Here is an 88907-nt window from a genome sequence, read left to right on the forward strand (position 1 = left end):
CGGCTGGCAGGCTTTCAATCGATCCGCACCGGGATGCAGTCGGTGATGCACGACATCACGGCGCTGATGGCGATGGTCATGCGCAGGACACAGCCCAACCCTTGCTAAGACTTTGAATCAGCCCTGCGCCTGGACCCCTGACCAGAAGGGGGTCAAGGTCCAGATCGTGGATGTCTTTGCTCTTGAGCTCGCCACGGGCTACAGCAAAGACCCAGAAGGCAGGCTCCTGCTGACTTCTGAGCCCTCAGTGAGTAGCGGCAGAACTTGGTCATTGGCTAAGGCCTGCCAGTTGGTCCGCAACGACAGAAGGCCCGAGCGGTGGGTGGTCTTGCATCGCCACAAGAAAGCTTGGGGGCTGTTTTGGGTTGGTGGTGGTTTGGATCAATGCCGAGCAGCTCTGACGGCAGCAATGGGTGTTGAGCAAACAGGTGGAGCCCTCGTACCTGCAACCCCAGAAGCGCTGCTGCGATTGATCTTGACCCTGGAGGAACCAGAGGTTGAGCCTGTACTGATCACCAAGATCAAGAATCAGAAGAACAGCCCAGACGAGAAGGAGATCCCTGTTCGTGGTCGGAGCTTTCCATGGAGGACAGTTGCCGTAACTTCTCTTTTCTGGTTATTACTTCTTTTCGGAATTAGTATTTATTCATTTATTAAGCTCGAGCAGAAATCGAATACAATAGAGCAGTTATTAATCCGGGGCAAGTAGAAATGTGGCTTCGTAGTCAACCCAAGGAACACAGAGAGCCGCGGCTTTTCCCATTTTGGACAAAGCCACTGTGCAATGAATTCTTGAAATGGATTAGGGAAGAGACCGATGCAACAGCTATTGAAGAAAAATCCAGCATCATACTTAAGGCTGCTGTGCTCGCAAAAGAGCAAGGAAGGGATGACGCAGATACCCTTTTCAGGATGTCCTAGCTTCTTTCGGAAGCCGCATACGAAAGCGCAGGCACTCCAGATTTGATCTTAGGAGTAAGAGATGATCAGCTCATTGATGCGGGCATGGTTTTTGGAATGCTACAGATAGGCGCAAACACTTTTAGCCATGCACAAGATGAATGGCGAAAGGACGCCAATCCCGAGATTGCAGCCGTAAGGTGCCTGATTGCTAGAGAACAGCTTGGCATCTGCACAGCTGCCATCGGCATAAACAAGAACAAGACCTCACTCGCTGCTTTTGTCTCTCAATCAAAGATTTCCTCTTTGAGGTTGTTTCTTGATACCCATCAGGGAGTCAGGAAAATTTATGAAGACTTTGATCTCTCTTGGCTGGGAGATAGGTTTAAAAATAAGGTTGCCTTGCCGCTCACCTTGTTGGTGACTCACTTTTTAATTGTAGAAGACAAGCCAGACCCGGAAGGCTTTTTTAAGATTTGCGGGATTTGCATTGAGGACTCTGTGATCAAATGCCTGCAAGGCAGAATTGAAGAAGTCATAGCCTCTATGGAGAATATCAACCGACAAATTTCTGATGCTTGATGCCATTGAACATTATAGTCTCAACTAACATAGGAACGCAGGTAAGGCTTTGAGAGCCCTATTTTGACATCCCAAGGTATGCCAAGGAAGGCAGCCGTAAATCAGTGATAGACACATCAAACAATGTTTTGCGAGCCATGACCACCAACACCCAAGGCTGGCTCTCGATCAGCACGGAAGGCTTTGCGTCGATGAACGCAGCGCGTCCCCCGGAACACCTCATCAAGGAGCTGGTCCAAAACTCGCTGGATTCCTTTGCCGATGAGCAGTCAGGCCGAATCCGCCTCAGCTACTTCTTTACCAACGGGAAGGTTGAGGTCGTTTGCGAAGACAACGGCTCTGGTATCGACAACCTTGGGGACCTACGGGTCGTCTATCTGACCAACAAAACCGATAGCCATCTCAAGCGGGGCCGTTTTGGGCGGGGTTTCAAGGAAGCTCTCTGCATTGCCGATCAAGCCAGTGTGGTCAGCGGGTCCCAGCGGCTGGAGTTCTTGCAAGAGAACGGCGAACGGGTGTGCAGGCAAAGCATGAGGCTGCTTCCTTTTGGTGGAACCAAAGTCAAAATGTCGATGCCTTGGGCCGCTGAGGTCTGCGACCAGCTCGACGATTACTTCAAGCGGTTTCTTGTCCCATATCGGATCGATCTTGAAGTCAATGGTTTGGTGATCGCCGCAAGGCCCATTGCCCACGAGATCACCGCCAGCCTCACCACCGAGATCTACGACACCACAACCCAGAGCTGGAAAAAACCCAGCCGGAAGACCACTGTTCAGCTTGTACACGCCGGGCCTGATGAAACGCCAACCATCTATGAGATGGGAATACCAGTGGCTCCAGTGGAGTGGACCATGGGCTTCCACTGCGATGTCCAGCAGCGGGTTCCGATGAACCCCAACCGTGATGCGGTCCAGTCTGGCTACCCCCTAAAACTCCACACCGCTTGCCTACCAACTTTGTTGGATTCGATGCAGCCAGAAACAATCAAAGAGGATTGGGTCGGCACGGCTGGACGGAAATGCGATGAGGTGGTTCAACGCAAAATCATTGACCAGGCCTTTGGCACCAACATTGCCCGTTCTGTTCCAAAGATGGGTGAACGCCAATTTGATGAGGATGCTCGCGAACTAGGTGTCGTAATCGTGAACACGGCTCAGACCAGTGGCGGCTTCCGAGAAATGCTCAAGGCCTACGTGCCCTCCGCGATGCAAGTAGTTCGCAAGGATGAGCAAGAGAAAACCACTGAAGCCATTGCATCTGGATTCAGTGTCTCAGAGAAGCTTATTACTGGCGATGAACGGTCCAACTGGATCATCCAGAGGGGTGGGCAAAAACACGTGGGGACTTGTTTATCGTTTGCTGTCTGGTTTTGCCAGCAACTGGTTTTTTCGTGTCCCACGCCACAAGCTCGTGTAACTGGCAAGGTTGCCCTGAGTAGTGGATCTTCAACCAAATTCTCAGCCCACTGGAGTATCGACAACGTACTAACATTGGCCCTCGAAGAACAGGCCTTCTGGCTTGAACCTTTGGGTTCGGAATCTCTTGCAATTCTGATTCACGAAGCGGCGCACGCCATGAACATGCACCATGGGTACGACTTCAGAAAGGAGGTAGAACGATTGGCAGGCGTGGCAGCAAGCTTGATGCTCAGGGAAGCTGTAAAAATCAAGGTTCTTTTCCCAGGGCTTAAGTGCCCCACTTATCAATAATTTTTACCCTGGAAAAAGCTGGGAGAAAATCAAGGCCTATAACGCGTACCGCAAGCGCCTGATCTCCAACTCTATTCCTTGAACTTTCTTCTTGCTGTCAATGAATGATTGGATCAGCTCGCTGGGTGCCGAGCTTTGAGGTTTGTATAGAGCAATCTGCTCTTCCAACGCTCTTTGCGCGTAGAGAGCGCTAACGAGTTCTTCTTCAAGGTCCTCGATTTTTTGGTAATCAAAAAAAGGACGTCCTTTTTGAAGAGTGGTTTCCATGGACTTAAAGGCCCAAGAGGTTTTGTTCTTTCACTCTACAACTTGAAAGCAGTTCACCTGTTCCGGCTGCGACGGTTTCAAGTAGGTCTTCTGGGTGGTATTAGTACTATCGTCAGCTGGTTTCGGGTCATGCATGAGAACACACTCGGCCCTGCGACTGAGGATCTGAGCCAGTACCTAAGCTACCGGCCTACTTTCGTGCTGCAATGTTGTAGAGCAAATCCCACATACCCATGCCGCGTCCGAGCGCTGTGTGGGTTACCTGCTCCTCCACCAGCTCTCATACGAATTGGTGTAGAAAAGGTGTCACCTCAGGGCGCCTAACAAGATAAACTCCGTTTTTTGTATTTAATTGAAATTAATTACTTAGGCATCGTTCCCTACGATTCGTTCTATTTCGCTGGCAAGGCGCTCCAGGGTTACAATATATCTCGCCCCGTTAGACATTAGAAAATAGGGTGCTTCCGCCTCGAAGAATTCACATCCCGACTCCTGCTTGACCATGATGCTTATGCTATTAATTAAAAATGGATAAACACCTTCGCGAATCCATTTTTCCATGTTGATAATCTTGCCATTTCGGTCGACCTCGCCTTTCCACCTTCTCTGGCTAGCAAGTACTGCTCGATGGTATTTTATTTCCTTAATAATTATTTCCTTGATTTTATGGGGTTCATTCTGATCTGGCATTGCATTAATGTCTGTTTTGCCTTTTTGGGCAGGAGCTCTTTCCGCGCTTTCCGCGTACTCTATGCGCTGCATGCTTTTTGGCGAAGGTAGGTCGCAAGGTAGTATCACTGCCAACCCTTCATCTTCCTCGGTATCTAATGGCATGATTGACGTCAACGAGGATATTCGTCTTTGTTGTATTTGCAGGACTTGTTCGTAGATTTTTTTGACTTCTCTTGCATTCTCAAAGCTCTTGCCTGAGGCCGAGGAAATGTTTTTAAATATTTCGTCCAAGTTCGCGTCGCAAATGCCATGTACGGTGAATTTGTCAGCATGTGCCATTTCATGAAATATCCTTTTCATCTCTCCTGGTGTGTAGTCTGCGAAATAAAGCTTGCCTCTGAATATTTTATTTATTTGTCCATTTGAATTAATTAGTTCACGTATGTCCTCGGTATTTCCGGCGGCAAATATTGCAATGTCTTCCCTGTTTTGGTCCACAGTTGTCAGCATGGCATTAATTTTCTCTTGATCTTTTTTTGTATCTTTTCCCTCTTGAGACAGCAAGCATATTCTCTCTATGAATAGTGCGTTGCCGCGTGAGCTTTCTATGATAGTTTTGGTTTTCAAGGCAGTTTCCTCTGTTGTTGTCCCTATTAGTTCTGAGAAATCGGTTTTTATCGTTTCTCCTTTCGAAAGTATTCCCAGTTTCCTGAATCCCTCTGCAAGTATTCTTGAGATAGAAGAACGACCGGTTCCGGGATTTCCAGAAAAAATTATGTTGCAGGAATGATCTTTTTCTGTCTTCCATGACTTTTCAGGATTTTCTAGCTTTATCACAACATTCCGCACTATCGCGTGCACTTGTTTCTTGGCGTCCTCCTGCCCGACTATCCCTTCTAGCTTATTTGCTATTTCTTGCACGATTAAGGCGTAATCTTGGCTCTTCAACCCTGGATTTGTTTGTCTATTTGTGCTTGAAACTTTGTAGCTTTTCGGAATCGTGGCTTTATGGCTCTTGGAGGTCTGTTCTCCTTCCTTTACCTCTGTCTTGATTGTTTCGTCTTTATTGCATGGATGAATTTCCTCAGTGCTGTTGGTGCTTTTTGTTTCTCTGTCTCTTCTAGCAGTGTTGTGTGTGTAGCTTGCGGTTTCTATTGTTTGTTCCAGCTGCTTTCCATCGCTTGATGTTACCAAGTATTTCTTGGAAAATGCTCTTGAGATTACTGCAATGCTCAGCTTATTGTTCCACTCGAGTCTTTTGGGTTTCTCACCGTATTTCAATGTTAGGCCGTAGCTTCTTAGTAAAAGTGTCCAGTCGCCTTCGGACGGCACTGTTGTTTCGCATCTCAAATCTATTGGTCTACTTTGCTCCCATGCATCACCCAGATTTCGACAATTTTTTTCTTCGGTTTTGATTGCTTCGCTAAGCGCCCATAGCTTTATTGATGACAAGTCTGGCTTGTCTTGTTTTATCGAGAAAACCATTTTATCTTTCAGATTTATAGTCACCCAGTCTTTCGATGAAGATATGGTTTGGATTTCTCCCCACGAGAAGTCCTGGTATCCAGTGTGTTCGCTTATGCTTTCACCAAGTAGCGTAATTAAAAATCTCCAGCTGGTTATTTGAAGTATGATTCTTTGATTATGTTGAAACTCGTTTTCATGATCGCTTTTTCTTTTTTCATTCAAGTGACTTAGCGTTGCATAGACCCATACCTGGCGATCAACCAGTACTTCGCCATAAAACAGTTTGTCAGTCTTGACCCTTCTCACGGGATTTCCGATGGGTGCCAGATTCTAATTGATGGATCAAAAAAATCTGGCTTCGCCGGCATAGCATGCTCTCTCCCACCCATTTATCTATAGGTTTAGTTGGCTTCTGCCCCAAGCATCATCGCGTGGGGTGGGTGGGTGCGCTATCGACTCATTTGCAACCACCACCCGGTACCTGGGGCATCGACCTGCCAGCGCGCTCCCCAGTTTTTAAGGGAATAGCGCACGCTCTTACCGCTGGCGATCGCAGTGCGGGTAAAGCCACCTGCCACCAGATCGGCTTCTCCGTAGGGGTCGTGCATCAAAAACTGCTGGGTGTTCGGATCCCAGCCCATCACCAGGCTCCAGTGGCCGCCGCCGGTTGGTGAGGACAAGCTCCCGTGGTGCAACCAGCCCACCGGGCAGGGGATGCCTTTAGTGAGCTGCTGGATCAACGCCTTGCTATCGCCATTGGTGCGGAACTGGGCTCGGATCCCCAGGCTCGCGAGGGCTTGCACCTGAGCAGCCGCATTGGTGCTGTCGCCATAGCTCTGTACCCGCTGGAGGTAGTGGTCATCTGGCTGGCCCTTGCCCGTCAGGCAACCAGGTTTTAGGAATGCAGCCGCCATGGCGCAGCTGGAGGAAAAACACATGCGCTCGCCTTGGCTTGTGGCGCTATCGCGCTGACTGAAATAGGGAACGGCTAGCTGTATCGGGCCCCGATGCCCTGGTGGTAGTTCAACCGTTAACGCTTCGCCATTGGACAGTTCTCGAGCCCTGTGCAGTTCCCAAGCTTTAGGGGTGGGAGGCATTTGTCTATTGCTGTGTGCCCTTTAGAGTTCCGAGGTCGTAACGATCCCAGGTCTCTGAGCTTTGCTTTGTGTCCCACCCCAAACAGCAAATCTCCTTTCCGCCTTGGTATCCATCCGATCAAGACCCAGCTTTGCTTACGTTGCACTCCTTTGCTTGAGCCTTGGTCTTCTGCCTGGATGCCGGCCCCGGTTGTATCAGCAAGGAGCAACAGCAGCTTCTTCTTCCACGTGCTCTAGCCAGACATTGTCCCCAGAAGCCCTCTTTGAGGGGGCAAAGCCTGGAGTTGCAGTGGTTCGTGCTGGCTCAATGGAAGGAAGTGCATTCGTTATTCGGCAGACTGCTTCTTCTACTTACCTGATAACAAACTCCCATGTTGTCGGGAACTCAAGTAGTGTTTCGTTGAAGTGGTCTGACGGTAGTCAAGATTCTGCAACTGTTGTTGCTAATTCTGGTGCGTCTACACCCCAGGCAGACTTGGCCTTGCTCGAGGTTAGGGGTGTACGTGGACGTGCTTTGGTATTAAAAGGTAGTGCTCCCAGCGTAGGGGCTGATGTCGTTGCGATTGGTGCTCCGCAAGGCTTGGAATTCAGCCTTACACGAGGTGTTGTAAGTAGCCTTCGTGATAATGGCCAGATCCTTCAAATTGATGCACCCATCAATCCCGGGAATTCTGGGGGTCCCATTCTCGATAAGAGCGGCTGTGTTGTGGGCATGGCCACTTTCAAGCTCGATAACAGTGAGGGACTTAATTTTGCTGTTTCTTCCTCTCTAATAGACGCCTATCTCAGCAGGTCCATTGGAAGCTCAGGCCCTTCAGCTTCTTCCGGTGGCAGTCCTGGTCCTTCACCATCCCCTTTCTCATCGCCGACCTCCCCTGGTCAGGCTGGCCCTGCTCGATCCCAGATAAACGGACCTAATTGTTGGTTCCAGGAAAGCCCTGGGTCTCAACAGCTTGTTGGCTCTCGATGTCAAATTGCTGGCCGAAGTGTTTCCCAAGGTCGGATTGAGGTTCAGTTGATCAATGCCAGTGGTTTAAAGCGAGTTATCTATCTTCGCCCTGATAAGGGAGCTGAAGTCTATGTCGGAGGGCAACGTTTTGATGGTAACTGGCAAGAAGACCAGGATGGTGATCTTCGCGTTCAAATTGAGCCTGAGGTCTTCGCTTTCCGCTCGCCTACTTAGCTGCTTTCTAGCCTTATAGAAGTTCTGTTTTGTGGCGTTGGAACCCTATGGGGTTGTTCGTTGTTCAATCCCCATGGATTCCCGCCGGCTGGTGGTCTGGATCTCCACCGGAATCCTGGGGTTTCAGGGGGCCACCCTGGCGTTTGACCTGCTCAACTGCACCGCCATGGGTTGGCTATACGTGCGCATGAATGGCCTACCGCCTCAGGCTCAGCGAATCGATGCGGCACCCTCCAAAGGCCTATTGGAACCTGGTGCGCCGCAGCAGCCCTCGCCTGGGCTAACGGCCGAGCTCCTCACCTCTGACTTCTGTAGCCGCTCCCAGGGCCGCATTGATGCCGCCGTTCCCCAGGGACTAGGCATCCTGGCTGGCCTGGCCCTGGGGAGCTCGGTGCCTGGCAGGGGAGCGGATCAGCCCTGAAGGCCGGTCTTTCGTCTCGCCTTGCTTATCCACTGAGACCCGAATTTTGGGCGCTTTCTGCCAAGATAATCCCACCAGTCGCGGATGATTTGTTTGGGGGAGTGTTTGGGGGTTTATTACTGAGCCCCTGCACTGCAAGGGATTTCAGTGATGTCCAGTTGGCTTTTAACCGATTGGTCCTGAGTTCGAATCTCAGGCGACCCATTTTTGATCTGGGCCTTCATTCAGGGTCAGAAATATTTTTTCTTGATGCTTACAGTCAGAACAAGCGCTCCTAGATCAAGCGCCCCTAGGTGAAACTGAATCCTCAAAGCTCTTGGCTGCGTGAGGGCCCTGGTTGATCTATGACAATGGCAAGAGATAAAAGTTTATAATTAATTGGCGTCATTGTTCATTCGCTGAGTTGTCATGGTTTTACTGGAAGGCTAACCCCTGTTTTAGCTTAAGTCGACGCAAGTTGATGTTCATTCTGGTAAGTGATGAGCATTCCTGCGCGCAGCTATTGCGTCGTTTTCATCCATTAAAGGTGAGGATTTTCAGGAGTATTTGAGGCCGGCTAACCTGGCTTAAAGCAGTGGCAAATGCAACCCTTGAGCCCTACGGGCTGGGGTTGCCCCGATTGGTTGGACAGTGATCAGGGCCCCGTGGTGGAGAGTGTACGGGCAGAGATGAACTGCTGCTTGTGATCTTTCCACCACTGCGTTATCCCAGCAGCATCCCTTGGCCGACATGCTGCGGCTGATCTTGTGGTCCTCCAGCAATTGCCGGTATGGATCAGGCCTCGATGGTGGCGGCCATACCCAGCTGACTACCTGTCGGCCAGAACCTACGATGGTTGGTGGCTTTTAATCCTCGCCTGATTCGCCCGATGATAATTTTAAGTGGATTTTAGTCGCTATATTTAGTTGCTAGATTTGAAGGGCTTGAATAGCCGCATTGCCGTGAGAGATATGCCACAATCCCCCATCTGCTTGTCAATTTAATGCTGCAGGCGGCTGCGCAACGCGGCACTAAGTAATCATATGTGCTGATTTGATTTTAAAATCGAGTCTTCTGGAGGAGTATGACCGTAGTTGCTTCGCTGGTCTCCATGGCTGATTGCTTAAGTGATTATCAACAGGCGAATGGTGGCATTCCGCTACTGCGTGAAGAGGAAGAGGTTGAGCCTGGGCGAATGAATAGAAAATTGCGAGACTTTGACAACATCGCGAGCGTCAAACAGCGAAGGGGACGCCGTACTTTCGTCCGGATAATGAATGATAACCTCAGGGTCATTGTTAGTGTTGTCAAGCAATATAGATTTCGGATTAGGGGTAGCTAAGTTGGCATGATTGATCTTGTTCAGGCAGGTAATTTGGGTCTTATGCGAGCCGTGGAAAAATTTGATCCGACTAGGGGATATCGCTTTTCCGCCTATGGATATTGAGGGATTAAGCAATCTGCGATTAGGTTTATTCAAGACAATTATGGATTCAGTAATGTCTGAGATTACTTTCTCCTGATGAGTAAGAAGTGATAAGCCACCGGTTTTGTATTGAAAAGCGAATGGCTTTTGTCGATATTGCAAAATCAACGGGTAGGACAAAGCAACATATTCAGCCTGTAGAGTGACGCGCACCTAATAGGCTAAGGAGGGCGCTTGAGCCAGCCCTTTGCCTTGCATAAGCTGCTTGGCTTGAATTGCCATATGCTCTACGGTCGTCGAGAAAATCCGTTAGACACGGAATCACCGTTAAGCATCAACTTTTTACCGGCCAATCCATCCACTATATTATCTCGGCCGTGTATGCCTATCAGATCTCTCTGATCCTTTAAAGCATCTTCAAGCAGGAATGCACAAAGGTTGGAAACAGAGCGGCCTTCTTCGTCTGATCTTTTTATTAAAGCCTCATGTACATTGTAGCTTAATGTAATTGAGATCCTGCGGGGTTGGCGCTGAAGAATTCGTAGTTTATCGTTCATTGCAGTACTTTATCGATCTGGGGGCAAAATTAAGCAGAAGCGACACTCTTGCGAGTGGTGAAATGATCATATTCGTTTATCCCTGGGAGAATCTGCACTTATTTGGAGTATTTATGCCGCCCAGGGCCTCAAGTTTGTGTGGATTTTTGTAATCTGCTGCAGGGTGAGGCACAGCGCCGCAGTTTTTCCCGTGTTAGCTCTTAGCCAAAATTGCTAAGCAGGTAAGAAGACAATAATCTAGGTATAGTGTCTAATCAATGCGCTGCTAAGCGCAACTTTCGGTAGTCAATTGCTACAGCCAGCGCTCGAGACACGGCGCCTCTTGGTTGCCGGCGAGGCGCCGTGGATATAGGAGGCTCGACGAAGAAGTATGCGACTTATACGATGACCGTCTAGGGCTCTATGGGCCCGGTTATGCCTTTGCTGATCCTTCTGAGTTGAATGCCCTGCTGTGATTTAATCAATCCTCGGTCGCAGGAAGTTATTGCCTGCCAACATGTATCCCGCGGAGGGAGTCAATTACTTCCATTGCGTTGAGAATCCATAGGACGACCACGGCGACCGTAGTCATGTTCAAAATGCGCTTAATCTTTTCATCCATCGGAATGTAATTATTGATGGGTCGTGGCGGTATTCCAGCGAAAACGAGGGCGATGACGTGATGCGAGAAATGCGACGTGACTTTCTCCTTTTCCGGTTTAAAACTTGTGTCGTGGTTTGAAGTATTAGCTAAAATCATCTTGGCGCCTGGATGCTCATCCAGGCTAGAGATCTTCCCCTGTCAAGTCATGTGGGTGCACATTAAAACTGCTCATTTTTTCTATGATGCTCATCAAATTGTTGGGATTCAGCTTTATCAGCAGATCGGCAGCAGATGTGTGATCAGCCCTCTTTTGAATACCCACTAATCGAGCAGCCATAGCAACCTTGCACGAGCTGCCTCAGCAGGCCCGCAAGGCTGTATCAACCCGTAGATCACGCCTCCTAGTGCTCCTCAGCGGGCCTTGAATCGCCTTCCCTTCCACTCAACATGCCCTCGCTCGAGCTTGAAGATCGCGAGGATGAACACCCCTAGAAAGAACAGCACCGGAATCGGAAAGATCAGGTTGATCCAATGGAAGCGCCCTACCCGGCGGCTGAGCAGCAGCAACTGCACGGCAAAAGCGCCATAGATCAATGCATTTGGGCCGATCGCGTGGGTCCCCACCAGAGGCCAGCCCAGCAAGGCGGCAGGCAGACACCAGGCGGCCCAGAAGAGGCCCGAAAGCCACAGCAGCATCGCCAGCATCCAGGGCCAGCGAACTTCTCCGGCGGCCGTCGCAAAGTTCTTATCGAATCCGGCCACCATGTCGGCCAAACCGCCGGGATACATGCGATATGCGATCGAATCGCTGCCGAGCCAGGCGCTCACGGGCAGGCCGAGCTGCTCGTAGCGATGGGCTAGGAACCAATCCTCCACCACTTTGTCAGCCACTGCCTCATGGCCGCCGGCGCGCAGATAGTCGGCCCGACTGCTCACCATCGCTGGCCCGAAGGCGACCCCACAGCTCGGCCCCAGCCTTACCGCCATCAGCCCCACCAGGTTGAAGAGCAGAGAGAGCTGCTCGTAGGGCTTCTCTGAGCGGTGATAAGGCTGTACCGAGACCAGTCCTCCTTGCTGCTCGTGTTGGGCGAGCAGCCGCTGCAGGAACTGTGGGGCAGGCTCGGTGTCGGCGTCGAGAAAAACCAATACATCCCCCCGGCTGGCCTGCACCCCGTGGTGAAGAGCCCAGGTCTTGCCGCACCAGCCTTCGGGAAGAGGAGGTGGCTGAATCACCTTGATCGCAAGGGTGTCAGCGCTCTGGCGGGCGATGGTGGCGGTACCGTCGCTGGAGTCATCGTCGACCACGATCACTTCAGCGGGCCTGAGAACCTGGTTGCTGAGGGCCGCCAGTAAATTCGGCAGGGTTGCTGCCTCATTTCGGGCAGGTATCAACACGGACACTGTTCGTTGGTGCAGCGGCATGGAGGCCGGAAGGGACGGCAGACTCAAGGCCAGAATCCAGCCCAGCAGCCAGCGCACCAGCAGCGACACCTCCAGCCAGCCAATTAACACTCAGTTACCTGAGGAGAACTTTCACCTTAGGGAGGGGGACTGGAACTATCAATCATTACCTTGGATTTGCAGCTGAATGACTTGGGCTGGTCTATCTGCTTGAGGAGCAGCACCTCTTAACCCTTCTCGTCCCGCTCTAATGCGCTGATGAGGCCGGTTCTGCTTAGATAGGATGGCGAAAACTAAATCAGCTACCACCGATGGATGGGAAATTATTTGTTGGTGGCTTGCTTTTGATCTTTCTTTTTTTGTACGTAGGAGTTTATCTGCTAACCAGAGGCCTAACCCCGCCGCTCTAGATTCTCATTCGCCATCTTGTAAATGGCTTATGCAGTCAATCTTGTCAAGCGCAAGCATTTGATTCTTTGGTTGTTTTGCTAGTGATGTAGTTAATGGCAGCGCGGCATGGGGAATGCCCGTGAAGGTCAAGCTCGACGCGGCGTTAATTGCGTATTAGCGATGAATTCACTATCGATGAATTCACTACCACTGAAAGAGAGCTAAGAGCCTTCGCTGCTCCTGCCAGCATTGGCTAGGGCCGGTGCGGCGTTTACCCCATCGCCCACCTAGGCGGCGCCGCATTTCCCCCGATGCTGCAGGCTCTGATAGCTATTTGTGGACTGGTGCTGCACAGGTTGGTGTACCTGGTGCGCTCTCGGCCTTACCCGGAGGGGCGTGCAGCTCCACATGCTCTTGCTCGTTGGCATCGTTGCGGGCCACGATTGCAATGGCCGCCTCGCTGGCACTGAGGTTTACCGGCCTGTGGGTGGTGCCCGCTGGGATGAATAGAAAGTCGCCCGTTTGGTTGATCACCTACTTCGGCTTGGACACCGTTGAGCTTGGGCAATAGGTACCCATTCCAGGAGCGATCGCTGCGGCTCAGGGTTTCTACCTTCACGCCAGGGCCAGTAGCCCCAGCCTGGATTGTCTCTTCAAGGGTGCCGCACTAGCTGATCGAAATCTTGGCTCCTATCCAGACTCAGATGTGAAGCGGCCTTCATGAAGTCTGATTTCCGCGGGTGAAGAGCCATTGCGGCAGCGGTATGGATGGTTGCCTTTTTGGTTTGGCGGAGAGATCGTGTGGACATCGGGATTCGGAGGCTCCACTGATGGAAGACACCCCCCCTGAGCATTTGCCAGGAGTGCGCTGACGATCCGGCCCCTGCTCCAACACTCTCGACGGATCTCTGACGTCTCTTGGCTGAAAAGCCTCCACTGCGCCGCCTTAGGTGCCCCGGATTAATCGAGACGTCCCACTGGTCACCTGGCCCCAGGTGCTTGCGTCAGCAGCTCCGAAGTACAACTTAAAGACACCCAGATCTCACGATCTGATTGCTATCTAATTTGCGCCCAGCTGCGCCCCACCCCTCCGGGCAAACGCCACAGCTGGGTCAACAGAAGCCCGGGGCACGCGCTCCGGGCTTCCTAGTTTTTATGCCGCTTGGGAAAAGGCCATGACGGCGCCACCAGAGACTGATCAGCAGTCGATTGAGCGCCGGGCCCAAGAGCTGCTGGCCCAGCTCAGCGTTGCCGAGAAGCTTGCCCTGCTGGAGGGCGACACCGACTTCTGGCCCGGCATGGTGGAAATTGCCAGCCGCGACGCCTCCCACCTGCACCCCTGGCCAGCGGGAGTGTTGCCGCGCCTGGGGCTAGCCGGTCTGCAGTTCGTTGATGGCCCGCGGGGGGTGGTGCTCCAGGGCGGGGCGACCACCTTCCCCGCTCCGATTGCTCGCGGTGCCTGCTGGGACGTGGATCTGGAAGAGCGGATCGGCGTGGCCATGGCCCGCGAGGCCCGCAGTTTCGGGGCCAACTGGCTGGCGGCGGTGTGCGTCAATCTGCTGCGCCACCCCGGCTGGGGCCGGGCCCAGGAAACCTATGGCGAAGATCCGGTGCTGCTCGGCTGCCTGGGGGCGGCAATGACCCGCGGCATCCAGCGCCACGCCGTGGCCTGCGTCAAGCATTTCGCCCTCAACTCGATCGACAGCTCCCGCTTCCTGGTGGACGTGCAGGTGAGTGAACGGGTGCTGCACGAGCTTTACCTGCCCCACTTCCGCGCCTGCGTAGAGGCCGGGGCGGGCTCGCTGATGAGTGCCTACAACCAGGTGAATGGCGAGTGGTGCGGCCAGCACCCCGTGCTGCTCAACGAAATCCTCAAGCAGCGCTGGGGATTCAGGGGCTTCGTGGTGACCGATTTCATCTTCGGGGTGCGCGATGGCGTTGCCGCGGTGCGGGCTGGCCAGGACTTGGAAATGCCCTTCCGCATGATCTTTGCCGGTTGCCTGCAGGCTGCCGTTGCTGATGGTCGGCTGCCGCAGCAGCGCGTGGATGACGCCGTGCTGCGCCAGCTGCGGGCGCAGCTCGCCGTGCCCCAGGGTTCCTATCCCACCAGCCTGCGCGGCTGCTCCGAGCACCGGGCCCTGGCCCGGGAGGCTGCCACCAAGTCGATCGTGCTGCTTCAAAACGAGGCTTCACCTCCAGGCTCACCCGGCTTGCCCCTGTTGCCCCTGGATCCGGCCCGCTCCCTGGCGGTGATCGGCAGCCTGGCCGCCATCGCCAACCTGGGCGATCGCGGCTCCTCCGACACCCGGCCCAAGCCAGGCGTGGTGGTCACACCCTTGCAGGGGCTGCAGGCAGCGGCTGCGCCGGGGGCTGTGCGTTACGCCAGTGGCGAGCGGCTGGCTGAAGCCACTGCCCTGGCCGCCAGCTGTGAGGCGGCCCTGCTGGTAGTGGGCCTCGACTGGCGCCTGGAGGGGGAGCACATCCATCCCGGCGACATCGCGCCGATCCTGCGCCAGATACCGCCTCCCCATCCCCTGCTGCGGCGCTGGTGGCCGCCGGTGGCCCGGGCCATTGCCGCCACCACCAGCTACGGCTCGGCGCGTCAGGGGGGCGATTTCGCCGCTGGCGACCGCACCAACCTGGAGCTGCCCGCTGAGCAGGTGGCCTTAATCGAGGCCGTGCTGGCGGCAAACCCCCGCACAGTGGTGGTGCTGATGGGAGGTGGGGCAATCTTGATCGAGGCCTGGCGCCGTGCTGTGCCGGCGATCCTGCTGCTCTGGTACCCGGGGGAGCGGGGCGGTGAGGCCTTGGCCGATGTTGTGTTCGGCCAGGTGTCGCCCAGTGGGCGCCTGCCCTTCGCCATTCCCACCAGCGCCGACCACCTGCCTGATTTCGAGCCCAGGGCTCCCCAGGTGCGCTACGACCTCTGGCACGGCTACCGCCGCCTGCAGCGAGACGGCAATCCGGCCGCCTTCCCCTTCGGCTTTGGGCTCTCCTACGCAGAGCTGTGCATCAGCCAGGCGGAGGCCGAGCTGCAGCCAGATCAAATTCGGCTGGCTGTAACTGCCCAAAATGCCGGCCTGCTGGCCAGTGAGTTTGTGGTGCAGGTGTACGCCGAACCGCCTGGGCTAGTGCTGGAGCGGCCCGAGCGCAGCCTGGTGGGCTTCGCTAGGGCGGCGCTAGAGCCAGGCGACTGCCGGCGGCTTCAGCTGCTCATTCCGCTGCGTCAACTGGCCTATTTCGATGAAGTCTCCAGCCACTTTTGGCTGGAGTCGGGTTGCCATCGCCTGCGGGTTGGCCAACACAGTGAAGATGGGGGGGTGCTGCTGGAAATCAATTGCGAGGCAACGGATCTGGGCCCCTGATCAGCCTTTGCCCAGCAGGCGCTCCAGCCGCAGGCGGTTGTAGCGCTGCACCCACAGGCAGGGCAGGTTGAAGACGGTGGCAAAGGCGAGGTTGATCAGCACCCCCGCCGGCGGTAGCCACAGGGGGGTGATAGTCCAGAAAAGCCACAGGGCTAGATGCACCAGCTCGGCCCGGCGAGTTTCCAGCACCAGCCGCTCCAGCTTGGTGCTCTCGCGGCCCACCAGGCTTGCCTTGGCGATCCCTTTGGGCAGGGCGTGGCCGGCATCGGGCAGCCAGGGCTTCCAGCTGCGGATCGCCAGCTGGCTCTCGAAGCCCTGACGGCTTTCGCTCCATGGCCGCCGAATAAACCAGTGCTCCCGCTCCAACCAAGCGGCTGGCAGCCTGTTGGCCAGGGAGCCCACGAGCAGGCTCCAGAGCAGCCAGCCCAGGGCGCTGGAGGTGGCTGTCATCAGTGGAGAAAGGTTTGTCATCAGGGCCGCAACAGCTCCTGGGCCAGTAGCTGCACCGATTTGGGAGCGCGCAGCAACTGGGGATGGGGCCACACCGGCAGCATCTGGGTGCGGCCCACAGGCAGCACGGCCCGCCAGCCGGGCAGTACGGCTAGGTCGATGGTCGAATAGAAGCTGCAGCAGTCGATCCCGGCCAGGGCTGGGCGGTGAGGGTGCCTTGCTGGGGACTTCCCACACTGGTGAAGCGCCTGGTGCGGCGTTGGCCGCCCAGCAGCTGGATCCAGGTCCGGGCGATTACGCCGCCGATCGAAAAGCCCAGCAGATCAATGGGTTGCTCCAGCCCGAATGCCGCTTCGATATGACTACCGAGTAGTTCGGCCGCCTCGGAGATGGGGGTGAGGCCAAACCGCAGCGGTAGTTCGGGGATTAACAGCGGTTGGCGCTGGTCCCCCAGGCAGCGCTTAAGCGCATTGAAAACCGCGGGGCTGTCGAGCAGCCCGTGCACCAGAACCAGGGGGGTTGCATCGGCGATGGGACCACCATCCGATTCAATTACTCAATCTGACCTTTCCACCACGGTGCTGCGACCCAGCAGCAGATCCCGCGCCCCGTTTACCCGTTGCATCGTGTCGTGACTGCCACCGCGGTCTGGGTGGTGTTCGGCGGCGGCGCTCTTCCAAGCTCGGTTGACTTCGTCGGCGCCGATGCGCCCGGCCAGGGGAAGGTGTAATCGCTGACGCGCCACGATCGCATCAAGATCGGGATGCTTACCCAGAGGGCCCCAGTCGGCTTTGCTCAGCGCAGGGCTGCGCTTTTTGCCCCCTTTGCGTCGTGACTTGCTCTGGCCCGATCCGCCGAATCCCCGCTGGGACTGGCTTGTCTCTTCAGCTGGCGCGGCAGCGGCCCGTGGCGATCGGGTCGGTACCAGACCGGTCAAATTGGCTTGCATGGTCTGGGGCATCAGCTCTGCCGCGATATATCCACTGTCCTCCATGGCCGGCAAGCCCCGTGGTGGCCTAGGCGACGCTCATCGCTGGCTAGGGGCGAGATCTTTGCGCCTTGCGCTTCTGGAGCTTCTTATGACAAGGCTGCCGGGACCTCGGCCTATCCAGTGTCAGATGGGTCTAAACTTAAGAAGAGGTGAGGCGCGCTTGCCGCGATCGGTCTTCTCTGGCCTGCGTAGTGGGGGTTTTATGAGATCGCTGACCAGATTTCGCCTGCGAAACAGGCCTCTGGCTGGGTTCGCCAACCTCCGCGAGGGTCAGCGTTGGCCAGTGGAGCAACCCATGGAGGGCTGGTTGCAGTGGGAGGGCAGGGTGCTGCCTGTAATTCCCGTTGATATCGCCAACTTCAGTGCTGGTGGCGTGGCGATATGGGTTGATCCGCGGCTCGATTTGTGTCCAGGCGGCCATGGCGTACTTATCACCCAGGCCCATGGCCGTGGCTGTGGCTACAGGCCGGTGAAGGGCTGCTGGCAAGTCAAGGGTGCCAATCGTTCTTTGGTGGGCCTTGCCTTCGAGCGCTGAGGCTGGCTTTCAGTTTTCAAGTACTCGCTGAATCCGGCTGGATTGGGACCCGGCCACGCGCCCCTGGCCATCGGGGCTAAGGCTGGTTCTTGGTAGCTGGCGACTCGGTTTTACCTCTTTCACCCGTATGGCATAAACGTGTAGGCCGATGGCCACCCCAAGCAGCAGCACCAGGCGGAAAGCTGTGCGGTGGCTGCCCTCGCTGCTTTGCATCGCCTGGGGTGCGGGATTGCTGATGATCCCAGTCTCTCAGGAGCAAGAGATGTGAAGACCTCCCCGATCCCAAACCAGGGCCAGCCAGCGCTCCTAGGATTTGCTTAAGAATTGAACAGTGCAGAATTCGATGCGTGTGCCATCCCTGCTGGCTCTGGCGGCCCTTGTGGGCTTTGTGATCGTGGAGTTGGTGCTCTGACCGGCAGCCAAGAACACCGCCTTAAACAGTCAGGGCTTCTAGGGTCCGCTTTTACTGCGCCCCTGACCTGTGCAGGCACCCATGCTCCACTCCTTAGCCTTTCTGTTGACCAGGGGCCAGGAGTTGCCCGAAGAGGGCGTTGATTGGCAGGCTCTGGTTGCGGCCCAAGGCCACCAGGGTCCTGATCGCGGCCGGGGTCTGAGGCTGTTTCGGATGCCAGATCAATGGCAGGGCAGCCTCGATGAGTTGGTGGCTAATGGCTGCGCCACCATCGCCGGTGAAGATCCCCTCGGCTCAGCGCCAGAGCGGCGTTCCCTGATCTGCGATGCCGTGGTGACGCAGTTTGACGTGCCCTCCCTGTGGATCGGCGTCTACGCCGTTAGGGGCCCCGCCGAAGGTTCTTGGCTGCAAGTGCAGCAGGTGGAGCTGCTGGATCGCTTTCCCCTGGCTGAGGCAGCCAATGAGACCTGCTGGTTTTATCCCACCGATAACGGCTCCTACCTGTGCTGGGAAAATCAGACTGGCCTGACCCTCGCTCCGGGATGGTTGCCAGAGCAGGGCGGGCAGGAGCTTCCGATCGCCTATGACCGCGGCGAGGTGCACGTGCTCTGGTCGCTGATGGCCGATGACCAGGCGCTCACTTGTGTGGGCCTCACCTATCAGCGCCGGCGTATCGAATGGCCTTTGCTTGAGCGCAGCCCCGCACCCAGTGCCACCTGGACCAGCTTTGAGGTCGACACCATGGCCGACCCCAGTTACGTAGAACGCACCCGCATCAGCGTTTTTCCGCAGTGAGCGGGCGTAGCCTTGCTCAACGCACGAACAGCATCTCCTGGTAGGTGGGTAGGGGCCAGAGGTTGTCGTCGACCAGGGCCTCCAGGCCGTCAACCGCCACGCGCAAGTCGGCCATCAACGGCACCAGGGTGTCGGCCGAGTAGCGCATGTGGGCTTCGGTGCCGTGGGGGGGATGGTCGATGGCGCTTTGCAGTTGGCCGCTGATGTCCATCAACGACTGGCACAGTCCAGCCACCTCCTTGGAGGTTTCCGGCGATACCTGGATGCCTAGGGAACTCTGCAGTTGCAGGGATTCAGCTAGTTCGCCGAGGTAGCGGATCGCCGCCGGATACACCTGGGTGCGGGCGATCTGGACGGCTAGCTTGGCTTCCACATCGATCGCCAGGATGTACTGCTCGGCATAAACCTCGAAGCGGCTCTGCAGCTCCACGGCCGAGAGCACGCCAGTTCGCTCGAACAGCTCGCGCATTGATTGGCGCTCCAACACCGGCAGGGCATCGGCGGTAGTCCGCAGGTTTTCCAGGCCCCGCTCCTCCACGGCCATGCGGTGCCACTCATCGGAATAGCCGTTGCCGCCAAACACGACGGCGCCATGCTGTTCGATCAGGGTCTTGAGCACGGCCAGAGCCCCTTCCTCAAGGCCGTAGCCACTTCCCAGCTTTGCCTCCAGCTCGCTGGAGATCCAGGCGAGGGAATCGGCCAGGATGGTGTTCAGGGCCACAAGCGGGCCAGCCACCGATTGGTTGGAGCCGACGGCGCGAAACTCGAAGCGGTTGCCCGTGAAGGCAAAGGGCGAGGTGCGGTTGCGATCACCGGCGTCCTTGTCGAATTCCGGCAAGGTATCCACACCGAAGTCCATCACGCCGCCGAGGGCCGAACCGGAGAGCCGGCCCTCGCGGATCTGGTTGAACACATCCTCCAGCTGGCTGCCCAGATACACCGAGATAATTGCCGGGGGCGCTTCGTTGGCGCCGAGGCGGTGGTCGTTGCTGGCGGTGGCGATCACGGCCCGCAGCAGGGGGCCGTACATATGCACGCCGCGGATCACCGCTCCGCAGAACATCAGAAACTGCAGGTTTTTATGGGGCGTCTTGCCCGGATCGAGCAGGTTCCCCTGGGTAGCGTTGCCGATCGACCAGTTGACGTGCTTGCCAGAGCCGTTGATGCCGGCGAAGGGCTTCTCGTGCAGCAGGCAGGCCAGACCATGTTTCTTCGCCGTGCTCCGCAGCAGGGTCATGGTGAGCTGCTGGTGGTCGGTAGCCACGTTGGCGGCCTCGAAGAAAGGCGCAATCTCAAACTGGGATGGGGCCACCTCGTTGTGGCGGGTTTTGGCCGGAATCCCCAGGCGGTACATCTGCCGCTCCACCTCCTGCATGAACACCTGCACCCGCTCCGGGATGGCGCCGAAGTAGTGGTCGTCAAACTGTTGGCCCTTGGCGGAGGGGCGACCGAACAGGGTGCGGCCGGCCAACAGCAGGTCTGGCCGCAGGGGCACGTAGGCGCTGTCGATCAGGAAGTACTCCTGCTCGGCGCCGCAGCTGGAGTTGACCGGGGCAATGGTGGTTTCCCCCAGCAGGCTGAGCAGCCTGTGGGCCTGTTTGTTTACGGCTGCGATCGAGCGCAGCAGGGGGGTTTTTTTGTCGAGGGCCTCGCCGGTCCACGAGACGAAGACGGTGGGGATGCAGAGGGTGACACCGTTGGGCGTCTCCATCAGCCAGGCGGGGCTGGTGATGTCCCAGGCGGTGTAGCCGCGAGCTTCAAAGGTGGAGCGGATACCGCCATTGGGAAAGGAGGAGCCGTCGGGCTCGCCCTGCACCAGCACCTTGCCGGTGAATTCGGTGAAGACCGTGCCGTCGCCCTGGGGTGAGATGAAGCCGTCGTGCTTCTCGGCAGTGGAGTTGGTGAGCGGATAAAAAACGTGGGAGTAATACAGGGCACCTCGGGCGGTGGCCCACTCCTTCATCGCCTGGGCTACCACGTTGGCCACCGACACGTCGAGCTTGCTGCCCTCCTTGATGGTGCGCTGCACCGATTTGAAGATCTCCTTCGGCAGCGCCGCCTTCATCTTGTCGAGGGTGAATACGTCGCTAGCCCAGAGCTCATCGAGGGGCTGAATTGGAGCTGTAGGGGCGGCGGGGCGGCTGAGAATCTTTTCGAGGGCTTGAAGGCGTGGTTGGGAGGGCATGGGGAGTTCGCCACTGAACGTCAATCCACCTACCCAAAGCTGTTCGCCCCTCAAAGCATTGCTGCGGTTGATACCAGCGGCGCGATTGGCCCTGGCTTGGCGTGTGCGGTAACCGTGACCACGCTGCTGCGAATTTGAGTCGTGAGCCCCAGACTTTCGCTTTGTAGGTAGTCAGGGATGGCCTCAGCCGATAGCCAGGCTCTGAAGGAGTCGATGCAAAGGCATCTCTTCTTCAGTCAGGCCAAGTCCAGCTCCCTGGCCACCAGCCACGACCACTACCGCTGCCTGGCTTTGGCGGTGCGTGATCGCTTGCTCAAAAACTGGGTCGACACCGCCGACACCTACACCCGCGAGCATGTCCGCACGGCCACCTACCTGTCGGCGGAATACCTACTGGGCCCGCACCTGGAAAACAACCTGGTGAATTTGGGCTTGGTTGAGGCAGCCCGGGAGGCCTGCACCAGCTTGGGCTTGAGTCTCGAGGAGCTGATCGCCGAGGAGCCCGAACCCGGACTTGGTAATGGTGGCTTGGGTCGACTGGCCGCCTGCTTCCAGGAGTCGATGGCGACGCTGGAGCTGCCAGCGATCGGCTACGGCATCCGCTACGAATTCGGCATCTTCCGCCAACAGATCACCCCCTACGGCCAGGTGGAGAGCACCGATCCCTGGCTGGCCCATGGCAATCCCTGGGAGGTGATCCGGCCGGAGTGGAGCTATCCGGTGCAGATCGGTGAACACACCGTGATCGGCGTTGCCTACGACACGCCGATCCTCGGCTACGGCGTAAACACCGCGAACACCCTGCGGCTCTGGTCGGCGGTGGCTCCTGAGGCCTTCGACTTCGCTTCCTTCAACGCCGGCGATTACACCAGGGCCGTGCTGCGCAAGATGCAGGCGGAGACCCTTTCAAAGGTGCTCTACCCCAACGACGAGCTGGACCAGGGCAAGCGGCTGCGCCTCTCTCAGCAGATCTTCTTCGTCAGCTGCTCCCTGCAGGACATGTTCCGCATCCTGCGGGGCCAGGGGCTGGAGGTCACGGACTTCCACCACAAGTTTGCGCTGCAGCTGAACGACACCCATCCAGCCATCGCCGTGGCTGAGTTGATGCGGTTGCTGATGGATGTGTACGGCATCGATTGGGATACCGCTTGGTCGATCACCACCGCCAGCATCAGCTACACCAACCACACCCTGCTGCCCGAGGCCCTGGAAACCTGGGGCGTGGAGCTGTTTGAGCAGTTGCTGCCCCGCCAGCTGGAGATCATCTACGAGATCAACACCCGCTTCCTGCGCATGGCCCGGATTCGCTATCCCGGCGATTCCCAGATCCTGCAGCGCATTTCCCTGATTGAGGAGGGCCCGCAGCGCCGGGTGCGCATGGCCCACTTGGCGGTGGTGGGCAGCCACCACGTCAATGGCGTGGCCGAGTTGCACAGCACCTTGCTTAAGCAGAACCTGTTTGCTGATCTGGCCCGGATCTGGCCGGAGCGCTTCACCAATGTCACCAACGGCGTCACGCCGCGGCGCTGGCTGGCGGTGGCCAACCCACCGCTGTCGGCCCTGCTCGATGAGGCGATCGGCGATCGCTGGCGCACCCACCTCGAGGAGCTGCAAGGGCTTGCCGCCTATGCCGACGACCCTGCCTTCCTGGAGCGCTGGCAGGCGGTGCGCGACTTGGGCAAGCAGCGCCTCGCCCAGTACATGCGCCGCGAGCTGGGGGTGTTGGTTGATCACACCTCCCTGTTTGATGTGCAGGTCAAGCGCATCCACGAATACAAGCGCCAGCACTTGGCAGCCCTGCAGATCGTTGAGCGCTATCTGCGCATCCGCGCCGGTGAAGATCTGCCGCCGCGCACCTTTGTGTTCGGTGGCAAGGCGGCTCCCGGCTATGCCCTGGCCAAGTTGATCATCCGCCTGCTGGTCGGTATCGCCGACGTGGTCAACATGGATCCGGCCATGGATGGCCGCCTCAAGGTGGTGTTCCTGCCCAACTTCAGCGTCAGCTTGGGCCAGCTGGTGTATCCGGCGGTGGATCTCTCTGAGCAGATCTCCACCGCTGGTAAGGAGGCATCCGGCACCGGCAACATGAAGATGGCTCTCAATGGTGCGGTCACGATTGGCACCCTCGATGGGGCCAACATCGAAATCCGCGACTGCGTTGGGGCGGAGAACTTCTTCCTCTTCGGCCACACCGCAGAGCAGATTGAGCAGCTGGGTCACAGCGGCTATCACCCCATGCCCTGGATCGAGCAGGACTCGGCCGTGCGCCAGGCCCTGGAGTTGATCGGCTCGGGCTACTTCAGCGAGGGTGATAGGGAGCTCTTCCACCCCTTGTTGGCCAGCCTCACCAGCCACGATCCCTTCCGGGTTATGGCGGATGTGGCCGACTACCGCCGCGCTCAAAACGCCGTAGATGAAGCCTGGCTTGACCGGGGCCGCTGGGCGCGGATGTCGCTGCACAACACGATGCGCTGCGGCTTCTTCAGCAGCGACCGCTCAATCGCTGACTACGCCGAGCGCATCTGGAAGGTGGGCCGGGTGCCGGTGCAGACCAGCGCCGGCGCCCCGGCGCCCTAGGCGCTCGGGGGCTCCGGCTTGTCGCTGTCCTTGAGCGAGGGGAAGCTGGCGCGGATCAGCTGGGCTACCTCCTGGTTCATCTGGGTGCGGAAGTTGGCAGCGTCGCCAGCTTCAAGCACCGGATAGGAGCGGGCCCCAGCGTTGCGCAGGGGCTTCCAGCTGGTGGCTTCCTGCTGCTTGAGGGCTTCGAGCGGTGCATCGAAGTCGAAGCTGAGCTCCCGCCCCTGGGCGGCGATGGCAGCTATCCAGGCCTCCCGGGCCGGCAGTAGGGCCTTGGCCTTGAGGGTGTCAGGTAAACCCAGCACCGGCTCGTAGTGATCCAGGGCTCGTAACTCGGCCTCGAGCAGAATCATCCAGGCGGCTTCTTCGCCGGGCTGCAGGCCAAGGTCTTCGGCGGCGGCGAGCATGGCGTCTCGATAGAGACACAGCCAGCGGTAGTGAGATTTCTGCTGCAGTGTTTTTTTGAGCGAGCTCTTGCCATGGGCAACCCGCTTGGGCAGGGCTGCTTCAGCTCGCCGCAGCATCACCCGATCTTCCGGCTCCAGGTTGATGGCGCCCCAGCGCTGCCGGTATTCCCACAGCTCCTCGTATTGGCGCACCTCCTCAGGCGTCCAGCCCAGCCCCTGCAGTTCTTCGCCCCTGCTCGTTTCGTCCTTAGCCACCGGTACGCCTATTGCTGTCGCAGGCAGCGTAGTGGCCGGAGCTCAACGCACAACCAGCACTGGGCAGCTGCTGTGGGTAAGCACCCGGTGGGTTTCGCTGCCCAGCAGCACCCCCTCCAGGCCGCGGCGGCCATGGGAGGCCATCACAATCAGATCAGCCCCATGGCGTTCGGCCGCCTCCACGATTGCCGCGTAGGGCATGGAGCTCACCACGGTGTCCTGGTCGCTGACCACCCCGGCGGCCTGGGCCGCGGCGGCTGCTGCCGCCAGGATTTGCTCGGCGCCATGGCGAGCGGCTTGCACTAGGGCGGTCACCGTATTGGGGTCTACCAGCTCACCAACGCCCACCAGGGAGATGGGGAAGTTGGATTGCGCGTGGAAAAAGGTGATGCGAGCTCCCAGGCTGTGGCCCAGCGCCACCGCCTGCTGCACGGCCTTGTCTGAGAGCTCGGAGCCATCGGTGGGTACCAGCAGGTGGTGATATGGCATTTACGGCGCAGGGGGGCGGTGGAGTTCCAGCCTGGGGCAGCTGGCGCCGCCTAGCAACTGCCTGAGCCCTTCCAGCCAGCCAGGTGGGCGGCGGCTCGTGAACGGGCCAGGGCGCGGGCGCGGGGCAGGGCCGGCTCGAGTTGCTCGGAGCTGAAGGGCGGCAGGGGGCGGCTGCGCAGCCAGGCCCCCCAGCGGAATTCGTGGAAGGGAATCAGCGGGGCGGCGGCCAGGACCCCCTCCTGCTTCAGCTTCCACACCAAGCTGCGGTAGGGGTCGTCCTGCAGGCCTGTGAGCTGCTCGGGCAGGGCGCTGGGGGGCAGGGGCCCCAAGCCCCTGCCGTCATAGAGGTAGAGCCAGCCGCGTTGATGCAGGGCAGCAAGCACCTGCTGGGGGTCGGGGCTGTCGAGCTCGAGCACCACGTAGCCGAAGGCGGTGGCGCCGGGTTCGATCTCGATCAGGGCCCGTAGGCGGTGGTGGCGGTCGACCATCCACACGCTGCCATCAGCGCTGCGCACCAGCGGCACGGGCTTGCTGCCCAGGTAGGAGCGGCGTTCGCGGGCATTTTCGGCACCGAAATCGCGCAGCCTGCTGCGCACTTCAGCCAGTCCCACACAGAGCTGGGTGGGGCGCAGCTGGGCGATGGGCACCTCAAGCAGCTCACCCCCCGGGCGCGGTGCCGGCAATGGCTGGTATGGGGGAAGGCGCAGGGCCATGACGGCTAGGCAGCCCGGATATCCCCATCCTGACCCGCTGCTTCCCGGAATAGGGTCGGCCTCAAGTGCGAGTGGCCATGGCTTCCCTCTCCCATCCCGACCTGAGTGCCGGTCCCCACGGCTCGATTGGGGTGCTGGTTTGCGGCCACGGCAGCCGCAATCGGCTGGCAGTGGCCGAATTTGCCGAGCTGGCCAAGGGGCTCCAAGCGCTGTTGCCCGAGGTGCCTGTGGAATACGGCTACCTGGAATTTGCCAGGCCGATCCTGCGCGATGGCCTGGAGGCGCTACGAGCCAGGGGGGTAAGCCACGTGCTGGCCGTGCCGGCCATGCTGTTTGCAGCGGGCCACGCCAAAAACGACATCCCCTCGGTGCTCAATACCTACGCGGCGGAGACGGGTCTGCGCATCGACTACGGCCGAGAACTGGGGGTTGACCTGAAGATGATTCAGGCCGCCGGGGCCCGGATTCGCGAAGTCCTTGATGGGGCAGCCACAGAGGTGCCCCTGCACGAAACCATGTTGGTCGTGGTGGGCCGGGGCTCGTCCGACCCCGATGCCAACTCCAATGTCGCCAAGGTGACGCGGATGTTGGTGGAGGGTTTTGGTTTTGGCTGGGGTGAAACGGTTTATTCCGGGGTCACCTTTCCATTGGTGGAGCCTGGACTGCGCCAAGTGGTGAGACTCGGCTATCGCCGGGTTGTCGTTTTCCCCTATTTCCTGTTTTCCGGGGTGCTGGTGAGTCGAATCCAGCAGCACACCGAGCGGGTGGCCCAGGACCATCCAGAGGTGGAGTTCCTGAAGGCCTCCTATCTGGCAGATCACCCCCTGGTGCTTGACACCTTTGTGGAGCGCGTGGCCGAGGTGGTGCGCGGTGACGCCAACATGAATTGCTCGCTGTGCAAATACCGGGCCCAGGTGCTGGGCTTTGAGACTGAGGTTGGGGCGCCCCAGCACAGCCACCACCACCACGTTGAAGGGCTCACCGACGGCTGTGACCTCTGTGAGCGCGAGTGCACCGGTGCCTGCCAGCCCGATGGCGTGCCGATTCCAGTGGGCGGCCACACCCACGATCACGACCACTCCCCTGGGCACAGCCACGACCACGGTCTCAGCCACGACCACGGTCACAGCCATCACCATCCGCCCTACCCCCACGCGGACCATCCCCTCGGTCCCACAACCCTGCGCCAGGGCGGCAGCAGCTGAGCCCTCTCGGTTTGGCGTGGCTCAGTCTTCTCAGCTCGCCGGAAGTCTCGCGAGACTCCAGCTCATCAGTTCTGCTGATTGGTAATCCCTTTCCACAATTTTGCCGTCTTTTCCCCGGTTTATTAGGGTTTTTCCCCAGAACAGAGGCCTTTGAGCCAGTTCAGGCCTGGCAGTTGGGGAATAACTGCTTTTGTTCAGTCTGGCCTTGACAGCACCGGCAGCGGTCGCCCTCGCAGGCTTTGCAAAGCCTCGCTACGCCCTTGTGGAACCGCCGGCACAGGCAATCTCAGTTGAGAACGGTGTGGTTTCGCCCTGGCCTTGAGGCTTTGACGGACCTGGCAGCGATGTGGCCTACTGAGTCACCCCACCTCTTGTTTCGTAATGGCAGCCGAGCGCAGTCACCTCCAACGATGTATGAAGCAGCCCAGCTGCGCAGAAGGGTTAGTGGAGGCAGAAGCCGGCAGCATCAGCCTGGAGGCGGAGGTGCCAGAGGTGTTGTTCGATGGCATGCACGAGTTCCTGCGCAGCCATCCCCAGTGGGATCAATACCGCTTGATCTCCTCAGCCCTATCCAGCTTCCTGTTTCAGCACGGTTGCACTGATCAGGGGGTGAGCCAGCACTACCTCAACGGCCTGTTCCTGCGCCCCTGAATTTTCAAATCTGGTGGCGGATAACAAAAAAAGGCGGAGGGGCCAACCTCCGCCTGAGACTCCCTTGCCCGACCCTTTAGAGGTCGACTTTGCCATTGTGAGCAGGGTTGCTCAAGCCGGTTGTGGCGATAGACACCGGATCGCAACCGGGTTATGGGTCTCCTTGGCGCAACCTGGCGGCGGCGGCTTCGCAAGCGCGCCAGGTGATGGCCATTTCAGTGAGGGTTGGGCTCTGCCAGCCGGCCCGGGGCCAGCAGGCCCCATCGACTACCAGCACATTGGGGGCGCCCCAGCACTGGTTGAGGTGATTCACCACACCTGTCTCGGGCTGGCTTGCCATGCGGGCGCCGCCGAGTTCGTGGATGTAGTAGCCAGGTGGTGGCGCCTCGGGACTCACCGCCAGGCTGGTGCGGATCCAGGGCTCCAGCAGCGGCAGCACAAATAGCTCTTCGATGGGCCGGATCTGCCCCCCACCAGCTGCCACCACCGCCTCCATGCGCCGGTGCATGTGGGCCACCAGGCGCTGCTCGTTTGCACCCCAGCGGCAGTTGATGTGGGCGGTGGGTAGCCCCCAGGCATCGAGTTGTTCGCCGTTCAAGGTCACCTGGTTGTCGGCGTTGGGTTGCACGTCGCCGTGACCGATCAGAAAACCCACCGCCTCGCCTCTGCGTCGCTGCAGCAGGGCGGGTGGATCAAAGCGCTGCAGGGCTGTCCAGAGGCCATAGCCGCCACTGAAATCAGCTTCGCTGCCCGCATCCAGGTTGACCGTGTTGGGTATGAAGCAGCTACCGGCCCCAGAAAGTTCGCTGGGCCCATCAAGGGCCGGCACCCCGGGAATCGAAAAGAAGCGACTGCTGGAGATGTGATCCATCAGATAGCGCCCGAGGCTGCCGGATGGATCGATTAGTCCACCGCGTTGGTGGGCTTCGCTCGAGTGCAGCAGGATCCGCAGGGTCTCGATCGTTGAGGCGCAGAGCACCACCAAGGGCGCCTCAATGCGCTCGCGGGCTGCCGTTTTGCCATCTACCAGCACCACTCCCTGGGCCCGCTCGCCGTCGAGCAGTAGGTGGCTCACCACGGCGTTGCTGCGCACCTGGGTGCGCCCCGTTGCCAGGGCCCGTGCCAACGTGCGCCCCTGGCTGGCGGAGCGGGGCCAGCCCGCACCCCGGTGCAGGTTGAAGCCGCGCGAGTGGATCAGGGGCAAGCCAAGCTCGTTGCCGATGCGGCGCTGCAGGTGGCGCTCGCCTGGGGTGAAGGGCAGGGGCGCCTGGAAGTGGCCATCGGGCAGCTGGGGCAGGCCGTCGCAGGCTCCATGCACTTCCAGCAACTGCTCAAGGTGGGTGTAGTAAGGCGCTAGCTCGGCGCTGCCGATCGGCCAGCTTGCCCCCTGACCCTCGCGCTCAGCCGCACCAAATTCGTAGTCGGAAAGGCGCAGGGTGATGCCTCCCCAGGTGAGGCTTTTGCCCCCCACCTGCCTGCCCCGGCTCCACAAAAACGGGGCGTCGTCTGGGGTGGAGTAGGGATTGAGCCGCTCATCGACGAACAGCTGGGGATTGTGTTTCCAGAAGCCTGGATGGTGGCGCTGCAGGCGTTGCTGGCCGCTGGCGATGCTGGCCACACGCCGGGCCGTATTAAGCGGTTCGCTGCCGAAGGCCTGGCGGGATGAGAGCTCGGGACCGGCCTCCAGCACCAGCACTCTCAGCCCCGCCTCGGCCAGCACCATGGCAGCCACACCGCCGGTAGCCCCGGAGCCCACCACGATGGCGTCGGGCTGGGTCACGCTGGCGGGGATGGCCATTTTCTGGGCGGTGATCGCTGGGGCAGCGGAGGTGAACGTTCAAACAACAAAGCCCCGACAGGAGACTGCCGGGGCTCTGGGAAGTGGTGGCGGGGGCGAGATTTGAACTCGCGACCTTCGGGTTATGAGCCCGACGAGCTACCAGACTGCTCTACCCCGCGTCGACCTCTTAACCATACCAGTCGAAGTGCCTAGTACTGGCGCTCAGTCGAAGCGCAGCTCGCCGATCACTTCCAGGCGCAGATGGGGGGCTGGGATCAAGAAGCGAGTGCGCAGATCTTCGAGAGCTATCGGCGTTAGCCAGTCGAGCTGCTCGAGCAGGTGCAGGGCTACGGCTTGCTTGGCTCGGGCGGAGCCGTCTTCCACCTTGATCGCTACCCCCATGCCTTCGCCGACGCGGCTGAGGCACTGGATGCCTTCAGCTCCGCCCTTGCTCACCACTTGACCGTGGCCGCCGCGCATCAGTTCGGTGTCAAAGCGCCCCTCCCCTGACACCAGTTCGGGGTGGGCCAGCATCGCCCGGCTGAGGCGCTCCAGGTCGGCCTGGCTGCCGGCGCCCAGGTGGGCGTAGAGCAGTGCCATCTGGGCCAGTTGCAGCTGCAGGGTGGGGGCGCCGCAGTCGTCGCGGGCGGTGAGTAGCTCGGCGGCGGGCAGGGCGAGCAAATCGCCTACGCGCTTAAGCACCTCCTGCTGGAGAGGATGCTCTTTTTGTAAATAGCTCTCGGTACTCCAGTTCAGTTGCCGGCAGGTGGCCAGGAAGGCGGCGTGCTTGCCGGAACAGTTGTGCTCCAGGGGGCTTTTGCCGCAGTCGGGCACGGGGCATTGCAGCTGCTCGGCCTCGATTTCAGCGCCCCAAAGCAGTTTGAAGGCCTCGCGGGCGTGCATGGCCGTGCCGGTGTGGCTAGCGCAGGCGATCGCCAGGCCCCGCTCGCCGCAATTGCAATGGTCGGCGGCGCCACTGCTCACAAAAACCGTGGCCTGAAAGGGCTTTAGGGCAGAGCGCACAAAGCTCAGCTGCTGGGGATCGCCGGCCCGCATCAATACTCGGCCGCGGCCGTCGCAAACCACCGCATGCACCCGGTGGCGCGATTCGACGATGCCGTTGCGCAGCAGCCGCACCTCCAGGGGAGGGACGCCCCCGCGGGCGGTGCCACCGAAACTGGAGGACAGGGTCACAAGAGCCCAGGAGCTGATCTAAAGAGCCTGACAGAGGCTGGCCCCCACCAGGGCCAGGATTACCGCCAGGGCTGCGCCCTGTTGCAGCCGCCGCAGCACCGGTTGCACCTGGTGCTGGGCCACCAGCAGGTCCTGCTGGCGCCAGGCCAGGGGCTTTTCCCACACTTGTCCGTCATACCAACCCGATTCCTCGTATTCGACCCGCTCGGAGACCAGGCGGCGGTGCACGTAGTTCCATCCGAGCCACTGGCGCACGAGCAGCAGCATCGGCAACGCCACTGCAGCCACCATGCCCGCCAGCACCAGCTGGGCCGGGTGGTGGCGCAACACCCAGCTGCCGCTTGCCACCAAGGTGGAGAGGGGCAGTAGCAACAGCCAGCTGGTGGCTAAAGGGCGCAACAGACCTGGCAGGTCGTGGGACGGCCAAACAAAAAACCAGGAGGCCAGCAACTGCTCGTATTCCTGCAGGGGCCGTTGCTCGGGCGGCACCGGGCACGGCATGGCGTTCAGGGAGAAACTGCTGGAGTCGAGCTTACGAAGCGCACCTGTTCGCCGTGGCCCCAGAAGGATTCGAGGTCGTAGTAGGTGCGCTCGCTGGGGGTGAGCACGTGCACGATCACTTCGCCGTAATCGAGCAGCATCCAGCGGCCCTCCTTCTGGCCTTCGCGCCGTAGGGGTAGCCGGCCGGTGGTTTCCTCGATCTGATCCTCAGCCGAGCGGGCGATGGCCCGCACCTGCACATCGGAGAGGCCGCTGCAGATCACAAACCAATCGGCCAACGACGACACCTCGTCAACCCGGATCAGGCGAATATCCACGGCCTTGCGGTCGTCACAGGCTTCTGCCGCCAGCTTGGCCAGCTGCTCGCTGTCGAGCTCCTGGTGGGTCGTGGTCCTGCCAGCGGGGGAATCAGCCATAGACGTTCTCACTGGTGACGGATTGACGCGAGCCCTGTTGCTGGGCCATTTCGGCCCTGGCCTTGCCGGCACTCTTGCGCAGTGCCTCGAGCCGGTCTTCGTAGAAGGCGCGCTTCTTTTTCTTGCGGGTCTGCTCCACCAGCTCCTTGAGGGCGCCGCCCAAACTCTTGTAGGCATTGGGCAGGGTGTAACCGAAGCGGGTGGCCAGGTCGATGGCCCGCTCATCGGCGGCGATGGCGTCCTGCAACCGCTTTTCGGAGTTGTTTTTGAGATAGAGGCGGTAGCCGGCAAAGCCGGAGAGGCCCAGGGCCATCACCAGGAGGAGGCCGTCCTGCACCCACAGCTCACCGATGGCTCCACCCAGGCCGATCGCCAGGGCCGCCATTTCCCAGCCGTCGCGGGGTACTGCATCGTTCTGGACGCGGCCCACCTCGTGCCAAAACAGCAGGTTGCGATGGTCTATCGCCAGCCCGTCCCAGCTTTCCAGGTCGACCTGAATTTCGACTTCATCGCGACCGATCTCCTCGATGGTGATCAGGGGCGGTTCCACTGAGGCGGCCGCTTCAACAAACACCCAGCTCTGTAATTCAGGGGGCAGCAGCCCTTTCAGGCGCTGGAGCTCACTCATCTAGGGCTTCCGCGTTATCAATCACGTTAGCGATTCCAGCCCCAGCTGCTGCCAGGGGGGCGTGAGAGGCTAGGCAGGTTTGGCCTTGCCCACCCCCTATGCCCCGCCGCACGGACCTCAGGCGCATCCTGCTGCTGGGCTCGGGGCCGATCGTGATCGGCCAGGCCTGCGAATTCGATTATTCCGGCACCCAGGCTTGTAAAGCGCTGCGGGCAGAAGGCTTCGAAGTGGTGTTGGTGAATTCCAACCCGGCCTCGATCATGACCGATCCGGACATGGCGGATCGCACCTACATCGAGCCACTTACGCCCGAGGTGGTGGCCCGGGTGATTGAGATCGAGCAGCCCGATGCCCTGCTGCCCACGATGGGCGGCCAGACCGCTCTCAATCTGGCGGTAGCCCTGGCTGAAAACGGCACCCTGGAAAAGCACGGGGTGGAGCTGATCGGCGCCAACTTGCAGGCGATCCGCAAGGCGGAAGACCGGCTGCTCTTTAAGGAGGCGATGGAGCGAATCGGCGTCGCGGTGTGTCCCTCCGGCATCGCCAACACCCTGGAGGAGGCGGAGCGGGTGGGCGAGGTCATCGGCAGCTATCCCCGCATCATCCGGCCGGCCTTCACCCTCGGTGGCAGCGGCGGTGGCATCGCCTACAACCCCGAGGAGTTCCGCGCCTTCTGCAAAAGCGGCCTGGAGGCGAGCCCCGTCTCCCAGATCCTGGTGGAGCAGTCGCTGCTGGGCTGGAAGGAATTCGAGCTGGAGGTGATGCGCGATAGCGCCGACAACGTGGTGATCGTTTGCAGCATCGAAAACCTCGATCCGATGGGGGTACATACCGGTGATTCGATCACCGTTGCACCGGCCCAAACCCTCACCGACCGCGAATACCAGCGACTGCGCGACCAGTCGATCGCGATCATCCGCGAGATCGGCGTCGATACGGGCGGCAGCAATATTCAATTTGCGATCAACCCCGCCAACGGCGATGTGGTGGTGATTGAGATGAACCCGCGCGTATCGCGCAGCTCGGCGCTGGCTTCGAAGGCCACAGGCTTTCCAATCGCCAAGATCGCCGCCCGCCTGGCGGTGGGCTACACCCTCGACGAAATCGTCAACGACATCACCGGTGCCACCCCGGCCTGCTTCGAGCCCACGATTGATTACGTGGTCACGAAGATTCCCCGCTTCGCCTTTGAGAAGTTCCGCGGTAGCCCGGCGGTGCTCACCACCTCGATGAAGTCGGTGGGGGAGGCGTTGGCGATCGGCCGCTGCTTTGAGGAGTCGTTCCAAAAGGCGTTGCGCTCCCTGGAAACGGGCCATGCCGGCTGGGGCTGCGACCGCCCCGATGCCGCAAGTGATCCAACGCTTGCCCCCGATCCCACCGTCCTGGAGCGGGCCCTGCGCACAGCCACGCCTGAGCGGATTTTCGCCGTGCGCGAGGCGATGCTCGTCGGCCGCAGCGACGACGAGATCCACCAGCTCAGCGCCATCGATCCCTGGTTTTTGGCCAAGCTGCGCTGCATTCTCGAGGCTGAGCAGCGGCTGCTGCGGGGCCGCCAGCTCGAGCAACTCGATGCCGCCGCCCTGCTGGAGCTCAAACAGCTGGGTTTCTCAGATCGCCAGATCGCCTGGGCCACTGGCAGCGATGAACTCACGGTGCGGCGCCACCGTCAGGGGCTGGGCATCAATGCCGTGTTCAAAACCGTCGATACCTGTGCGGCGGAGTTTGCCTCCAGCACGCCGTATCACTACTCCACCTACGAGCGGCCGCTGGAGCGGCTCAATGCGGCCGGTGAGCTGGAGATCGTGCCGCCCGAAAACGAGGTGCAGCCGGAGAGCCGCCGCAAGGTGATGATCCTGGGCGGCGGGCCAAACCGCATCGGCCAGGGCATCGAATTTGACTATTGCTGCGTGCACGCCTCGTTCGCCCTGCAGGCCGAGGGCTTCGCCACCGTGATGGTGAACAGCAACCCGGAGACGGTGTCAACGGATTACGACACCTCCGATCGGCTTTATTTCGAGCCCCTCACCCTCGAAGACGTGCTCAACGTGATCGAGGTGGAGCATCCCGAGGGGGTGATCGTGCAGTTCGGCGGCCAGACACCTCTCAAGCTGGCGATCCCGCTGCTGCGCTGGCTGGCTTCGCCCGAGGGGTTGGCCACCGGAACTCGCGTCTGGGGCACCTCACCTGAATCGATCGACGCCGCCGAAGACCGGGAGCAGTTTGAGGCGATCCTGCGCCGGCTGGAGATCCGCCAGCCCCGCAATGGCTTGGCCCGCAGTGAGGCCGAGGCCCGGGCCATCGCTGCGCGCGTGGGCTATCCAGTGGTTGTGCGCCCCAGCTACGTGCTGGGCGGGCGCGCCATGGAGGTCGTCTACGACGAAGTCGAGCTCAACCGCTACATGGTGGAAGCGGTGCAGGTGGAGCCCGACCACCCAGTGCTGATCGACCAATACCTCGATAACGCCATCGAAGTGGATGTGGATGCCCTTTGCGATCGGGAGGGGGAAGTGGTGATCGGCGGTGTAATGGAGCACATCGAGCCGGCGGGCATCCACTCGGGCGATTCGGCCTGCTGGCTGCCGTCGGTGAGCCTGAGCGAGGCAGCCCTGGCCACGATCCGCGAGTGGAGCCGGGCCCTGGCCCTGGCCCTTGGGGTGCGCGGCCTGATCAACCTGCAGTTCGCCGTGCAAATCGACCCTGAGCAGGGCGAGCGGGTGTTCATCATCGAGGCCAATCCCCGTGCTTCCCGCACGGTGCCGTTTGTGGCCAAGGCCACCGGCGTGCCCCTGGCCAAGGTGGCCAGCCAGCTGATGGCCGGCCGCACCCTGGCGGAGCTGGGGCTTACGGCCGAGCCCATCCCGCCTCTGCAAACGGTGAAGGAGGCGGTGCTGCCGTTCAAGCGCTTCCCGGGTTCCGACACGTTGCTGGGCCCTGAAATGCGCAGCACCGGCGAGGTGATGGGCATCGCCAGCAGCGCCGGCATGGCCTATGCCAAGGCCGAGTTGGCCGCAGGCGAGGCCCTGCCCACCAGCGGCACGGTGTTCCTCTCCACCCACGACCGCGACAAGCAGGCCTTGCTGCCGGTGGCGGAGCGGCTGGTGGGGCTGGGCTTTGACCTGATCGCCACCGGCGGCACCGCCGAGGCCCTGCGAGCCGCTGGCCTGCAGGTGGAATCAATCCTCAAGGTGCATGAGGGCCGTCCCAATATTGAAGACGCGATCCGCTCGGCCCGCATTCAGCTGATCATCAACACCCCGATCGGCCGCCAGGCTGCCCACGACGATAAATATCTGCGCCGGGCCGCCCTCGACTACGCCGTGCCGACGGTGACAACCCTGGCCGGGGCCCGGGCCGCTGTCGAGGCGATCACGGCGTTGCAGCAGCAGAAGATTGAGGTGAATGCCCTGCAGGACATCCACCCCGGACTCACTCGTTAGGGTTAGGGACCCGATAGATCCCGCTTTGACAGCCAGCACCCAAGTCAGCAACCAGATCACCTCAGGCAGCGACTGCACTGCGGCTTTCCGGGCCGCCTATGAAAATCGCTACACCTGGGAACCGGATTTCGGTGGCTATCAGGGCCGCTGCATCTGGGAGCAAGCCGGTGATGCGGGTGAAGACGGAAAGCGCGTAGAGGGCACCTTCGTGGTGGGCGCCGACCTCAAGGCCACGGTGGCTGGCGTCGCCGATGAGGAGATTCACAAGGCCCTGGCTTCCCAACTGTGGGAGGTGGCAATCCATCGGGTGCGGCGCAGCTTTGAGCAAACCCACGGTGCTAACACCTTCACCGCTGGCGATACCGATGCAGTGGGCACCGAGGTGGTTGTGGGCGGCAAGAACACCGGTGACCGTTACCGGATCCAGAACGACGTGGTGACGATGGTGCACCGCCACATCCACGGCACCGTGGTGACGATCTTCACCGAGAGCACAACAGACACCGGCAGCGGCTACCTGAGCCGCAGCTACACCAGCCAGTACAGCGACCCCGCCAGCGGCGAAGCTAAGGGTGGCACCAGCCGCTTCACCGACACCTTTGTGCCGCTGACCGAGTCTGGCCCCTGGGTGCTGAGCGAGCGGGTGGTTGAGACCGAGGCCCATGGCGAAACTCCGGCCGGCCGCCAGGTGTTTCGTTTCGAGGATCTTGCCCCCTTGGCTTAAGCCAATAGGCCGCTGCTAGGCACAATGCAGCCATGTTTTCTCTTTGGATTGGTGCCTACGACCAGGGCTTGGCCTATGCCGGCCTGGCCCTTGGCACCTACCTGACGCTGCGCGTCCTCAACTTCCCAGACCTCACGGTGGATGGCTCCTTTGCCCTGGGAGGTGGCACCGCTGCGGTGTTGATCAGCCAGGGTGCCCCGGTGCCGGTGGCCTTGGGGCTGGCGATCTTGTTTGGCTGCCTGGCTGGCATGGTTACCGGCCTGATCCACACCCGGCTGGGTGTGAATGATCTGTTTGCAGGCATCCTCACCACCACGGGCCTTTATTCGATCACCCTGCGGCTGATGGGGCGCTCGAACATCCCCCTGTCTGAAACCCCAGCTGGAATTCTGGCCCTCCCCGATCTGGGCCTTGGCCTGGATGGTCAATGGGCCGTGGGATTAACCCTGGCGACCGTTGGGATGATCCTGCTGATCTCCTTCCTGATGGCCACAGATTTCGGCTTGTCTTTGCGCGCCTTGGGCAACAACCCCACCATGGCCCGCGCCAACGGCATCAACCAGCGCCGCGGGCTCACGGTGGGTATCGCCGCTGCTAATGGTCTGGTGGCCCTGGCCGGGGCGCTGGTTGCCACCTATCAGGGCTTTGCCGATGTGACCATGGGCATCGGCTCGTTGATTCTGGGACTAGGCATGGTGATCATTGGCGAAGCGGTGCTGCGGCCGCGCTCGCTGCCCCGGGCCCTGTTGGCGGTGGCGGTGGGGGCGATTTTGTTCCGCACCATGATCGCCATCGCCCTGCAGTTGGGCCTCGAACCGGTTGATCTCAAGCTGGCAACGGCCCTGCTGCTGCTGATCGCCCTGGCCTTCGGACGGCTGCGCATACCGGGTCTTTCGGCAGACCAGGGGAGGCAGGAGCAATGAGTTCCGCCCCTCATCTCAGCGTTCCTGGTCTCAGCGCCCCCCATCTCAGCACCCCTGGTCTCAGCGTTGAGGAGCTCAGCTGGGGCCATCCCCTGCCTGGATCGGGCTGGCGGCAATTGTTCAGCGGTTTCTCGCTGAGCTGCCCCCCCGGCCAGTTTCTGGTGGTGATTGGCAGCAACGGCTCCGGCAAGAGCACCCTGCTCAATCTGGTGGCTGGCACCCTGCGCCGCGGCTCTGGCCGTATTCACCTGGGCGGTCGCCCCCTGCACCGCCTGCGAGATCACCAACGGGCTCGCTGGATCGGCCGGGTGATGCAAAACCCTCTGGAGGGCACTTGTCCGGGGCTGACCGTGGCTGAAAATCTGCGGCTGGCGGAGCGGCGCAACAGGCCAGCCAGGTTTGCAGCAGGTTTTTTGATTAGTGCCTTTGGTGGCATCCATCCCAATAGCGGCGACCGCAGGCGCTACCGCGAGCTGCTGGGCGAGCTGGGCTTGCCCCTGGCCGACCGTCTCGATGAACCGGTGGGTCAGCTTTCCGGTGGCCAGCGCCAGACCCTCAGCCTGGTGATGGCAACCCTGGGTTCACCGGATCTGCTGCTGCTTGATGAGCACACCGCTGCCCTTGACCCCCGGGCCGAAGCAACGGTGATGGCGCTCACCGACAGGTTGGTTCGTCAGCTGGGCACTACCGCCCTGATGGTGACCCACAGCCTCGAGCAGGCCCTGAGACACGGCGACAGGTTGGTGATGCTCCATGAGGGTGGCTTGATCGGCGACTGGAATGCTGCCGAGCGTGAATATCTCGAACCGGCCGCGTTGCGGGCGATGTATGGAGCAGCCATAGTTGCGCCGCAGTCTTCCAGAGCCACAGATGGGTCTTCAGCGTCGTGAATTTCTAACCCTGGCAGGGGCCGGCGCCGTGAGCACGGTGGTGCTCTCCGCCTGCGGCAAGCTCGGCGGTGGCACCAAGGTTAAAGGCCCCACCATCGGCATGCTGCAGATGGTGGAAGCCCCGCCTCCAACCAACACCCGCAAAGGCTTTGAAGCGGCCCTGGCAGAAGCTGGCTACATCCCTGGCAAAAACGTCAACTTCATCCAGAAGGATGCCGCCGGCGAGCTGCCCAACACCACCTTGGTGATGAAGCAGTTTGTGGGCGACCAAGTGGACATGATCCTGGCGGTTGGCACCCCGCCCCTGCAGGCCGCCATGAAGGTGGCCCCAGCAACCACTCCTGTGCTGTTCTGCTATTGCTCCAATCCCTGGGGTGCCGGCGCAGGCACGCCCCCGGGTGGTGTGGGTCAGCACAAGCCAAATGTGGTCGGCACGATCGGCACCAACCCGGTGGGCAAGGAGCTCGATTTGGCACGCCAAATCAACCCTGAGCTCAAGACCGTGGGCCTGATCTTCAACCCCGGCGAGCCCAACTCCGAATATGAAGCAAAGGTGCTCAAGGAGGAGGCAGCCAAGCGCAACATCACCGTTGTGGAGCAGTCGGTGGCCAACTCCGGCGAAGTGCTGCAAGCCGCCCAAGTGCTGGCCGACAAGAAGGTAGAGGCCTTCGTGAAGATCGGCGATTACGCCACGATTCAGGGCTTCGGCTCGATCGCCAAGGTGGGCCTAGAGAAGAAGATTCCCGTGTATTCGGTGGATGCCGACGACATCAAGCTGCCCGGCTGCCTTGCCACGATCGGCTGGGCCTACTTCGATGACGGCTACGCAGCCGGCAAGCTGGCGGTGCGGGTATTGAAGGGAGAATCGCCGGCCAAGATGGCCTTCGAGCCCCTCACCAAAACGGAGTTGATGGTGAACAAGGCCACCGCCGCAGCGATCGGGGTAACCCTGCCTGAGGAGCTGATTAAGGAAGCCCAGAAGGTGGTGAGCTAGAGCCCACCCCCATCGCATCACCCCCTTTTCAAGGCAGGGGGGTGATGTTTTGCAGCTTGTCGTTGAGCTGGCTTGCCATAGCTTGGCGGCCAACGGCAAGCACTTTCAGGGTGTCTTCATGCATGCGCAGCTGGGCATCAGCTACTTGCATGCCACGCACAAGCTCCTTCATCTCATCCGGCAAGCCGTTGAGGTCGTAGCGCTTGCCCTCGAAGGTCAGCACTGGCGGCTGGTTGTCGGATTGCTGGGCGACGTTGTCCACGAGTGGCAAAAAATCTTCAGCCTTCAGGATACGGGTGGCAGGCCACCCGGTCGCTTGAAGAAAAACATCAGCAGCGGGCCCACCTGGGCTGCTTCCACCATCTCCCAGTTTTCCTTTCCGAGGGCATTGAGAAAAAACTGCAGCTGTTCGGCTGGGTGTCGTGGTTTGGTGGCTGCGGCGTCGTATTGCTGCGGGAATTCCTTCTTAAGAAACTCCGGGCTCAGGGCGCCGCCGAGCCGCTCACTATCTGCCTTGGGTGAGGGAGGACCCGGCGGATTGCCGCTCTCTACGTTGATGTGGATCACCCGGTATTCCCAAGACATCAGGCTTGCAGATGAATGAATTGGCGCTCGCAGAGCTCGCGGTAGCGGCCCCCCTGCGCCATCAGCTCATTGTGACTGCCCTGTTCGACGATGCGACCGCCATCGAGTACCAGGATTCTGTCTGCACCCTGCACGGTGGCTAGCCGGTGGGCAATCACCAGCACGGTGCGGCCCGCCATCGCCTGCTCCAAGCCTCGCTGCACCGCCTCCTCCGCTTCGGCATCGAGGGCGCTGGTGGCTTCATCCAGCAGCAGCACCGCCGGGTTGCCGAGCACGGCGCGGGCAATGGCCAGCCTTTGCAGCTGGCCGCCAGAGAAGTTGCTGCCCCGCTCTTCGATGCGGCTCGCGTAGCCCTGGGGCAGGGCCTCGATGAAGCCGGCGGCGTTGGCGAGGCTGGCGGCCTGGCTGATGGCAGCCTCGCTGGCGGGCCGGCCGAAGGCAATCGCTTCGGCCACCGTGCCAGAAAACACACTGCTCTGCTGGGGCACCAGGGCTACGGCGCGGCGCAGCTCCCGCGCCCGCAGATCGGCTAGGTCGTGGCCATCCAGCAGCACCCGGCCCTGCTGGGCGGTGTTGAAGCGCAGCAGGAGGGAAAACAGGGTGCTTTTTCCGGCGCCGGAGGGGCCCACCAGGGCCACTACCTGGCCAGGCCGCACCTGCAGATCCAGGTCGTGCAGCACCGGTTGGGCGGGGTTGTAGCCGAAGCGCACCTGCTCGAGCACCAGCTCGCCGCGCACGCTGCCAAGCGGCTGGGCCGAGGGCCGGTCTGGAGCCTCCACCGGTTCCGCCTCGATCGCCCGCAGTCGCCGCAGCGAGGCCTGGCCCTGCTGAAACTCGTTGAAGTTGGTGGTGAGGTGGGAGATCGGGTCGATCAGCATCAGCAGGGCCGCCACGTAGCTGCTGAAGCCCTGGCTGTTGAGGCCGCCGGCCTGAATCCGGGCGGCGCCGAGCAGCAGCACGGTGAGGATGCCGGCTGCTTCCAGAAAGCCCACCACCGGGTGCTGCAGGGCAAGCAGTTTGAGGGTGCGGTAGCGGGCCCGACGGTGCAGGTCGATTTCGGTGTCGAAGCGCTGCTGCAGCCACGGTTCGGCCGCGAAGGCCCGCACTAAGGGCAGCCCACCGATCGCTTCGCCCAGCAGGCCCGCCAGCTCGCTCACCTGCTTTTGACTGCGTTCGGCGGCTGTCATTACCCGGGCGCCAAAGCTGCTTACCAGCAGCACCACCACTGGCGCCAGCAGCAGGGTGGCCAGGGCTAAGGGCCAATCGAGCCACACCATGTAGCCGAGCACCACCACAAGCTGCAGGGCGCTGGGGGTGGTGTCTTGAATGGTTTTGTAGATCACCTCGCCCACCCGGTCGGCGTCTTCGGTGAGGCGATAGGTGAGGTCGCCGGCTGAGAGCTTCTCGAGAGCGCCGAATTCCAGCCGTTGCAGGCGGGCAAATAGGCCACGCCGCAACTCCTGACTAACCCGCAGGGCGGGCCCTGCCAGCAGGGTGTCCTGGCCGAACTGGGCCGCCTTTTGAACCAAAAACAGTCCCAGGGCCGCGGCGATAGTGCGCAGCACCACTGGGAAGTTGCCAGCGCCGATGGCTGGAATCAGCTGGCCCGCCAGCCAGGCGAGCAGCGGCCAGCAGGCCACATAGATCACCATGCACAGCCCACCTGCCAGCAGGCGCCGGCGGTGGGGTTTCAGCAGCGGCCAGAGGTGTCGAAACCCGGCCGGCGAGGGTGCAAGCATGCGGTCACGCTATCGCTGCCCCCCCAATCCGCCCCTTGAAACTCGATCAATTCCTCAAATACCAAGGCCTGGCGGGCACCGGCGGCGAAGCCAAGCTGCGCATTCAGCGCGGTGATGTGCGGGTGAATGGCGCCATCGAAACCCGTCGCGGTCGTCAGTTGGCCCCCGGTGATGCGGTCGACATCGACGGCCGCGAGCTGCTGTTTATGGGGACCAGGCCGCCGGCCCATTAGGTTTTCCTGACAGTGCTGGAGAGGGCCGATGCGTAAGGCCGTGATCGCGGGTAATTGGAAGATGCACATGACCTGCGCTGAGACGCGGGTATTTGCGGCCACGTTTCGGCCCCTGATTGCCGACTCCCCAGACGATCGGGAGGTGGTGATCGCTCCGCCTTTCACCTCGATTCCCACGCTCTGCCGCCATCTGGAGGGTGCTGGTGTGAAGTTTGCTGGGCAAAACGTGCACTGGGAAGACCAGGGGGCCTACACGGGCATGATCTCGGCGCCGATGCTGCTGGAGCACGGGGTGAGCTACGCCATCGTTGGCCACAGTGAGCCGCGCAAGTACTACAGCGAAAGCGATGAGCAGATCAACCTGCGGGCCCGCAATGCCCAGCGCCATGGCTTGATCCCGATCTTGTGCGTGGGCGAAAGCCTCGACCAGCGGGAATCCAATGAAACCGAGCGGGTGATCCACCGCCAGATCGAACAGGGCCTTGAGGATGTGGATCCCACCCAGGTGGTGGTGGCCTACGAGCCGATCTGGGCGATTGGCACCGGCAAGACCTGCGCCGCTGAGGAGGCCAATCGCATCTGCGGCCTGATCCGGGGCTGGGTGGGTAACCCCGGCGTCACGGTGCAATACGGCGGCTCGGTGAACCCTGCCACCATCGACGACCTGATGGCCCAGAGCGACATCGACGGCGTCTTGGTGGGTGGGGCTTCCCTCGATCCGGTGAGCTTTGCCCGCATCGTCAACTACGGCCGCTGAGACTGGCTCCCTGAGACTGGCCCCCCGTGATCGATCAACCCCGTTTTGCCTGGGGCGAGCGCACCGCAGTGATGGGGGTGCTGAACCTCACCCCCGACTCCTTCAGCGACGGCGGCCGCCTCGCCAGCGTGGCGCAGGCGGTGCGCGCCGCTGGGCGGATGCTGACCCAGGGGGCCGATGTGTTGGATCTCGGCGCCCAGAGCACCAGGCCCGGCGCCGAGGAGGTGGGGCCCAAGCGGGAGCTTGAGCGGCTGCTGCCCGCTCTTACTGCTATTCGCGCTGCCCATCCAGGCGCCCTGCTCTCGATCGACACCTTCCATGCGGCGGTGGCTGAGGCCGCTTTGGCGGCGGGCGCCCACTGGATCAACGACGTCAGCGGCGGCCGGCGTGATCCGGCCCTGCTGCGCTTGGCGGCGTCTGCCGGCTGCCCACTGGTGTTGATGCACAGCCGTGGCGATAGTCGCAGCATGAACTCCCTTGCCCACTACGAGAATGTGGTGGCGGAGGTGCGGGCTGGCCTAAAGGCGGCCACTGAAATGGCTCTGGCGGCGGGGGTGCGCCCGCTGCAGCTGATCTGGGATCCGGGGTTGGGCTTCGCTAAGGACACCGACCACAACCTGGATCTGCTCCGGGGCCTAGGCACCCTGGCGGTGGAAGGCTTTCCCCTACTGGTGGGGCCTTCGCGCAAGCGCTTCATCGGCGCGGTGTTGAACGAGCCCAGGCCCCGTGCCCGGCTGTGGGGCACGGCGGCGGTGTGCAGCCAGGCGATTGCCCAGGGGGCCCGCATCCTGCGAGTGCACGACGTTGGGCCAATCGTGCAGGTTGCCCGGATGGCCGATGCGCTTCGGGGCTAATCAGCCCTCCGTCACCCCCTCAATCCGGTCTTCAATCTCCTGGTAGATCTCCTGAAGCTGGGCAATGTTCTCATCGCTGGTTTCCCAGTAGCCGCGGCCATTTACTTCGAGCAGCGTGCCCACGATGCGGCGGAAGCTGTGGGGGTTGAGCTCCATCAGCCGCTTACGCATTTCTGGATCGTTGATGAAGGTGTCGTTTGCCTCCTCGTACACGAAGTTGTCTACCGAGCCACTTGTGGCGCTCCAGCCCAGGGTGAAATTGAGCCGTTTGGCTACTTCCCGCACGCCCTCGTAGCCGGAATTAAGCATGCCCTCATACCACTTGGGGTTGAGCAGCTTGGTGCGCGAATCGAGGCGAATGGTTTCGCTCAAGGAGCGCACCTGGGCGTTGGCCGTGGTGGTATCGGCGATATAACTCGCTGGTGCTTTGCCGTCGTCGCGCAGGCCGGCGATCAGCTTGGTGGGGTCACTGTCGAAGTAGTGGCTCACATCGGTGAGTGAAATCTCAGCTGAATCCAGATTTTGGAATGTCACATCAGCTGTTTTCATGGCCGACTCGAACACTTCTCGGTTCTGGTTCATCTCACCTGGGTTGTCGGCGTTGAAGGCAAACGTCTTGCGGGAGAGATACATCTCCTGCAGCTCATTCTCCTCCTCCCAGGTGCTGTTTTCCACCGCCAGGTTTACGTTTGAGCTGTAGCTGCCGCTGGCATTGGAAAACACCCGCGTGGCCGCATCACGTAGGGACACACCCTGGGCCGCCGCCTGCTCCTGAGCGTGGCGGCGCACGAAATTCATATCCAGGGGCTCATCAGCCTCAGCTGCCATCTTCACGCCCTGATCTATCAAGCCCATCTGGTTGATAAACAGGTCGCGGAATACGCCGCTGCAATTCACCACGACGTCGATGCGGGGCCTGCCGAGTTCCTCAAGGGAGATCAGCTCCAGCTTGTTCACCCGGCCCAGGGAATCTGCCACCGGCCGCACGCCGATAAACCAGAGGATTTGGGCCAGCGACTCGCCGTAGGTCTTGATGTTGTCGGTGCCCCAGAGCACGCAGGCGATCGTTTCGGGCCAGGCTCCCTGCTCGGCCTTTTGGCGCTCGATTAGCCGGTCCACCACCACCTTGGCTGCAGCAATGGCTGCGCGGGTGGGGATCGACTGGGGGTCAAGGGCGTGGATGTTCTTGCCGCTGGGCAGCACGCCAGGGTTGCGGATTGGGTCGCCGCCGGGTCCCGGCAGCACGTATTCGCCATCGAGGGCCTTGAGCAGGCTCTGCATCTCCATATCGGCGCAGATCTGCTCAAGGCAGAAGCGCAGGTAGCCAAACAACTTGTCGAGCTCGGCTTGATCTACCCCTGGGAAGCCAGCAACCCGGCAGGCACTCAGCCAGGGGCTGGGCAGTTGGAAGCCGAATTTCTCCAGCAGGGCAAACAACCAAGCAAAGTTCTGGCGCATGGTTACCCGGCCATCGGCGCCGGTTACGGCCTTCACCATCGAGCCCACCGCCGCGCGACACACTTCGGTGATCGTGCGGTTGAGCTCCACATCGACGAGCACACCGTCGTCGTTGCCTTTGTAGATGTCGGCAATCGTGCGGCCCCGGCTCTCGGCCAGCAGGGCCGGCAGGGAGCGCAGGCCATCTTCCTCGCGCTCGAGCGCGGCAATGTTCACCAGGGTGGCGATTGCCTCCTCGGCAGTTGGTGGCTTACCGATCGTGTGCAGGCCGCAGGGCAGCAGCCGGCTTTCGATCTCCATCAGCTGGCGGTACACCGCACCCACCACGCCATCGCGGCCGTCGAGGCCGATCTCCGAGGCATCGGCTTCGGGCAGGGTCACGTCTTTGTCGAGGTTGCACTGGCGCGCCGTTTCCACGATCGCGTTGACGATCTGTACACCCCGGCTGCCTTCGCGCAGCTGCTGGTAGCTGCCCACCAGCTCACCGAGCTCCTTGAGGCCCCGATATAGGCCGGCATTTTCAGCCGGCGGGGTGAGGTAGCTGATCGTGGAGGCATAGCCGCGCCGCTTGGCGATGGTGGCTTCGCTTGGGTTGTTGGCGGCGTAGTAGTAGAGGTTTGGCAGGGCGCCGATCAGGGAATCGGGGTAGCAGGTTTCGCTCATGCCCATCTGCTTGCCGGGCATGAATTCCAGCGAGCCGTGGGTGCCGAAGTGCAGCACCGCATCGGCCTGCCACACCTTCTCCAGATAGGTGTAGTAGGCGGCAAAGCCGTGGTGGGGGCTGGCGCTGCGGGAATAGAGCAGCCGCATTGGGTCGCCCTCGTAGCCAAAGGTTGGCTGCACACCCACAAACACGTTGCCGAAGTGGCGTCCGTAGATCAGTAGGTTGGTGCCGTCGCTGTTCAGATTGCCGGGGGGCTTGCCCCAGTTTTCTTCCAGGCGCTCGGAATAGGGAGTGAGCCGCTCGTATTCCTCCACGCTCATGCGGTGGGCGATCGAGAGCTCCGGTGCCCCCTGAAGAGCTTCAGGGTCGTTGATCACCGCCTCCATCAGCGCCTTGGGCGTGCGAGGCATGTTCTGCACGTCATAGCCCTTGGCCTGCATCTCCTCCAGCACCCGGAAGATCGAGCCGAATACATCCAGGTAGGCCGCCGTGCCGACGTTGCCCTTATCAGGGGGGAAGCTAAATACGGTGATTGCCAGCTTCTTTTCAGCCCGGGGCTTGATCCGCAAGGAGGCCCAGCGGATTGCGCGCTCGGCGATCGCCTCAACCCGGTCTTGCAGGGTGTGGGCTTTGCCGGTGGCGTCGTCGCGGCCGCTGAGCACGATTGGCTCAATGGCGCCATCGAGTTCAGGGATGGCGATCTGCAGGGCTACCTGCACCGGGTGCAGACCTAGATCGCTCTCCTCCCACTCCTGGGTGGTTTGGAACACCAATGGCAACGCCACCATGTAGGGGCGATTCAGCTTTTTAAGCACCTCAATTGCCTTGGGGTGGTCCTGCCGGGCGGGACCCCCCACCAGGGCAAAGCCCGTCAGTGACACCACCCCATCCACCAATGGGAAGTCGGGGTTGAGCGGGTCGTAGAAGAAGGCATTCACCGGCTTGGTGAAGTCGAGCCCCCCGCAGAACACCGGAATCACGGTGGCGCCGCGATATTCCAGCTCCTGAATGATCGCCACGTAGTGAGCTTCATCGCCGGTAACTATGTGGCTGCGCTGCAGCACTAGGCCGATCACCGGGCCATTGCGGGCCTGCTCGCTGAGATCGCCGCGGCTGGAATTCCAATTTAGATATTCCTTGAGATCTTCAAACATTCCCGGTGCTAGCGGGTGCCAGATGCCTAGATCGGGGAATACCTGGGGCTCGGCCACAACCACGGCGGCGCGGTCTGCCGCTTCTCCGGAGCCGCCCCGGGGGAAGACGTACTTATCGGCCAGCATCAACAGAAAATTCCTGAGATTGTCTGGCGTGCCGCCCAGCCAATACTGGAAACTCAGCATGAAAGAGCGCGCATCTTGCGCCTTCTCAACCGGCAGGTACTTGAGCACCGTCGGCAAAGTATTGAGCAGCTTCAACATCGCGTCCTGGAAACCGGCGCCGCCCGCTTCCTTGCGCTTTTTCATGAAGCTGGCAATGGCGCTCTTGCTCTGGCCCAGCTGGGCCATCGAGAAGGTGCCGAGCTTGTTCAGTCGCATCACCTCGGGCATGGAGGGAAACACCACTGCTGCCTTGAGCCGGTCGCGGTGCGGAGCCACCGCTTCCACCACCTTCTGGGCCAGATCTTCAATGAAGATCAGCGAAGCGATAAATACATCCGCCGCAGCCACGTCCGCCTGGAAATCGGCGTAGTTCTGGGGGTCGCGCAATTCCTCAATCAGGTAGCCGCTCAGCTCGATCGCCAGGGGGCCGTTCTGGGCATTGAGCGAGTTGGCTGCCTGGGTAAGGGCGTTTTGGTACTGGGGTTCGAGCACCACATAAACGGCCTTCATCACGGCCCGGCCGTTCACGTCGCCGGGCGTAACGCGGCGGTTGGCGGAGCGAACCTGCGTGAACATCAGCACGAATAAGGGGTCATTGGGGAATCTACGGATGTATCCGCTCTGATGCGAGGTCTTGCCCCGTATGCACCGCATAGGCTCGCTGCAAGCGCTTTTAGACCCTCATGGCTCCAGCACCCGATCCGGCCTCTGGGGCACCCATCCCCGTGGTGGTGGCCGGTGCCCTGGGCCGCATGGGCGCCGAGGTGGTGCGTGCCGTGCTTGCGGCCCCCGATTGCACCCTGGTGGCCGCCATCGACACCACCCCTGGTAAAGAAGGTGCTGATCTGGGCCTGGAGCTCGGCCTAGGCGAATTGGAGCTGGCGATCACCGGCGATTTCGAGGGGGCCCTGTGCCAAGCCAGCCAGGCGGCACGGCAGGGCGGAGCAGCCGTGCTGGTGGATTTCACCCACCCCTCGGTTGTCTACGAGCACACCCGCGCCGCGATCGCCTATGGCGTGCACCCGGTGATCGGCACCACGGGCCTCTCGCCAAGGCAGCTGGCTGATTTGGCCGCCTTCGCCGAGAAGGCGAGTGTGGGTGGTGCCGTGATCCCCAATTTTTCGGTTGGCATGGTGCTGCTGCAGCAGGCCGCCGCCGCCGCCGCCCGCTTCTACGACTTCGCCGAGCTCACCGAACTGCACCACAACCGCAAGGCCGATGCCCCCAGCGGCACCTGCATCAAAACCGCCGAGCTGATCGAGGAGCTGGGTAAATCCTTTAACCCCCAGCAGGTGGAGGAGCACGAAACCCTGGCGGGCTGCCGCGGCGGCCAGCGCGACAGCGGCCTGCGCCTGCACTCGATCCGCTTGCCGGGGCTGGTGGCCCACCAAGAGGTGATGTTTGGTGCTCCCGGTGAGACGTACACCCTGCGCCACGACACGATCGAGCGCTCCGCCTACATGCCCGGCGTGCTGCTCACCGTGCGCAAGGTGCGCCAGCTGGCTGGCCTGGTGTATGGCCTGGAGCGGCTGATCTGATGCTGCTTCCCTTGCGCCCCGGCGAGCTGCTGCGCCTGATCCCAGCGGTGGCCACCGGCCCCCAGTTCAACGCCTGCACCGGCAATCCCCGCAAGGTGCTGCAGCGGGTGCTGATCTCGGTGATCGGCGCGGTGATTGCCCTATTAATCAGCCAAACCCTGCTGTTCTCCAGCCAGTTCGGCCCGGTATTCCTGGTGGTGGGCTTTGTGTTTGCCCTCTACCTGCTCTGGGGACCGATCCTCGAGGCGGGCCAGAAAAATTCCACCCTGCGCCGCTATCCGGCTGCAGCCCTGTTTGAAGGCCAGATAGTCGATTTATATACCCGCGAAATCGTTGAGGAGCGCCGCGAACAGGCCAACAACGACGGCCGCCTGGAGCTGGTGGAAAACCGCCGCACCTGGCTCACCCTCGAGCTTGAGGACGAAGAGGGCTATCTCGGCAAGGTGCGCTTCCCCTTTGAAAAAAAACACCAGCAGATTCGTGCCGGCATGGTGGTGCGGGTGTTGGTGCTGAGCGAGCGCAAGGATTTTTCTCAAATAGGGGCGATCAGCGACGCCTGGCTGCCCCAGCTCAAGCTTTGGGTTGGTGAATACCCCTTCCTGCTGCGACCGGCCTTTGAGGAGCTCTGCCTGAAGCGATTCCGCTGATCCAAGCGCAGCATTTTCCCGGAGCCGCAGTTACAAGCTGCAATATTGCGTTACACTTGCGGAAAGCACGCGTCAGGTTTCCATGACTCAGATCACCCCCTCTATCGAAGCGGCCACCATCCGCGGCGCGACCGTTACCACCGAAGACGGCGGCCGTCTCAATGCTTTTGCCACCGAGCCCCGCATGGAAGTGGTTTCAACCGAAAGCGGCTGGGGCTTCCACGAGCGCGCCGAGAAGCTCAATGGTCGTATGGCCATGCTCGGCTTCATCGCCCTGCTTGCCACTGAATACGCCCTGGGTGGTGAGTCCTTCACCCGCGGCCTGCTTGGTATCGGCTGATCTACCCGCTCTCGCAACTGCCTGAGCCTTTGCTACACCAATTGCCGCAGCTCTTCTGCTGCGGCTTTTTTGTGCCCGATCCACGGGCTGATCTGCCATCGCCATGGTCGAGTCCAAACCGGTTCTGAGGGCCCTGGTGAATGGGGCGGGCCCCACCGGTGCCCTCACGGCCTTTGCCCTAGCCGACGCTGGCTGGCAGGTGCAGATCAGCGATCCCCTGCCCGCCGCTGTGCTGCTCGAGCGCAGCCGCGCCTACGCCTTCACCCATTCCAGCCAGCGCCTGCTGGAGCAGCTGGGGCTGTGGTCAGCCGTGCAGGCGGTGCTGGTTCCCTTCCGCTCTCTGGAGCTCCTTGATCTGGCCACCCAGCGCCAGGTGCCTTTCTGCTTGGCGGATCTGGGCTCGCGGCGGGCGGCGGCACCGGCGGCGGCCGTGGGTTGGGTGGGACAGCACCGGCCTCTGATGACCCTGCTGCTGGAGCGCCTGGGCGCCCATCCCGCCATCACCCTGGAGTTGGGCACGCCGCCGCCGCACGCCGCCGCCAAGCAGCCGCCGCACGACCTGATCGTGGCGGCCGACGGCCCCCACTCCCCTAGCCGCGAGGCCCTCGGCATTGGCGCGTTTCAGTGGGCCTATCGCCAAAACTGCCTCACGGCCCTGGTGCAACTCCGCGGCAGCGCCGACGACCAGGCCTGGGAGCTGCTGCGGCCCGAGGGGCCTTTTGCGGTGCTGCCCCTGGGTGATGGTCTGTTCCAGCTGGTTTGGAGTGCCCCAGCCCAGCGCTGCCGCCAACTTGAAAGCCTCGGCGACTCAGCCTTCCTTGATGCCCTGGCCGGTGCCCTGCCAGACCAGCTTCAGCCCGATGCCCTGCTCGATGATCCGCGCGCCTTCCCGGTGGCCCTGCTGCTGGCCCGGCGCCTGCACCGCGGCCATACGGTGTTGGTGGGGGAGAGCGGTCACCGCTGCCATCCAGTGGGCGGCCAGGGGCTAAACCTCTGCTGGCGCGATGTGGCCACCCTGCATCGCCTGGCCCGGCGTGCAACGGCCGGGCGGCTTGCCGTGCACCGCTTGCCGGCGGCCTATGCAAGGCGGCGTTGGCCGGATTTGCTGCTCACCCTGCTGGCTACCGATCTGCTGGTGCGGTTTTTCTCGAATCGCTCGCCCCTGCTGCTGCCCCTGCGCCACCTGGCCCTGCTGCTGCTGGCCAAGCTTGCTCCCCTTCGCCAGCTCAGCCTGTCCGCCATGACCGATGGCCCTTGCCAGCTGCTGCGCCGCTGATCAGCATGGGCTATCCGGGGCCGCATGCGTGGTGATCAGCACCAGTTCCCAACCGCCGCCTTCGGCGGCGCTGCTGCGTCTTCTGCGCAATCAATTCGGACTGAGCGAGAGCGCCCTGGCCCTGGGATTGCGCCAGGCCCAGCAGGAGCAAGCGCCCCTGCCGGTGGTGCTCTGGCGCTTCGGGCTGATCAGCCTGGAGCAGTTCGATGCCCTGCTGAGTTGGCAGGATCAGGAATAGATGATCAGCGACTCCACGGGCTGATCTTCAGGCAGCTTGCGGCGCCCTTCCAGGGCCGCCAGTTCGGCCACAAAGCCGAAGCCACACAGTTCACCACCAGCCGCAGCCACAAGCTCGGCGCAGGCCGCCGCGGTGCCGCCGGTGGCCAGCAGATCGTCGATGATCAGCACCTTGGAGCCATCGGCCAGGGCATCGCTGTGGATTTCCAGCCGGTCGCTGCCGTATTCGAGGGCGTAATCCACACCCGTAACTTCCCCGGGCAACTTGCCGGGCTTGCGCACTGGCACAAAACCCAATCGCACGGCGGTGGCAAGGGCTGTGCCCACGATGAAGCCCCGCGACTCAATGCCCACGATCAGGTCTGGCTGCAGCCGCTCGCATACTGCGCTCAGCTGACGGATCACTTCCTGCCAGCCGTCCGGGTCGCGCATCAGCGGCGTGAGGTCGCGAAACAGGATGCCGGGCTTGGGAAAATCAGGCACATCGCGCACAAATTCCCGCAGGTCTGGGGCCATGAACGTGACGGTTGGGTGCACTTGCTGGCATCATCGCAGCCATGCCCCTGCATTCAATCGCTCCTGAATCGACCGCCCGGCTTCCCCGCCGCGGCCTCGAACGCCTCGACCTGCTGTTGCTCAGCGCCGAGGCCCTCGACCTCAACGGCGGTGAGGCAATGGTGTGGATGAGCGAGCAGATGGGCTTCACCACCCTCTTCCCAAACCGGGTGGAACTGTGGAAACGCCGCTGCACCAACCCCCTGCGCCGCACCACTCGCCGCGAAGGTCTGGAGCCAGCTGAAACCGACGCCCTGATCCGCATTCTTTGCGCCTTGGCAGACCGCCTCTACCCCCTGCTGCGCGGCCTGCTCTCCAGCGCCGAGCCGCCTGAAGTGCTCAGCCAGCGTTGGAACCTATTCCGCAGCCGTTTGGCCGATCTGGTACGCCAGCGCATGAACCTCCGTCGTGGTGGCGTGCAACTGTTGCTCGATCCCGAGTCAGGTGCCCGCGAGTCGCGGCTGCTGATCCAGGCCCTGGCCCTGGGCTCCGGGGTTGGCGGTTTTGAGCGGCTGCGCGCCAGCCTGCTGGATGCCCAGCCATGATCCAGCCCCTGAGCCTGCAATGAAGCAAGTACTGCAGTTTGACCAACTCAGCTGCCGCCTCAAGGTGGAGGGTCTGCCGGACGTGTCGGTCGGCCAGAGCGGCCAGAACCTCGGCATCATCACGGGCTGGAGCTTGGCCTGGGCCGGGCGCCCCGAGCTTGAGGGCCGCAAGGAGCACCTGCTAGCCCTGATGCAGGTGGTGCTGCCCTATGCCCGCTACTTGATCAGTGGTGTGCCGCGTCGCTTTGGCGCCGAGCCCGAGCCGGTGGAGATAGGTCCGGGGCCAGAGGGCGGCCATGGCCTGCTGCTGCGCAGTAGCCAGCCGGACACGCCCCCTTTACAGCTCAATCTCGATGATGCCGAGCTGGCCGATCTGGTGCGGGTGCTGGATCAATTGCGCCTCGATTCGCGGCTGCAGTTGCCCCTGGAGCTGCCTGAGCCCATGCCCCTGAAGGGCCGCGAGCTGCTGGAACGCCGCTCCCTTGCCCAGCGCCTTGCAGCGCCGCTGGCAGGGCTCCTAGCTGTGGCCGTGGCCTCCGGGCTAGGGCTGCTAATACCAGAACCCAAGCCCGGGCTCGAGCCAACGCAGCGTCCAGCTGCCGCCCAAGCTAAGTAGCCGCTATTGACGTAGCCGGCTAGCTGGTCACACTTGGGTATCGATGAGAGAGTTTGAATTGGGTCCATGGCGGCGCTGACCTGGTCGGAATTGCGGATTCGGGTGGCTCGACTTGGGGCCTCCCTCGATGTGGTCGTGCGCAGTGATCCGGAGGTTTGCGGGCTCAGCGGCGACGACTTCCGCATCTCCCTGCATCACGGCGGCCAGGGGGATTGCACCGTGGCAGATCTCTCCTTGATCGACTGCCCCAACGAGTTGGTGCTGATGGAATTCGAGCGCTGGATGCGCGGTGCCGGTTACGTCCTCGAGGTATGACCTCCCCCCGTAGCCGCGCCCTGCAATTGCCCACCACAGGCGCGTCGACACGCCGGGTATTTCGCCGCCGCCACCGCCCGGCCCGCTGGCGTCAGGCCGCTATCGCCCTGCTGCTGGGCGCTGCCGGCACCGGGCTGATGCTGGCCTTGCTGCAGTTACCGGAGCGCTTCGACACCTTTTTGGTGCTGAGCACCGCCCTAGCCAATCTGATCGGCGGGGTGAAGCAGGCGCTTTGGGGACTGGTGCAATTGCTGGCGGTGGTGCTGCTGGTGCTCGCTGCCATTGCGGCCCTGGGCTTGGTGGTTGCTGGGATCATCCGTCTTGTGCGAGCTCTATGGCCCCAGCCCAGCCGCCGCAACTAGTTCTGGAGACTCTCAGCAATGGGAAAACACAAGAAAAGCGATAAAGACACCAACTCGAGCAAGCCCCAGCCACCCCATTTTGGGCCCCTCAGCGATCGCTACTACCCGTCACCTTTGCTGGAAGATCTGGCCAGCAATGGGGGCCGGCTAGATCGCAAGGTTTACGAGAAAGAGCTCACCCGGCTGCAGGTGGAGCTGGTAAAAATGCAGTACTGGCTGAAGGCCTCTGGCTTTCGGCTGATCGTGCTGTTCGAGGGCAGGGATGCGGCCGGTAAGGGCGGCACGATCAAACGAATCACCGAACCGCTAAACCCCCGCGGCTGCCGGGTGGTGGCCTTGGGCACCCCCTCTGATCAACAGAAAACCCAGTGGTACTTCCAGCGCTACGTAGAACACTTCCCTTCAGCTGGGGAGATCGTCGTATTTGATCGCAGCTGGTACAACCGAGCTGGGGTGGAATCGGTAATGGGCTTCTGCACACCAGCCCAAACGGAGGAGTTTCTGCAGAGCTGCCCGGAATTTGAGCGGATGGTGGTGCGCTCTGGAATCGTGCTGCTCAAGTATTGGTTTTCAGTGAGCGATGTGGAGCAGGAAAGCCGCTTCCAGTCCCGTATCGAAGATCCCACCCGCCGCTGGAAGCTCAGTCCGATGGACTTGGAGGCCCGCAACAAGTGGGAAAGCTTTTCAGCCGCTAAAGATCATATGTTCGCTCACACCAACATCCCCGAAGCGCCCTGGTTCACCGTGGAGGCAGACGACAAACGCCGCGCCCGCCTCAATTGCATTCACCACCTGCTCAGCAAGATCCCCTACGAAGACATGACACCTCCAGCGATCAAGCTGCCGCCCCGCAAGCCACCCGAGGGCACGGCTCGTCCGCCACGTAACGAGCAGTTCTTCGTGCCCAACCAGTACCCCTAACCGTGTAGGCGCGCAAACCAGAGGCCAGCCAGCTGGTAGGAGCTCCACAGGAACGCCAATAGAAACAACCAATTCAGCCAGGGGGGACGCTGGGGACTCTCTGGGGCCATGAACAGCCAGGCTGGGTTGGTAGCCCCCAGATTCGCACCACAGGAATTTGTAGGCCATAAAAAAGCAGGGATTGCTCCCTGCCTGATCACCACTCCCTTCGTGGCGCTCAGGAGCAGCCTAGAAAAGATGGGATCAAGTGAGCCAAACCCATATCTTTTGAACCGCATCACGCAACGTGACGGTCTGGGCCGTCGCATTGGCCTGGGGCGGCAGCCCCCGTAATATGCCGCAACTTCACTGATCCGATCTGGCCTGGAAATGGGCAACCCAATCAGTCGTGAACTGTTTTTGGCAAGGGCCCGATCCCGTTTTGGCGATCAATACGACTACGCAGCCATCCTCTACAGGAGCTACAAGTCCCCTATCAAGATTCGCTGCAATAGGCATCCGGTCAAAGAGATTTCGATCACCCCCGAGAAGCACCTTCAAACCACCGGCGGCTGCAAATACTGCCTAAGGGAGAAGCGCATAATCAATCTCGAAAGGGAGCTCAACCGCGCCTGCGCGGAGCCCGCCGTAGCAATGCGCCCCTTCAGCCACCTTCATGACTGATGCCAGACCAGCCCTGCAAGCACTTGCGGGGCTGGGAACTGCTGATGTCATTGGAACGGAGAGGGCGGGATTCGAACCCGCGGAAGCTTTCACTTCGCTGGTTTTCAAGACCAGAGCCATCAACCACTCGACCACCTCTCCAGAGGGTCGGTGCGGCAGTGCCACACCGAAATTTTATCTTAATTGGTCAGTTGTTGCCCGGTTTAGCCAAAGGCAGTAGGCACTTGTCTGAATCGCAGCCAGCTGGACCTGCCTCCACCAGCTCACCGCGGTCGTAGCGCTGAAGAGCTTCAAAGAAGCAGGTGGTGCTGCGCCGGGCGGCCACCTCAGCGTTGAGTCGCAGGTAGGTAGCGTGGTCGATTGGTTCAAATGGCAGCCGCGGGAAAGTAGCATTTGCATCAAAGCGGGCCAGCAGGGCTGCGGATATGTAGCCCTCGCCTTGATCGATTGCCTGATAAATGGCATCTGCCAGTGGTTCTATTTCGTTTTCGCGGAACTCCACCGTGGCTGAGGTGTTGTGGGCTGTGTAGTGCTTCTGCACCTGCATGTAAAAGTCGAATTGGGCCAGAGCTGAGAAGTTGTTGATCTCCACCGCATCGGCACCGGGGATATTTGCCCAGCTCACTTCGGTGGGGATTTCCACCAGCCACTCAGTGCAGCGGGGATCAAACGGATCATCCAGCAGGCGGCCCTGTTCGTCCTTATCGCTTTGCGAGGGCACGATTGTGTAGCCGTAGTCCATGCAGGCGAGCGCCACCGGATCGTTCTTGCGGAAGGTGATGCGACGGATGAAGCGCTGGGCCTTGGGGGGGTGCCAGCCTGGTGAGGCGCCGGTGAGCAGGCTCTTGGTGCCGGCGGGCTGCACGGTGGTGCAGCGATTGGGGCGACGCAGGCCGTGGCGATCGCAGTAGTCCCACACCGACTGGTTGACGATCTGTTTCCAGCGGCTGAGGAATTCGGCCTCCTTTGCCTTGAAGGCCAGGCCTTCGGCCGTGTTGGGCCGCCCCGCTTCCCACCAGGTGAGCCAGGGCGTGCCAAAGGCGTGTACAAAGAAGTCGAATAGGCCGGTGAAGCTCACGCCCACGATCGGATCCCAGGCGCGGCTCTGGCGGTAGCGCTCCACCTCGAAGCGATGATTTAGCAGGCAGGCCACGGCCAGGCCGGCGGCACGGAAGGCCTCCTCCTGGGACACCAGATCGGCGGGGTCGATCTGGTTGAGGTGGATTTCAGCCAGATTGCAGTGGAAGTCGGCGCCGAGGATCTCGCCGCAGGGGTTGAGGCCGTAGCGGCCCAGGCGATGCTCCAGTTCGGCGGCGCTGATCTCGGGGTGGTGGGTGGTGAGCCAGCGGCCGGCTTGCTCGCGGCCTTGGTCGCAGTAGATGCCGATGAACTCTGTGCGCAGCTCTGGGGTGCTGAGCAGGTCGGCGTTGGAGCGGGCGATGGCTTCGGGAGCGAACTGGATCGCGCCCTCACCGCTCTGGAACTGCTTAACAACAGCCTCCAGCACCGTGGCCCGGTCGGGCCGGTTGTGGAAGACCCGGGTGTGGTTGGCCATGCGCAGTGAATCCCTTTCCGGATCGATGCTCCAGTTGCCCTCGCTGTCCTGCTGCCAGAGGTTCTCCTTAGCTCCGGCGGCGGAGTTGTCGTCGGCGCAGAACTGGCGCATGCCGGCGCTGCGGCGGATGTTGCCGGCAACGATCGTGACGGCAGCCTCATCGATCAGCAGGCAGCACTCAACCGAGGTGAGCTGGCGGCCTTGGGCCTTATTGAGGATCTGGGCTACGCGGCCGTAGAGGTCCTTGAGTTTCACCGGATTGGCCATGCCACCGAAGCCCTTGAGGGTTTCGCCCACGGGCCGCACGTCGGAGAGATCGACGCTGATTTCGATGGGGCTGGTGGGGTCAAAGCGCTCGTCGCTACAGAGATTGAGCAGCAGCTGATAGCTGTCCACCCAGCCGCGGCGCGTGTCACCCACCTTGATTGCAACCCGGTTGGCCTCGATGCCGTGGCTGGTGTGCTCCTGGCGTTGGCCAGCCGGAGTGGCACCGATATCGGTCACGGCGGCGATGCTGAGCCGGTTGCGCACCGCCGGCAGGCGCCCAATCAGGTGCGGCTCGATGATGGCGCCGGTGCCGCAGCCCATCATCGCCAGGTCCATCATCAGACCGAAGGCTTCCCAGTCCACCAGGTTGGTGGAGGTGCAGTTGTAGGCGCCAGAGAAATTTTGCTGTTGTTCGATCCATTGGGTGCCGCCGATCCACAGCCAGCGTCCGGAAGGCAGAGCCTTCTGCTGCTGCTGCATGCGGCGCATCAGCTCAACCTCCGCCTCGCTGAGGTTGCCCAGCTTGCTCAGACCGCCGAGGTTGCGCTCAGCCACCTGGTGCCAGCTTTCCCTGCCGGTCTCGGTCTTGCGGCTGTAGGTCCGGTAAAACACCGGGTTGGCAGCAGGAGCGGAAGCTGGAAAGTCCAGAGCCTCGCCCGCCGGTCTGCCGCTGGCGGCGGCAAAAGCCTTTTCAGCCGCCGCAGTTTCGGCGTTCTGACTGGCGGCTGTAGGGGGCGTGGCTGAGAGCGTCACAGGCAGTACGGCCCGAAGGTGAGCCGAACCATAACGCCACAGGTGGGGTGTGCAACACCTGGTAGACACCAGCGACAGTGCGCCGCCCAGCAAGGCTGCGCCACAATGGATCTGGAAATCTTGAATTCGATGCAGCGCATTCCGGAGCCGGAGCTGATGGACGAGGCAGGCCAGGTGCTGGCCTATGCCCAGGCCGATTTCGCCGCCTCCGATGCGGCGATGGTGGAGCGGCTAGCTCAGCTCTGCGGTGATGATCCCGGCACGGCCCTGCTTGATCTGGGTTGCGGCCCGGGCAACATCAGCTTGCTTCTGGCCGGCCGTTGGCCTGCTGCAAAGGTTTTAGGGCTCGACGGGGCGCCACGGATGCTTGCGGTGGCGCGCGAGCGCCTGGCCGGAGTGTCGCCGGATTTGGCGGCTCGGCTGCGCTTTGTGCAGGCGCTGTTGCCCCTTGCTGCCGCAGGCGAGCTTGAAGCTCACTTCTCGGCGGTGGTGAGCAACAGCCTGTTGCACCACCTGCATGATCCGGCGGCGCTTTGGCAGACGGTGGCCCAGCTCGGCGCCCCTGGGGCCTTTGTTTATGTCCAAGACCTGCGCCGGCCCGATAACGGCGAGGCAGTTGAGACCCTGGTGGCCGCCGAGATGGCGAGCGCCCCGGAGGTGTTGCGCCACGACTACCGCGCTTCCCTGCATGCGGCCTTCACCCCAGAGGAGGTACAGCAGCAGCTGGAGCAGGCCGGGCTCGCCGCCCAGCTCCAGGTGGCGCCGCGGCAGGAGCGCTACCTGGAGGTGTCGGGCCGGCTCAATTAAGCGGCCTGGCAGGCTGAGCTAATGATCAGCAGCACAAGCAGCACTCCAGAACTGCAGGCCCTGGCCGAGGCCGTGGCCCGGCGGCGCAACTTCGCGATCATCTCCCACCCAGACGCGGGCAAGACCACCCTCACCGAGAAATTGCTGCTCTACGGGGGAGCGATCCAGCAGGCCGGGGCCGTGAAGGCCAAAGGGGAGCAGCGCAAGGTGACCTCCGACTGGATGGAGCTCGAGAAGCAGCGCGGCATCTCTATCACTTCAACGGTGTTGCAGTTCGACTACAGCGGCAGCACGATCAACCTGCTGGATACCCCTGGCCACCAGGACTTTTCAGAAGACACCTATCGCACCCTGGCCGCCGCCGACAACGCGGTGATGCTGGAAGACGCGGCCAAGGGCTTGGAGCCCCAGACGCGCAAATTGTTTGAGGTGTGCCGCATGCGGCGCATCCCGATTTTCACCTTCATCAACAAGATGGATCGGCCTGGGCGGGAGCCCCTGGAGCTGCTCGATGAGATCGAGCAAGAGCTGGGTCTGGCCTGCTGGCCGGTGAACTGGCCGATCGGCAGCGGCGATCGCTTTCGCGGCGTGATCGATCGCCGCAGCCACGACGTGATCCTGTTTCAGCGCGCCGAGCGCGGCCGCCAGAGCGAGGAAAAGCTGCTCACGGTGCAGGAAGCCCGCGATACGGGGGCCGTGGAGCCGGAGCTCCTGGCTCAGGCCCTTGAGGAACTGGAGTTGCTGGAGGGGGCTGGTGCCGACCTCGACCTTGAGCTGGTGCACGCCGGTGAGCTCTCCCCTGTTTTCTTTGGTTCGGCGATGACCAACTTCGGCGTGCGGCCGTTTCTTGATGCCTTTTTGGAGCTGGCCCAGAAGCCGGTGGGCCGCGCCAGCAATGCCGGTGAGATCGATCCTATCGGCCCCGGTTTCAGCGGCTTTGTATTCAAGCTGCAGGCCAACATGGATCCGCGCCACCGCGACCGAGTGGCCTTTGTGCGGGTGTGCAGCGGCAAGTTTGAGAAGGACATGACCGTGCAGCACGCCCGCACGGGCAAGGCCATTCGCCTATCGCGCCCCCAGAAGCTGTTCGGCCAGGACAGGGAGGTGGTGGAGGACGCCTACCCCGGCGACGTGATCGGCCTCAATAACCCGGGCATGTTCGCCATTGGCGACACCCTCTATCTGGGCCAGAAGGTGGAATACGAGGGGATTCCTTGCTTCTCGCCGGAGATCTTTGCCTGGTTGCGCAACCCCAACCCATCGACGTTCAAAAGCTTCCGCAAGGGTGTCAATGAGCTGCGCGAGGAGGGGGCGGTGCAAATCCTTTACGACACAGATGAAAGCAAGCGCGATCCGATCCTGGCGGCGGTGGGCCAGCTGCAACTGGAGGTGGTGCAATACCGGCTTGAGCACGAATACGGCGTGCAGACGCGGCTTGAACCGCTCGGTTTTGCGGTAGCTCGCTGGGTGGCCGGCGGCTGGCCAGCGCTGGAGCAGGTGGGGCGGATCTTCAATTGCAAGACGGTGCGGGATGCCTGGAACCGGCCGGTGCTGCTGTTCAAGAACAGCTGGAACCTTGGTCAGCTGGCGGAGGAGCACCCGCAACTGGAGCTGAGCGCCGTGGCGCCGGTGGTGAGCGGAGTGGAGCCGATCAACCTTTAAGCCGATCAACCTCTAAGTCGATCACCCTTTAATCCGTACAGGCGGCCGCGCCCATGTCAAGCAGGGGCGATACCGGCGGCGGCCCCGAGCGCTCCATATCCTCACCCCATTCGGCAAGAGCCATGGCTTCCTTCCTGTCTCTGTGGAAGGCCTGCGGTCCGGTAGCTGTGCCCCTACTGATTTTATCGGTGGCGGTATTCACCGTGGGATTTGATCGCTGTGCGTTTTGGTGGCGCTGGTTTGCCCGTGGTCGCCGCTCGTGGCGGCAGCTGCGTACGGCGCTGGCGCAGGCACCTTCTGCGGAGGTGCGCCTTCAGTTGCTTGACGACTGTGACCACCAGATGACTTGGGGTGAGCCCTTGCTGCAGGCAGCAGTGGTGCTGGCTCCGCTGCTGGGCCTGATCGGCACGACGGCTGGCTTAATGGCTGTGCTGAAGCAACTAGGAAGCCAGCTGCTGCTGCCGCCCGGCGCTCCCTTGGCCGGCTACGGCGACGTGTTACTTCCCACCCTGCTTGGTCTGCAGATCACTTTTGTGGCGATGGCGTTGCTGTTGCTCAACCAGGGGCTGCGCCGCTGGCAGTTGCGTCATTGCGCCAACCCCTGATGCAGCAGCCAAGCGCCGCACAACCAGGGCTCTTAACCGCCTTGGTGCCCCTGGTGGCAACCAGCATCACCGTGTTGCTGGCAGTTGCTGCCCTGCCCAGCCTGGTGCAGCAAGCCAACCTGAGAGTGCACCCCGAGCCCGCCCTTCGCGGCGGTGATGTGTTGGTTGTGGCCCGCGCCGCATCCGGCCGCTGGATTCTCAACGGTGCCCCCCAAGCGGATGAGGGCCTGCTTCGCCAACTGCAGGCTCGCCCGCCCGCAGTGGTGGCTGTGCGTTTCCAGCCCTCGGCTGGCTTGGCCAGCGCTGAGGTGGCCGCCTCTCTCGATTGGTTGCAGCACCACTCCCGCTTGCCGGTGCTGGTGGAGTGGCCGGGAGGAATGCGGTGAAGCAAGCCTGGCTGCTGCAACCCTCATCCCATGCGCTGCTGGCAACGGCTCTATGCGCTTTTTCCCTGGGCCTGCTGCTGCTGCCCCAGGTGAGGCTGCAGCGCCCGTTGGCCCAGGGGGTAATCAGCCTGCACCTCGCTGCCGACGGTGGCCTGAGGCTCTGGAACCAGCCCATTGCCGCCGCCGAGCTGCGGCGCTTGCTTGCCGCTCCGGCCCTGCGCAGCAGGGCGAATCGCCTGCGGATCGTGCCCGATCCCGACACCCCCTGGGGTGACGTCCGCCGCCTGCTCAGCCAGCTCGATTCCTTGCCACTGCACCTTGAAATCCAACTTCCTGCACCTACACCCAAAGCTGGCTGAGCCGATGGTGCGGCGCTGGGCTCCTGCCCTGCTGGCCGCCCTTATTTGCCAGTTGCTGCTGCTGATGGCCCTACCCCAGCCCGGAAGCGATGGCCGCCGCCCTCGCCGGGCCGTGCTGGAAGAGGACACGGCCACCCTGCTGCGCTGGAGTCGCACGGCTTCAGGCTTGGGCACGACTAGCTCCCTGGCCACGATTCCGCTGCAAGGTCTGGCAGGCCTGCCGCCGCCGCCACCCTCCAGCCTGCCCGCTGGTGCTTTCGCCGGCGACTCCCAAAGCGAGCAGGGCCGCCGCCAGCCCGTTGCCGCGGCTAGCGGGCCGCCAACTACAAGCAATTCCGCAGGCCTGCCGCGCCAGCCCAGCGAGGCATTTCGCCTGGCCCGGCAAGTGGCCACGGGTGGGCGGCCCAGGGAAGCTGGTACCGCCTTGGTGGCCCTGCAGCGGCGCCAGTGGTGGCTGCTTCCCGGCCAAGAGCGTGCCCTTCAAGCCCTATGGGATGGAGGCAAGGAGCAGGAATTACCAGCGAGCCTGGGCACCTTGCCCGAAGACATCAGCCTGCGCCTCAGCAGCCCCAGCGCCGCCGCGCCCCTGGCCCTCGCTGAGCTCCATGGCCGCTCATTAACAGATGGATATCGGATTTGGCTCTTCTGGCAGCAGGGCGAGAGCCTCTGGCTGTTGCGGGGGGCTTTGCTGGGGCCACCAACGCCACCCCCACCCGCCCTAACCGGGTCTTAAACCCGGGACTACCGAGCCTTTGCTTGGCAGCGCAGCTGGCTCCATAGCGTTGTCCCAGCCCACTGGCTTGCTCCTCGATGGTGTTCACGCCCTCTCTTCAGCCGGGTCGCAGCGATAGCTTCCGCGATCTGCTTGAGACCAGCTATGAGAAGCGCAGTTTGGTGCACCTTGCGGCGGGAAGCCAGGTGCCCCTGCTTAAGCGCAGCGTTTGGCTGGTTGTGCGGGGCATGGTGAAACTCACGGCGATTTCGATCCATGGTGATGAGTTGCTGCTTGGGTTAGCCGGCCCTAACGAGCCCTTCGGCGATCCCCTCACCAATGTTGAGGCCTATGCGGCCAACACCTTGGTAGATAGCGACCTGCTCTGCGTCAGCTGCGAAGAAATTCAGCGCTCGCCCAATTTGGCTATGGGCCTGCTTCAGGGCATGGCCTCTCGCTACCGCCAAAGTGAGGCCCTGCTTGCCCTGCTCGGCCTGCGCCGCATCGAAGATCGGGTGCGCGGGTTCCTTGAGTTGCTCGCCAACGACTACGGCCAGCCCTGTGAGCAGGGCCTGCGCCTTCAGGTGAAGCTCACCCACCAGGAGTTGGCCAGCACCCTCAGCACCACCCGGGTCACGGTGACCCGGATTCTCGGCTCCCTGCGCGATGAGGGCTGGCTCCACATCGATAGCCAGCGACGGCTGGTGGTGAGCCATCTCCCCCAGCAGCGCAACCAGCATCGATGAATCAGCCGTCCATACGGCTGTTGCTCGTTTACTCCGACTGCACCGCAGCCACCTGCCTGCATCAAAAGCTTGGCGATGAGGGCTACGAAGTAACCGTTTGCACTGATGCAGAGCAGGCGAACTCCAAGTTGGGGCCAAGTTTCAACTGGGATTTGCTTGTGCTGGATGGCAGCCTGGGCGAAACAGCCCGGCAGCTGTGCCGCCAGGTGCGCTCGGCCCGCACGCCGATTCCGGTGCTGCTGCTATGCCCTGGAGTCTCCGAGACCGACCGGGTACGGGGCCTCGAAGACGGCGCCGATGACGTCCTACCCAGTCCCTTTGGACTGGCGGAATGCCTGGCCCGCTGCCGTGCCCTGGTGCGCCGCCACCAACTCGGCGCGGAAAGCTCGCTTTCCTTGCGCTGCGGCCGGGTTTCCATGCTTGTGGAGGAACACCGGGTGTGCCGCGATGGTGCCGAGGTGAGCCTGTCGCCACGGGAATTTCGACTACTTCACTTCTTTTTGAAGCATCCCCGCCGGATCTGGAGTCGCGATGAGCTGCTGGCTCGGGTGTGGGGAGAAAGCGAAGCCGTGGAGCTCGATCCCAAGACCGTGGATGTGCATATCCGCTGGCTGCGCCTCAAGTTGGAAGAGAATCCCGCCCAACCGAGCTTGATCACCACGGTTCGCGGCCAGGGTTACCGCTGTGGTTAAAGCAACGTTCTGGGGGGTTGAGCTGGCCGGCGAGAATGGCGACATGCAGCCTTCCTTGCTCGTAGTCGAAGACGACGAAACGATTCGCGAAACGATTCGCGAAGCCCTAGAGCTGGAGGGGTTCAGCGTCCAGGCCTGTGGCAATGGCCGCGACGCCCTGCAAATGCTGCAGCGGGCGCCCGATGGCCAACAATTTTCCCTGGTGGTGCTGGATTTGATGCTGCCGGGAATGGGTGGGCTGGATGTTTGCCGGCAGCTACGACAACACAGCAACCAAACGCCGATCCTGGTGGTGAGTGCCCGTGACACCGAAACCGACCGGGTGCTGGGGCTGGAGGTGGGTGCCGACGACTACCTGGTCAAACCCTTTGGCATGCGGGAGCTGGTGGCCAGGTGCCGGGCCCTGCTGCGGCGCTCATCTAGCCAGACCAGCCGGGCCAAGGTGCTGGAGCACGCCAACCTCTGCATCTACCAGGACGAATGCCGGGTGACGCGGGACGGAGTGGAGGTAAACCTATCGCCGAAGGAATATCGATTACTGGAGCTGTTTATGCAAAATCCTCGGCGGGTCTGGAGCCGCGATCAGCTGCTGGAGCAGCTTTGGGGTATCGACTACATTGGCGACAGCAAAACCGTTGATGTGCACATCCGCTGGTTGCGGGAGAAGTTGGAGGAGAGTCCATCAGCCCCGGTGCATTTGATTACGGTGCGGGGTTTTGGTTATCGCTTTGGCTAGAGCCCTTGAGCTGCTGCTCGCGTTGAGCCTGGGGATAGGGCTAGGCCTGCTTGCCAGCCCACTTATCAGCCTTGGAGTGGCCTCCTGGCGGCGTAGAGCTGGCATGAACCGCCCCCTGCCCCCAGCCCGGCAGCTGCTGAGCTGGATGGATTCCGCCGCCATTGGCTGGATCCTGCTGGATCGCCAGGGCCTGATCGGCCATATCAACCCAAGGGCGGAGCGGATCTTGCAGCTTGATGCCGGCCGCCTATTGCTCAGCCAGCCCTTCGGTGATGTCTGCCCAGATCCAGACCTAGCCAGCAGCATCCGCATTGCCCGCCGCCAGGATCGGCCCCAGCGGCTGGAATTGCACTCCGGCGGCCATGACCTAGACGCCATGGTGGTGCCGGGACGAGATGGCTGGTTGGTGGTGCAACTGCAGAGCCGCCGCTCCCTTGATGCCCAGCTCGAGCAGCAGGAGCGCTGGGTTAGTGATGTGGCCCATGAATTGAAAACCCCCCTCACCGCCCTGCTGCTGGTGGGCGACAGCCTCGCTGCCCAGGTAAATAGCCAGAATGCGCGACTGGTGGAGCGGTTGCAGAGGGAATTGCTGCGGCTGCAGGAGCTGGTGGGCGACCTACTTGAGCTTTCCCGCCTCGAAAATACCCTGCCCGGGACGGCCTCACGGGCCATGGTGGTGGATTTGCCCCAGCTGGTGGAGCAGGTATGGACCAGCGTGCGGCCGCTGGCAGATCAACGCCAGATAGCTCTTGAGCTTTTTGCACCAGCACAGTTGCGGCTGAGCGGCGACAATTCCCGCCTGCACCGTGCCCTGCTCAACCTTTTTGATAACGCCCTGCGCTATAGCCCCGATGGTGGGGTGGTGAGGGTAAGCCTTGATCGCCGCGGTGAGTGGTGCCAGCTGAGCGTGGCTGATCAGGGACCCGGGCTTAGCGAAGAAGACCTAGCCCATATGTTTGAACGTTTTTACCGAGGTGATCCATCTCGGGCCCGAAGTAAACGGATCGGCAGTGGCCTGGGCTTATCGATCGTGCAGCAGATCGCCGTTACCCACGGCGGACGGATCCAGGCCAGCAACCAGGCTGAAGGCGGCGCCGTGCTTGAGATGATCCTGCCGGGCGTAGTCGACAGCGTCAGCCCTGGCTAGCTTGATCAGGTATTAGGACAAGCGCTTGAGGCCATGCATTTTTGGGCTCCCGAGATTGATCCATCCCATCCGATGGACTGCACCCAGGCTGAGCGATATGCCCTGAAACGTCTTAGCGATGGCACATTTCTGGCCATTGCCGGCGAGGATCAGCGACTCGTCGATGTTGATAGCACTTCTGATGCCTTCCTTTTTCATACCCACGAAGCTGCCCTGCGAGCCGCCACTGAGCTGAATCGCGGCGGCCGCGGTCCGTTAGATGTGGTGAAGATTGAGTGGGAGCGAGCCTGAGCGCCTCAGGGATCATGGCGAAGGCCACCACAAGGCCATCTCTAGGGGATATCGTTACCAGCTTCTTGGCGTTCCTCCTGGCCGGACGACTTAGCGCAAAGCGGCCACTCTGGAAATGGAGATTATCGTCTCACCAGATGGACTGATCTCGAATGTTGAATATAATCGATCGGTTCGTGTTCGTATGAATCCTTGAGCCTTTTGTCCACTGCTCCTCCACTGGCTCGTGAAGGTGGAAAGTATCAGTCATACTGGAGGCAGTTGAGATTGGTTTATGTCGCGGTTTGGTGAGCTGCTGCGGGCGGCCAACAACCTCAAACTGCTTGCCGCGATAGGTCGCAGTGGCGGCGATCTGAACTCGATAGCCGATCTGCTCGACAATATGATCGACAGCCCCCAGATGGTCGATTCGATAAGGCGCTTTAAGGCGGTGGCTGGTGGAGCAGAAATGCTCGAGCAGCGCTATCCGCCGCTGCAGCCCGACATCGAGCGGCTGATCCAGCTTCCAGTGGGGAGCTTGGGCCGCAGCTACGCCGAGCTGATCCGTAGGCTCAACTACGACCCGGAATTTTTCCGGCCGCGCCCGATTGATAGCGAGGCCCAATGGCTCACCCAACGGGTAGCCACCACCCACGACATCCACCATGTGGTGGCTGGCTTTGGCACCTCAGCAGCAGGCGAAAGCGGCGTGCTGGCGATCACCGCCGCTCAAATCGGCTTTCCCGCCTATGTGCTGCTCACCACCGCCGGCCAACTAGCCAGCTTCCGCCTTCAGCTGCAGCGCTATGAGGACTTAGCCCAGGCGGTGGCTCACGGCATGGCGATCGGCCATCAGGCCCACTGCTTGATGGCGGCCCGGTGGGAGGAGGGCTGGGAGCGGTCCATTAGCGATTGGCGCCTGGAGCTGGGAATAAATGATCCGGCTGATGGCGCGGCCTATGGATTGCCTGCCTAGAAATGAGGCTTATGGCCCCACCAGCGGAATCACTGAGTCAGCTGCTTCTGTTTGATCCCCCTGACATCAGGCTCATTTGCCTTTGCGCTGCGCCAGTTTTGTAAAGGAGCGCTATGAAGCAACCCCGAGCGCTCCCACTTATTAACTCCATGTCAACCGAAAAATTGGGTCTGAGGCCCATCGAGCCTGAAGCGGACCTGGATAAAGCAGAGCCTTCGTCGATTCTGTACGGCGCTCCAGCTGGTGCGATGCAGCCAGATCAGGACTACCGGCTTCTTGAGCACTCCTATCGCAACTCACCTGAATACGCAGCGATGGTGGAGCGCTATCCCCTACTGCGGAGCTTGATATCAGCCTGCGTTTCTTCTGAACTGGTTGGTCATCCGCTGGTAATAGCTTGCGTGGAGCAACCTACTTTGACGCTGCAGTGGGATCGTAGCCACGGTGAATAATGTTTTGGCAATCCTCTCCATGGTCTATGCTGCACTACTCACTTAGTGTCTAAGAGAATGTCTGAAATCGAGGAAATTAATAAGCTTGTCACTTTTGGGCTTGTAGACGGCAAGCTTCGTATTCTCCAAGTCAATGCAAATGTCTGGGGGGACGTTGCCGGTAGCATTCAGGGCAGTGTTCGTGGTGATATACATGGAGACGTTGAAGGAAGTGTAGAAGGATATGTCGGACGCGATGTTGGTGCAAATGTTGGCCGCCATGTTTTAGGTAATGTTAATGGCAATGTAGAGGGAAGCGTTTGGGGTGACATTAAGGGCGATGTATGGGGTAACGTTTTTGGAAAAGTTGAGGGAAGCTCTGAAGAGTAGCTCGGCACTCTCTTGGGTTTTGCTGTTGCCAGCGTATTTTGGCATCAGGAAATGATGAATTAAATTTTTGCAGTTTGGTGGCTCGCAAGATGGGCTACGGTTAGTAATATCATCTATTTTGGAATCTATTCGGCTAGCGATAACAGTAATCCTCCTCCGGCGATGAGCAGAAGTCCTGTCCAGCTAGTAGCTGAAGGGCGTTCGCCAAGAAAGGTGAATCCGATAAGAGCTACTAACAACAAGCTGAGGCGGTCAATGGGCACCACTAATGATGCATCTCCCTGTTTCAATGCCCTAAAAAAGCAGAACGAAGACAGTCCGCTGGCAATGCCGGAAAGGGTTATGAATACCCAAGTCTGTTGTGATAGTTCAAATGGATTGCTCCATTTGCCGGTTGCAATGATTAGCAATGGCAAGAATATTGAAACGACCACTGTGCGGATAAGGGTGGCTAGGTCGGCCTCAATGTTTTCAAGTCCTACTTTGCCGAGTACGGCAGAAGCACTAGCAAAAATTGCTGATAAAAAAGCCCATGTAAACCAAAGGGGTAGGGCTGGAAACGGGCTCATTTGAATCTATTACCCGTATCGGTCATGCTGGTTTCATTCTAGCCAAGTATCTCTGTTGAACTGTGAGCAATCAAACCCGCAATGTTATGCAGCGTGCCTGCCCCGGTCTCAGGAAGGAAGTCACCTCTTTGATTCGTGCATCTGGGGGCTCTGCGGAGCCATCGTCTCCGGTAGATGGCCGGTTTTAACCCAGATCGTGCAACCGATTTCGCTCCATGGCCTGTGCACGCTGCCGGGCGGATTGCGCAGCCAGCTGCCAGCCGGATAGGTGCCGTGTTCATCATTGAATACGCCTGCGAGCACCAGAATCTCCTCCCCACCTGGATGGCTGTGGGTCTGAAACACCGTTCCCGCTGCCCATCGCACTAGGGCTAGGTGTTCAGAGCCAAAGGCGTGCAGCGGCAGCACATCCAACCCCCTGACCAGTCCTGGAAGCCAGGCTTCTTTATTGGTGTTTATCACCAGCTGTTGCTGACGTCTGCCGAGCCCTGGAGGTTTCTCTGGCGACTTACCACCGCTGGCAGCATCTGTACGGGGGAATGAAAGCCACAGTGGCCAAACGCCTCCATCCGTAAGGCTTCTCAGAAGTGGGCGGCCCTATGCCTGCCTTGCAGTCGACCTGGCCCCTTGCACCCGGTCATCTGCGGAAACCTAAGACAAACAGCATATTAAGTTTTGCGACCAACTTGGCAGGTTCCGCGAAATCGAATATGATCGGAATTATGTAGTTTAAAGCCAATGACTCATATCTTTGTTCGCCTCCTTCGTTGCGGGTTTGTGCCCGTCATCCTGGCTGGCGCAGCTTCTTCATCTTTTGCTCAGTCGTCTGTTGGTGGGTTGGTCAATGGACAATCGGAAACGGAGCAATTGCAGCTTCAAGAGATGAGCCGCACCAATCAAGCCAATATTAAGGCGCTTCAAGCGGATTCTCAATCGTTAACAAAAAATGCTGTGGGCGTGGGTTTCGTTATGGGCACTGGATTTATGGCGCTCCCCGCAGTTCAGCCTGCCTCAAGCTTCAACAACTACATTTGGTCAGATAATCAAGGGGTTTGGAAGTTGGATAAATTTGGCAAGCAGTGCGCCGTCTCTTCATCGTCATCGTCATCGTCATCGTCATCTTCGGATCCTTGCTCATAGTTTACAGATCCATCTTGGCTATCCCTCCTAGAGATTTGATTAGCGGCCTTGTATTTGCCTTAATCTTTTTTAAGGTTTTTCAATTCCCTAAGTCTTGGATCGACTTTTGGGTGTCTTCTGCCTTGCTCCGATGGGCTGATTTGATCGGATGTAATGATGGTCTTCATTTGTATGGGTGGTGTTAATGACCTTGCTTATGGCTTCGTGCAACTAGTACTAGCGTTTCTCGGCTACGTTCTGATCTCATAGTGAATATTCTAATGGTGGTGCATCATTGAATTAACAAGTTAGCTAACTCTGGCATGCTCGCCTGATTGTTATTGGTTGGAAAATACATAAGTCAGCCATGGGTGTAGCCAGGCTTCTTGGATGTACGGCATTGGTTCGCAAAGATTGAGGATCAGCAGCTTGTACTCAAACTCTCTCCGATCTGGTTAGTGAGAATCGTTCCGTCTGCTCCTTGGCAAAGGATATGTACGTGAGCGCAAGAGCAATACAGGGCACAAACGGATTGATTCGCTGATTCTGTTCAAGATTCTCATTCTTCAGTAGCTTTTGTTCTCAGCGATAAAGAGCTTGATTTCAGTTGAACAGTAGGCCCTCTTTTGAGGAGTTTGTCGGGCATGGCGTAATGAACAGCATTCACTATGCTGTAAACTCGCTTGTTCAGGGTGAGACTGCTCAAGGATGGAGTGATCGAGGACCTCTTCGAGATATTGAAGTCCCACGAGTAAGCCGGGCCAAAGCCCTTAATCAGCCTCAGCCCGAAGATCATTCAGCGGCAAACCGGAGTGACAGTTTATTACCTGCTGAATGCTGGTTTTGACTTTAACAGGAGGCCCTAGCTAGCTAAACTCTTGAGATCTGTGAGACGATAACGACCAGGCATTCGTACTTCAGCCGGAAAGTGCTGGGGCTCGCGTGCTCAAAAGAAGCTCACATCCCCATTCGCTACTAATGCCGGATTTTTATCCTTATTAATGACAGCAAAAATACCACCCTCTCCAGAGCCGGCAAGACTTTCATTTTGGTTCCAATAGAGATAGCCGGTACTAGAATCGTAAACAATAGAAGTCGGCGTGCGTAAGGCTGTGGTCAATGCCGAGAAACCTTGGACGGCGGCAAATGTAAAGCCATTAGTCGACTCAACGCCAAGGGATTTAGCACCAATTCTAATCGTATCTTCTCCGGAAGTGAAATCAGATATGCGATCAGCCCTGGAAACCGAGAATGAGGATAGAGTAGAAAAGACAAACATGTCAGAACCGGAACTGCCGATCAAGGTATCTACGCCCCCGCCGCCATCGAGGACGTTATTGCCTTTATTGCCTTGAATAAGATTATTTAAACTATTGCCCATTCCCGATATATTGGCGACGCCAGCGAGGAGAAGAGTCTCAACATTGGCAGGCAGTAAGTAATCACTTGTGGCCCGAACTAGATCTTGGCCTTGAGCAATAAGCTCAACCACAGAATCTGAACCGCTGTCAACCACATAGTGGTCGTTACCCAGCCCTCCTTCGAGAAGATCATCCCCAAGGCCGCCATCGATAAAATCGTTTCCTAAGCCACCAATAAGTAGGTCCGAACCCTCAAGCCCTGACAGGTAATCATCACCCATCAAGCCCAAAAGCGTATTATTTAGAGAATTGCCAAGGATACTGTTGGGAAGTTCATTTCCATTGACAGAAAAAGAGATACCATCTTCAAGTACGGCAGCCTCTACATGCTTAGGCAATTTATACAAGCCTAGGCCTTTAATGCGAATTCGTGCTGTATCATCTCCTGCGTTGAAGCGCTCTTCAATGCTATCTTCAAGTGAATCAATGATGTATGTATCGTTGCCAAAGCCGCCTACCAGGAAATCGCCCCCACCTTGTCCATCAAGAACATCATTGCCACCAAGGCCGTAGAGGTAATTTACTAAATCATTTCCAGTAATTACATTGTCCATACCATTGCCAGAACCCCTGGTAGCAGACCCCACAAGGACCAGGTTTTCAACTTGATCCGGGAGTGCATAGGAAATGCCTGTGATGACAGTATCTCGACCCTCAGCCCTTAGCTCGATGACAGCATCATCGGGAGAATCTATATAGTAAAAATCATCGCCTTTGCCCCCCAACATGATATCATTTCCAAGTCCGCCGTCAAGAGTATTGCTACCATCGTTGCCAACTAAAACGTTTTCGGCAGCGTTTCCAGAAACTCCAAGGTCAGCCGATCCCATGAGAACAACATTAGGCGGCGAATCCTGCTTCAACTCAACAGATGCAATGCTTGAGGATACGGTCTCAGCTGGTGTAAGGTTGTTTGAGATATAATCGCGAATATCAGCCTGAGATTTTACCGTGGCTTCAAGACTGGACTTGATCACGGAGGCGGCGGGTTTTACGGGTTGAGGAATGACAGGTGGGGGTGGATCAAGCGACAGTCCCTTAAGAAATTTCTCATTAAAAATTACAAGTAGTCCCCTTGGTTGATCAGCAGTGTCTGCTCCGAAAAAGAAGGATGATGGATTATCAGGGTCTTGGTTGAAAACGCCTGACGTCTTAGCCAAGGAGCTAGTATACACAAGACTCCCAATCAGGATGTCTTCAGTACCCAGTAGCCAGTCGCCATCTATATCATAGAAAACGAGTCCTAAATTGTCAATGCGAATGCGATCGTTCTTGTCAATATTTGTGCGCTTAAGAACAGCACCATCAGCCAGATTGGTTCCATTCTTCGAATACCAGTTTCCGGAGAGAGTGGCCACCTTATGTTGTTAGGATCCGAACTAATCCAATTATAGCCTAGATGGGGGTGGCACCGCAATGACTTCGTCACATGCTTCGCAAATAGGCATTAAAGCCTTGGCGTCGAGCGTTGTTGCCAACGTCAGGGCGCAAGCCAGGGCTGATTCAAAGTCTCAGCAAGCATCGGGCTGCGGTTTTCGCCGCGCCATCGCCAGCAACGCTGTGATGTCGTGCATTACGGCCTGTAGGCCGGCCCGAATCGACCGGAACCCGGCCAGGCGCAACAGGTTCAAGGCCGCGGTGCGCAGCGTGGCCATCACGCCGGCGCCATTGCCCCGGTAGCGGTGGGCGTCCTCATGGAGTTGGGTGTCACGGATCCAGTGCCAGCCCTCGATACTCCAGCGGTCTCGTACCAGTTGCAGCAGGGCTTCTGGCGTTGTGCGCAGGCTGGTGAGGAACAGGTGGGTCGCCTGAAAGGGCTTGCCGTCACGGGTGCCATCGGCGGTCATCTCCACGATCCAGCTGGTGCCAATCCAGGCCTCACGGATGTGCTCTGGAGCCTGTTTGGCACGCAGCGTCCAGGTGATGTTGCGACCGTGGCCGATCTCGTGATCCGTTGCCACAAAAGGGATGTGACGCTTTCCCTGGAACTGAGATCGGATCTGACGATGCAACGTCTTCTAGTTGCCCTTGACGGTCAAGAGGAAGTCGGCCCCCTGCTCCTGGAGTTGCCGAAAAACGGGCGCTGGGTATGGAGCGCGTCCGCCTGGATCAGCACGCCGCCCAGATCCAGCTCGCCGAGCAACTGCCGCAGCACCGCCCGCTCGTGATTTTCGCCAGTGGCGTAGCAGGCCTGGCTGATCGCCACACCGAGGGCAGCCGAATACAGCGTGACCTGGGCAATGAACGCGGAACCGCCGCCGGCTGTGGGCACGATCGACCCTCCAAGGCTTTGCCGTCACACACCAGCTGGTCAAGATCACTAGTGCAACCAGGGATCTGGGCGATTGTCCAGTCACGAATCGCAGCGCACAGTGCCGCCACGTCCACCTGTTGGAAGAAGTAGAGGACGAGGAATCTGATGGCGGCCGACGCAGCTCCAGGCCGAGTGCCTCGGTGAGCACGGTGTGGTGGCGGATGGCGAAACGCTCCAGGTCCCGCAAGCTCTGGCAGCCGCTCAGGATTCCGAGCACGGGCACCAGCAGCAGATACCAGGCCGGAAACCGAACCCCGCGCCGCATCCGCGCATCGGGGATCGACCTCAGATAGGTGATCAGGTCGAGATCGGTTGCGGTGGAGACGCTTTCAAGCACAAGGAGGGGGCGATTCCGCCGACCTCAACCCATGCTGACAGCCCCTGCAAGGACGCCTGTGACAGACTTTGAATCAGCCCTGGGGCGCAAGCAAGCAAGCTAGATTATCAATGAGCCTGAATAATTCTGCTGGCCTCAGCAGCAAGTTCCAGCCAGTCCTGATCAACATTGCGCCGAAGCAACACTGTGCGCTGGTACCAGGGTGAATTTCCTCCAGATGCTCCCCATCGCCAATTGCACAATGGGGCCAACATAACGATAGTAGGCACGCCAAGGCAGCCTGAAAGATGCGCTGGACCGCTGTCATCGGTAACCACATAATCACAGAGGCTCATGATTGCGGCTGTATGCTCAAAGCGCATCTCAGCAGTAATTTCTTGTTGTTGGTTAATAAAGCTGTCACGAAAACTGCATGTCAATAACTGTCTGGTACCAAATCCTTTTTGCAGGGACAATAAACGGGTTTTTGGCAACGCCGCCAAGGGAGCAAAGGCATCTAAGGGAATATCTGATTTATGGTATTCCGTGATTGCAGTAAGGGGAGATCCGCACCAGTTGATACCAATAAGTTGCTCACCATGTTTGATATTAAGCAGCTGGCGCCAGTGTTCGATTAGCTCGTTATCTGCACGTAAGTGCGGATGAGCCAGCTCCGGAAACTCTTGACAAGTACCATAAACTGCGGGGGCAGAGAGCATTGGCAACACTACCTCGTCCTGCTTTGAGTCATGCTTAAGATCTTGCATCATTTGTACTGGGAGTCTGTCTCCCAGGGATATGCGTAGAAGTGCGAGGAGAGGAGGGGGCACAAACAGCCTTACGTTCATCTTTTTGAATTCTTTAAGCCATATTGCGTAACGCGAAAACAGAAGGGTGTCTCCAAGCGTGCAACCAGAAATTAGTGCAATATTTCGGGAGGGCCCATGTTTAGAAACTGTTGTAGTGGAAGGACTGGTCGTAGGAGGTTGCCATTGATATTCGATGAATCCCTCATGCAGGCGATTCTGCAAAAGCAGGATTTCTCCTAGTAGCCTATGAATCTCTGCGCGAAATGGCTCCGCCTTCTTCGCCACTTCGAGGCACTCTTGGGACGACTCTAATAATCCCTGTTGAAAGAATAGCCTTGCTAAAAGCCTGTTTATCAAATTCCATTGAGAGGTTGCCACGGCCCGAGAAAGGGCCCGCTGAGCAAGATCCAATGCCTTCTCTATCCTGCCTCTACGTTGGCATTCATAAGCCTGAATAGTTAGAATAATTGGGTTGTCTGGATTCCCGGGGCTAGCCATATTGGCTAAGCGAACAGCATCATCAACAGATCCAAGTTCAAATGAACACCAACTGGCCTGGATCAGAAGCTCAGCAGTGTGCGTTTCTTGTTGAAGTCTATTGAGAAGTATCGGCATCGCATCCGCGAAACGAGTCCGCTCCAGCAAAAGCGAGCTTGCTCGGCGAAGTGCTTCTGGCTGAGTGGGCTCAAGTTCAAGAACATCTAGATATCGCTGAAGTGCAAGATCTAGCCAAGAAAATTGTTCGGCTTTAAGGGCCTGCGCCAGTCTTTCATGAGCCTGGGATGGGGTAGTGCAAAGCCAACGTTGATACCAACGCTCAGCCTCGCTAGGGTCATTCTGCCGTTCGTAGATGTTGCCCAAATCTCTGAAGACTTCGGGACAAGGAGACTGAGCTTGGGCCAATAGACGCAAAATAGGCTCAGCTTTTAGTTCAAGACCTTTGCGAGGAAGCGGTTCAACATGTTGATTGTGAAGCTGGTATTGACCTTTACGCAGCCTCCCAGAACTGGATGATGAACTATCTATCTTCCGCCCGAAGCCTCCTGAGAAATGGTTTTGATGGTGACCTTCTTGCTCTTTCACGACAGGAAATGTTGAGCTTTGCAGGTGGTTCCATGCTGGCGCCACCTCTGCTCTCGTAGATTGTACTTCCGAATGGGGAGCCGGGGCCAGCTGAGTCCCAGATTCGCAGCGAGGATGCTGGTATTTTTTCTCGCGGTTGGTTGTTAAACTTCACATGTTCGTTCTTCGCGGTAAGTCTGGTGTTTCCCCGGTTTGGTGGACATTCGATAGGAGAAACACCATGATCACGAGACTGAGGCTTGATGACCACTACGGTCAACCCAATCCTCGCCCGCCGGCGACTTACGGACCAGCAGAGGGAGGATGCTGTGGGCTGGCTGCCCGCTAAATCTGATTGCTGGGATTCAACCGATTCTCTGCTGAGGTCTTGCCGCCAAACGGAAACAAGAAATCCTCAAACGTAAGCTGAAGATGCTTCTCCAGCGACACCCCGAGCGTGCGTCAGGTTGGTGAGGTACAGTTAGAGCACTACAAGCAATGGTAGATCGAGGAAAAGCTCATACATCAGCAGCAGAGAATCAGGTAATGTCAGCAACTCCGAACCAATCCAGGCGAACGCCTTGGCAGTCAGTCGTCTGGGTTAATCGTAAAACAATGATGTATAAATCCGCCTCGCGAATGACAAGGGGGGGCATCCGCCCCTAATCGCTCTCAGATTAGGGTAATCGTGCCTCGATTTGACACCACTTAAAGGGACGCGGGCTGTTAAAATCCAAATAGTTACACTGTTGAGCATGTCTTTGATCGACTTTCCAAAGCTTGCGTCAAGCCGATCCTTGCAGCAGAAGCGATCCATTCTTATGCTGAGTTTCTTAGCGTGGCAGATTTTACCCTTGGTAGCGACCGCCTGCACCGTCATGATTGGGGGCGCTTACAAAGCAATCGCTGGGCCACCGTCCCCATCCATTTCCGAAATCATTAAGCAGGGACGATTAAAACTCAATCGCGGACAGCCCGAACAGGCGCTACTGGATGCACGCAGGGCCATCGAGCTGAATAGCAATGTAGCCGAAGCCTACTTTCTTCTTGGACGCTCACAGCAGGATATTGGCCTGAAGTCTGATGCTCTCTCATCATATAGCAAGGCTATCGAGCTTGATCCGCGTTACGTCTCTGCATATTCCAACAGGGGTCTGATCAAGGGTGGTTTGGGTGATATGAAAGGTGCCATCAAAGATTTTGATCGCGCTATTGAAGTAGATAAAAGCTTTGCGGTAGCTTACTTGAATCGTGGCGTTGCTTTTGGAGCCATGGGAAATTCTCGGGCTGCACTAGCAGATTTCAATTCGGCAATAAGAGTAAATCCAAAGTATACAGAAGCCTATCAAAACCGCGGTATCGCTAAAGAACTGCTGGGTGATATCAAGGGGGCTTGTACTGATTGGAAGCTGGCGGCTGCTATGGGTTCGGCTGAATCACGAGCTTGGCATGCTAAGCAGTGTACGCGCTTTGTTGAGTCAGCAAAATAGCGATTTCTTTCTGTCAAAGCATTGCGACAAGCGGCTCAGATTTAAAGCATGGTCAATGCCTTTCTTGGCACTACTTGTCGCACCCTCTGCGTTTAAATTTGTCATCTTCAAGGCATTTAAAATTGCAAGTATCCTAATTTGCTCAACGAGAGCATTGTGCTCCAGCCCATGCAAAAGCATCAGCATCTCCGAGGGATGCAGCTTTGCGCCAATCGCGACAGGCTGATGGGATATTGCCCACTGCTTCAAGCGCTATTCCCCGGTTTGCGTAAGCTGATGCATAGCTAGGATTGAGCTCAATAGCCCTTGAGTAAGACGCAATTGCGCCAGTAAGATCTTTGGCTTTGTATCTAGCTGCACCAAGGTTGTTGTGCGCAGCTGAATAGGTTGGTCTGAGTTCTACTGCTTTTTCAAAGTCCCTTATGGCTGACTGGAGATCGTTGAGCGCTGATTTGGCTAGGCCGCGATTATTGTAGACATTTGACTGTGATGAATTGATCGCTAGTGATGCATCGTAATCGGAAATGGCGCCTTTGGGGTCGCCTTGATCATCCCTGAGCCTGGCACGCCTGTAGTAAGCTGCTGCGTGTCTTGGTAGCACTTCAATAATTCTTGAAAGGTCTGCAACTGCATCCGCTTTGTAACCTGACTCCTCTTTCAGCACCGCTCGCACGTAGAGAGCCTCGGTGTTGGCAGGATTATATGCAATGACCTGCCCGTAGTCCTTAACGGCACTCTCCTTGTCGCCGAGCTCAGCACGCATCGCGCCTCTCTTCAGAAGTGCTGCTTCAAACTTAGGATTCAATTCGATAGCACGGTCAAGGTCTAGCAGAGCCATTTGCTTATCGCCCAGTAAATCCTTAACTTGGGATCTTGCCAGAAAATTGCCGGGATCGGAAGGATTCAACTGGATTGCTCGATCCAGATCATCGCCGGCTCCCTTAACATCGCCACCCATGAGCCGAGACTTGGCACGACCAGTAAAGAGAAGAGAATCCTCAGGCCTAGTAGCCATGGCGAGCGTAAACTCCTTTGCAGCTTGCCTGAATTCTCCCTTGAGGAGAAATAGGTTTGCTGTGGTACTTGAGGAATTATTGTTTGAAGCTTCCGGGTCAGGGCTCAGGGTTGCAGGAGCGATTAAACGATCAAGCGAGACATCTGAGGCATTGTCAAGAGGAAGTCTTCCAAGCGCAAGCTTTCTGACGCCTGTCGTTCCTTGGATGGCAATGACTGGGGACGATGAATGTATTTCATTCCCACTGGTCTCAGCCGGTAAAGAGATCTTTGGCTGATTTCCAGTCTGGGAAGCAGTGGAGCCTTTTTGTAAGCCCGACCTGATCTGAGTTTTCACATCTTCAATCTTGGCCGCAATTGACCGTTTCTGCTGTGCAGCTAGCTGCTGTAAGTGTGCCAGCTCATTCTGTCTTTTCGATGCAACGAGAAGTTGTTGCTCGAGGGCGACACGCTCGGCCTCGGCTAGACGCTTTTGCTCCAGCCGCTGGGTTTCAGCCTGGCGCTCTGTGGCGATGCGCTCCTGTTCGAGCTGCTGCTCGAGGGCGACACGCTTGGCCTCGGCTAGACGCTGCTGCTCGAGCTGCGCTGCGGCCAGCCGCTGCGCGGCTGCCTGGCGCTCTGTGGCGATGCGCTCCTGCTCGAGGGTGGCACGCTCGGCCTCGGCTAGACGCTGCTGCTCGAGCCGCGCTGCGGCCAGCCGCTGGGTTTCAGCCTGGCGCTCTGTGGCGATGCGCTCCTGTTCGAGCTGCTGCTCGAGGGCGACACGCTTGGCCTCGGCTAGACGCTGCTGCTCGAGCTGCGCTGCGGCCAGCCGCTGGGTTGCAGCCTGGCGCTCAGTGGCGATGCGCTCCTCTTCGAGCTGCTGCTCGAGGGCGACACGCTTGGCCTCGGCTAGACGCTGCTGTTCGAGCTGCGCTGTGGCCAGCCGCTGCGCGGCTGCCTGGCGCTCTGTGGCGATGCGCTCCTGTTCGAGCTGCTGCTCGAGGGCGACACGCTTGGCCTCGGTTAGACGCTGCTGCTCGAGCTGCGCTGCGGCCAGCCGCTGGGTTTCAGCCTGGCGCTCTGTGTCGATGCGCTCCTGCTCGAGGGCGACACGCTTGGCCTCGGCTAGACGCTGCTGCTCGAGCTGCGCTGTGGCAAGCCGCTGCGCGGCTGCCTGGCGCTCTGTGGCGATGCGCTCCTGTTCGAGCTGCTGCTCGAGGGCGACACGCTTGGCCTCGGCTAGACGCTGCTGCTTGAGCTGCGCTGCTGCCAGCCGCTGGGTTTCAGCCTGGCGCTCTGTGTCGATGCGCTCCTGCTCGAGGGCGACACGCTTGGCCTCGGCTAGACGCTGCTGCTCGAGCTGCGCTGCGGCCAGCCGCTGGGTTTCAGCCTGGCGCTCAGTGGCGATGCGCTCCTGCTGGAGCTGCTGCTCGAGGGCGACACGCTTGGCCTCGGCTAGACGCTGCTGCTCGAGCTGCGCTGCGGCCAGCCGCTGGGTTTCAGCCTGGCGCTCTGTGTCGATGCGCTCCTGCTCGAGGGCGACACGCTTGGCCTCGGCTAGACGCTGCTGCTCGAGCCGCGCTGCTGCCAGCCGCTGGGTTTCAGCCTGGGGCTCAGTGGCGATGCGCTCCTCTTCGAGCTGCTGCTCGAGGGCGACACGCTTGGCCTCGGCTAGACGCTGCTGCTCGAGCCGCGCTGCGGCCAGCCGCTGGGTTTCAGCCTGGCGCTCTGTGTCGATGCGCTCCTCTTCGAGCTGCTGCTCAAGGGCGACACGCTCGGCCTCGGCTAGACGCTGCTGCTCGAGCCGCGCTGCGGCCAGCCGCTGGGTTTCAGCCTGGGGCTCAGTGGCGATGCGCTCCTCTTCGAGCTGCTGCTCAAGGGCGACACGCTTGGCCTCGGCCAGACGCTGCTGCTCGCTTAGCTGATCTCCGACTTGCATGGTCGGTAGGGCTTGCGATCTCTCATCTTGCTCTGGTGCTGATTTTGATTCTGCAGGTGCAATAGTGGTAGAAGCTTGCGATAGCGAATCAGAGCATCTTTGGCCGCAAGAATTCTCGCTGAGTGGCTTTTTGTATTGAGACGGAGCAATGCCCGCGCTTTCAATTGCAGAATTTAGAGCAGATGGAGCTACGGGCGAACTCTTTGGCAGAAGAGGCTTTCTTGAACTTAAGGTAGAGTTTGCTTCAGGTTTAATTGTGGGTGCGACTTGAGCTGACGATGTCTCTTGGTGACTAGGAACACCGCTTTGAATCGTACGATCCTGAGGCACGCAACCACCTACGAATGCGGCTCCTACAATGGCTGCCTGAGCCAGCTTGTGGTATGTGGACATTTTTCCACAAGAAAATTTATTCATCCCATCTTATCAGAACATCCAGATCCTGCCAAGGGTCTATCAGATGCTGCTGATGAGAGCCTCGTTTAGTCGGGTTTTCCTTGCTCGCGACTTTCACACCAACACCCAAGGATGCGTGTGGGCGCGAGAAGCCCAAATCGAATACTAGGTAAGCGAGTATCTGGTGATAGAGCGGACGAAAGCCGGGGCCCAACCCAGTGCTGCACGGCCCCCATCCCAACCTTTAAGCATCGCTAGCACCAACCCAACTGGACCAGGCATTCTGTGACGTTTGGTTTCACATCAACCTAGTTTTCTCCTCACCGTTGGGCTTGACGGTACAGCCCGGCTTCCAACAAATGTTGGGGTTATTGTTCAGCGAGGCGGATAGGCTGATTTGATTGCGGCAGCGTATGCATAAGATATTCTAGTAGCTTTTATTTGACCCTGTATCGCCACCAGATTATGATACTAACCAGGGAATAGACACAGGCAGGATCGGGCTGAAGTTCCTGTTATTAACAGCTGCTAGCGGCGTTAAAACCGCCACGCTTACAGATTAGAATTCCTATCAATACCCCAAATCTGCGATCACGGCACTGGATTTTTAAGCCATCTCAGCTGTGCCACTGCCTAATCCACGCTGCTCTGAGCTAGCAGTGACTCAATCACCCGCACAATCATGGAGCTCCTGAATGATCCAGAGACAACTTCCCTGTCAGATGTTTGGCTGCTGTTGGCAAAGCAGATAGATGAGTTCAGTTTTAGGCGTAGTTTGTGGCGACTGTGAGATGCATTGGTATCTCAGACGATGACGGTTGAGTCTTAAAAGCGCCAGCGGGTGTGGCTATTCGCGCCATGTTGTGATGCTTGCGGAGTAGAATGAGGTGCAGGGAGATTAGCCAAAATGACATTATTGGATTTCAATCCGTATGCTAAATAGGAAAATATCGAAATTCCATCCCCAACCAAGTGGCGTGCATTATTCATTAATATGAAGTCCCGGATAGCTTCCACATTGAGCAGCTCCTTGGTGATAGGCGGAGAGCCTCCAGTAGTAGATTCAGGCATGTTTGCATTAGATAACGATTGTTTGCGAATTTTATGTATGCCCGTGTTTCCCATCAAACCATGGGCGCGATTGCAGATCAGCGTAGCTTCACCAAAATAACGCATCCATTGCTTCGCCAAAGAGGGAGTATCAGTGAGGATATAAAGAGGACACGGCATGGATCCTTGCCTGAGCTGTTGCAGCACATCAAAGATCTCTTGCATGTAGCGGTGGGCTGATTCCCACTGTATGTGCTTTTCATAGTTAGGACTGGCCTCAGAAATCGAGCCTCCCGCCCAACTTTTAGTGCCGCCTCTGAGGTGAATAATATCGTACTGGAAAGAACTCAAATCATACTCGTCTACGCAGGCTTTTAGAGCTTCAAAAATAATCGGTGCTGGCCTAAGGTGAAGGGCATTATGGCATTTGAATGTGCGCGGACCGATGCCTGGGTAGACCACAATCGGATTCTCAAAATCAGGCTCATTACCTTCAATAATTCGCTCTAGGCAGCCACCATTGCCTGGCAGTGCGTAGTCAGGGTCACGAATAAAAGTCTCGTAATCTGGATTAACTAAATGATTATTCCAGGCTTCTGGAACTACGATGAGATCATCACTCGCATATGCGGAGTGTGCTTGGACTTCATTAACGAATTCACTAAAGCTTAGGGTCTTGAGCCCTTCGATGCGAAAATAATGCTCAAATTCGAGGCTTTGATCATGGGTCCAATGGCTATCGCGCCAATCCACTACAAGAATACGCTCAGTGGCTTTGGCATAGCCGATTGCTTGGAGAAGGCATTGAAGTCGGTCACCAAAGCCTTCAATGCCTTTTAACAGGACAATCTTCATAGACTAGCAAATAAGAAAAAAGGCGAGAGCTAAGCTCTCGCCTTCAAATCTAAGCTACGTTAGAGGTAAAGTTGACAGAGTTAGTTTCAGGTGCCTGAATCAGCAGATGCAGCAAAGGCTTGGGCGAAGGCCGAGGCGCTGGTGCTGTTGCTCTGGGTAGCGAAGGACGACGTAGCCAATTGGGCGCCGGAGCTGGCTTGAGCGTTGCCATTACCACCAGAATTGGGGGCATCTTTCGAGGCTTGTGCTGTGAAATTGGAAGTGGCTGCTGCATTAACATCAGCAATTACACCAATGCCGGTCACAGTCACGCTGCTTTCGCTGTCACGGGCAGCAGAAGCAGAGGCCTGGCTAACAGCAGAAGAGTAGCTGTTCTTATAGCCAGCTTCCCAAGCAGCTTTCCACTCGACTGCAGATGAGTAACGACCGCCTTCTTCATAGGAAGAGCCATAGGCGACGTCAGCTGCAGCCTTGGCGCCACTGGCGAAGGACGCCTGGTTAGCGGCGACTTGACCGGCGGTGCTGCCCGTGTCCTTGGTGGAGAATTCAGCCGAGATGGTACCGGTGGAATTCTTGTCTACGCTGGACTCTTGAGACGAAGATGTGGCGGCAGCGAAGGTTTGGCTGTACTGATTCTCCCAGCCTACCTTCCAAGCTGCTTGGGCTTCAGCTGTTTCGGTCGTGTCATAGCCATTGTTGTGGGACCATTCTGCAGTCCACTGAACACCAAAGGAGCTTGAGTTTGCAGCCGTGGTTGCTGCTGAGCTGGCTGCTTCAATCAAGCTGCTCGCATTGAAGGCGCTGGTTGCCGTGCCGATCGTCTGCTGCAGACGGCTGGTGCCGGCGAGATCGAGCTGGGCTGCACCTTGCGCGGTGTAGTCAGAAGTGCTGGATGCGGAGGCGTTAACGCCGAGGTTGGTGGAAGAACCAACGTTGAAGTTGTTGTTGGTGCTCAGGGAGTTGTTGAACTGGGCGGTGCCGCTACCAGTGAAGATAACGTTACCAGCCGAAGGGGTCTGGATGTTGAACAGGGGGTCTGCCTTAGCAGTCAGTGAAGCGAAAGGGGCAGCAGCCAGAAGGGCTGCAAGCACGAGTGGCTTTTTCATGGTTAGGAAACGAACATGTCGACGTATGCCGACTTCATTACCCTATTCCCTGATGGGCATGTTTGTCAAGCAGGTTGCCTGGGGAAGCCGCCCAACGTTTTGTATCTCGTATCCCAGTCCACTACGAACAATTCTTGAGGGGCCTCAAGCTTGGTTATGGGATCGAAATTTTTTGGCCGTTACTGTCCGTGATCGTCGTTGAGCCGTTCACGGCTTCGATATTAGTCCAATACCCAGACGTTGTTCCCACAACACGGCCCGGCTGGGTGTTGCTGACTCGATAGCCATAGTAAGCTTCCGTGCCCACACCCTGGATGAAGGGGGGCTGGTTGATTGGTCGGTTTGGGAGCGGCGACCATTGTGGACTCGTGTCAAAACTTGTGGAGAAGGATGCAGGATACGTTAAACACAGATTTCCTGGATTCTCTCCATCAGGGTCGTTGGGGTAGCAAGGGGCAGCACTGGCAGGCGCCACGACATAGAGCAGAGGGAAAACCGCAGTTGCGGCACAGCTTCCAAGAAACGAGAGGAACTGGAAGGTGGCAGTATTTCGATGGATTCGAATTGACATCAGAATCTTAAGTTCGGCCAGATCCTAGTCGAAAAGATCGATTAATGGGGTTAGTGGATCCGGTAATTCTGGGGTGATTGTGGGAGGCAGACTTGGAGTGGTAGGCTGATCAAATCTATCAAGATTGATTCTCTTCCCGCTCACGCCGGCGTTCCTTCGTGGGGCACATGAAAAATATGCCTGTGCGTTAAGAACAGAGCTAACCATGACGCACTGAACAGGCATACCATCATTCTGCGTGCAGTTAATGACAGAACCGGGCACTAGTTCACATTCGATGCCTTCACTGGTATCAGCACGAGAACAATCTCCTGTCCCATCATGATTTGAAGTACAATAGATTATGAAAGAAGATTCTCTGGCGACCAGGAGTTGGCTTGATGGTAAAGTGTCAACACCACCATGAAGCAGAATCAATGCTGCTGTTGTTCCTATCAAAATAGCATGAGTTAAATCTAGCTTTTGGTAGTGCGAGGTATTTTCGGCGTTATTATGGGAGTAGCAGGAATTGAGGCTGGTCTCGGTTGTGAGATGCGAATAGATGAACTTGCGACCTTTGCGCACTTCTCAAGATATGGGAACCTATCCGGGTCAACGACAATGCCTTCCTTTTCAAGCTGAGAGCAAGCTCTGATAAGAGAGAGATCGGTTGAAATCTTTCGATCTAATGTAATCTGTTTGGCTAGGTCTGCGCATTCCCTTAGTACAGATGAGCCGAAGGGGACAACTAGTCCAAGGTTAGCAGAATAGTTGCTGTTATCGTTTGAGCTTGTATTGCTCGCAATATCTAGCGCACTTTGGTTGGTTTGGCCCCAACTTCCGCCTGCATAAAGAGATGGTGTCCGGCAAAATATTCCTGGTGCGAAACCATTTTCGTTATTGAATGAATTATTTGTTTGATAGTTTATATTTGTCCCGCCAGATGTGATCGATGAAGCAGAGGGCGCTGCTTGGTTGTTGAGCGTGGAACTATTATTTGTTTGTTGAGAAAGGGCTAGTTCGGGAACTAAAAGAATTAAGCTACCTAGTGAAGCCAGTAGAGGGATAAACTTCATGGAATTAGTTTAGAAGCTCGTCGTAAATGATTGACTGAACGTTGACTCTGACTTTTCAACCACTACAGTTGATGTATGAGTTGCCATTGCTGACCCAGAGGCAACGCCTCCAAATTCAGGATTATAATTTTCTGGGTCGACAGAGCGAATTGATGATCGAAACATGGTCCCATCATCAATAAGAAGAAGATTTTTGCCGGTTATTCCTTGCAAGTCAACTCCGCTGCCTGTTGGTGTTGCTAAAAATACTGCTTTCGCATTACCTGAATCATCGCCGAACTTGTTGGTCACGAAACTGCCTTGCTTCAACAGTAAGACGGCTTCGTTGTCAACAATAAAGTTGGGATTTGAGTTGGCTGATGTAGTAACTCCGTAAGTAGACTGAATAGAGTAACTGAAGGTGCTTTTTGAGCCTGTCGTTCCTGATGTCTGGCCTTGAGCCTGCGCTAACACAGATGCGGGAGACGCAGCAACTGTTAGCGAAATGAGCGCAAGAAGAGTACGGATCATCATGAAATATTAAAAGCTTTGAGCGAATGTTGACGAAAACTGGTTGGTCTGAATATCAACTGTTGTGTTAGAGGTGATTGTGGCAGTAGCGTTGCCATTTGCAAACTGCTGCTCCTCGTAAGGTTTTTTGCCATCGACACCTGAGTAAAGGCAATTGCCTGTCCCTAGGCTGCAAGAATTCTCAGGGGTATATCCAACGGTATTAGGAGTTGCAAGTGCTGAGAATTTAGAACCCCCTTCTCCTGTAAGCGAGATGTCAACTGTGGCCCCCACGCCCTCTAACAAGGCATTGCCTGATGCAAAGTTAAGCTGATCAGAGGTGAGAGTACCGTCGCCACCAGGAATCGGAACAGTGCCAGTTCCTTGTGCTTTCAAATTCGAGATTGTTGCGCGTGTGACGCCTGGTGTATCGCCAGAACCAATGCTACTTGTAATTGAGGCAGTTGAAGGAACGAATCTGGATTCAATAACTGAATTCATTCCTGGAGAGCTTTGGGTGGAAAGCGAAGCCCCGAACGCCGTGTTCGTGCCAAAGGCAAGGGAAGATTTAGAGCCATTCTGGATAGATAGGTTCTGGGTTGTTCCCTTCTCGGCAGCAGTGGGATTGGGCAGGATCTGGGCCTTTGCTGCGATCGGTGACAGCAGCACCAGCAGCGCGACAGCTTGAGAAAACGACTTATGCATGACCTGAGAGGAGGTGAGGCCTAAGTCAGAAGGCGCTAAGGCTCCTCCTTCACAGGCCATGTACGTACTTCAAGATCCTACCGCGTAAGTGCGCATGCATGCAACTATGCGTCAATATGCTGCCTGCCAGGGCCGCCTAAAAGTGCCGTCACGGCGGGCTGGCGGAGCCTGGTTGCGTTGGCCTTGGCCAGCGGGCATGGCTCGTTCCCATGCACCAAAGCCCGATGCTGCAGTCGTTCAGGCGGATTTCAGCAATCTGATCAGCTTCCACAAGGCCATCCCTGACGGTCGTTCCCGCCGCAGGGTCTCTTACCTGCAGTTGTTATTCCTGTTGGTGGCTTTGCTGGGGATTCTCAGCGGTTGCTGCAGCTCCAGTGATCTGGAGGGGGCTTCCAAGGGGCATCTGGAGGCGCTGGGCCAGGATTTCAACTGCTGGCTCTCGGCTCCCACCTTCCTCTACCTGTTCAGCAGAGCCCATCTGCACGATTTCTTCCAGGTTCTGCAGGCCTGGCTGTTCATCCAGATTCCAGGTGGCACAGACGGGCTGGACCAGTTGGTGTGCTGTAGCAGCACTCTCATTGCTTCAGCTGTGGAGACCGAGGTCGATCAGCACACATTCGTGGTCTAGGTCATGGTCTATGCCTGAGCCCTGGCTTGAAGACCCACGACACCCTTCAATCCATTGAGCGAGATGCACTCATGGAGCTCCTAAGCACCCCGGATCTGGAAAGCGTGCTCAACCAGGCGGCTGACTTCCACACGACGCAAGGGTTTTTGATGGTGCTCGATCCAGTGATGGCCTCACCCTTTGTGTCGCTTGTCTGTGGAGATGTAGGCCTCCAGCCCCTCCCCTCACAGGTTTCCACTTTTGTGTTGCTGCACTTTCTGGCGTCGGGAATTCAGGCACCCGGCGACTGGCCGGTGTTGGCTCGATCCGCTCTGTCAGATGTCAATCAGGGTGACAGGCGCTTTGCATCAATCATTTGTTACCCATTTTGATTGACGCTTGGTTACACCTCTGAAGCCCTCACCGGTCGCATATTTCCATCATGACGGTCATGGTGCCCGCTCAATGGCATAGGTGGCCCAGCTGTATCGCCAGAATCCTTTGCAGCACCTCCTTTTTGTAGGTAGCTTTCAGCCCTGATGCCAACGATTTGGCCGTGGTGCACCAGCTGGTCCACCGCTGCCACAGGCATCGATCCGCTCGGGAGGATCTCGTCCAATTCGCGGAATGGCTGGTTGGAGGTCACCAGCAGTGAGCATCGCTCGTAGCTGTGGCAGATCAGCTCAAACAGCACCGAGGTCTCCAGCACGCTCCGGCGCACGTAGGAGATGTCGTCGATCACCAGCAGGGAGGGCGTAGCTGTCCAGCTTTTGGATCAGGGCCGGCAGCTCGTCGCTGGCCTTGGCCTTCTGCAACAGCTGCACCAGGGCCGTGGCCGGGAAGAAGCGGCAGGCCTGGTCCTGCTCCATCATCGCCATCGTGATGGCAATGGCCAGGTGGGTCTTGCTCACCCCGCTGGGGCCAAAAAGCTGCAGTTTCTCTGCCTGCAACAGCCAGGTGTGGCTGCGGGAGAGCACCCGCAGTTCCTGCCAGTGCTTGGCCTCCAGATGCTGGTGATCAAAACCCCCGAGACCCTTTTGTTAGGGATCACCTGGTGCTCTCCATCGACGTCGGCCTTGGTGTTGTGGCCCTGAATCCAGCCGTCTGCCTCTTTGTGGATGTAGCTGTCGGGATCAGTGAAATTGCGCTGGGCCTGGGGTTCTGGCTTTCCGGCTGCATCCGTGGGGAGCTGGCCGTGTGGAATCTCCAGTGGATCGCTTTCATGGGCAATCTTCTGGGCATCATCTGCTCGTTTGCCGGCACAACGGCTGCTTTTCGTCGCTATTCGCCTCGGTCTCCTTATCATCCTGCTGAGCAGCAGGGGCCTGTTCTTCCCTTTCATGGGCCCTGGCGGCAGCTGCTTCCACTTCCAGCTCAGCCTTTGCCCTTGGCTTAGCGCCCGTCCTTCAGGGCCTCGATGATTTCGGCCCTGCGCAGTAGCCCGCTCGTGGCTCATGGCCTTTGCTTTCTGGCAGAGCCTCAGCACCTGAACGCACAGCCCGGCCAGGGCAGCCAGGTGACGGTGACGGAAGGCGGCGTCTTCCCAGCAGGCCTTCTCCCCCCGGGATCCATCTACCGGTAGTCGGCGTGGATCTGCTCAAGATCCAGCTCAGCGGCCAGATCTAGTAGGAAGACCACCAGGTGATGCTCTGGCAACCACTTCACGGGCGTCGGCGGCAAGAGCAGAGTTTGCTAGGGGGTTCCAAGGGCGGCGCCACACGCCATCTGTTTCTTACCAGCCTGCGCACAGTTCAAGAAGCGTTGCTGCGCCTGATCGGGCAGCGGTGGAGCATTGAGAAGGAGTGGCACTGGCCGCGGGATATGCAGCTGCACAAGGACGCGCACCGCTACGCCTACCGCAACGGGGCGCCATGATTGCATTTTTGGGCTGCCCTGTTGCAGCAATCGACCCAAGGGGATTGCCTCAGCGTGATCCAAGCCGTCTAGGCCAGGCTGCTAGATCAGGCTTCATCGATTAAACTCTTGACAAATGGGCAGGACAGGTCCGTGGCTGATTTCCTTAACGGCAGTTTTGAATCTGGTACGTTCTCAGGCTGGAGCACACTGGGTAGCGCAGTGGTCCGCCAGGGCTCCGTTGATCTAGGCAGCAGTAGCGACAGTAACGCCAGATTCGCACCAACTAACGGCAGCTACTTCGCTGAACTAACAAGCCAGGATCAATCACTCAGCAGCATTGAGTCATTTCTGAACCTCGGGAGCGGCTTCTTTAGTGCATCATTCGATACAGAAAAAGACAATACCTATACTGTCGGCTCAGCCATCAAGCAGTCCATCTATATCAGTGCTGGCCAGAAGCTCTCTTTTGATTGGAAATTTAAGACAACAGACTACTGGTCGTACAACGACTCGTCTTTTGTTATTAGCGGTCCTTCGAGCGTCAAGCTTGCCAGCGTATCCAGTGCCGGAAATTATGGGGCGCAATCCGGTGGATACGAATACACATTTGCCGATAGTGGCGTTTATACCATTGCCATCGCTGTGTTCAACGAAAGCGATGCTACCGCCAACTCCTATTTGGCTGTTGATAACTTCAGGATTACTAGTGCTGCTGTGAATCGTACGCCCACCAGTGCCAATCGCTCGGTGCGCATCAGCGAAGATGTTGTGTACACCTTCTCTACCGCTGACTTTGTCTTCTCTGACGTTGATTCGGGAGATTCCCTCAAATCTGTTCTGATCACCTCGGCACCTGATCTCGGCCAACTGCTTTTTGACGGCTCCAGCTTCACTATCGGAAGCAGTGGCTAT

The 88907-nt window shown here is 59.2% G+C and carries 91 protein-coding genes, 2 tRNA genes and 2 pseudogenes; 52 read left to right on the forward strand and 43 right to left on the reverse strand.

Features of this window, described 5'->3' with window-relative positions; translation table 11 throughout:
- The first annotated feature begins 112 nt into the window (after nt 1-112).
- The 3 genes from KBY83_RS07635 to KBY83_RS07645 all read left to right on the forward strand — a co-directional run bounded on the left by KBY83_RS07635 (nt 113) and on the right by KBY83_RS07645 (nt 3191).
- Entirely contained in the window at nt 113-709 is a 597-nt protein-coding gene (locus KBY83_RS07635) for a hypothetical protein (RefSeq protein ID WP_255019001.1), read from the forward strand.
- Between the two features lie 296 nt (nt 710-1005).
- A complete protein-coding gene (locus KBY83_RS07640) occupies nt 1006-1482 on the forward strand; it encodes a hypothetical protein (protein WP_255019002.1) in 477 nt (158 codons plus the stop codon).
- A gap of 137 nt (nt 1483-1619) precedes the next feature.
- Nucleotides 1620-3191, forward strand: a complete 1572-nt coding sequence (locus KBY83_RS07645) for an ATP-binding protein (RefSeq protein WP_255019003.1) — start codon at nt 1620-1622, stop codon at nt 3189-3191.
- Nucleotides 3192-3227: 36 nt separating this feature from the next.
- On the opposite strand, the gene KBY83_RS07650 is transcribed toward KBY83_RS07645, so the two are convergent.
- From KBY83_RS07650 to KBY83_RS07660, 3 genes are all read right to left on the reverse strand, one after another.
- Nucleotides 3228-3458 carry a hypothetical protein gene (locus KBY83_RS07650; protein ID WP_255019004.1) on the reverse strand — a complete coding sequence of 77 codons (231 nt, stop codon included), beginning with the start codon at nt 3456-3458 and terminating at the stop codon, nt 3228-3230.
- 366 nt (nt 3459-3824) lie between these two features.
- Nucleotides 3825-5903: an AAA family ATPase gene (locus KBY83_RS07655; RefSeq protein ID WP_255019005.1), complete on the reverse strand. Its 2079-nt coding sequence runs from the start codon at nt 5901-5903 to the stop codon at nt 3825-3827.
- Nucleotides 5904-6046: 143 nt separating this feature from the next.
- Entirely contained in the window at nt 6047-6694 is a 648-nt protein-coding gene (locus KBY83_RS07660; protein ID WP_255019006.1) for a C39 family peptidase, read from the reverse strand.
- 307 nt (nt 6695-7001) lie between these two features.
- On the opposite strand from KBY83_RS07660, the gene KBY83_RS15485 reads away from it, so the two are divergent.
- From KBY83_RS15485 to KBY83_RS15490, 3 genes are all read left to right on the forward strand, one after another.
- Complete coding sequence (locus KBY83_RS15485; protein WP_396093668.1) at nt 7002-7877, forward strand: S1C family serine protease; 876 nt, start codon at nt 7002-7004, stop codon at nt 7875-7877.
- A 73-nt stretch (nt 7878-7950) separates the two neighbouring features.
- Nucleotides 7951-8298: a hypothetical protein gene (locus KBY83_RS07665; protein ID WP_255019007.1), complete on the forward strand. Its 348-nt coding sequence runs from the start codon at nt 7951-7953 to the stop codon at nt 8296-8298.
- Between the two features lie 1363 nt (nt 8299-9661).
- Nucleotides 9662-9724: a hypothetical protein gene (locus KBY83_RS15490; RefSeq protein WP_396093670.1), complete on the forward strand. Its 63-nt coding sequence runs from the start codon at nt 9662-9664 to the stop codon at nt 9722-9724.
- Between the two features lie 266 nt (nt 9725-9990).
- Here KBY83_RS15490 and KBY83_RS07675 read toward each other — a convergent pair whose 3' ends face one another.
- The 4 genes from KBY83_RS07675 to KBY83_RS07685 form a co-directional block, all read right to left on the reverse strand.
- Nucleotides 9991-10260, reverse strand: a complete 270-nt coding sequence (locus KBY83_RS07675; protein WP_255019009.1) for a ribbon-helix-helix domain-containing protein — start codon at nt 10258-10260, stop codon at nt 9991-9993.
- Nucleotides 10261-10741: 481 nt separating this feature from the next.
- On the reverse strand, nt 10742-10999 hold the full coding sequence (locus KBY83_RS15405; protein WP_315858958.1) for a Thivi_2564 family membrane protein: 258 nt from the start codon (nt 10997-10999) through the stop codon (nt 10742-10744).
- A gap of 255 nt (nt 11000-11254) precedes the next feature.
- Nucleotides 11255-12355: a glycosyltransferase family 2 protein gene (locus KBY83_RS07680; RefSeq protein ID WP_255019010.1), complete on the reverse strand. Its 1101-nt coding sequence runs from the start codon at nt 12353-12355 to the stop codon at nt 11255-11257.
- Nucleotides 12356-12964: 609 nt separating this feature from the next.
- A complete protein-coding gene (locus KBY83_RS07685) occupies nt 12965-13168 on the reverse strand; it encodes a hypothetical protein (protein WP_255019011.1) in 204 nt (67 codons plus the stop codon).
- A gap of 641 nt (nt 13169-13809) precedes the next feature.
- Between KBY83_RS07685 and KBY83_RS07690 the strand changes: the two genes are divergently transcribed.
- Nucleotides 13810-15999: a beta-glucosidase gene (locus KBY83_RS07690; protein ID WP_255019012.1), complete on the forward strand. Its 2190-nt coding sequence runs from the start codon at nt 13810-13812 to the stop codon at nt 15997-15999.
- On the opposite strand, the gene KBY83_RS07695 is transcribed toward KBY83_RS07690, so the two are convergent.
- The 3 genes from KBY83_RS07695 to KBY83_RS07705 form a co-directional block, all read right to left on the reverse strand.
- Nucleotides 16000-16449, reverse strand: a complete 450-nt coding sequence (locus KBY83_RS07695; RefSeq protein WP_255019013.1) for a hypothetical protein — start codon at nt 16447-16449, stop codon at nt 16000-16002. It abuts the gene before it with no gap.
- Nucleotides 16450-16600: 151 nt separating this feature from the next.
- A complete protein-coding gene (locus KBY83_RS07700) occupies nt 16601-16954 on the reverse strand; it encodes an esterase/lipase family protein (RefSeq protein WP_396093643.1) in 354 nt (117 codons plus the stop codon).
- A gap of 51 nt (nt 16955-17005) precedes the next feature.
- On the reverse strand, nt 17006-17443 hold the full coding sequence (locus tag KBY83_RS07705) for a molecular chaperone DnaJ (RefSeq protein ID WP_193486321.1): 438 nt from the start codon (nt 17441-17443) through the stop codon (nt 17006-17008).
- A gap of 292 nt (nt 17444-17735) precedes the next feature.
- Here KBY83_RS07705 and KBY83_RS07710 point away from each other — a divergent pair, with 292 nt between their 5' ends.
- Complete coding sequence (locus tag KBY83_RS07710) at nt 17736-17975, forward strand: hypothetical protein (protein ID WP_255019014.1); 240 nt, start codon at nt 17736-17738, stop codon at nt 17973-17975.
- A 9-nt stretch (nt 17976-17984) separates the two neighbouring features.
- On the opposite strand, the gene KBY83_RS07715 is transcribed toward KBY83_RS07710, so the two are convergent.
- On the reverse strand, nt 17985-18188 hold the full coding sequence (locus tag KBY83_RS07715; protein ID WP_255019015.1) for a hypothetical protein: 204 nt from the start codon (nt 18186-18188) through the stop codon (nt 17985-17987).
- Nucleotides 18189-18788: 600 nt separating this feature from the next.
- Between KBY83_RS07715 and KBY83_RS15495 the strand changes: the two genes are divergently transcribed.
- Complete coding sequence (locus tag KBY83_RS15495) at nt 18789-18839, forward strand: hypothetical protein (protein ID WP_396093672.1); 51 nt, start codon at nt 18789-18791, stop codon at nt 18837-18839.
- Nucleotides 18840-19198: 359 nt separating this feature from the next.
- Here KBY83_RS15495 and KBY83_RS07725 read toward each other — a convergent pair whose 3' ends face one another.
- Nucleotides 19199-21367, reverse strand: a complete 2169-nt coding sequence (locus KBY83_RS07725; RefSeq protein ID WP_254960329.1) for a glutamine synthetase III — start codon at nt 21365-21367, stop codon at nt 19199-19201.
- Nucleotides 21368-21544: 177 nt separating this feature from the next.
- On the opposite strand from KBY83_RS07725, the gene KBY83_RS07730 reads away from it, so the two are divergent.
- Nucleotides 21545-23944 (forward strand): glycogen/starch/alpha-glucan phosphorylase, encoded by a 2400-nt coding sequence (locus KBY83_RS07730; protein WP_255019017.1) that lies wholly within the window; start codon nt 21545-21547, stop codon nt 23942-23944.
- Here the strand turns inward: KBY83_RS07730 and KBY83_RS07735 are convergent.
- Genes KBY83_RS07735 through KBY83_RS07745 form a run of 3 tightly spaced genes read right to left on the reverse strand, consistent with a single transcriptional unit; the run spans nt 23941 to nt 25808 of the window.
- Nucleotides 23941-24606: a hypothetical protein gene (locus tag KBY83_RS07735; RefSeq protein ID WP_255019018.1), complete on the reverse strand. Its 666-nt coding sequence runs from the start codon at nt 24604-24606 to the stop codon at nt 23941-23943. The genes KBY83_RS07730 and KBY83_RS07735 overlap by 4 nt on opposite strands.
- 42 nt (nt 24607-24648) lie before the next feature.
- Nucleotides 24649-25095: a universal stress protein gene (locus KBY83_RS07740; protein ID WP_255019019.1), complete on the reverse strand. Its 447-nt coding sequence runs from the start codon at nt 25093-25095 to the stop codon at nt 24649-24651.
- A gap of 50 nt (nt 25096-25145) precedes the next feature.
- Nucleotides 25146-25808: a ParB-like protein gene (locus tag KBY83_RS07745; protein ID WP_106632976.1), complete on the reverse strand. Its 663-nt coding sequence runs from the start codon at nt 25806-25808 to the stop codon at nt 25146-25148.
- 77 nt (nt 25809-25885) lie between these two features.
- Here KBY83_RS07745 and KBY83_RS07750 point away from each other — a divergent pair, with 77 nt between their 5' ends.
- Both KBY83_RS07750 and KBY83_RS07755 read left to right on the forward strand, forming a co-directional pair.
- Complete coding sequence (locus tag KBY83_RS07750) at nt 25886-27013, forward strand: sirohydrochlorin chelatase (protein WP_255019020.1); 1128 nt, start codon at nt 25886-25888, stop codon at nt 27011-27013.
- 414 nt (nt 27014-27427) lie between these two features.
- Nucleotides 27428-27664, forward strand: a complete 237-nt coding sequence (locus KBY83_RS07755; RefSeq protein WP_255019021.1) for a DUF2811 domain-containing protein — start codon at nt 27428-27430, stop codon at nt 27662-27664.
- Between the two features lie 151 nt (nt 27665-27815).
- Here KBY83_RS07755 and KBY83_RS07760 read toward each other — a convergent pair whose 3' ends face one another.
- From KBY83_RS07760 to KBY83_RS07785, 6 genes are all read right to left on the reverse strand, one after another.
- On the reverse strand, nt 27816-29462 hold the full coding sequence (locus KBY83_RS07760; RefSeq protein ID WP_255019022.1) for a GMC oxidoreductase: 1647 nt from the start codon (nt 29460-29462) through the stop codon (nt 27816-27818).
- A gap of 84 nt (nt 29463-29546) precedes the next feature.
- A tRNA-Met gene (locus KBY83_RS07765) sits at nt 29547-29623 on the reverse strand.
- A 43-nt stretch (nt 29624-29666) separates the two neighbouring features.
- Nucleotides 29667-30638, reverse strand: a complete 972-nt coding sequence (locus KBY83_RS07770; protein ID WP_255019023.1) for an asparaginase — start codon at nt 30636-30638, stop codon at nt 29667-29669.
- 18 nt (nt 30639-30656) lie between these two features.
- Nucleotides 30657-31139, reverse strand: coding sequence for a CGLD27 family protein (locus KBY83_RS07775; protein ID WP_254930078.1), 483 nt, complete (start codon nt 31137-31139; stop codon nt 30657-30659).
- Nucleotides 31140-31144: 5 nt separating this feature from the next.
- Nucleotides 31145-31555, reverse strand: coding sequence for a ribosome silencing factor (rsfS, locus tag KBY83_RS07780; RefSeq protein ID WP_255019024.1), 411 nt, complete (start codon nt 31553-31555; stop codon nt 31145-31147).
- Entirely contained in the window at nt 31548-32183 is a 636-nt protein-coding gene (locus tag KBY83_RS07785) for a DUF3318 domain-containing protein (protein ID WP_106632970.1), read from the reverse strand. The genes rsfS and KBY83_RS07785 overlap by 8 nt, the downstream gene beginning before the upstream one ends.
- Nucleotides 32184-32281: 98 nt before the next feature.
- Between KBY83_RS07785 and carB the strand changes: the two genes are divergently transcribed.
- The 5 genes from carB to KBY83_RS07810 are packed head-to-tail and all read left to right on the forward strand — an operon-like array spanning nt 32282 to nt 39151.
- Nucleotides 32282-35620, forward strand: a complete 3339-nt coding sequence (gene carB / locus KBY83_RS07790) for a carbamoyl-phosphate synthase large subunit (protein WP_255019025.1) — start codon at nt 32282-32284, stop codon at nt 35618-35620.
- 25 nt (nt 35621-35645) lie between these two features.
- Nucleotides 35646-36344 (forward strand): DUF3386 domain-containing protein, encoded by a 699-nt coding sequence (locus tag KBY83_RS07795; protein WP_255019026.1) that lies wholly within the window; start codon nt 35646-35648, stop codon nt 36342-36344.
- 32 nt (nt 36345-36376) lie between these two features.
- Nucleotides 36377-37267: an ABC transporter permease gene (locus KBY83_RS07800; protein ID WP_255019027.1), complete on the forward strand. Its 891-nt coding sequence runs from the start codon at nt 36377-36379 to the stop codon at nt 37265-37267.
- A complete protein-coding gene (locus KBY83_RS07805) occupies nt 37264-38157 on the forward strand; it encodes an ABC transporter ATP-binding protein (protein ID WP_255019028.1) in 894 nt (297 codons plus the stop codon). The genes KBY83_RS07800 and KBY83_RS07805 overlap by 4 nt, the downstream gene beginning before the upstream one ends.
- Nucleotides 38138-39151: an ABC transporter substrate-binding protein gene (locus KBY83_RS07810; RefSeq protein ID WP_255019029.1), complete on the forward strand. Its 1014-nt coding sequence runs from the start codon at nt 38138-38140 to the stop codon at nt 39149-39151. Before KBY83_RS07805 ends, KBY83_RS07810 begins: the two co-directional genes overlap by 20 nt.
- Nucleotides 39152-39179: 28 nt before the next feature.
- On the opposite strand, the gene KBY83_RS07815 is transcribed toward KBY83_RS07810, so the two are convergent.
- Genes KBY83_RS07815 through KBY83_RS07825 form a run of 3 tightly spaced genes read right to left on the reverse strand, consistent with a single transcriptional unit; the run spans nt 39180 to nt 41475 of the window.
- Nucleotides 39180-39413, reverse strand: a complete 234-nt coding sequence (locus KBY83_RS07815; RefSeq protein WP_106632964.1) for a DUF6447 family protein — start codon at nt 39411-39413, stop codon at nt 39180-39182.
- Nucleotides 39414-39436: 23 nt separating this feature from the next.
- On the reverse strand, nt 39437-39736 hold the full coding sequence (locus tag KBY83_RS07820) for a hypothetical protein (protein WP_106632963.1): 300 nt from the start codon (nt 39734-39736) through the stop codon (nt 39437-39439).
- Nucleotides 39736-41475 carry an ABC transporter ATP-binding protein gene (locus KBY83_RS07825; RefSeq protein WP_255019030.1) on the reverse strand — a complete coding sequence of 580 codons (1740 nt, stop codon included), beginning with the start codon at nt 41473-41475 and terminating at the stop codon, nt 39736-39738. The genes KBY83_RS07820 and KBY83_RS07825 overlap by 1 nt, the downstream gene beginning before the upstream one ends.
- 35 nt (nt 41476-41510) lie before the next feature.
- Between KBY83_RS07825 and KBY83_RS07830 the strand changes: the two genes are divergently transcribed.
- The 3 genes from KBY83_RS07830 (at nt 41511) to folP (ending at nt 43319) form a co-directional block, all read left to right on the forward strand.
- Nucleotides 41511-41708, forward strand: coding sequence for an RNA-binding S4 domain-containing protein (locus KBY83_RS07830; RefSeq protein WP_106632961.1), 198 nt, complete (start codon nt 41511-41513; stop codon nt 41706-41708).
- 28 nt (nt 41709-41736) lie between these two features.
- Nucleotides 41737-42465 carry a triose-phosphate isomerase gene (tpiA, locus tag KBY83_RS07835; protein ID WP_106632960.1) on the forward strand — a complete coding sequence of 243 codons (729 nt, stop codon included), beginning with the start codon at nt 41737-41739 and terminating at the stop codon, nt 42463-42465.
- Between the two features lie 71 nt (nt 42466-42536).
- Nucleotides 42537-43319, forward strand: coding sequence for a dihydropteroate synthase (folP, locus tag KBY83_RS07840; protein WP_255019071.1), 783 nt, complete (start codon nt 42537-42539; stop codon nt 43317-43319).
- On the opposite strand, the gene KBY83_RS07845 is transcribed toward folP, so the two are convergent.
- Nucleotides 43320-47336: a magnesium chelatase subunit H gene (locus KBY83_RS07845; RefSeq protein WP_255019031.1), complete on the reverse strand. Its 4017-nt coding sequence runs from the start codon at nt 47334-47336 to the stop codon at nt 43320-43322. It lies immediately after the preceding gene.
- 107 nt (nt 47337-47443) lie between these two features.
- On the opposite strand from KBY83_RS07845, the gene dapB reads away from it, so the two are divergent.
- From dapB to KBY83_RS15410, 5 genes are all read left to right on the forward strand, one after another.
- Nucleotides 47444-48298, forward strand: coding sequence for a 4-hydroxy-tetrahydrodipicolinate reductase (gene dapB / locus KBY83_RS07850; protein ID WP_255019032.1), 855 nt, complete (start codon nt 47444-47446; stop codon nt 48296-48298).
- Nucleotides 48298-48945 carry a hypothetical protein gene (locus KBY83_RS07855; protein ID WP_106632998.1) on the forward strand — a complete coding sequence of 216 codons (648 nt, stop codon included), beginning with the start codon at nt 48298-48300 and terminating at the stop codon, nt 48943-48945. Before dapB ends, KBY83_RS07855 begins: the two co-directional genes overlap by 1 nt.
- 82 nt (nt 48946-49027) lie before the next feature.
- A complete protein-coding gene (locus KBY83_RS07860; protein WP_106632999.1) occupies nt 49028-49285 on the forward strand; it encodes a high light inducible protein in 258 nt (85 codons plus the stop codon).
- Nucleotides 49286-49388: 103 nt separating this feature from the next.
- On the forward strand, nt 49389-50561 hold the full coding sequence (locus KBY83_RS07865; RefSeq protein WP_255019033.1) for an FAD-dependent monooxygenase: 1173 nt from the start codon (nt 49389-49391) through the stop codon (nt 50559-50561).
- A gap of 28 nt (nt 50562-50589) precedes the next feature.
- Nucleotides 50590-50799 (forward strand): DUF2949 domain-containing protein, encoded by a 210-nt coding sequence (locus tag KBY83_RS15410; protein ID WP_106633024.1) that lies wholly within the window; start codon nt 50590-50592, stop codon nt 50797-50799.
- On the opposite strand, the gene KBY83_RS07875 is transcribed toward KBY83_RS15410, so the two are convergent.
- Nucleotides 50790-51314: an adenine phosphoribosyltransferase gene (locus KBY83_RS07875; RefSeq protein WP_106633001.1), complete on the reverse strand. Its 525-nt coding sequence runs from the start codon at nt 51312-51314 to the stop codon at nt 50790-50792. The genes KBY83_RS15410 and KBY83_RS07875 overlap by 10 nt on opposite strands.
- 41 nt (nt 51315-51355) lie before the next feature.
- On the opposite strand from KBY83_RS07875, the gene KBY83_RS07880 reads away from it, so the two are divergent.
- From KBY83_RS07880 to KBY83_RS07905, 6 genes are all read left to right on the forward strand, one after another.
- A complete protein-coding gene (locus KBY83_RS07880) occupies nt 51356-51898 on the forward strand; it encodes a DUF3038 domain-containing protein (RefSeq protein ID WP_255019034.1) in 543 nt (180 codons plus the stop codon).
- 19 nt (nt 51899-51917) lie between these two features.
- Entirely contained in the window at nt 51918-52514 is a 597-nt protein-coding gene (locus KBY83_RS07885; RefSeq protein WP_255019035.1) for a DUF4335 domain-containing protein, read from the forward strand.
- 66 nt (nt 52515-52580) lie between these two features.
- A complete protein-coding gene (locus KBY83_RS07890) occupies nt 52581-52829 on the forward strand; it encodes a hypothetical protein (protein ID WP_106633003.1) in 249 nt (82 codons plus the stop codon).
- Nucleotides 52826-53191, forward strand: coding sequence for a hypothetical protein (locus KBY83_RS07895; RefSeq protein ID WP_255019036.1), 366 nt, complete (start codon nt 52826-52828; stop codon nt 53189-53191). Before KBY83_RS07890 ends, KBY83_RS07895 begins: the two co-directional genes overlap by 4 nt.
- An 18-nt stretch (nt 53192-53209) precedes the next feature.
- Nucleotides 53210-54112 carry a polyphosphate kinase 2 gene (gene ppk2 / locus KBY83_RS07900; protein ID WP_255019037.1) on the forward strand — a complete coding sequence of 301 codons (903 nt, stop codon included), beginning with the start codon at nt 53210-53212 and terminating at the stop codon, nt 54110-54112.
- Nucleotides 54113-54481: 369 nt separating this feature from the next.
- The gene (locus tag KBY83_RS07905) at nt 54482-54775 is read left to right on the forward strand and encodes a hypothetical protein (protein ID WP_106633007.1); all 294 of its coding nucleotides are present in this window, start codon (nt 54482-54484) and stop codon (nt 54773-54775) included.
- A 56-nt stretch (nt 54776-54831) separates the two neighbouring features.
- On the opposite strand, the gene KBY83_RS07910 is transcribed toward KBY83_RS07905, so the two are convergent.
- Nucleotides 54832-54916, reverse strand: a tRNA-Ser gene (locus tag KBY83_RS07910).
- A 46-nt stretch (nt 54917-54962) separates the two neighbouring features.
- Complete coding sequence (nrdJ, locus tag KBY83_RS07915; RefSeq protein WP_255019072.1) at nt 54963-57245, reverse strand: ribonucleoside-triphosphate reductase, adenosylcobalamin-dependent; 2283 nt, start codon at nt 57243-57245, stop codon at nt 54963-54965.
- A gap of 234 nt (nt 57246-57479) precedes the next feature.
- On the opposite strand from nrdJ, the gene KBY83_RS07920 reads away from it, so the two are divergent.
- The 13 genes from KBY83_RS07920 (at nt 57480) to KBY83_RS07980 (ending at nt 67269) form a co-directional block, all read left to right on the forward strand.
- Nucleotides 57480-58157: a trans-aconitate 2-methyltransferase gene (locus KBY83_RS07920; RefSeq protein WP_255019038.1), complete on the forward strand. Its 678-nt coding sequence runs from the start codon at nt 57480-57482 to the stop codon at nt 58155-58157.
- Between the two features lie 21 nt (nt 58158-58178).
- A complete protein-coding gene (locus KBY83_RS07925) occupies nt 58179-59819 on the forward strand; it encodes a peptide chain release factor 3 (RefSeq protein WP_255019039.1) in 1641 nt (546 codons plus the stop codon).
- Between the two features lie 122 nt (nt 59820-59941).
- Nucleotides 59942-60424 carry a MotA/TolQ/ExbB proton channel family protein gene (locus KBY83_RS07930; protein ID WP_255019040.1) on the forward strand — a complete coding sequence of 161 codons (483 nt, stop codon included), beginning with the start codon at nt 59942-59944 and terminating at the stop codon, nt 60422-60424.
- Nucleotides 60424-60810 (forward strand): hypothetical protein, encoded by a 387-nt coding sequence (locus KBY83_RS07935; protein ID WP_255019041.1) that lies wholly within the window; start codon nt 60424-60426, stop codon nt 60808-60810. Before KBY83_RS07930 ends, KBY83_RS07935 begins: the two co-directional genes overlap by 1 nt.
- Nucleotides 60807-61169, forward strand: coding sequence for a biopolymer transporter ExbD (locus KBY83_RS07940; RefSeq protein ID WP_255019042.1), 363 nt, complete (start codon nt 60807-60809; stop codon nt 61167-61169). The genes KBY83_RS07935 and KBY83_RS07940 overlap by 4 nt, the downstream gene beginning before the upstream one ends.
- Nucleotides 61129-61902: a hypothetical protein gene (locus KBY83_RS07945; RefSeq protein WP_255019043.1), complete on the forward strand. Its 774-nt coding sequence runs from the start codon at nt 61129-61131 to the stop codon at nt 61900-61902. Before KBY83_RS07940 ends, KBY83_RS07945 begins: the two co-directional genes overlap by 41 nt.
- 77 nt (nt 61903-61979) lie before the next feature.
- The gene (locus tag KBY83_RS07950) at nt 61980-62627 is read left to right on the forward strand and encodes a Crp/Fnr family transcriptional regulator (RefSeq protein WP_255019044.1); all 648 of its coding nucleotides are present in this window, start codon (nt 61980-61982) and stop codon (nt 62625-62627) included.
- Nucleotides 62624-63319, forward strand: a complete 696-nt coding sequence (locus KBY83_RS07955) for a winged helix-turn-helix domain-containing protein (protein ID WP_255019045.1) — start codon at nt 62624-62626, stop codon at nt 63317-63319. Before KBY83_RS07950 ends, KBY83_RS07955 begins: the two co-directional genes overlap by 4 nt.
- A 43-nt stretch (nt 63320-63362) precedes the next feature.
- On the forward strand, nt 63363-64055 hold the full coding sequence (locus tag KBY83_RS07960) for a response regulator transcription factor (RefSeq protein WP_255019073.1): 693 nt from the start codon (nt 63363-63365) through the stop codon (nt 64053-64055).
- Nucleotides 64056-64158: 103 nt separating this feature from the next.
- Complete coding sequence (locus KBY83_RS07965; protein ID WP_255019046.1) at nt 64159-65202, forward strand: cell wall metabolism sensor histidine kinase WalK; 1044 nt, start codon at nt 64159-64161, stop codon at nt 65200-65202.
- Between the two features lie 33 nt (nt 65203-65235).
- Entirely contained in the window at nt 65236-65493 is a 258-nt protein-coding gene (locus tag KBY83_RS07970) for a hypothetical protein (RefSeq protein WP_255019047.1), read from the forward strand.
- 274 nt (nt 65494-65767) lie between these two features.
- Nucleotides 65768-66448 (forward strand): Coq4 family protein, encoded by a 681-nt coding sequence (locus tag KBY83_RS07975; RefSeq protein ID WP_255019048.1) that lies wholly within the window; start codon nt 65768-65770, stop codon nt 66446-66448.
- A gap of 509 nt (nt 66449-66957) precedes the next feature.
- Nucleotides 66958-67269, forward strand: coding sequence for a hypothetical protein (locus tag KBY83_RS07980; RefSeq protein WP_255019049.1), 312 nt, complete (start codon nt 66958-66960; stop codon nt 67267-67269).
- A gap of 125 nt (nt 67270-67394) precedes the next feature.
- Here KBY83_RS07980 and KBY83_RS07985 read toward each other — a convergent pair whose 3' ends face one another.
- Together KBY83_RS07985 and KBY83_RS07990 are read right to left on the reverse strand one after the other, a co-directional pair.
- Nucleotides 67395-67838 (reverse strand): EamA family transporter, encoded by a 444-nt coding sequence (locus KBY83_RS07985; protein WP_255019050.1) that lies wholly within the window; start codon nt 67836-67838, stop codon nt 67395-67397.
- Between the two features lie 120 nt (nt 67839-67958).
- Entirely contained in the window at nt 67959-68252 is a 294-nt protein-coding gene (locus tag KBY83_RS07990; protein WP_396093660.1) for a cupin domain-containing protein, read from the reverse strand.
- 56 nt (nt 68253-68308) lie between these two features.
- Between KBY83_RS07990 and KBY83_RS07995 the strand changes: the two are divergent.
- Both KBY83_RS07995 and KBY83_RS08000 read left to right on the forward strand, forming a co-directional pair.
- Nucleotides 68309-68404 (forward strand): annotated as a pseudogene (locus KBY83_RS07995) (transposase); the annotation flags it as partial.
- Between the two features lie 211 nt (nt 68405-68615).
- Nucleotides 68616-68978: a hypothetical protein gene (locus KBY83_RS08000; protein ID WP_255019052.1), complete on the forward strand. Its 363-nt coding sequence runs from the start codon at nt 68616-68618 to the stop codon at nt 68976-68978.
- A gap of 925 nt (nt 68979-69903) precedes the next feature.
- On the opposite strand, the gene KBY83_RS08005 is transcribed toward KBY83_RS08000, so the two are convergent.
- The 5 genes and pseudogenes from KBY83_RS08005 to KBY83_RS08020 form a co-directional block, all read right to left on the reverse strand.
- Nucleotides 69904-71736, reverse strand: coding sequence for a calcium-binding protein (locus tag KBY83_RS08005; protein ID WP_255019053.1), 1833 nt, complete (start codon nt 71734-71736; stop codon nt 69904-69906).
- Between the two features lie 153 nt (nt 71737-71889).
- Nucleotides 71890-72339, reverse strand: coding sequence for a transposase (locus KBY83_RS08010; protein ID WP_255019054.1), 450 nt, complete (start codon nt 72337-72339; stop codon nt 71890-71892).
- A 74-nt stretch (nt 72340-72413) separates the two neighbouring features.
- Nucleotides 72414-72650 (reverse strand): hypothetical protein, encoded by a 237-nt coding sequence (locus tag KBY83_RS08015; RefSeq protein ID WP_255019055.1) that lies wholly within the window; start codon nt 72648-72650, stop codon nt 72414-72416.
- A gap of 154 nt (nt 72651-72804) precedes the next feature.
- A pseudogene (locus KBY83_RS15500) lies at nt 72805-73029 on the reverse strand (transposase family protein); the annotation flags it as partial.
- Between the two features lie 107 nt (nt 73030-73136).
- A complete protein-coding gene (locus tag KBY83_RS08020; RefSeq protein WP_255019056.1) occupies nt 73137-74900 on the reverse strand; it encodes a tetratricopeptide repeat protein in 1764 nt (587 codons plus the stop codon).
- A 734-nt stretch (nt 74901-75634) separates the two neighbouring features.
- Here KBY83_RS08020 and KBY83_RS08025 point away from each other — a divergent pair.
- Nucleotides 75635-76369: a tetratricopeptide repeat protein gene (locus tag KBY83_RS08025; RefSeq protein ID WP_255019057.1), complete on the forward strand. Its 735-nt coding sequence runs from the start codon at nt 75635-75637 to the stop codon at nt 76367-76369.
- Nucleotides 76370-76511: 142 nt separating this feature from the next.
- On the opposite strand, the gene KBY83_RS08030 is transcribed toward KBY83_RS08025, so the two are convergent.
- From KBY83_RS08030 to KBY83_RS08055, 6 genes are all read right to left on the reverse strand, one after another.
- Nucleotides 76512-79304 (reverse strand): tetratricopeptide repeat protein, encoded by a 2793-nt coding sequence (locus tag KBY83_RS08030; protein ID WP_255019058.1) that lies wholly within the window; start codon nt 79302-79304, stop codon nt 76512-76514.
- A 1221-nt stretch (nt 79305-80525) separates the two neighbouring features.
- Nucleotides 80526-81605 (reverse strand): hypothetical protein, encoded by a 1080-nt coding sequence (locus KBY83_RS08035; protein ID WP_255019059.1) that lies wholly within the window; start codon nt 81603-81605, stop codon nt 80526-80528.
- An 86-nt stretch (nt 81606-81691) separates the two neighbouring features.
- Nucleotides 81692-82711: a hypothetical protein gene (locus KBY83_RS08040; RefSeq protein WP_255019060.1), complete on the reverse strand. Its 1020-nt coding sequence runs from the start codon at nt 82709-82711 to the stop codon at nt 81692-81694.
- A gap of 1026 nt (nt 82712-83737) precedes the next feature.
- Nucleotides 83738-84337, reverse strand: coding sequence for a hypothetical protein (locus KBY83_RS08045; protein ID WP_255019061.1), 600 nt, complete (start codon nt 84335-84337; stop codon nt 83738-83740).
- A gap of 9 nt (nt 84338-84346) precedes the next feature.
- Complete coding sequence (locus KBY83_RS08050) at nt 84347-84850, reverse strand: hypothetical protein (RefSeq protein ID WP_255019062.1); 504 nt, start codon at nt 84848-84850, stop codon at nt 84347-84349.
- A 6-nt stretch (nt 84851-84856) separates the two neighbouring features.
- Nucleotides 84857-85531 (reverse strand): hypothetical protein, encoded by a 675-nt coding sequence (locus KBY83_RS08055; protein WP_255019063.1) that lies wholly within the window; start codon nt 85529-85531, stop codon nt 84857-84859.
- Nucleotides 85532-85727: 196 nt separating this feature from the next.
- Here KBY83_RS08055 and KBY83_RS08060 point away from each other — a divergent pair, with 196 nt between their 5' ends.
- Both KBY83_RS08060 and KBY83_RS08065 read left to right on the forward strand, forming a co-directional pair.
- Nucleotides 85728-86159, forward strand: coding sequence for a hypothetical protein (locus KBY83_RS08060; RefSeq protein ID WP_255019064.1), 432 nt, complete (start codon nt 85728-85730; stop codon nt 86157-86159).
- Nucleotides 86160-86185: 26 nt separating this feature from the next.
- On the forward strand, nt 86186-86530 hold the full coding sequence (locus KBY83_RS08065; protein WP_255019065.1) for a hypothetical protein: 345 nt from the start codon (nt 86186-86188) through the stop codon (nt 86528-86530).
- Between the two features lie 11 nt (nt 86531-86541).
- Here KBY83_RS08065 and KBY83_RS08070 read toward each other — a convergent pair whose 3' ends face one another.
- A complete protein-coding gene (locus KBY83_RS08070; RefSeq protein WP_255019066.1) occupies nt 86542-86880 on the reverse strand; it encodes an ATP-binding protein in 339 nt (112 codons plus the stop codon).
- Nucleotides 86822-87115: an ATP-binding protein gene (locus tag KBY83_RS08075; protein WP_255019067.1), complete on the reverse strand. Its 294-nt coding sequence runs from the start codon at nt 87113-87115 to the stop codon at nt 86822-86824. The genes KBY83_RS08070 and KBY83_RS08075 overlap by 59 nt, the downstream gene beginning before the upstream one ends.
- Nucleotides 87116-87192: 77 nt before the next feature.
- Between KBY83_RS08075 and KBY83_RS08080 the strand changes: the two genes are divergently transcribed.
- The 3 genes from KBY83_RS08080 to KBY83_RS08090 form a co-directional block, all read left to right on the forward strand.
- Nucleotides 87193-87534 carry a hypothetical protein gene (locus KBY83_RS08080; protein ID WP_255019068.1) on the forward strand — a complete coding sequence of 114 codons (342 nt, stop codon included), beginning with the start codon at nt 87193-87195 and terminating at the stop codon, nt 87532-87534.
- 293 nt (nt 87535-87827) lie between these two features.
- Complete coding sequence (locus KBY83_RS08085; RefSeq protein WP_255019069.1) at nt 87828-88013, forward strand: hypothetical protein; 186 nt, start codon at nt 87828-87830, stop codon at nt 88011-88013.
- A gap of 132 nt (nt 88014-88145) precedes the next feature.
- Nucleotides 88146-88907, forward strand: a 762-nt coding sequence (locus tag KBY83_RS08090; protein ID WP_255019070.1) for a hypothetical protein, incomplete at its 3' end; no start/stop codon positions are given.

The organism is Cyanobium sp. WKJ7-Wakatipu (genome assembly GCF_024345355.1).
Lineage (GTDB): Bacteria > Cyanobacteriota > Cyanobacteriia > PCC-6307 > Cyanobiaceae > Cyanobium_A > Cyanobium_A usitatum.

Coding starts and splice junctions, on each gene's coding strand:
- KBY83_RS07640 (WP_255019002.1), top strand. CDS start 1,006: ATGGTTTTTGGAATGCTACAGATAGGCGCAAACACTTTTAGCCATGCA.
- KBY83_RS07645 (WP_255019003.1), top strand. CDS start 1,620: ATGACCACCAACACCCAAGGCTGGCTCTCGATCAGCACGGAAGGCTTT.
- KBY83_RS07650 (WP_255019004.1), bottom strand. CDS start 3,458: ATGGAAACCACTCTTCAAAAAGGACGTCCTTTTTTTGATTACCAAAAA.
- KBY83_RS07660 (WP_255019006.1), bottom strand. CDS start 6,694: ATGCCTCCCACCCCTAAAGCTTGGGAACTGCACAGGGCTCGAGAACTG.
- KBY83_RS15485 (WP_396093668.1), top strand. CDS start 7,002: ATGGAAGGAAGTGCATTCGTTATTCGGCAGACTGCTTCTTCTACTTAC.
- KBY83_RS07665 (WP_255019007.1), top strand. CDS start 7,951: ATGGATTCCCGCCGGCTGGTGGTCTGGATCTCCACCGGAATCCTGGGG.
- KBY83_RS07675 (WP_255019009.1), bottom strand. CDS start 10,260: ATGAACGATAAACTACGAATTCTTCAGCGCCAACCCCGCAGGATCTCA.
- KBY83_RS15405 (WP_315858958.1), bottom strand. CDS start 10,999: ATGATTTTAGCTAATACTTCAAACCACGACACAAGTTTTAAACCGGAA.
- KBY83_RS07690 (WP_255019012.1), top strand. CDS start 13,810: ATGACGGCGCCACCAGAGACTGATCAGCAGTCGATTGAGCGCCGGGCC.
- KBY83_RS07695 (WP_255019013.1), bottom strand. CDS start 16,449: ATGACAGCCACCTCCAGCGCCCTGGGCTGGCTGCTCTGGAGCCTGCTC.
- KBY83_RS07705 (WP_193486321.1), bottom strand. CDS start 17,443: ATGGAGGACAGTGGATATATCGCGGCAGAGCTGATGCCCCAGACCATG.
- KBY83_RS07710 (WP_255019014.1), top strand. CDS start 17,736: ATGGAGGGCTGGTTGCAGTGGGAGGGCAGGGTGCTGCCTGTAATTCCC.
- KBY83_RS07715 (WP_255019015.1), bottom strand. CDS start 18,188: ATGCAAAGCAGCGAGGGCAGCCACCGCACAGCTTTCCGCCTGGTGCTG.
- KBY83_RS07725 (WP_254960329.1), bottom strand. CDS start 21,367: ATGCCCTCCCAACCACGCCTTCAAGCCCTCGAAAAGATTCTCAGCCGC.
- KBY83_RS07730 (WP_255019017.1), top strand. CDS start 21,545: ATGGCCTCAGCCGATAGCCAGGCTCTGAAGGAGTCGATGCAAAGGCAT.
- KBY83_RS07740 (WP_255019019.1), bottom strand. CDS start 25,095: ATGCCATATCACCACCTGCTGGTACCCACCGATGGCTCCGAGCTCTCA.
- KBY83_RS07745 (WP_106632976.1), bottom strand. CDS start 25,808: ATGGCCCTGCGCCTTCCCCCATACCAGCCATTGCCGGCACCGCGCCCG.
- KBY83_RS07750 (WP_255019020.1), top strand. CDS start 25,886: ATGGCTTCCCTCTCCCATCCCGACCTGAGTGCCGGTCCCCACGGCTCG.
- KBY83_RS07755 (WP_255019021.1), top strand. CDS start 27,428: ATGAAGCAGCCCAGCTGCGCAGAAGGGTTAGTGGAGGCAGAAGCCGGC.
- KBY83_RS07760 (WP_255019022.1), bottom strand. CDS start 29,462: ATGGCCATCCCCGCCAGCGTGACCCAGCCCGACGCCATCGTGGTGGGC.
- KBY83_RS07775 (WP_254930078.1), bottom strand. CDS start 31,139: ATGCCGTGCCCGGTGCCGCCCGAGCAACGGCCCCTGCAGGAATACGAG.
- rsfS (WP_255019024.1), bottom strand. CDS start 31,555: ATGGCTGATTCCCCCGCTGGCAGGACCACGACCCACCAGGAGCTCGAC.
- KBY83_RS07785 (WP_106632970.1), bottom strand. CDS start 32,183: ATGAGTGAGCTCCAGCGCCTGAAAGGGCTGCTGCCCCCTGAATTACAG.
- carB (WP_255019025.1), top strand. CDS start 32,282: ATGCCCCGCCGCACGGACCTCAGGCGCATCCTGCTGCTGGGCTCGGGG.
- KBY83_RS07800 (WP_255019027.1), top strand. CDS start 36,377: ATGTTTTCTCTTTGGATTGGTGCCTACGACCAGGGCTTGGCCTATGCC.
- KBY83_RS07805 (WP_255019028.1), top strand. CDS start 37,264: ATGAGTTCCGCCCCTCATCTCAGCGTTCCTGGTCTCAGCGCCCCCCAT.
- KBY83_RS07810 (WP_255019029.1), top strand. CDS start 38,138: ATGGGTCTTCAGCGTCGTGAATTTCTAACCCTGGCAGGGGCCGGCGCC.
- KBY83_RS07820 (WP_106632963.1), bottom strand. CDS start 39,736: ATGTCTTGGGAATACCGGGTGATCCACATCAACGTAGAGAGCGGCAAT.
- KBY83_RS07825 (WP_255019030.1), bottom strand. CDS start 41,475: ATGCTTGCACCCTCGCCGGCCGGGTTTCGACACCTCTGGCCGCTGCTG.
- tpiA (WP_106632960.1), top strand. CDS start 41,737: ATGCGTAAGGCCGTGATCGCGGGTAATTGGAAGATGCACATGACCTGC.
- folP (WP_255019071.1), top strand. CDS start 42,537: ATGGGGGTGCTGAACCTCACCCCCGACTCCTTCAGCGACGGCGGCCGC.
- KBY83_RS07845 (WP_255019031.1), bottom strand. CDS start 47,336: ATGTTCACGCAGGTTCGCTCCGCCAACCGCCGCGTTACGCCCGGCGAC.
- dapB (WP_255019032.1), top strand. CDS start 47,444: ATGGCTCCAGCACCCGATCCGGCCTCTGGGGCACCCATCCCCGTGGTG.
- KBY83_RS07855 (WP_106632998.1), top strand. CDS start 48,298: ATGCTGCTTCCCTTGCGCCCCGGCGAGCTGCTGCGCCTGATCCCAGCG.
- KBY83_RS07860 (WP_106632999.1), top strand. CDS start 49,028: ATGACTCAGATCACCCCCTCTATCGAAGCGGCCACCATCCGCGGCGCG.
- KBY83_RS07865 (WP_255019033.1), top strand. CDS start 49,389: ATGGTCGAGTCCAAACCGGTTCTGAGGGCCCTGGTGAATGGGGCGGGC.
- KBY83_RS07875 (WP_106633001.1), bottom strand. CDS start 51,314: ATGGCCCCAGACCTGCGGGAATTTGTGCGCGATGTGCCTGATTTTCCC.
- KBY83_RS07880 (WP_255019034.1), top strand. CDS start 51,356: ATGCCCCTGCATTCAATCGCTCCTGAATCGACCGCCCGGCTTCCCCGC.
- KBY83_RS07885 (WP_255019035.1), top strand. CDS start 51,918: ATGAAGCAAGTACTGCAGTTTGACCAACTCAGCTGCCGCCTCAAGGTG.
- KBY83_RS07890 (WP_106633003.1), top strand. CDS start 52,581: ATGGCGGCGCTGACCTGGTCGGAATTGCGGATTCGGGTGGCTCGACTT.
- KBY83_RS07895 (WP_255019036.1), top strand. CDS start 52,826: ATGACCTCCCCCCGTAGCCGCGCCCTGCAATTGCCCACCACAGGCGCG.
- ppk2 (WP_255019037.1), top strand. CDS start 53,210: ATGGGAAAACACAAGAAAAGCGATAAAGACACCAACTCGAGCAAGCCC.
- KBY83_RS07905 (WP_106633007.1), top strand. CDS start 54,482: ATGGGCAACCCAATCAGTCGTGAACTGTTTTTGGCAAGGGCCCGATCC.
- KBY83_RS07920 (WP_255019038.1), top strand. CDS start 57,480: ATGCAGCGCATTCCGGAGCCGGAGCTGATGGACGAGGCAGGCCAGGTG.
- KBY83_RS07925 (WP_255019039.1), top strand. CDS start 58,179: ATGATCAGCAGCACAAGCAGCACTCCAGAACTGCAGGCCCTGGCCGAG.
- KBY83_RS07930 (WP_255019040.1), top strand. CDS start 59,942: ATGGCTTCCTTCCTGTCTCTGTGGAAGGCCTGCGGTCCGGTAGCTGTG.
- KBY83_RS07935 (WP_255019041.1), top strand. CDS start 60,424: ATGCAGCAGCCAAGCGCCGCACAACCAGGGCTCTTAACCGCCTTGGTG.
- KBY83_RS07950 (WP_255019044.1), top strand. CDS start 61,980: ATGGTGTTCACGCCCTCTCTTCAGCCGGGTCGCAGCGATAGCTTCCGC.
- KBY83_RS07955 (WP_255019045.1), top strand. CDS start 62,624: ATGAATCAGCCGTCCATACGGCTGTTGCTCGTTTACTCCGACTGCACC.
- KBY83_RS07960 (WP_255019073.1), top strand. CDS start 63,363: ATGCAGCCTTCCTTGCTCGTAGTCGAAGACGACGAAACGATTCGCGAA.
- KBY83_RS07965 (WP_255019046.1), top strand. CDS start 64,159: ATGAACCGCCCCCTGCCCCCAGCCCGGCAGCTGCTGAGCTGGATGGAT.
- KBY83_RS07970 (WP_255019047.1), top strand. CDS start 65,236: ATGCATTTTTGGGCTCCCGAGATTGATCCATCCCATCCGATGGACTGC.
- KBY83_RS07975 (WP_255019048.1), top strand. CDS start 65,768: ATGTCGCGGTTTGGTGAGCTGCTGCGGGCGGCCAACAACCTCAAACTG.
- KBY83_RS07980 (WP_255019049.1), top strand. CDS start 66,958: ATGTCTGAAATCGAGGAAATTAATAAGCTTGTCACTTTTGGGCTTGTA.
- KBY83_RS07985 (WP_255019050.1), bottom strand. CDS start 67,838: ATGAGCCCGTTTCCAGCCCTACCCCTTTGGTTTACATGGGCTTTTTTA.
- KBY83_RS08025 (WP_255019057.1), top strand. CDS start 75,635: ATGTCTTTGATCGACTTTCCAAAGCTTGCGTCAAGCCGATCCTTGCAG.
- KBY83_RS08030 (WP_255019058.1), bottom strand. CDS start 79,304: ATGCAAGTCGGAGATCAGCTAAGCGAGCAGCAGCGTCTGGCCGAGGCC.
- KBY83_RS08035 (WP_255019059.1), bottom strand. CDS start 81,605: ATGAAGATTGTCCTGTTAAAAGGCATTGAAGGCTTTGGTGACCGACTT.
- KBY83_RS08040 (WP_255019060.1), bottom strand. CDS start 82,711: ATGAAAAAGCCACTCGTGCTTGCAGCCCTTCTGGCTGCTGCCCCTTTC.
- KBY83_RS08045 (WP_255019061.1), bottom strand. CDS start 84,337: ATGAAGTTTATCCCTCTACTGGCTTCACTAGGTAGCTTAATTCTTTTA.
- KBY83_RS08050 (WP_255019062.1), bottom strand. CDS start 84,850: ATGATGATCCGTACTCTTCTTGCGCTCATTTCGCTAACAGTTGCTGCG.
- KBY83_RS08055 (WP_255019063.1), bottom strand. CDS start 85,531: ATGCATAAGTCGTTTTCTCAAGCTGTCGCGCTGCTGGTGCTGCTGTCA.
- KBY83_RS08060 (WP_255019064.1), top strand. CDS start 85,728: ATGGCTCGTTCCCATGCACCAAAGCCCGATGCTGCAGTCGTTCAGGCG.